Source organism: Micromonospora sp. NPDC049559 (assembly GCF_040676675.1).
Lineage (GTDB): Bacteria > Actinomycetota > Actinomycetes > Mycobacteriales > Micromonosporaceae > JBFAPK01.
This window is the reverse complement of the sequence record NZ_JBFAPK010000002.1, coordinates 285,190-400,532: the sequence shown is the minus strand read 5'-3', so window position 1 is coordinate 400,532 and position 115,343 is coordinate 285,190. Positions and strand designations below refer to the sequence as shown.

Below are 115,343 nucleotides of genomic sequence, written 5' to 3'. Positions count from 1 at the left end.
ACCGTCCGCTGATCGCCGCCGGAGCGGTCGACATCGTGCAGATGGCCGCCGTCTGGGGGGTGACCCACTTCCTGCGGGCGTCCGCCCTGGCCCACGCCCACGACCTCCCGGTCAGCCCGATCGGCAACAGCCCGATCGGGCTGCTGCACGCCGCGACCGCGGTGCCGAACCACCTGACCAGCGAGTTGCAGGACCTGACTCCGCCGGTCGGCGTCTCCGTCGACCTGTACGTCGAGGACGGCGCCTTCGTGCTCGGTGACTCACCCGGCCTGGGCGTCCGGGTCGACGAGGACCGGATCCGGGCCGTCCGGCACCCGCGGGCGCAGGCGTCCGAGGGTCCGAACGTCCGGCCGGAGCGGGCCGGGCGGCGACTGCTGGCCGGGGTCGACGGCATCGCCACCGCGCGGCCGTTCCCCGGCGCGCCGCTGCACTCCCACAACGACGTGTCGCCCACCGCACGCCACTGACCCGGCCACCGCGTCTTGCGCGAACCTGGGCGTGAGCTGACGACCAGAGCCTCAGCGCGAGCTGAACACCAGAACAGACGAATCGTGAGTGCACCGCCGGGGCGGTTCACCCACGAGTGACGTACCGGCCGCCGAGACGGAGGATCGATGAAGGCAGTGGTCTACCGGGGGGCTCGCCACCTCGGGATCGAGGAACGTGAGCCGGAACCGCCGGGTCGCGGCCAGGTGCGGATCGCGGTGGCCTACACCGGGATCTGCGGCACGGACCTGCACATCTACCACGGGGACATGGACGCCCGGGTCGGCGCCTCGGCGATCATCGGACATGAGATGTCCGGCCGGATCGCGGCCGTCGGGGAGGAGACCACCGGCTGGTCGGTCGGCCAGGCCGTGACCGTGATGCCGACCCGGTCGTGCGGGCGCTGCGCCGCCTGCCGGCGCGGAAACTCCCACATCTGCCACGCGATGAACTTTCTCGGCATCGACTCGCCGGGCGCCATGCAGTCCTTCTGGACCGTGCCGGCGGACCTGGTCCTGCCGCTCCCCGAGAACCTGCCGCTCGACCACGCGGCGCTCGTCGAACCGGTCGCGGTCGCGGTGCACGACATCCGGCGGGCGGACGTGACCGCCGGCGACGCGGTCGTCGTGGTCGGCGGCGGGCCGGTCGGTGTCCTGATCGCCACCGTCGCGAGGGGCCGCGGCGCCCGGGTGCTTCTCGTCGAGCCGGACCCGTTCCGCCGGGCCGCCGCGAACGGGATGGAAATCGAGGCCGTCGACCCGGGCGCGACCGACGTGGTGGCGTTGGTGCACGACCGTACCGACGGCGCGGGCGCCGACATCGCCTTCGAGGTCTCCGGCTCCGCCGCCGGCGTCGGCACGGCGGTCGACGTCCTGACCACCCGTGGCCGGCTGGTGCTGGTGGCGATCCACCCCCGGCCCAGGGAAGTCAATTTGCACCGGTTCTTCTGGCGCGAGCTGGAGCTGCTCGGCGCCCGCCTGTACCAGCGGGACGACATGGCGGAGGCGATCCGGTTGGTCGCCTCCGGCGCGGTCCCGGCCGGACAGCTCATCTCGCGGGTCGAGCCCGTCGAGGCGGTGAACGCCGCGTTCGTGGCCCTCGAGGAGGGCGGCGGCGTGCTCAAGGTGCTGCTCGACTGGCGGGGAGACGACCGGTGACCGCGTTGTTCGACCTGTCCGGACGGACCGCCGTCGTGACCGGTGCCCGGCGCGGCATCGGCCTGGCCATGGCGGAGGCCCTGGCCCTGGCCGGGGCCGACATCGTTGGTGTCTCCGCGCAACTGGAACCGCGCGGGAGCGAGGTGGAACGCCGGGTGCGGGCGGCGGGCCGCCGGTTCAGCGCGCTGCGGGCCGATCTCGCCGACCGGGCGGCCGTGCACCGGTTGGCCCGGGACCTCACCGCGCTCGGGCCGATCGACATCCTGGTGAACAACGGCGGCACGATCGCCCGTACCCCGGCCGCCGATCACCCGGACGAGCTGTGGGACCACGTTATCGAGGTGAACTTGAGCAGCCAGTTCGTGCTGAGCCGGGAGATCGGCCGGACGATGGTCGAGCGCGGCCGAGGAAAGATCATCTTTACCGCGTCGCTGCTGAGCTTCCAGGGCGGCATCACCGTTCCCGGCTACGCCGCGTCGAAGTCGGGCGTGGCCGGGCTGACCAAGGCGCTGGCGAACGAGTGGGCGGCCCGGGGGGTGAACGTCAACGCCATCGCGCCCGGTTACATCGCCACGGACAACACCCGGGCACTGCGCGAGGACCCCGATCGGGATCGGGCCATTCTCGCCCGGATCCCGGCGGGCCGCTGGGGCCGCACCGACGATCTCGGTGGCGCCACGGTGTTTCTCGCGTCGGCGGCGTCGGACTACGTCAACGGGATCGTGTTGCCCGTCGACGGCGGCTGGCTGGGCCGATGACGGTCCGCGTCGGATCCGCTTCGTCCGGCGCACGTGGCGGGACCGTTCTGCCCTAGGGCGTTCGGTCGTCAGTCGTCGGTCGCGCTACCGGGTTGAGCGACAATGCCGGTACGCAGCATGGTGACCAGGCGACGGGCGTGTGCGATGTCGGTGCTCAGCGCGGCGCCGCTGGCCAGCGTCAGCACGTCGGTTGCGGTGACGTCGGAGCGGAGCGCGGGCCGTGCGTGTCGGATCAGGCGCTCAGCCGTCGAGGTGATCGCTGCATGCCACTGGTGGAACAGCGCGGTCCGGCGCTCGTTGGTCCCCTCCGTGGCGGCCAGAGCGAGTGCACGCTTCGTGGCGATGTGCACCACGAACTCGTCGAGCCAGGCGAACAGCGCGCCGATCGGATCGGCGGAGTCCAGTAGCCGCGTGCCGCGTTCGCACAGCGTGGTGACCTCGTCGGCGTAGACGGCCACGAGGAGATCCGCGCGGGTCGGGAAATGCCGGTACAGGGTGGCGTTGCCGACGCCGGCGCGTCGGGCTATCACGTCGAATGCGGCATCGTTGCCCGCCTCGGCCAGCACTTCCCGGGCGGCGGCGAGGAGCCGGGCGGCGTTTCTGGAGGCGTCGGCTCTAGGGCCACGCTTGCTAACCGGGGACATCCCCGTATACGGTACCGGCTATTAAACGGGGAGTACCCCATTTAGCTCGGAGGACCGCTGTGGCCTTGACCATGGACGACCGGACCACCATCACAGATCTGATCAACCAGCACGGGCATCTCACCGACCGTGGCGACTTCGACGGCCTGACGGCCCTGTTCGCCGAGGATGTCACCTACGACGTATCCGCCCTGGGCGGCGGTGTGCTGGTCGGCCTCGCCGCGGCCCGCGTAGCCGCGCTGGAGTTGGCCGACGCCAACCCGGTGGCCCACCACGTGACCAATATCGTTCTCCGCGAGGCGGTGGACGGCAGCGTCCATGCCCAGTCCAAGGCGCTCGGCATCATGGCGGACGGATCGGCCGGCAGCTTCACCTACGACGACACCGTCGAACGGACGGCTGCCGGCTGGCGCATCACCCACCGCGTCGTCCGCCCGCGGCGCACCCCGCTGCGGGACTGACGGCCGATCGGGACCGGCTCCGCCTCGTCGGCCGCCGGTCCCGACCGGACCGTCACCGGCTACCGTCGGGTAGCCGCGGTTCGTCACACCGGGGCGAACCGCCACTGCTGGTTGGTGCCGCCGTGGCAGTTCCACTGCACCAGCCGGGCCCCGTCGCTGGTGGCGCCGCCGTTGACGTCCACGCAGTGCCCGCTCAGCACGCTCTTCACCGTGTACACCCCGGAGGTCCCGGTCGCCGTGGCGGTGAACTTCTGCTGGTTGCCGTTGTTGCAGGTGGCCTGCTGGAGGAAGGCTCCCGGGGCGGTCGAGGCGCCGGTCACCTCGACGCACTTGCCGCTGTGCACCGCCTTCAGGTAGACCGCGCCACCACCGGCGTCGACGGCCTGCCACTTCTGGTTGTCGCCGCCGGTGGCCGCCCACTGCTGGATCTGGGCGCCGTCGGCGGTGGAGGCGCCGTTGACGTCCATCAGCTTGCCGCTGTGCTGTGCGGTGAGCGTCCAGGTCCGGCCCGCTACGCCGGCCGTGTCGGGTACGCCGACCCCGGGGCCGCCGAAGGTGTGCGAGTCGAGGTCGAACCAGTTGTTCGCGGTGCCCTTGAACACCAGGTAGAGCGTGTGCGACCCGGCCAGGGCGGCGACGTTCACCGGCGGTGTGGACTGGTAGTTGTCCCAACCGCCGGTGCCGGGGACCGGGGTGGTGGCCAGCAGCGTACCGGTCGGCGAGTCGGCCCGCAGCTCGATCGAGCCGCCGCCGGACGGTGACGACAGCCGGTAGCTGACGTTCGTGACGCCCGACAGGCTCATCGGGGTGAACGCGATCCAGTCGTTGTTGGAGATGTCTCCGACGCGCTTGCCGCTCTCGGCGCCGGCCTGGTCGACGACCCGGGTACCGGACTGGCTGCTGTAGAACTCGGCCTGCTTGTGCTTGGGCTGGAGGATCGCCTGCGCGCGGCCGGTGAGCGGGGCCGCTCCGCCGGCTCCGCCGTTGTCCGTGTAGTGCGCGTTGAGCACGTAGAACAGGTTCGCGCCGTCGGGGTGTCCGCCGAGCAGGTCGGTGGAGATGGTGCCCGAGCAGCCGGGGTAGTCGGTGGTCTCGTGCGCGTGGTCGTCGTGGCCGAGGGCCGGGTTGAGGATCACCTTGGTGCAGTCGACCGCGGCGCCGCCCGGGTCGGAGACGGTGATCTGGTACGGCACCCTGTCACCGAAGGTCAGCATCCCGCCGTTGGGCGGGGTGGTGATGGTGACCACCGGGGCGGTGTTGCCGACGGTGATCTGGACGTTGGCGAAGCCGGTCTTGCCGGTGCTGTCGGTGACCTTCAGCTGTGCCGTGTAGTTGCCGTTGGCGGTGTAGACGTGTGCCGGACTGGCCGCCGTCGAGGTGGTGCCGTCGCCGAAGGTCCACTGGTAGGCGAGCGTGTCGCCGGGGTCGGGGTCGGCCGTACCGGCGCTGCTGAACTGGACGTTCAGCGGGGCGTTGCCGCTGGTGGGCGTACCGTTGGCCCGGGCGATCGGCGATCGTCCGCCCTGGATGTAGTCGATCCGGTAGAGCCCGGAGTCGCTGTTCCCGCCACCGAAGTTGGTGCCCCACTCCAGCAGGTAGAGCGAGCCGTCCCGGCCGAACTCCAGGTCCATCGGCTTGTTGAAGTTGCCGCCGGGCAGGAACGGGTTGGTGCGGGTGACCGCCGTGGCCGAGTCGAAGTGGACCTCCTTGACGTAGTTGCGCGACCACTCGTAGAAGAAGTGCACGCCGTCGTAGTAGGGCGGGAACTTTGTCGCGGACGGGTTCGCCGGGTCGTACCGGTAGACGGGTCCGCCCATCGGCGCGGAGCCGCCCGAGCCGAGCTCCGGGAAGGTCGGCGAGGTGCCGTAGCCGTACCAGATCTGCGGCGCGACGACCGGTCGCAGGGTGGTCAGGCCGGTGTTGTTGGGCGAGTTGTTGACCGGCGCGGCGCAGTTGAACTTCGCGCCGACGACGCCGGTGTCCGGGTTGTACGGGGCGTAGGGCTGGTTGTCGCCGTGGCAGAACGGCCAGCCGTAGTTGCCGGGGGACTTGATGACGTTGAGTTCGACGAGCCCCTCCGGGCCGCGGTTGGTGGTCGGGGGGTTCCGGTCGGGCCCGTAGTCGGCCAGGTAGACCCAGCCGTTGGCCGGGTCGATGGAGAAGCGGAACGGGTTGCGGAAGCCCATCGCGTAGATCTCCGGCCGGGTCTGGGCCGTACCCTGCGGGTAGAGGTTGCCCGCCGGGACGGTGTAGCCGCCGCCGGCCGAGGGCCGGATCCGCAGCAGCTTTCCGCGCAGGTCGTTGGTGTTGCCGGCGGTCCGGGCCGCGTCGAGGTTGGCCTTGCCGGGCCGCCAGTCCAGCGGGGCGTAGCCCTGCCAGTTGGGGTCGAGGTTCGGCGGCGTGTCGTCGCCGGTGCCGATGTAGAGGTTTCCGTCGGGGCCGAACTCGATGTACCCGCCCGTGTGCCCGGGTTCGGGGAACGTACGGTCGCGGTACGCGGGGATGTCGATGATCCGGACCTCGCTGGAGAGGTTGAGCGTGTCGCCGGTGAGCGTGTAGCGGGAGACCCGGTTGACGTCGGTCGTGCTGCTGGCCGGCGAGTGGTACAGGTACACGTAACCGTTGCTGGCGAAGTTCGGGTCGAGTGCGAGCCCGGTGAGGCCGTCCTCGCCGCCGGTGTAGACGCTAAGCGTGCCGGCGGTGACGGTGGTGCTGGTGGACGGCTTGAAGATCTTCACCTGCCCGCCCCGCTGGACGTAGAGCACGCGTCCGTCGGGGGCCACCGCCAGCGCCATCGGGTCGACGGTGTTGTCGTCGAGGGTGCGCTTCTCGAAGTTGCCCCAGACGGTGCCGCCGCAGTCGCCGGGCTCGTTGCCGGCGGCCCATTTGACGCCGCCCAGGACGTGGTTACGGAAGTTGGTCTCGCTGTAGGACTCGATGGCGTGCCCCATCGCGGTGGTCCAGACCCGGCCGCCGCTGACGCTGCGGCACCAGGAGATCGGGTGGTCCGGACCCATCGCCCGGGAGCCCGGGTTGTACGTGCGCTCGTCGGCGGTCACCAGGACGTGGACGTCGCCGCGCGGGTTCCGGTCGAAGTTGTACCACTCCTCGCTGCGGTTCCAGCGGTCCGGCAGGCCGGCCGTCGAGGGATGCCGCTTGTCGGCGACGATCGCGGTGCCGGGCAGCACGCCGGGGGAGTGCTCCGGCATGTGGGCACCGGCGTTCACGGTCTGGTCCCACCACGGGTACTCGCCCTCGATGCCCATGTCCGTGGCGTTGTGGACGGCGACGATGCCCTTGCCGCTGGCGAGGAATCCCTCCACCGCCTGGCGCTGGGCCGCCGTGGTCCAGACCATGCCCGAGGTCTGGAACATGATGAGCACGTCGAAGGTCGCGAGGTTTGCCGGGGTGAAGACGCTCGAATCCTCGCTGTGTACCAGCTCGAAGTTGTTCGCCGCCGCCTGCTGCTGGAACATCGAGATCCCGGCGGGGATGGAGTCGTGCCGGTAGCCGGCGGTCTTGGTGAAGAGCAGGGCGCGGAAGGCGGGAGCCGCCGACGCCGGGGGCGCGAGCGCGAGCGCCAGTAACAGGCCGGCGAGCACTCCGAGGATCAACGTTTTGCGACGCATGCCGTCTCCTAGCTCGGGCGGGCAACAGGATTGCGGCCACGGGCCCGGCGGCGCGCCGGGTCGCGCCCGGCCCGCATGGGGCACTGTGCTGGTCGGTCGTCCTGCCGTCCGCCGCAACGGCAGTCAGCCCCGCAGAGTGCTACAGAGCGTGACGGATGGGATGGCCTCGTCCCGTGCTTCGCAAGGTGTCGGGATGGGCTTCGCATCGAAGTCCATCTATGTTCTGTTTCGTACCGTTCCGCAGCGTCGGTGACCGCGTTCAGCCTCCGGTCCGGCGCCGCTGCCGGTCGAGCGGTGGCCGGATCGGCCCTCCCACGTCGAGGATTGCGGACTCGGATCGAAACATCTATCTTCATACGTGTTATGTTTCGCTCGTGTCAAGCGAATGTTTGCAACGCAAGAACGTAAGCCTCCGCACCGCGCCCACGAAGTCCGGCGTCGTACGAACAAAACGACCTGACGCGGTGGATGAACCCCTGTCGGTAATTACTATCTGTGAGGGTTTTTGTGATGGCAGATCCACCTCCGGCGCCGCTGCTCGTCCTGCGCGGCATCGGCAAGTCCTTCCTCGGGGTACGCGTCCTCGACGGTGTCGACCTCGACGTCGCGCCGGGTGAGGTGCACGCCGTCGTCGGTGAGAACGGCGCCGGGAAGTCCACCCTCATGAAGATCGTCTCGGGCGGATACGTCCTGGACGAGGGAAGCGTCGAGTTCGCCGGTGAGCCGCGCGCGTTCCGCGGCCCGCGCGACGCGCAGCGGGCCGGCATCGGCATCATCCACCAGGAGTTCAACCTGCTGCCGGAGCGGACCGTCGCGGAGAACGTGTACCTGGGCCATGAGCCGGTGCGTCGCGGTCTGGTCGACCGTCGGGAGATGCTCGGCCGAACCCGTCAACTGCTCGCCTCGATCGGGGAGACCGCGCTGCCGGCCGACGCCCGGGTGGGACGCCTCGGCGTCGCACAGCAACAGGTCGTCGAGATCGCCAAGGCGCTCGCCCTGGACGCGCGGCTGCTCATCATGGACGAGCCGACCGCGGCGCTGGCCGACCACGAGGTCGAGCTGCTGTACGGGCTGGTACGCCGGCTCCAGGAGCGGGGCATCGGCCTGCTGTACGTCTCGCACCGACTCGCCGAGGTCTTCGACCTGTCCGGCCGGATCACGGTCCTGAAGGACGGCCGCCGGGTGACGACCCTACGCACCGCGGACACCACCCCCGACGACCTGGTGCGACACATGGTGGGCCGGGAACTGTCCAGCTACTACCCGGACCGCGCCGGCCCCGGGGACCGCGGGCCGGTCCGGCTCGTCGTGCGCGACGGGGGAAACCGGAAGCTGCGCGGCGTGAACCTGGAACTGCGGGCGGGTGAGGTACTCGGCGTCGGCGGGCTCCAGGGCGCCGGACGGTCGGCGTTGGCCCGCGCGCTCTTCGGGGCCGCCCCGTTCACGACCGGCGAGGTCACGCTCGACGGCGTACCGGTCCGGCTGCGCTCGCCGCGCGCCGCGGTGCGGGCCGGCGTCGCCTACGTCACCGAGGACCGCAAGGGCGAGGGCATCGTCGCCCGGCAGTCCGTGCTCGACAACGCGCTGCTCGCCAGCCGGGCCGTCTTCGCCGCCCGGTCCGGCCGCGCCGCCCGGGCCACGCGGGTCCGTGAGCTGCTCGCCGCGGTGCAGGTCCGGGCCGACGACGGCCAGGAGATCCGCTTTCTTTCCGGCGGCAACCAGCAGAAGGTGGTGCTGGCCCGGTGGCTCGCGCTCGGCCCGCGGATCCTGCTCTTCGACGAGCCGACCCGCGGCATCGACGTGGGGGCGAAGTCCGCCATCCACGATCTCGTCCGCCGCCTCGCCCGCGACGGGGCGGCCGTGCTGATGATCTCGTCCGACCTGGCGGAGCTGCGGGGGATGAGCGACCGGATCGTCGTCATGCGCGACGGCCGCGTCGCGGGCGAGCTGCCCGCCGGCGCGACCGAGGAGGACGTCGTCGCCCTGGCGGTCGGGACCGTACGGGAGTCGGCCGCGTGAGCGGCCTTCCGCTCCTGCCGGCCCGCCGGCCCGTACCGGGCGTGTTCGTGGCCCTGGCCCTGGTCCTCGCGCTCGGCTGGCTGGTGGTGACGATCGACGGCGGCCAACTGTTCAACCAGTCGACGACGGTGAGCCTGCTGCACGTCGCCGCCGGGCTCGGGCTCGTCGCCGTGGGCCAGACCCTGGTCATCCTCGGCGGCTCGCTCGACCTCTCCGTGGCGTACGTGATCAGCCTCAGTACCCTCGTCGCGGCCGAGACGATGGCCGGCCGCGACGGCGCGCTGCTGCCGGCGGTCGGCCTGACGCTCGCCGTGAGCGCCGGCGTCGGGCTGCTCAACGGGCTGCTCGTCACGAAGCTACGGATCAACGCGTTCATCGCGACCCTCGGCGTCGGGCTGCTGCTGAAGGGCTACCTCGACAACGGATACGACGGCCCCGCCGGCACCACCGCCCGCTCGCTCGTGCGGACCCTCGGGTACCAGCGTGTCGGTCCGGTACCGCTCTCGTTCCTCCTGCTGGTCGCCGTCACCGGGGCGGCCTGGTTCGCGCTCGCGCGGACCCGGTTCGGCCACCACCTGGTCGCGGTCGGCGGTGACCCGGAGGTCGCCCGGCTCTCCGGTGTCCGCACCGACCGGGTCCTCGTCACGGCCCACGTGCTCTGCGCGCTCTGCGCCGGGCTCGCCGGGATCTACCTCGCCAGCCGGCTCGGCTCGGGTACGCCCCGGATCGGCACCGAGGGGCTGTACGACCTGGAGTCGATCGCCGCCGTGGTGATCGGCGGCACCGCCCTCGCCGGCGGACGCGGCGGTGTCGTCGGCACCGTCGGCGGGGTGCTGCTGCTCGCCAGCATCGACGCCATCTTCAACCAGCTCGAGGTGGACGCCTTCTTCAAACAGGTGATCCGCGGCGCCGTCATCATCGCCGCGGTCGCCGTCTACGCCCGCCGGACCCTGCGGAAGGCGGGCTCCTGACCATGCAGACCGTACCGCGTTCTCCACTGCCGTCGCGGCAGCCGCGGATCCGCCCCGGTGGCGTCCTGCCGATCCTCGCGATCCTCGGTGTCCTGCTGGTGCTCGTCACCGTCCGGCAACCCGACTTCCTCGCCCCGCCGTCCCTGATGTCGTTCCTCGGCCGCTCGGCGCCGATCATCCTGCTCGCCGCCGGCCAGTACTTCGTGATCGTCTCCGGCGAGTTCGACCTCTCCGTAGGTTCGCTGGTCACCGCCCAGGTCGTCGTCGCGGCCCGGCTCATCGACAGCGATCCGTCCCGAACCTGGCCCGTGGTGCTGGTGCTGCTCGCCGGCGGCGCGTTCGTCGGGCTGGTCAACGGTCTGGTCACGACGCTGCTGCGAGTGCCGTCGTTCATCACCACCCTCGGCATGTTCCTGATCCTCGTCGGCGCGGTGTACCTCTGGTCCGACGGCGCTCCGAAGGGCGGTCTCGCCGAGGAGTTCCGTCAGTTCGGCCGCCGCGCGTTCGAGGACGTGCCGGTGCTCGGGCGCCTCCCGTACGCCCTGGTCGTCCTGCTGGTCTTCGCCGCGCTGGCCGTGCTGCTGACGCGCTCCGACTTCGGCCGCACCCTGGTCGCCCTCGGCGACAACCCGCGTACGGCCGAGCTGAGCGGGGTGCGGGTCTGGCGTACCCGGACCGCCGCCTTCGTCCTCAGCGGGCTCGCCGCGGCGGTCGCGGCGATCCTGCTCAGCGGCTACAGCGGCGTCTCGTTCCAGGCCGGCGCCGGCCTGGAGTTCGGGGCGATCACCGCGGTCGTCCTCGGGGGCGTCGCGCTGGGTGGCGGCCGCGGGTCCGTGGTCGGCGCGATGCTCGGCGCGCTGACCCTCGAACTGCTCTTCGCCCTCATGAACTTCTACGGCGTCTCCGGCGCCCTCAGATCGACCGTCCAGGGAGCGATCATCCTGCTCGCCGCGGCGGTCCCGGCCCTGCGTTCCTCGACCAGACAAGGGGATTTCTCGTGATACGTCGCATGGCGGCCCTGGCCGCGGTCACCCTGCTGTCGCTCGTCGGCTGCGCCACCGACGAACCGGCCGCGACCCCGTCGGGCAGCTCCACCGGGGCCGCCGGGGCGGGCACCGGGGAGCAGTCGAAGTTCTTCGTGCAGGCCGACTACGACAACGAACTCTCGCTGCTCGCCACCACCCCGACCGGGCCCGCCGACAAGCCGTGGGAGCAGGCGCTCAACCCGACGATGGTGGAGACCGCGAAGTTCAAGAAGGCTGGCCCGTACAAGATCTGTTTTTCCAACGCCGCGCTGAACAACGCGTGGCGGCAGGTCGGGTTCAAGACCATGCAGGCCGAGGTCGAGGCGCAGGGAAGCCGGATCAGGGAGTTCGTGCACGTCGACGCCGAGGGCAAGGACCAGAAGCAGATCGCGGACATCAACGACCTGCTCGGCAAGGGCTGCGACGCCCTCATCGTCTCGCCGAACACCACCGCCACCCTCACCCCGGCCGTCGAGGCGGCCTGCCGTACCGGTCTGCCGGTCGTCGTCTTCGACCGCGGCGTCGACACGAGCTGCCCGGTGACGTTCGTCAACCCGATCGGCGGGTACGGGTTCGGCCACGTCGGGGCCGAGTTCGTCAGCCAGCGGGTGAAGCCCGGCGGCAAGGTGCTCGCCCTGCGGATCCTGCCCGGCGTCGACGTCCTGGAGACCCGCTGGTCCGCCGCGAAGGTCGCCTTCGACAAGGCGAAGGTCGACGTCGTCGGGGTCGAGTTCACCGACGGTGACCCGGCCAAGACCAAGAAGATCGTCGACGACTACCTCCAGCGGTACGGCACCATCGACGGGGTCTGGATGGACGCCGGCGCGGTCGCGGTGGCGGCGGTCGAGGCGTTCCAGGACGCGGGCAAGCCGGTGCCCCCGATGAACGGCGAGGACCAGCTCGACTTCCTGAAGATCTGGAAGGAGAAGAACCTCACCGCGATCGCGCCGACCTACCCGACCTACCAGTGGCGTACGCCGATCATCGCGGCGCTGCGGATCCTCGACGGCCAGCAGGTCGCCAACCCGTGGAAGTTGCCGCAGCCGACCATCACCCGGGAGAACCTGGACCGCTACCTCGACCCGGACATGCCGCCGTTGCACTACGCCATGTGCGGCTGCACCGACCTGCCCGGTTACCCGCGGCGCTGGAAGTAGGTCCCGTTGCACGCCATCGGTGTCAATCCCTGGGTGTGGGCCTCGCCGGTCGACGACGCGGCCCTGGCCGAGCTGATTCCACGGATCGCCGCGTTCGGCTTCGACGCGGTCGAGCTGCCGATCGAGCAACCCGGCGACTGGGACCCCGTCCGCACCCGCGACCTGCTGGCGGCGCACGGCCTGGCCGCGGCGGGCGTCTGCGCGGTCACCCCGCCCGGGCGTGACCTCGTGGACGCCGCCCCGGCCGTCGTCGAGACGACCGTGGCGTACCTGAAGGGCTGCGTGGAGAGCGCGGCCGTCGTGGGGGCGCCGTGCGTCGGGGGCCCGGTCTACGCCGCGGTGGGCCGGACCTGGCGGATGACCCCGGCGGCCCGCGCGGCCTGTTACGCGGCGTTCCGCCGCGCGCTGGCGCCCGTCGCCGACCATGCGGGAGAGCGGGACGTCGCCATCGGCGTGGAGGCGCTCAACCGCTACGAGACGAGCGTCGTCAACACCGTCGAGCAGACGGTGGAGCTGCTCGACGGTCTGCCGCCGAACGTCGGCATCATGATCGACACCTACCACATGAACATCGAGGAGGCCGACCCGTACGAGGCACTCGTGCTGGCCGGCCCGTACATCAAGCACGTCCAGGTCAGCGGCACCAACCGGGGCGCTCCAGGTGCGGACCATCTCGACTGGCCCCGCTTCTTCGCCCGGTTGGGCGCCACCGGCTACCGGGGCGCCGTCTGCATCGAGTCGTTCACCTCGGAGAACGAGACCATCGCCACCGCCGCGTCGATCTGGCGCCCGCTCGCCCCGTCACAGGATCGGCTCGCCCTGGACGGCCTGGCCTACCTGCGGCGGATCCTCCGCTGACCCGGTCGCCGAGTCACCGATGCCGCCCCCGCGACGCCGTACCCGGCACGGCCGCCCGGTCACGCCCCGGACCATCGGCCACACCACACCATTCCATCCCAGGTAAGGAGACCTCCCGTGTCGGTACCCTCAGTTCCTGCCGCCCGAAGGCGGGTGCTGGTTCCAGCCGCGACGGCGGCGTTGACCGTCCTGGCCACCGCGACGGTGCTGGCCAGCTCGGCCGTTCCCGCGTCCGCGGCCACCACCACCCTGTACGCCTCCCCCTCGGGTAGCGGCACCGCGTGCACCTCGTCCGCCCCGTGCTCGCTGACCGGCGCGCAGAGCGCGGTCCGGTCCCGTACCGGTTCGATGTCCGGGGACATCGTCGTCCAGCTGGCCGACGGGGTGTACCGGCTCACCTCCCCGCTCCGGCTGACGGCCGCCGACTCCGGCACGAACGGCTACCGGGTGCTGTGGCAGGCGGCGCCGTCGGCCCGTCCGGTGGTCAGCGGCGCCCGGGCGGTCACCGGCTGGTCGCTCGTCGACGCCGGGAGGAACATCTGGCGGGCCAATGTCGGCGCCGGGGTCGACAGCCGGCAGCTCTACGTCGACGGCGCCATCGCCACCCGGGCTCGCACCCAGGTCAACCGGGCGGACTTCAGCGCGGACAGCACCGGCATGAGGTTCACCAACAGCGCGCTGAGCTACCTGAACAACCTGGCCAACGAGAACCGGATCCAGCTGGAGGCCGTCAACTCGTTCACCGACCGGTACGTCTCGGTGCAGAGCATCAGCGGGAACCTGATCACGATGCAGCAGCCCGGCTGGAGCAACAACAACTTCGGGTACGACACCTTCACCAGCCCGCACCGGGCGGGTCCGCTCTACCTCACCAACGCCTACGAGTTCCTGGACGCACCCGGGGAGTGGTATCTCGACCCGGCCAGCGGCGCCCTGTCCTACATCCCGCTCGCCGGCCAGAACATGAGCAACGTCAGCGTCGAACTGCCGACGCTCCAGTCCCTGCTGAACGTCGGGGGCACCTACGACGCGCCCGCACACCACATGACCTTCAGCGGAATCACCTTCACCGGTACGAGCTGGCTCGGCCCCAGCGGCAACCAGGGCTACGCGGACCAGCAGACCGGTGCCTACATCGCGGGCAACTGGAGCTGGCCCGCCTTCACCTCCTGCCACAACGGCTGCCCGCAGTTCGAGGCCACCCGGCCGAACTGGCTCCAGTCGCCCGCCGCCGTGCAGGTTTCCGCCGCCAACAACATCACCTTCACCGACTCCCGGTTCCTCAACCTCGGGCAGACGGCGGTCGGCATCGGCAACGACGCCAGCGCCCACGCCAGCGGGGTCGGCCTCGGCGCCAGCAACATCACCATCACCAGGTCCGAGATCGCCCGCAGCTCGGCCGGCGGCATCGTCGTCGGCGGCGTACGGGCGGACGCGCACCACCCCGGCGACCAGCGGATGGTCAACCGGGACATCACCATCAGCAACAACCGCCTGCACGATCTCGGTGTGGAGCACCGGGGCATCGTGTCGGTGCTGACCACCTACGTCACCAACGCCACCGTCTCGTACAACGAGGTCTACAACATGCCGTACACCGGCATGTCCATCGGCTACGGCTGGGGCTCCAACGACGCCGGCGGCAGCAACCACTACGCGGACCGTGGCCTGTACAACTACCAACCCCGCTACGCCACGGCCACCACCGCGTCCAACAACCGGCTCGTCGGCAACTACGTGCACGACGTCATGCAGCAGATGAACGACGGCGGGTGCATCTACACGCTGTCGGCGAACCCGGGCGGGCTGATCAGTGACAACTACTGCCTGCGCACCAACGGCTACTTCGGGATCTACTTCGACGAGGGCTCCCGCTACTACACCGCCCGCAACAACGTCTTCTCCGCCACCGGCACCTGGGCCACCGCCAACTACTGGTTCGCCGAGAACATGGGCAACTTCACCGTCACGAACAACTGGTCGACCAACGGCAGCACCAACGTCACGAACGGCGACCGCGGCAACGTGGTCTCCGGCAACGTCACGGTGACCAACGGCAACTGGCCCGCGGGCGCCCAGGCCGTGATGGCGGCCGCCGGGCCGCAGAGCGGCGGCGGCCAGCAGAACGTGCAGATCGTCGGGGGCCAGTCCGGCCGCTGCCTCGAGATCGGCGGATCGAGTACGGCCAACGGTACCCAGGCGCAGCTCTGGGACTGTCACGGCGGGACGAACCAGCGGTGGACGTACACCGCCGGCAGGCAGTTGACGGTGTACGGCAACAAGTGCCTGGACGCCTCCGGGGCCGGTACCAGCGACGGCACACTAGCGATCATCTGGGACTGCAACGGTCAGGCCAACCAGCAGTGGAATGTCAACGCCGACGGCACCATCACCGGCGTGCAGTCCGGACTGTGCCTCGACGCGAGCGGCAACGGCACCGCGAACGGCACGAAGGTCCACCTCTGGACCTGCCACGGCGGCAGCAACCAGCAATGGAACCTGCGCAACTGACACCACGCATCCCCGGCTACCTCTTGAAGGCTGCGAAACACTGTGGCAATCTCCCATATATCGATGTGAGCGTTCTTCTGTCTCCCGGCTCTGACGCACGTCCGAGCAGTAAGGCAGGTATGTGAGCGCTAACAGCCGTCGGCGCAACGCGGATTTCAGGCACGCGTCAGCAGCGTCATTCACGCCGAGGATGTCCGCTGCCCGCGTGACCTGGGAGGGCCGGCGCGGAGTTGCCCTCTCCGCGCCGGCTCGGCCGGCGACCACCACCCACGACGAGGGACACCGTTCGCCACGAGCGGGAGCCCGAGGAGGTATCCAAATCCATGAAATCCGCTACGTTCGGCCGAGCCGCGGGCAGACGCGGCGTGGCCTTGATGGCCGCGCTGCTGTGTCTGGTGGCACTGGTGCCCGGGGTGGCCCGGGCGGACAACCCCATCGTGCAGACCATCTACACGGCCGATCCGGCGCCGCTGGTCCACAACGGCCGGGTCTACCTCTACACCGGCCACGACGAGGACGGCTCGACGTACTTCACGATGCGCGAGTGGCGGGTCTGGTCCTCGGCCGACATGGTGAACTGGACCGACCACGGTTCCCCGATGAGCCTGGCCACCTTCAGCTGGGCCAGCGCCGACGCCTGGGCCGGCCAGACCGTCTACCGCAACGGCAGGTTCTACTGGTACGTGCCGATCAAGAACCGGGCGACCGGCCGGATGGCCATCGGGGTGGGTGTGTCGGAGAGCCCCACCGGGCCGTTCCGGGACGCGCTCGGTCGCCCGCTCGTGGAGAACGGAGAGATCGACCCGACCGTCTTCGTCGACGACAACGGGCAGGCGTACCTCTACTGGGGTAACCCCAACCTGTGGTACGTGCGGCTGAACAGCGACATGATCTCGTTCTCGGGCGGTCCGACGCAGATCCCGTTGACCACGGCCGGGTTCGGCGCGCGCAGCGGGAACACGAGTCGCCCGACCCTGTACGAGGAGGGACCGTGGGTCTACAAACGGAACGGGCTGTACTACAACGTCTTCGCTGCCGAGTGCTGCTCCGAGTTCATCGGCTACTCGACGGCCCCCGGGCCGACCGGACCGTGGACCTATCGCGGGACGGTCATGCCCCGGCAGGGAGCTAGCTTCACCAACCACCCCGGGGTCATCGACTTCAACGGCGGCTCGTACTTCTTCTACCACAACGGCGCCCTGCCGGGCGGCGGCGGCTTCACGCGCTCCGTGGCGGTGGAGAGGTTCACCTACAACGCCGACGGCACGATCCCGACGATCAACATGACCTCGACCGGAGCCCCCCAGGTCGGGACCCTGAACCCGTACGTCCGGCAGGAGGCCGAGACGATCGCCTGGGAAACCGGGGTGGAGACCGAGCCTGCCAGCGGGGGAGGAATGAACGTCGGCTGGATCGAGAACTCGGACTGGATCAAGGTCAAGGGCGTGGCCTTCGGCGGCGGTGCCGCCTCGTTCAGCGCCAGGGTGGCCTCGGCAACCAGCGGCGGTCGCATCGAGGTACGCCTGGACGGCACCAACGGCACCCTCGTCGGCACCTGTACCGTCGCCGGCACCGGAGGCTGGCAGACCTGGACGACCGTCACCTGCCCGACCGCCGGCGCGACCGGTACGCACGACCTGTATCTGCGGTTCGCCGGCGGCAGCGGCTACCTGTTCAACCTCGACTGGTGGCAGTTCCAGCAGCGGTAACGGCGCCGACCGCGACGGACGGCAGCCCTTCGTGGCTCGCCTCGTGGCAGCACCCCCGATGTTAGCGCACACATAGCTGCGATCCGAGGTTCGCGCGGTGCCTCGTCGACGGGTGGGGGTCGATGCCGATGGGGGAGCCGGCGGAGGGTGGCGCGCCGGGAGGCGAGGCGCGCCGAGGCTGACGAAACCCGAACATTACGACTTGACGAACAACGTGTTATCGCTCACAGTGGAGGCTCAAGGATGACGATGCCAGTGGCTTACCGGGCAAGCCCGCTTCGTCGGACCTTGGGACTCGGCGCGCGCCAGGGCATGCGCGCATATTGTTAGCGCTCACACGTCATCGCATGCGTCAGGCCGCGCGTCGCGGTCCGCCCATCTTCCCGGCACGGCTTTCGCTCATTGAAGGAGGATCATGTCTGCCTTTGGTAGATCTCCGTCGCTCGCGCCGCCGTCGCGGCGGCGTCGGTGGTTGCCGCGGGTCGTCGCCGCCGGCGTGGCCGCGGTGGTGGTCGGCGGTGCCGCGGCCGCGGTGGTGTCGACACCCGCCGCCGCCGCGACGGTCGACACGAGCGCGTGGTACGTACTGGTCAACCGCAACAGTGGCAAGGCGTTGGACGTCTACAACCTGGCCACCAACGACGGCGCGCGGATCGTGCAGTGGGCGCGCAACAACGGCAACCAGCAGCAGTGGCAGTTCGTCGACTCGGGCGGTGGCTACTACCGGTTGCGCTCCCGGCTCTCCGGCAAGGTGCTGGACGTCTACAACTGGTCGACCGCCAACGGCGCCAGCATCGTGCAGTGGACCGACAGCAACGGGGCCAACCAGCAGTTCCGGCTGGCCGACTCCGACAGCGGCTACGTCCGGTTGATCAACCGGAACAGCAACAAGGCGGTGGAGGTGCAGGGTGCCTCGACCGCCGACGGCGGAAACGTCGTGCAGTACGACGACTGGAACGGCAGCAACCAGCAGTGGCAGCTCGTACGCGTCGACGGCGGGGGCGACCCCACCACGCCGCCGCCGAGCGGCACGTGCAACCTCCCGTCGACGTACCGCTGGACCTCGACGGGCCCGCTGGCGCAGCCGAGGTCGGGGTGGGTCTCGCTCAAGGACTTCACCCATGTTCCCTACAACGGCAGGCACCTCGTCTACGCGACCACGCACGACACGGGGACGACGTGGGGCTCGATGAACTTCGGCCTCTTCACGAACTGGTCCGACATGGGGTCGGCCAGCCAGAACGCGATGTCCTTCGCCACCGTCGCGCCCACCCTCTTCTACTTCGCCCCGAGGAACATCTGGGTGCTCGCGTACCAGTGGGGTGGGACCGCCTTCTCCTACCGGACGTCGAGCGACCCCACCAACCCGAACGGGTGGTCGTCGCAGCAGGTGCTCTTCTCCGGAAGCATCTCCGGCTCCGGTACCGGACCCATCGACCAGACCCTCATCGGTGACAGCACGAACATGTACCTGTTCTTCGCCGGTGACAACGGGAAGATCTACCGGGCCAGCATGCCCATCGGGAACTTCCCGGGCAGCTTCGGTACGTCGTCGACGGTGATCATGAGCGACACCACGAACAACCTGTTCGAGGCCGTCCAGGTCTACAAGCTCCAGGGCCAGAACCGGTACCTCATGATTGTCGAGGCAATCGGCTCGCAGGGCCGCTACTTCCGGTCGTTCACGGCCACCAGCCTGAACGGTTCGTGGACACCGCAGGCGGCGACCGAGAGCAATCCCTTCGCCGGCAAGGCCAACAGCGGCGCCACCTGGACCAACGACATCAGCCACGGTGACCTGGTCCGGAGCAACCCCGACCAGACCATGACCGTCGACCCGTGCAACCTGCAGTTGCTGTACCAGGGACGGTCCCCCAACTCCGGCGGCGACTACGGCCAGTGGCCGTACCGGCCGGGTGTGCTGACCCTGCAGCGCTGACCGCGTGACGCGGGTCCGGCGGGCTCGGCGCGAGGTCGAGCCCGCCGGACCCGCACCGGAGGGCTGCGGGCACGGGCGGGGGAGCGGCGTCCCCGGGGCGGCCGGCCTCGTCCGGCGCCGGCGCCGGACGTTGCCCCGCCGCGAGCGCCCGCACGCCGGAAGTGACACGAGAGGAGACTCCACGATGACAACCTCGGCCGGGTGCACCAGACCCGTACCCCGTTCCCGGCGGGCGATCTCCCTGCTGGCCCTGTCGCTGGCCGGGTTGGTGACCGCCGCCGGCGCGCTCGTCCTCGCCCCCGCCGCCGACGCGGCGACCACGCTGGGGGCCTCCGCGGCCGAGCGGGGCCGCTACTTCGGCGCCGCGGTGGCGGCGGGCAAGTTGAACGACAACACCTACGTGACGATCCTGAACCGGGAGTTCAACAGCGTCACCCCGGAAAACGAGATGAAATGGGACGCGACCGAGCCGTCCCAGGGGCGGTTCACCTACACCAACTCGGACCGCATCGTCAGCCACGCCCGCTCGCGCGGCATGCTGGTACGCGGGCACACGCTGCTGTGGCACAACCAACAGCCCGGCTGGGCGCAGGGCATGTCCGGTAGCGCCCTGCGGAACGCGGCGATGAACCACGTCACCCAGGTCGCCACCCACTTCCGGGGACAAATCCACAGCTGGGACGTGGTGAACGAGGCGTTCGCCGACGGCGGCGGTGGTGGCCGCCGCGACTCCAACCTGCAGCGGACCGGCAACGACTGGATCGAGGTCGCGTTCCGCACGGCGCGGGCCGCCGACCCCAACGCCAGGCTCTGCTACAACGACTACAACACCGACGGGATCAACGCGAAGTCGACCGGCATCTACAACATGGTCCGGGACTTCAAGTCCCGGGGCGTGCCGATCGACTGCGTCGGGTTCCAGTCGCACCTGACCAACTCGGTACCCAGCGACTACCAGGCCAACCTGCAGCGCTTCGCGGACCTCGGCGTGGACGTGCAGATCACCGAGCTGGACATCGCCGGGTCCAACCAGGCCGCCGTGTACGCCACGGTCACCCGGGCCTGCCTGGCCGTGTCCCGCTGCACCGGCATCACGGTGTGGGGGATCCGCGACAGCGACTCCTGGCGTACCGGGCAGAACCCGCTGCTCTTCGACGCCAACGGCAACAAGAAGGCGGCGTACACCGCCACGTTGGAGGCGCTCAACAGCGGCGGCAGCGTCCCGCCGGGCGGCGCGGTCGACACCAGCGCCTGGTACGTGCTGGTGAACCGCAACAGCGGCAAGGCGCTGGACGTCTACAACCGGGCCACCGAGGACGGGGCGCGGATCACCCAGTGGGCGCGTAACGACGGAAACTGGCAGCAGTGGCAGTTCGTCGACTCCGGCAGCGGCTACTACCGGGTCCGATCCCGGCACTCCGGCAAGGTGCTCGACGTCTACAACTGGTCCACGGCCGACGGGGCGGCCATCGTGCAGTGGGCCGACGGCAACGGCGCCAACCAGCAGTTCCGCCTAGCCGACTCGAGCGGGTACGTGCGGCTGATCAACCGGAACAGCGGCAAGGCGCTGGAGGTGCAGGGCGCCGCCACGAACGACGGCGGGAACATCGTGCAGTACAGCGACTGGAACGGCGCCAACCAGCAGTGGCAGCTGGTCCGGGTCGGCTAACCCGTCCGGCGGCGTGCCCGGGCCGGGCGCGACAACCTCGCCCGGCCCGGGCACTCGCATGGTCGTGCCGGTCGCGGACGATACCCGTGCTCACCCGCTGACCGTCCGGATCCAGGCCCGCTCGCCCTGGGCCGGACGGCCCGGGGCCGGATCAGCGCGACCCGACCAGCCGGGTGGGTACCGAACCCGGCCACGCGACGTCGTCGATCGCGAGCCACGGCGCGGCGGCCACCGCCGGGGGCGTGAGCCCCGTGAACGCCCTGACCTCGCGGTGCAGGTGCGACTGGTCGACGTAGCCGGCCTCGGCGGCGACGTCGGCCGCGGCGTGGCCGGCCGCGAGAAGGTGGGCGGCGTGGTCGAACCGCACCAGCCGGGCGGCCCGTTTGGGCGTGATGCCGAGCTGGGACCGGAAGCGCGACCACAGCCGCTTGCGGCTCCAGCCGACCGCGTCGGCCAGGCCGTCGACCCGTACCCGCCCCCGGCTGGTGAGCGTCCGCCGCCAGGCGTAGGTGACCTCCCGGTCGGCCGTCGGGCGGTCGCCCAGCCGTCGGGCGAGGACCTCGGCCGCGATCGCGAACCGCTCGTCCCACGACACGGCGGCGCGCAGCCTCTCCTCGGCGTGTCCGGCGGCCCGGCCCCAGAGGTCTTCGAGGGGCACGACCACCCCGCTGAGCTCGCTCGTCGCGCCGAGCGCCGCGGCCGCCACGGCCGGCTCCAGCCGGATCTGCAGACATTCGACCCGCGACCAGCCGGCCGCCCGAAGCTCGCCCGGGAGAAGCCCGACCGCGACGCTGCCGCGCTGGTGCCGCCCGTGGACGTCGTACACGGGGCCTTCGCCCTCGCTCAGGTCGAGCAGCAGGGTGACGGACGGGTGCGCCACCATGGCGATCTTCCCGTACGCGGGAACACGCTGGCGGAAGCCGGCCATGCTGATCCCCGGCAGCCGGACCGACGGGCGCGGGACCGCGACATCCATGTCCGACCACGACCAGTCGGGCAGTGTCGCGCTCGGCAGCACACGCCCAGTCTACGCGGATCGGCCGTCGGCGCCGGCCGTCGTGAAGCCCAGCAGCAGCTCACCGGTGGTCTCCGGCGCCTCGAACATGGGCAGGTGTCCGACGCCGGGCAGCAGTTCGACCCGGCCGCCGGGTACCGCGTCGTACTCGCGGGCCGACGCCGGATCCCAGCGCGGATCGGCGGTACCGAAGAGCACCAGCACGGGAAGGCCGAGGGCGGCGAGGCGCGCGGGCACGCTCCGCTCGGCGAGGTACGCGCCGTTGGCCCGCAACACCGAGCGCATCGCCCGGTACGTGGTGCCCCGCAGCTCGGCGACCAGGTCGTCGGGGATCTCCACGGGCCGGGCGCACGTCGCGCCCACCGCCCTGCGGATCGTCGCGTCCGAACGTCTCGCCCAGAGCAGCGGGCCTAGGGGCGGGGCCAGCAGGACCCGCAGAAGGGCCGGTTGCGGAAGGAGTGCGTCGACACTCGGACCGGTGCTGACCAGCGCGAGCGACGTCACCAGGTCGCGGCGCGCCTCGGCCAGCGCGGTGGCGACGTAGCCGCCGCTGGAATGCGCGACCACGACGACGTGCCGCAGGCCGAGCCCGTCGAGGAGCGCGGCCACCCTGGCCGCCTGCGCCGGCACACCGTACGACGGCGGGGGTGGCGAGTGCCCGCAGCCGGGGAGGTCGACGCGGACGACGTGGTGGTGGGCGGCGAGCGCCGGGACCACCGGGTTCCAGGAGCCGCTCGACGCTCCCGAACCGTGGATGAGCAGCAGCGGCGGCGCCTGCGGCGGGCCGTCGTGGACCACGCGCATCGGGTGGGGGTACGCAATGTCGTGCTCGGTCATGCCAACGAGGGTGCACCGGCCGCCGGCCGCCGGTCTTGGACAAATGTCGTCGTGGCGGGCGGTCCCGGCCACGGAGTCGGCGCCCCGCGGCTCTTCAAGGCAGGGCGCGGGTCGCGCGCTGCCCGGGGGCGGGTGGGAGCACTATCGTTCTGGCGTGCACATCCGTTTCGACGTCCCAGCCGACCCCGCCTATCCAGGCCGCGTGGCGGCTGCGCTCAGCAGCGTTCGGCTGCGCAGGTACGGTTATATCGGCGCGGTGCTGGCAGCGGTCGGGGCCATCGTTTTTGCCGTTTCGCGGGGATCGGCGTGGGCCGACCGGGTCTCGTCGTTGTGCCTGGCCATGGTCGCGGCGGGCCTGCTCTCGATGCTGTACCCGCCGTGGGTGCGCTGGCGCGCCCGGCGCCGCTCCAGCAGCTACGCCGTCGCGGGCGCCTACGACATCACCGACGACAACATCATGATGCGCAGCGGCTCGGAGTCCGGCGGCATCGCCTGGGACGGGGTCACCCAGGTGCGGGACACCCCCGAGTTCTGGATCGTGTACGTCGGCCGGATGCCGGCGACCGTGATCCCACGCCGCTTGATGTCCGCCGAGGACGCGGAGACGTTGCGCGGCTATCTGGTCGAACGTGGGCTGCTCCGCCCTCGGTGATCCCGTTCTCGCTGATCCCCTCTGCCGGCGGGAGCGCGTCACCGTCCCCGGGCCGTGTCCTAGTTGCCGGGCGCGCCGGCGTCCGCCCCGATCCCGGTCGTGACCGGCAGCGTGGCGAAGCCGCGCAGGACCAGGCGGTCGCGGCGCTCGGCCGGGCCGGCCAGGCTCAGCCGGGGCAGCATGGTGAGCAGCAGCGGGAACGCGACCTGCGCCTCCAGCCGGGCCAGCGGCGCGCCGAGGCAGTAGTGGGCGCCGCCGCCGAACGAGACCGGCTGAATGTTCGGACGGTCCGGGTCGAACCGGTGCGGGTCGGGGTAGCGTGCCGGGTCCCGGTTGGCGGAACCGAGCAGCATGGTCAGCTGCGCGCCGGCGGGGAGCCGCGGCCCGTCGCCGAGATTCAACGGGTCGGTGGTGAACCGGGTGGTGAGCTGCACGGGGGAGTCGTACCGGAGGATCTCCTCGACGAACGCCGGCGCGAGGTCCGGGTCCGCGCGCAACCGGTCCGCCTGCTCGGGATGCTCCAGCAGGATGTGGAGGCCGGTGCCGAGCAGGTTGGTGGTGGTCTCGAAGCCGGCGATCAGCAGCAGGACAAGATTGGCGAGCAACTCCTCGCCGGTCAGCCCGGCGCCGCCGGTGTCGTCGTGCGCGGCGATGAGCGCACTGGTCAGGTCCTCCTGCGGTGCGCGTCGGCGCTCCTCGATCAGGTCGACGAAGTATGCCTCGAGTTCACGGCCGGCCACGTCGGCGAGCCGCATCTCCTCCTCCGTGCTGATCGGTTCCAGCACCACGGTCAGGTCGGCGGTCCGCTGCCGGAACCAGGGCCGGTCCGCCTCGGGAACGCCGAGCAGCGCGCAGATCACGCCGATCGGCAGCGGGTACGCGAACGCGCTCATGAAGTCCGCGCTGGCCGGCATCGCCTTGATCAGCTCCTCGGCCTGGTCGGCGATGACGTCGCGCATCGCGGCGACCCGGCGGGCGGTGAAGGTGGCCGCGGCCGCCCGGCGTACCCGGGTGTGGTCCGGTGGATTGGTCTGCAGCATGGACAGCACGACGGAGGCGACCCCGCGGTTGTGCCGCCAGTCCGGCCAGAATCCGTCGTAGTCGGCGGCGTCCGCGACGCGCAGGCTCGGGTCGCGCAGCAGGCGGCTGGTGAGCGCGTGGGTGGTGACGAACCAGCGGCCGTCCAGCGCCTGGAAGACCGGCGAGTGCGCCCGGATCACGTCGTAGGCTGGATACGGATCGAGGCGTCCCTCTGGCAGGAACAGCGACGCCAGCGCGCTCTGATAGTCCATCCTTGCCGCCTTCCGTGCGGACGGGTGTGCTGCCTCGCAGCATCATGCCGAACCCGCTCAAGGGCCGGGTTCGCCGGTCGCGCCGGTCCGGAGCGGTCGGTCCGGAGCGGCCGTTTCGGCGCCGTGGGCCGGTTCGGGGTCGTGGGCCGGTTCGGGGCCGCCGGCCGGCTCGGGTCCGTGGGCAGGCGGGGGCGACCGCGGCCCGGGTCAGGTCAGCCCGGCCCGACGCAGCAGGTCGAGCAGCCCGTACCCGTCGTCGACGACGACGTCCGGCACGAGTTCCCGGACGGTTCTCGCCCGGGCCGTGCGGGACGAGCGCATCAGGATCGCCGCCCCGGCGCCGGCGCGACGGGCGCAGGCGATGTCCCGGTCGACCGTGTCGCCGACGAACCAGCATTTGCCGATCGGTACGCCGGCCGCCTCCGCCGCGCGCCAGGCCAGCTCGGGGTTCGGCTTGCGGATCCCCACCTCGTCGCTGTAGAACTCGGCGGCGAAGAGCGGGCGGAGGCCGGCGGAGGCGAGGAAGTCCCGGTGCGCGGCACCGCTGATCGCGTTGCTCACCACCACCATCGGGATCCCGCCGGCCGCCGCCGCGCGCAGCGCCTCCGCGATGCCCTCCCGGACGGCCCACCCGTCGCCCCACGCCCACGCGTACGTCAACGAGGTCGCTTCCCGCCGTACGGCCGCCCGCGCCGCCGCCGGCCAGCCGGTGGTGATGAACTCGTCCCAGATCCGGTCGTGGGTCACCTCCAGCGGACCCTCGTCCTGGCTGGTCTCGTCGCGCCAGCGGGCGAACCGGCGCGCTCCCGCGGTGATGTCCCGGACGATCGCCTCGACCGGGACCGCGCGGCCGGTGAGCGTGTGCAGCCGTTCGACCAGGGCGGGCGGGGCGGGTGTCTGGGGCCGCGGCGAGTCGACGAGGACACCACCGAAGTCCAGCAGCAATGCGGCGGGCGGAATCAGCATGCGTCCATCGTCGCCGTACCGGCCGGCTGCGGTAAGGGATGCCCTCGGGTCAGCCGGGGCCGGGCCGCCCCCACCGGGTGCCATCTCGAACCCGCCACCCGTCCGCGACCGCCTCCCGGATCAGCTCCGCGACCAGCCGCGGCGTGACCGGGTCCAGGGCGAACACCTCGGCCACCCGGTCGGCGGGCGTGGTGATGATCGGCCCGTAGTTCAGCCACGGGTCGTCGAAGTCCACCTGGAACTCCACCGGAGCGCCGCCGGGGGCGAGTGGCCAGACCGTGACCACGACCCGACCGGGGTCGGCCCGGCGGACCGCCCAGCCGTACTCGACGTCGTCGACGCGAATCCTCCGCCTGCGGATCCTCGCCATGCGGCGAGGATAGCCAGCCGGGCGACGGCATGCGGCGAGGGTGGTTCCCGGGCCTCGTCGTGCCGGGAGATGGTTGGCTCGGGGGCGACGGGTCCGGACCCCGGGGGCGGGACCGGTCGGCCCGGGTCAGACGGCGGAGATCACCTCGCCGTGCCGCTCCCACCAGGCGACGAGCCGGTCGACGTCGAGCCCGCGCGTCCAGAGGTCGGCCGGGTCGTCCGGCATCAGCACCGGACGCATCCACCGGTCGAGCCGGTACGACATCGGCGACTTGCCCGGCCGGTCGGTCGCCGGATCGTGGAACAGGTCCAGCACCTCCTGCGGGTACCGTTCGACCTCCGCCTCCCGCCCGACGAAGAACGGATAGCCGAAGCAGGCCGACGCCACCTCGGCCACCGCCAGTCCGGTACGCGCGGCCAGTTCCCGTACCGCGTCCACGTCGTACGGGGCCGGACCGCGTTCGGCCAGCAGCCGGTCGTACGCGGCGATCCGGTCCGCCCCGCCCCAACCCTGCGGCACCGGCGGGCCCTTCAGGGACCAGCCGGGCAGCTCGAACGGCTCGAAGGTCCCGTCCGGCGAGTACTCGATCGCGTTCGCGCCGTAGCTCTCGTGCGGGTGGTAGTCGACCACGACCAGCGCGCCGTTCGGCGTACGCCACAGGTCGCCGCGCGGTTGCTGGCGGCCCGCCCGGGAGCTGAACGTCAGCCGCCGCAGCCGGCCGCTGCCGTCGCCCCAGGGCGTGTCGCCCCAGGCCCGCAGCCGGTCGAGCAGCCGCGTCCGGACGTACTCCGCCGTCCAGGGCCAGGCCGCCTCGACCGCCCGGCTACCCAGCTCCCCGAACGAGAGGTACACCTTCCCGGCGTGGGGCGGCAGCTCCACCGTGCCGAGGGGGTGGAGCGTCCGGTTCGCCGAGGCGGTCGCGGCGGTGTCGGCCAGCAGGCCGGCCAGCGTCCGGATCGACGGTACGTCGACGACGGCCCGGCCGTGGCGCAGCCCCGACCCGCTGCGCAGCAGTCCGGGCAGACCGGCGGGACGGTCCAGCCGGAGCCGGTCCCGCAGCCGTACCACCAGCAGCAACGCCGCCGCGGCGCGCTCGGTCAGGGACAGCACCGCCGCGCGCAGCCGGGGTTCGGTCAGCTCCGGCACCGAGCGGGCCAGTTCCGCGCCGCTCGCCCCCGATCCGCGCAGCGCGGCGTCGACCAGCCGGGCGACCGTGTCGCGGTCGAGCTGCCGCAGCGCCGCCGAGCCGGCCGGGTCGGTCGGCCGCAGGTACGGCCACCAGCCCGGCGGGGGCAGGACGGGCCGGGTCCCGGCCTCGACCCGCTGGAACGGGCTGAACGGGAGCCGGGCCGTGGTGCGGCCGTCCGGGGCGCTGAGCCGGATCTCGCCGCGGCTCAGCCGGACCAGGCTGGGCGCCTCGGCGCCCGGGAAGGTCAGCGTGGCGTGGGGCGCGCCGTGCGGCCAGCGCGAGACGGTACCGGCGTCGAGGCTCAACCCGTGCTCGCCGTCGAGCCGGAAGGTCTGGCGCACCCCGTCGGCGTAGCGGGACAGGTAGCAGCGGTTCCCGTCGTACCAGGGCAGGGCGTCGGTCGGGTACGTGAGGGCCTCGCGGTGTACGACGTCGCTGGTCTCGTCGTGCACCTGGATCGCCAGGCCCCACACGCCGATGGTGAGGTGTCCCTCGTGCTGGACCACGCTCACCTCCGCGGTGCCCTGCTTGCGGGTGACGGTGGGAAAACGCAGTTCCTCCGGCAGGCCCCCGCGCAGCGCCCCGAGCAGGCTGTCCACCGGATCGGTGGGTACGAAGTCGGCCAACCGGCCCGGTTCCAGGTCGGCGAAGCCCGCCTCCACCAGCGGCACCAGGCGGGGGAGCGCGAACTCCAGCCCGGGCAGGTCGTCGGAGCCCGCCTCGACCAACCACCCGGCGAGTTGCTCGTCGAGCAGCCGGCGCGCGCCCGGATGCTCCCAGACGTGGCGCAGCACCGCCGGGTAGTCCACGTTGTCGTAGGTGCCGAGCGCCCGTACGAAGGCGTCGAACTCGCGCCGAAGCGTCGCCCCGGCCGCCGGATCCCGCTCCGCCGACTCGAACAGCGCGTCGAGGTCGGTCCCGCCCCGCCGGAAGACCAGCCCCTCGTCCCGGGCGCGCCGGTCCGCGTCGGCGGCGGGCGGCACTGGCGGGGGCGGCGTACCGATCGCCGGATCGGCCTCCGGCGCGGGCCGTGGTGGCGCGCCGGGTGGGAACAGGCGCGTCCCGGCCTGGTCGGCCAGTTCGACGAGCGCGTGGGCGGTCGTCGGACCGAGCGCGAAGAACCAGTCGCGGGTCAGGCTCGTGCCGGCGCCGACCGCGACGAGCAGCTCCAACCAGACGGTACGCAGCTGCTCGGTCAGCTTCGCGTCGTCGTAGACGTCGTCGGCCGGCCGGCTCGCGACGAGCAGGTCGGTCAACTCCGGCCGGCGCTCGCACAGCCGCCGGAGGGCGGGCGCGGCGGCCTCCCAGGTCGGCAGTGCGGCGGCGGAGAACAGGCCGGCGCGCAGGATCCGTTCGGCCAGGGACTCCTCCTCGTCGGCCGGTGCGATCCCGGCCGCGACGGCCAGCGGCATCAGCTCGACGAAGACCTTCGGGTACGGAATCCGGCCCGCGTCGAGGAACGCCTCGACCATCTCCCGCGCCTGCCGGTGCGCCGCCCGCCGGTCCGGGTGGCGGGCCAACCGCTTGAGGCGGTGGTGCACGGCGGCCGGGGTCACCACCCCGGACGGCGCGAACTCCACGAAGCTCCGGTGGGCGCGGCCGAAATCCTGGTCGAGCCCCAGCAGCAGTTCGTGGGTCTCCTCGATCTGCCGGGCCAGGTCGAAGAGGTACGTCGCCTCGGCGGGGCGGCCGTCGGCGAGGAACCGGGCGGCGGCGTGGTCCAGGAAGGACGGTACGGCGGCGACCGGCATGGCGCCGGTCAGCCGGGTCGCCTGACGCCGGGCGGCCTGTGGGTCGGTGGCCGCGAGCGCGGTGGCCGTGGACAGCTCCGGCCAGCCGTCGTTCGGTCCGGTGCTTGGGATTGATCTCTCGCTCACCGGACGGAGGCTAGTACCGCGCGACAATCCGGACGGGACGGCCCGGCGTTCTCCGCGGTCGGCGGGTGTGACAGGTCACCGGTTCGCGTGCGCGCTGGGCGTCTGTTCGATGAGGATGGCGGTGGCGCGGTCCAGGAACTCGCAGAACTGCTTGTGTTCGTCGGGAGTGAACCGGTCGGTGAGGGCACGTTCGAGCACGATGACTTCCTGGTAGGCGCCGTCGAGGACGGTACGTCCGGCGTCGGTGAGGGTGGCGATGAGAACCTTCGCGTGCACGGGTGACGGCTGTCGGTCGATGAGTCGCTTGTTCTGCAGGCCGGTCAGCACGCTTGCCATGCTCTGTTGGGTGACCCCGCAGGCGCGGGCGAGTTGGGCGCCGGACCTGCCGTCTTCGCGGGAGAGTGCCAGCAGCACGGTGTATTGGGTCATAGTCAGCCCGTAGCCGCGCAGCACGGCTTCGTGGTGGTTGATCAGTGCCTGTTCGGCGCGGCGGATGCGGGTGCACAGGTATTCCTCGACCGGCACGTCAGCCATGTCACAATCACCTCAGTTGACTCAGGTATTTGATACTGCTTAGGTTCCTGAGTATCAGGATACTGAGTCGCGACAGAAGGTTGAAGTCATGAAGGCTATTGTGCTGGACACCGACGACCAGTTCCGGGTCGGCGAGGTAGCCGAACCCGTACCCGGTCCCGGTGAGGTCGCGATCCGGGTCGCCTACGCCGGGGTGCAGTACGGTGACGTGCTCGTCCGTGCGGGACACTTCCCGATCCCCCGCCCGTTCGTGCCGGGGTTCGAGGCAGCGGGCCAGATCGTTGCCGTGGGCGCGGGCGTGGACCAAGCCCGCATCGGCGAGCAGGTCGCCGGGCTGATCGGCGGTGGCGGCTTCGGCGAGATCGTGATCGCGCCGGCGATCCTGGCAATCGGCGCGGCCCAGGTCGATCCGCGTACCGCCGCGGGATTCGGGTGGGTGACCCCGACCGCCTACGACCTGATCAACACGATCGCGCGGGTGCGGCCCGGGGACACCGTGCTGATCCACGCCGCGGCCGGCGGGGTCGGTTCCATGGCCGGTCAGTTCGCCGCCGTGGCGGGCGCGGAGCGGATCGTCGGCGTGGTCGGCAACGCCGACCAGGTCGACTACGCTCGCCGGTTCGGCTACCACGAGGTGCTGGTACGGGAGGATTTCCCCGACGCCGTCGGGGACGAGACGTTCGACGCGATCCTCGATCCGATCGGAGGCCGGACCCGCCTGGCGAGTCTGGCGCGGCTGGCGGCGCACGGCCGGATCGTCGTCTACGGCAACATCGCCACGTTCGAGCCGGTCACCGTGTCGACCAACGATTTGCTGATGCAGGGTCAGTCGTTGATGACCTACAACAGCAATCTCGCCAGCCAGACGCACCCGAAGCGGTTGGCCGACAGTGCCGCCCGCGCGATGGCGCTGGTCGCCGACGGGTCGGTGCGCATCGACATCACCGCCGAGTACGACCTTTCCGACGTCGAGACCGCGATCGCGAGTTTGGCCGGCGGCGCGACCCGCGGCAGGAGCATCGTCCGCGTCGGGTGACCTCTGGCCGCTGATCCGACGGGGCCTTCCCGTCGGGTCAGCGGCTGGCGCGCTGCCGACGGGTCCGCCAGCCGCGCCGGCCGCGCACCACGACCGGTCGGCCAACGCTGGTGGGGCCAGCCCTACCGCCCGGTCCGGGGAGCCGACTCCGGACGAACCGGGGTCATTCACCCCGTCCGGTACGTTTTGTGCGATTGACCCCGGGGTACGGACTACCCATCTGCTCGTAGCCGCTCGACGGAGGGACCCCGTCAGATGGAATCCAGCAAGCCCGCCAAGGCGGTCAGGAATGTCGTGGAGGCCGCCGCAGAGAAGGTGGCCGACGCCCTGACCCCGGACGTGCCCGGCGCCCCGGGCAGCGCTCCGCCCACCGTCGAGGAGCCGACGACCCCGCGCGAGCCGCTGCCGCCGAAGAAGGAGCAGGGCGCCCCGGAGACGCGTACGCCGACCGGCGCCAAGACGGGCGCGCCGACGACGGCGAACGGTCAGCAGGGGGCCTTCCTGACCACCGCCCAGGGGGCGCGGCTGCGCGACACCGACCATTCGTTGAAGGCGGGACCGCGCGGCCCGGTCCTGCTGCAGGATCACCACCTGCGCGAGAAGATCACCCACTTCGACCACGAGCGCATTCCCGAGCGCGTCGTGCACGCGCGCGGCGCCGGGGCGCACGGCGTCTTCGTGGGCTACGGGACCGCCGAGGAGATCACGAAGGCCGGTTTCCTGAGGAAGGGGAGGGAGACGCCGGTCTTCGTACGCTTCTCCACCGTCCTCGGCTCGCGCGGCTCGGCCGACACCGTTCGCGACACCCGTGGCTTCGCGACGAAGTTCTACACCGACGAGGGCACGTTCGACCTGGTCGGCAACAACATCCCGGTCTTCTTCATCCAGGACGCCATCAAGTTTCCCGACATCATCCATGCCGGCAAGCCGCACCCCGACCGCGAGATCCCGCAGGCCCAGAGCGCGCACGACACCTTCTGGGACTTCGTCTCCCTGCACACCGAGGCCCAGCACCACACGATGTGGAACATGTCCGACCGGGGCATCCCACGCTCGTACCGGATGATGGAGGGCTTCGGCGTGCACACCTTCCGGCTCGTGAACGAGTCGGGGGAGACGGTGCTGGCCAAGTTCCACTGGAAGCCCAAGCTGGGCGTGCACTCCCTGACCTGGGAGGAGGCGCAGCTGCTGGGCGGCGTGGACCCGGACTTCCACCGCCGTGACCTGTACGACGCGATCGAGGCCGGCGCCTTCCCGGAGTGGGAACTCGGCATCCAGGTCTTCCCGGACACGCCCGAGGAGACCTTCGCCGGGATCGACCTGCTCGACCCCACGAAGATCGTGCCGGAGGAGCTGGCGCCGGTGCAGCCGGTCGGGCGGCTGACGCTCGACCGTACGCCGACGAACTTCTTCGCCGAGACCGAGCAGGTCGCCTTCCACGTCGGCCACCTGCCGCCGGGGATCGACGTCACCAACGACCCGCTGCTGCAGGGCCGGCTCTTCTCGTACCTCGACACGCAGATCACGCGGCTGGCCGGGCCGAACTTCCCGCAGATCCCGATCAACCGACCGCACGCCCCGGTCAACGACATGCTGCGCGACGGCTTCCACCAGCAGGCCGTGCACGCGGGCGTCGCACCGTACCGGCCGAACTCGCTCGACGGCGGCAACCCGTTCCCGGCCGGCGACGGGGAGCACGCGTTCGTGGACGTGCCGGTGCGGGTCGCGGAGGCGCCCAAGGTACGCGCGAACCCCGCCTCCTTCGACGACCACTACAGCCAGGCGCGGCTCTTCTGGCAGAGCATGTCCCCGGTCGAGAAGGAGCACATCGTCCGCGCCTACACGTTCGAGCTGGGCAAGTGCTATCACCAGGCGATCAAGGAGCGCCAGCTCCGGTGCCTGGCCAACATCGACCCGACGCTCTGCGCGCAGGTCGCCGTCGGTCTCGGCCTGCCCGCGCCGGAGCCGACTGAGCCGCTCGCCGAGACCACACCGAGTCCCGCGCTGTCGCAGGTCGGTCGGGAGTGGCCGACCGACGGCCGCGTGGTCGGGATCGTCGTCGACGCCGACTCCGATCTCGACGGCATCGGGCAACTGCGCGCGGCGGTGTTCGCCGCCGGGATGGTTCCGCTGCTGGTCGCCCCGCACGGTGGCACGATCGCGGACGTGCCCGTCCAGCGGACCTTCGCCACCGCCCGCTCGGTCGAGTTCGACGCGCTCCTGCTGGCCACGGCGCCGCCGCCGGCGCCGGACGCGGTACCCGCGCGCGACGCCAAGGCGGGCGCCGCCGAGTCGGTCCCCGTCGACTCCCGGGTACTGCTGCTGCTCGACGAGTGCTGGCGGCACGCCAAGGCGATCGGCGGGTGGGGAGCCGGGGGCGAGCTGTTGCGGCGCTCGGGAATGAGCGGTTCGCCCGGCGTCGTCACCGGCGACTCCGGCGTCGACGTCTTCACCGGCGTACGGCGGCTCCTGGCCGCGCACCGGGTCTGGGAGCGGTTCCCGGCCTCCGTCGGCTGACCCGCCCACGCCCGCGTCGGGCCGCCCTCGGCCTTCCCGGTCTCGGTTGACTGACCCGCCCGCGCCCGCGTCGGGCCGCCCTCGGCCTTCCCGCCGGGGTCGGCCCGACGCGCGTCGCCGGGGCCCGGTGGCCCGCCGGTGACCCCGCGTATGCAGCAAAGCTTCTTGACGATTCATAGACGTGTAGCTAAGTTTCAGCCACCCGGACTGAGAGGCCGTCGTCTATGAAGACCCGTCTCGTCATCGCTTCCGTCCTGGTCGCCGCCGTGAGTGTCCCCCTCGTGCCGCCGCCCGCGCGGGCGTCCGTACCGCCCGCGCCGGCCGGCGAGCGGGGCTGGGTCACCTCGACGCTGCGACACATGAGCCTCGAACAGAAGGTCGGGCAGCTCTTCGCCACCTACGTCTACGGCGGCGACGCCACCGAGCCGAGCGCCGCCGACCGAGCCGCCAACCTGGCTGCGTTCGGCGTCGAGACGCCGGCCGAGGTCGTCGAGGAGTACGGGCTCGGCGGGGTCTGCTACTTCTCCTGGTCGCACAACCTGGACACCCCCCGGCAGATCGCCACGCTCTCCAACGGGCTGCAGCGCGCGGCGCTGGGTGACGGGCGCGCCGGCCGGGCGCCCCTGCTCATCTCCACCGACCAGGAGCAGGGCGTGGTGCTGCGGATGCCGCCCCCGGCCGCGCAGTTCCCGGGATCGATGGCGCTGGGCGCGGCCCGCTCGCCCCGCGACGCGCGCACCGCGGCCGAGGTCACCGGGCGCGAGCTGCGCGCGGTCGGCGTCCGCCAGGCGTACGCCCCGATCGCCGACGTCAACGTCGACCCGGCCAACCCGGTCATCGGGGTGCGCTCCTTCGGCGCCGACCCCGCCCTCGTGGGCGCGCTGACGGCCGCGCAGGTCGCGGGCTTCCAGGGCGGTGCCGGCACGACCGCCGTGGCGAAGCACTTCCCGGGCCACGGCGACACCGGCACGGACAGCCACACCAACCTGCCCGTCATCGACCACAGCCGGGACGAGTGGGAGCGAATCGACGCGCCGCCGTTCCGCCAGGCGATCCGCGCGGGCGTCGAGTCGATCATGACCGCGCACATCGTGGTGCCCGCGCTCGACCCCTCCGGCGATCCGGCGACCCTGTCGCCCCGGATCCTCACCGGCGTGCTCCGGGGCGAGCTGGGCTTCCGCGGCGTCATCGTCACCGACGCGCTCAACATGGCCGCCGTACGGCAGCGGTACGGCGACGAGCGGGTGCCCGTGCTGGCGCTCAAGGCCGGCGCCGACCAGCTGCTCATGCCGCCGGACCTGCGCCTGGCCCGGGACGCGGTGCTCCGCGCCGTGGCCGCCGGCGAGCTGACCGAACGGCGCGTCGACGAGTCGGTCCGGCGCGTGCTCACCCTCAAGTACCGGCGGGGCCTGACCCGTTCGCCGCTGGTCGACGTGGCGGCGGCGGTCCGTACCGTCGGCGCGCCGGAGCACCTGGCCGCCGTGGCCCGAGTCACCGACCCCACCCTCACCGCGGTCCGCAACGACGCCGGGCTGCTGCCGCTGCCCCGCGCGGAACGGTCGGTGCTGGTGACCGGCTGGGATACCGCCGCGTTCGCCCCGGTCGCGACGGTCGCGGCCGGCTTCGCCGCCCGGGGCGCCCGCGTCACCGCCCGGCCGGCCACCCTGCCGTCCGACCAGGTGATCGCCGAGACGGCCGCCGCGGCGGCCGGACACGACCTCACCGTCGTGCTCGTGAACAGGGCGTGGGACGTCGGCGTCACCGATCCGCGCGGCAGCCAGCGGCGCCTCGTCGCGGCGCTGCTCGCCACGGGCAAGCCCGTCGTCGTGGTGGCGGTGCGAGATCCGTACGACGTGGCGTACCTGCCGGGGGTGGAGAGCTATCTGGTCACGTACTCGTACACGCGCGCGGCGATGGACGCCCTGGTGCGCGCGCTGCACGGCGAGCTGTCGCCGCGCGGGCGGCTGCCGGTCACCATCCCGGCGACCGACGGCGGCGTGCTGTACCCGTACGGGCACGGCCTGAGCTGGTAGGAGGGACGATGCTTCAGCGGAAGTCTCCGATCGCCGCGATCCGGGTCCGGCCGCGCCGCCCCGCCACGGTCGGCCTGGCCGTGGCCGTCCTGGTCGTCGCGCTGCCGCACCATGGCGCCGCCGCCGCGTGGACGGACGCGCCGTCGGCCATGGCCGCGGCGGGACCGGGCGCTCCCGGGGTGACCCCCGCCGACCTCCGGTTCCGGCGCGACACGCTTCGCTACGGGAGTGCGCGCGAGGTCGGCCTGCTGGCCGAACCCGTGGCGCGGATGCCCGCCGACCTGGCCGGGTACCTCGAACCGACCCCGGACCACCCGGCGCACCCCACCTACGCGGGCGCCGTGGTGCTGGCGGCCAAGGACGGCGTGATCGTGCAGCACGCCGCCGTGGGCACCGCCGTACGCTACGGCGCGGTCGGGCCCGCCCCGGAGCTGCCCGGGGTGGAGCTCCCCGCCGACCAGCGGATCCCGGCGCGCCCCGACACCATCTTCGACCTCGCGTCGGTGTCGAAGCTCTTCACCACGATCGTGGTGCTGCAACAGGTCGAGCGGGGACGGGTCGACCTGGACGCCCCGGTCGCCCGGTACGTGCCCGAGTTCGCCGCCGGTGGCAAGGCGGCGGTGACCGTACGGATGCTGCTCACCCACACCTCCGGCCTGCCCGCGTTCACGCCGCTGTGGAGCGCGTACCCGACGCCGGCGCAGCGGCTCGCGGCGGCGCTCGCCACGCCGCTCGCCCCCGGGGCCAGCCCCGGCGGCGGGTACGTCTACTCCGACCTCGGACTGATCGCGTTGGGCGTGCTGGTGGAGCGGGTCACCGGCCGGCCCCTGGCCGACCTGGTCCGCGACGGGGTCACCGCCCCGCTCGGCATGCGCGACACCGGCTACAACCCGGGACCGGGGCTGCGCCCGCGGATCGCCGCGACGGAGTACCAGCCGTACGCCGGGCGCGGCATGGTCTGGGGCGAGGTGCACGACGAGAACGCGTGGTCGCTCGGGGGCGTGGCCGGGCACGCCGGGGTCTTCTCCACCGCGGCCGACCTGGCCGTGCTCTGCCAGTCCCTGCTCAACGGCGGCGAGTACCGCGGCCGGCGGGTGCTACGGCCGGAGACCGTACGGACGATGCTGGTCAACTACAACGCGCCGCTGGAGGCGGCCTATCCGGAGAGCGACCGCGGGCTCGGCTTCGAGCTGAACAAGCACTGGTACATGATGGGCCTCTCCTCCCCGGTCACGTTCGGGCACACCGGCTTCACCGGCACGTCCCTGGTGATCGATCCGATCTCCCACTCGTTCGTGATCCTGCTGAGCAACCGGGTGCACCCGGACCGGAACTGGGGGAGCAACAACGTCGCCCGCCGCGCCGTGGCGCGCGACCTCGCCGAGGCGATGCCGGTGCGGCCCCGCTCGGCCGAGGCGTGGCGGGCCGATCCGCGCGACGCGGCGACCGTCACCCTGACCGCCGCGCTGCGCCGGCCGGCCCGGGGCGGTACGGCGGAGTTCCTGCTCTGGTACGACACGGAGCCGCGCTTCGACGGCGCGCGGGTGGAGACCTCCACCGACGGCGGCACGACCTGGACGCCGGTGCGGATGACGCTGCGCCACGGCGGGCAGCGGTGGAGCAGCGACGGCACGGTCACCGGCTACGGCGGTCGGGTGTGGTGGCGGGCCTCGCTCAGGTTGCCGGACGGGGCGACCCACCTGCGGTGGAGCAGCAGCACCGACGCCTCCAGCCAGGGCCGCGGCGGCTACGTCGACCGGATCATGGCGACGGACCGCAACGGGGTGCTCTTCCACGGGGAGGGCGCCGACGCGGGCCGGCTGCGCGCCGAGGGCTGGTCGCCCGCCCGTACCTGACCCCCGGCCTGGTCCGGCCGGCCACGGCGCCAGCGGCCGGCCACGACCGACGCCCTCGGGCCTGCCCCACCGGCGCGCCCCGCCGCGCGGACGGGCGGGCCCGACGGCGTCAGGCGAGGTCGTACCGGTCCAGGTTCATGACCTTCACCCACGCCGCCACGAAGTCCTGGACGAACTTCTCCCGGCCGTCGGCACTGGCGTAGACCTCGGCGATGGCGCGGAGCTGGGAGTTGGCACCGAAGACGAGGTCGACGGCGGTGGCCGACCACCGGACCTCGCCGGTGGCGCGGTCCCGGCCCTCGTACACGTTCTCGGCCGCCGCGGACGCCTTCCACTCCGTCCGCATGTCGAGCAGGTTCACGAAGAAGTCGTTCGTCAGGGTCCCGGGCCGGTCGGTGAGGACGCCATGCGGTGCCTGCCCGACGTTGGCGTTCAACGCCCGCATGCCGCCGACCAGGACGGTCATCTCGGGAGCGCTCAGCGTCAGCAGGTTGGCCCGGTCCAGCAGCAGCGTCTCCGGCGACAGCTTCTGCCCGGCCCGCAGGTAGTTGCGGAACCCGTCGGCCCTCGGTTCGAGCACGGCGAACGACTCCACGTCGGTCTGCTCCTGGGAGGCGTCCGTACGCCCCGGCGCGAACGGGACCGTGACGTCCTGCCCGCCGTCGCGGGCCGCCTGCTCCACCGCCGCGCAACCGGCGAGGACGATCAGGTCGGCCAGCGAGATCCGCTTCCCGCCGGACTGCGCCTCGTTGAAGTCCCGCCGGAGCTGTTCCAGGGTGCGCAGCACCTCGGCGAGCCGGTCCGGCTCGTTGACCTCCCAGCTGCGCTGCGGATCGAGCCGGATCCGGGCCCCGTTGGCCCCGCCGCGCATGTCCGTGCCGCGGAAGCTCGCCGCCGCCGCCCACGCCGTGGCGACCAGCCGGGAGAGGGGTAGCCCCGCGCCGAGCACCATGCGCTTGAGGGTGGCGATCTCCTCGTCCGCGACCAGCTCGTGGTCGACCGGCGGTACGGGGTCCTGCCAGAGCTGCGGCTCGGGCACCCACGGGCCGAGGTAGCGCGAGACCGGCCCCATGTCACGGTGCAGCAGCTTGTACCAGGCCCGGGCGAACGCGTCCGCGAACTGGTCCGGGTTCGCCATGAAGCGCCGCGAGATCTGCTCGTACGTCGGGTCGGCGCGTAGCGCCAGGTCCGTCGTCGCCATCATCGGGGCGTACCGGACCGCGGGGTCGTGGGCGGCGGGCACGAGGTCCGCCCCGGCGCCGTCCCGGGGGCGCCACTGCTTCGCGCCGGCCGGGCTCTCGGTCACCTCCCACTCGTACCCGAAGAGGGTTTCGAAGAAGCTGTTGTCCCACGTGATCGGGGTGGGCGTCCAGGCGCCCTCCAGCCCGCTGGTGATCGTGTCCGGGCCCCTGCCGCTGCCGAAGCTGTTCCGCCAGCCGAGCCCCTGCTCCTCGACCGGGGCGCCCTCGGGCTCGGGGCCGACGTACTCGGCGGCCGGGGCGGCGCCGTGGGTCTTGCCGAAGGTGTGGCCCCCGGCGATGAGCGCGACGGTCTCCTCGTCGTCCATCGCCATCCGGCGGAAGGTCTCGCGGATGTCCCGGGCGGCGGCCCGCGGATCGGGCGTCCCGTTGGGCCCCTCCGGGTTCACGTAGATCAACCCCATCTGTACGGCGCCGAGCGGGCCGGCCAGCTCACGTTCGCCGCTGTACCGCTCGTCGCCGAGCCAGGTGTCCTCCGGCCCCCAGAAGATCTCCTCCGGCTCCCAGATGTCCGCTCGGCCGAAGCCGAAGCCGAACGTCTTGAAGCCCATCGACTCCAGTGCGCAGTTGCCGGCGAAGACCAGGAGGTCGGCCCAGGAGATCTTCCGACCGTACTTCTGCTTGACCGGCCAGAGCAGCCGGCGCGCCTTGTCGAGGCTCGCGTTGTCGGGCCAGCTGTTCAGCGGGGCGAAGCGCTGGGCGCCGTCGCCACCGCCGCCGCGACCGTCCTCGATGCGGTACGTGCCCGCGGCGTGCCAGCTCATCCGGATGAACAGCGGCCCGTAGTGGCCGTAGTCGGCCGGCCACCAGTCCTGCGACGTCGTCATCAGTGCGAAGAGGTCCCGCTTCAGCGCCTCCACGTCGAGGGCCGCGAACTCCCTCCGGTAGTCGAAGGACTCGCCCATCGGGTTGGCCCGGGGCGAGTGCTGGTGGAGCACCTGGAGGTTCAGCTGGTTGGGCCACCAGTCCTGGTTCGTCCTCGGCCGGCTCGGCTTCGGGGTGGGGGAGGGGATCGCCGGGTTCTCGCTCTCGCTGCCGTACTCGGGCACGTCGGTCTCTTCTCCTGTCGTCTCTGTTCGGTCAACGTCGGCGCGGGACCGGCGGACGGCGTGGTGACGGCTGGCTCCGCCGCGTCCCGCAGTATGCCCCATTTTGGTGGCTTACGAGCCGAAAATCGTCGGGACACGAGCGGCGTGATCGGGGCGAGGGCCGATCACGCGGAGAGAAAAGAGCGAACCACTTTCGCCAGGGCTGCCCGGTGTGGTCGCCGCGCGGGTCCGAGGGGGCATTCACCACCGTCCAACGCCACCGTCCAATCTCCAGCCGCGCGACGTCCGGCGGACACCCACGGTTCACCGGCTGTCCAGGTTGGACGTCCTATCATTCGCCGTCCGATGATCACGATCATGGCTGGCGTGGGCCGGCCGAGCGGCGGTGGACGCGCCGCACCTGGTGAGCGAAGCGGGGGCGAGGCTCATGTCGCGGCGGCGACGGGTACGTTCGGTTGGGCTGTTCGGGCTGCTGGCGGCGGGTCCGGTCAAACTGGTGGCGCTGGGGCTCAGCCTGGCGGTGCTGGCCACCACGGCCGGCGAGGGGGTGTCCGGGCTGCCCCGGCCGCGGCGCGAGGACCGCACGGCGGCGCCGGCCGGTCCGGCGCAGCGTTGGGGTTCGCCCCCGCGCGACGCGTCCCACCTGGAGGGCGCGCCGGCGAACCGTACGCTTCCCGGCACCCTGCGCGGTCGCTACCCCCGGGTGACCTGGGACCAGCGGCCGACGAACCGGGCCTCGGTGGCCCAGCCGCCCGCCCCCGAGGTCCACGGCTTCGACCGGGTGACGAGCCGGGAACTGCCGCAGGCCCGTACCGCGAACGAGCGCGTGTACGACAACGGCGACGGTACGCAGACGACCGAGTTCTCCGGAACCCCGCTCAACTTCCGGGCCGGCGACGGCAGCTGGCAGCCGATCGACACGAAGCTGGTCCCCGCGGGTGGAGCGGGTTCGGGCTGGCGCAACGCCGCGGCCTCGGTACGGCTGGACCTCGCGCCCCGCGCCGACGCGGCCGAACTGGTGCGGGTCGCCGTCGACGAGGGGCACGGCGTCGGGTTCGGGCTGGCCGGCGCGGTCGGCGTGGGCGGCGCGGTGGAGGGTAGCGCGGTCACCTACGCGGGCGTGCGTCCCGGCGTCGACCTGCGGTTGGAGTCCCGCCCGACGGGAGTGAAGGAGACGCTGGTGCTGGCGTCCCCGGACACCGAGACGTCCTACGTCTTCCCGCTCCGGCTGGCCGGGCTCTCCGCGAAGCTCGTCGGCGGACAGGTGCTCCTCACCGACGCGGCCGGGGTGGCGCGCGCGGTGATCCCGCCCGGCGACATGGTGGACTCGCGTACCGGCGCGGCCGGTCCGGCCCGCTCGACCGGCGTGTCCTACCAGTTGGTCGAGGCGGGCGGCGGTCCGGCGTTGCGGGTCACCCTGGACACCGCCTGGCTGCGCGATCCGGCGCGGGTGTTTCCGGTGCTGGTGGACCCGACGGTGCAGTTGCCGGTGTACGGCGCGGCGGCGGACAGCGCGATGTACGTCCAGGGCGGCGGTTCGGCCTCCGGGGGTGACCACCTCTACGTCGGTACCGTCGATGGAGCCAACTCCGCCGCGTACCTGAAGTTCACCGACCTGGTGACCCGGTTGCAGTACCACACGATCTTCGGGGCGCAGCTGTGGGTGGTGAACTACGACTCGGATTCGTGCAAGTCGCGCCCGGTGACGGTGCACCCGGTCACGGGTTCCTGGTCCGGTGGCAGCGGCTACTCGTACCCGGGGCCGGCGGTCGGGGCGGCGCTGACGAGCCGGTCGTTCGCGCACGGCTACATCGGCTTCGGCCAGGCGTCGTCGGCCTGCCCGACCGACGGGGAACTGTTCAACCTCGGCGGCGCCGGCCGCGACCTGGTGCAGCGGTGGGTGGACGGCACGCAGGCCAACTACGGCCTCTCGCTACGCGCCTCGGCGTCCGACTCGCTCTCCGGCAAGCGGTTCACGGGCACCGCCACGGCGAACCCGCCGCGGTTGTACGTGACGCACAGCCCGTACAACGCGACCTACGCGATCCCGAACCCGGTGCCGAACCCCACCGTCCTGCAGAACCAGGACGGCAAGATCAAGGTCACGGTGACCAACAAGAGCGCCGCGGCGTGGGCGCCCGGCGACTACTACCTGGCGTACCGCGCGTACAACGCCCGCACCGGGGCGGCGGTGGGGCAGCAGCGCTCCGCGAACCTCACTACTACGGTGGCGCGCAACGCGCGGGTCACCCTGGACGCGACGATCAAGGCGATGCCACCGGGGCAGTACTTCCTGGACTTCACGATGGTGAAGACGGGCGGGCCGGTCTTCACCGACCACCAGGTGCCGCCGATCCGGCTCGTGCTGGAGGTCTTCGACATCCCGCCGGTGGTGCAGGAGCTGTTCCCGCCGAACGGCTACCAGACGCCGACGCTGACGCCGCAGCTGTGGGCGCGGGCGCTGGACATCGACGCGCCACCCGGGCTGGCGCTGCAGTTCAAGTTCGAGGTGTGTGAAAACGACCCGGCCGACAAGCCGATCAACTGCGTCAACTCGGGTTACCAGGGCAAGACCGCGTGGACGGTGCCGGCCGGGACACTGCGCTGGACAAAGGCGTACCAGTGGCGGGCATACGTGAAGGACGCCACCACGGAGGTGGTCTCGCCGTACTCGACAATACTGGCCGCGGTGCCTCAGCCGGAGATCACCTCGCACCTGGCCGGCGCCCCGTACGTCGGCGACGACCAGGAGTTCGACCCGCAGGCCGGCAACTTCACCACCACCGCCGTGGACGCCACCGTGGCGACCGTCGGTCCCGAACTCGGGCTGCTGCGCACCTACAACAGCCTCGACCCGCGCCGCGACGGCCTCTTCGGCGCGGGCTGGACGACCCGGTACGACATGCGGCTGGTGCCGGACGACGACGGGTCGGGCAACGTCGTGGTGACGTACCCGGATGGGCAGGCGGTGCGGTTCGGCCGCAACCCCGACGGCACCTACGCGGCGCCGTGGGGGCGGACCGCGTCGCTGACCGGCGACGCGTCGTCGTGGAAGCTGCTGGACACCTCCGGCACCACCTACCAGTTCTCCCTCGGCGGCCGGCTCAACCGGATCACCGACGTGGCCGGCCGCGCGCTCGTGCTCAGCTACGACCTGACGACCGGGAAGCTGTCGAAGGCCCAGGTCGCCAACAGCCAGACCAACACGGCCGGTCGCGCGTTGACGTTCACCTGGACCGGCAACCACGTCACCGGCGTGCGGACCGATCCCGTCAACGGCGCGCCGCTGGCCTGGAACTACACCTACACCGGCGACCTGCTCGGCAAGGTGTGCGCGCCGGACGGGGGCTGCACGACGTACGAGTACGGCGCCGGCTCGCACTACCGCAGCGTGGTGCTGGACTCGCGGGCGGAGTCGTACTGGCGGTTGGGCGAGCCGGAGGGAACCGCCGCGGGCAGCGAGGTCGCGGTGAACCTGGGCAAGGACGCCGGCACCTACAGCGGCGTGACGCTCGGTACGGCTGGCGCGCTGGCGGGCACGGCCGACACCGCGGCCACCTTCAACGGCACCTCCAGCCGGATCGACCTGCCGAAGGGCACCGTGAAGAAGACCCGGGACGGCGCCGTGGAGCTGTGGTTCAAGGCGTCGGTGACCGGCTCCGGCGGTCCGCTGCTCGGCTACCAGGACAAGGCGTTCGGCACCGCCGCCGGCACCGGCGTACCGGTGTTGTACGTGGGCACCGACGGTCGGCTGCGCGGCCAGTTCGCCACCGGCACCGTCAACCCGATCACCTCGGCGACCGCCGTGAACGACGGCCGCTGGCACCACGCCGTGCTCTCCGCGATGGGCACCACCCAGACCCTCTACCTCGACGGGGCGCCGGCCGGACAGCTGACCGGCCAGACGATCGAGCACTCACTGCTGACGTTCAACCAGATCGGCGCCGCGTACGCCACCACCCCGGCGGCCTGGCCCGGCTGGGGCACCGCCTCGCAGCGGTTCTTTACCGGCACGGTCGACGAGGTGGCGATCTACTCCGGTCCCCTCGGCCCGGCTTCGGTAAGCGCCCACTACCGGGCCGGCACCGGCCAGGCCGACCAACTCGGCAGGGTGACGCTGCCCAGCGGCAAGGTGGCCGCGTCGGCCGTCTACGACGTGGCCACCGACCGGTTGAAGGAGTACACCGACGACAACGGCGGGACCTGGCGAATCGGCCGGCCGGCGGTGTACGGCGACGACACGGACCTGCGGCGCAGCGTCGAGGTGCTCGACCCGGCGCGTCGTCCCAGCCTGTACGAGTACGACGCCATCGGCGGCTGGGTGCTGCGGATCGGCCTGCCGCTGGGCATCGAGGCCCGGCCGGAGGACGCGCCGGGCGAGCCGAGCCCGCCCCCGCCACCGCCCGTGCCGACCTGCACCAAGCCCGATCCGAACGACCCGGCGTTCTGCACGGTCATCCCGGACGATTCCGACGGCCCGGTCTTCGTCCGGTACGACGCGGAGGGGACCAGCATCCGCACGTTCTCGTACGACGTGCGCGGCAACCTGGTCACCGTCGTGGACGAGAACGGCGACGCGGTGTGGTTGACCTACGACGACCGGGGCAACGTGACCTCGGAGAAGACCTGCCGCACCGCGACCGAGTGCCACACCAGCTACACGACCTATCCGGCCACGGTCAGCAACCCGTACGACCCGCGCAACAACCTGCCGCTGGAGGTGCGGGACGGCCGCTCGGCCAGCGCCACGGACAACACCTACCGGACGAGCTACACCTACCACTCGACCGGCCAGGTCGCGACCCGGACCGAGCCGGACGGAACGGTGCTGAGGAACACCTACACCACCGGCACCGAGGCGGCGGTCGGCGGGGGTTCGCCGCCGGCGGGCCTGCTGGCCAGCTCGACCAACGGGCGGGGCAAGGTGACCCAGTACGCCTACTACGCCAACGGTGACCTGGCCCGCACCACCCAACCGTCCGGGCTCGTCGTCGAGTACACCTACGACACGCTGGGCCGGCAGACGTCGGCGAAGGAGATCTCGGACAGCTACCCCGACGGCGTCGTGAGCACCCAGACCTACGACGGGATGTCCCGGCCGCGGGTGAGGACCGAGGCGGCGACCACCAACGCGGTGACGGGAGTACGCCACCAGCGGCGCACCACCAACACCTACGACAGCGACGGCAACACCACCAGCGTCGAGGTCGCCGACGCCCTCGGCAACGACCAGCCGCGCGTCTCGACCACGGAGTACGACGAGCACAACCGGCCCGTGCTGGTGACCGACGCGGAAGGCAACGAGACCGCCTACGACTACGACGTGTTCGGCAACCGCACGTCGGAGACGGACCCGAACGGCAACCGGTACGACTACGCGTTCACCGCGCGCAACCAGGTGGCGGAGGTGCGGCTGCGGAACTGGCACAGCGATCCGGCCGGCGCCCCCGCCCCGGGTACCGGCGACTACCTGGTGCTGCGCTCGTACGCCTACGACTTCGCCGGACGGTTGGCCAGCGAGACCGACGCGATGGGACGCCGGACGGAGTACGAGTACTACAAGGACGGCCTGCCGTACCGGACGGTGCGCAAGAACGTCCACAACCCGGACGGCAGCGGTCGTGACTTCGTGGTCGAGCAGGACAACTACGACGGCGCCGGACACCTGACCAGGCAGGTCACCGACAACGGCCAGACGGTGGTCCAGTACACGATCGACCGCAACGGACGCGTGGCCTCGACCGTCGCCGACCCGGCCGGACTGGCCCGGACCGAGACCAACACCTACGACGGCAACGGCAACGTCACCCGGGTCACCCGTTCGGGGAAGGCGTCGAACGTGCCGTGGACGGTCCCCGTCGTCACCGAGGTCGTCGACCGGGTCTACGACGACGGCGACAACCTGGTCCGGGAGACCGTCAGCGACGGCGACACGACCCGGATCAGCACGTATGGCTACGACAAGCGTGGACTCCAGATATCCCAGACCGATCCGCGGGGCAACGCCGCCGGGGCGGACCCGGCCGCGTACACCACCAGCTACACGTACGACGAGCTGGCCCGGACGGTGACCACCAGGGGCGCGCCGGTGGCGGCCGAGAGCGGCGGCCAGCCGGCGGCTACCACGCGGCCCACCACCACCGTCGGGTACGACACCTTCGACGGGGCGACCGACACCCGCGACGAACTCGGCAACGTCGGCAGCGCCGGTTACGACCGCCTGGGCCGCGCGGTGACCACGACCGCCCCCCGGTACCAGCCGCCGGGGCAACTGGACGCGCTCGTCCCCACGACCCGGACCAGGTACGACGGCAACGGCAACGTGATCGAGGTGACCGACCCGCGCGGCAACGTGGTCCGGTCGACCTACGACCAGCTCGACCGGCTGGTGACGCTCGACGAGCCGGCGTCGACCAACGACGAGCGGGCCGTGACGAGCTACACCTACACCCGCACCGGCCAGCAGTTCTCGGCCACCGACCCGGGCGGGGCGCGCGTCGAGGCCACCTACGACGACCTCGACCGGCAGGTGACCGGCACCGTCCACGAGCGGAAGCCGGTCGCGAAGGCGCTGGTCACCACCATCTCGTACGACGACGCCGGCAACGTCACCGCCGTGCTCTCCCCGAAGGGGACGCGGACGACCAACGCGTACGACAGCCTCGGCCAGCTGATCAAGATCACCGACCCGGCCGGAGTGACGATCCAGTTCGGCTACGACCACGCGGGCCGCCAGGTCCGCGCCACCGACGGGCTCGGGCGTACCCACCAGACGGGGTACGACCTGTTCGGGCAGGTGCGGACCGAGGCGGACCTGAGGCCGGACGGGACGGTGCTGCGCACCGCGAGCTACGGCTACGACCTGGCGGGCAACCGAGTCCGCGCCAGCGACGCCCTCCAGGCCAGCACGACCTACGAGTACGACGCGGCGAACCGGTTGACGGGGCAGATCGAGCCGGTCAGCGCCACGAAGTCGATCACCACCACGTTCGGCTACGACGCGGCCGGTAACCGCACCCGGTACACCGACGGCCGGGGCAACGTCACGATCACGACGTACAACAGCCTCGGCCTGCCGGAATCGCAGATCGAGCCGGCGACGGCAGCCCACCCGGCGGCGGCCGACCGGACCTTCACCACCGGGTACGACGCCAACGGCAACCCGGTGCGCTTCAGCGCCCCGGGCGGGGTGCTGCGGCAGCAGGTCTTCGACGCCGCGAACCGGGTGAGCGGCGAGACCGGGTCCGGCGCGGAGGCCGCGACGGCCGCACGCACCCTCCACTACGACCCCGCCGGGCGAATCAGCTCCGTCAACGGGGTTTCCGGCACCAACACCTACGACTACGACGACCGGGGCAACCTGCTCGGCACCGCGGGACCGGGTGGGACCGCCAGCTTCGGCTACGACGACGACGGCAACCCTGTGAGCCGCTCCGACGCCGCCGGCGTCGCCGGGTACGGCTACGCCGACGGACGGCTGGTCTCGGTCATCGACGGCGTCACCGGTACGGCGCAGCGGTTCGGCTACGACGCGGCGGGCGCGGTCAGGACGGTGGACTTCGGTGCCGGCCGGGTGCGCACGCTCGACTACGACGACCTCGGCCGGACCAAGTCCGACACGCTGACCAACGCGGCCGGACAGGTCGTCGCCGCGACCGGCTACGACTACTACCTCGACGACCATCTGCGCGCCGAGACGACCAGCGGTACCGCCGGGGCCGGCACGCGCACCTACACCTACGACCAGGCGGGCCGGCTCACCGGTCAGACCGTCGCCGGCGTCACCACCGGCTACGACTGGGACGACGCCGGCAACCGGACCAGGGCCGGGGCGAAGACCGCGAGCTACGACGAGCGCAACCGGCTGCTCGCCGACGGCGACTACACCTACACGTACACCGCCCGCGGCAGCCTCCGGACCCGGACCAGCTCCGGGCTCACCGAACAGTTCGCCTACGACGCCTTCGACCGCCTGGTCAGCGCGGGCGCGCAGACGTACGCGTACGACGGGCTCGACCGCCTCGCCACCCGAAACGGCACCGCGTTCAGCTACGCCGGACAGGACGACGAGGTGGTCTCCGACGGTACGGAGACGTACGCCCGGGGTCCCGACGGTGAGGTGCTCGCCACCGGCCGGGGCGGCACCAAGCGGTTCAGCCTCTCCGACATCCACGGCGACGTGGTCGGCGGCTTCGACCCGGCCGACGCCGGCCTGAGCAGGCTGCCCGACTTCACCGCCTACGACCCGTTCGGGCAGGTCACCGCCGCCAGCGGCGACACCGGCGGGCTCGGCTTCCAGGGCGACTGGACCGACGAGGCCACCGGCCAGGTCGACATGGGCGCCCGCTGGTACAACCCCGCGACCGGCACCTTCGACTCCCGCGACGACGTCGGGTACGACGGCGGCTCCTCGGTCGACGCCAACCGGTACACCTACGGCTCGGCCGCGCCGCTCGACCACACCGATCCCGATGGTCACCGCTCCAGGTCGCGGTGCGTGCCGATCGGCCCGTGCCCGGTGGAGTCCTTCTCGATCCCCCTGTGCATCTCCATGTCCGGGTGGGGCTGTTCCGCCCCGTGCCAGTCCATCTTCTGCCAGCTGATGGACGTGAGCCAGAGCATCGCGAGCGCCATCGCCGCCCAGGCGCGCGCCCAGTCCTGCAAGGTCAGGAAGTGCAAGCCGAGCGGGGCGTCGGGGACCTACCCCTCGTACGCGCCAGGACCAGCGGCGCGGGGCGGCGGCGGCCGGAGCTGCGGGGCATGCTACGACCCGGAGGCCGCCCGGCGGGCGGCGTACGCGCGGGCCAAGGCCGTCAGTGACGCGGCCCGCGTCGCCAACGTCACCTCGGCCCGCAACGTGGCGCGGCCGGTGAGCCGGGCGGCGCGGACCCCGAACCTACCGAGCAGCCGGATCGTTTCCTCGACGCCGCGCCTGCCCGCCCGGTCGGTCGGCGGCACCAAGAACGTGGTCGCCGACGCCCGGGCCGGTACCGACGCGATCTACCAGCGGGCCGTGTCGGCGGTGGGACCGGTGGTCAGCGGCGTCTCCGCGGCGGCGGCCGGCGGCGGCTCCAGTATCCGCGGCGGCTCGGGCGCGGGGGACGGCGGTTCGCACGACGTCTCGCTGAGCGACCTCAAGCACATCGACTGGGGCAAGGCCTGGAGCGACATCAAGAGCGGCAACATCGACTTCCATGACGCCGTCGCCGGTTTCACCGAAGGGGTCAAGGACGCCGTGAACGTTCTCGGCCTCAAGGACGCCAACGACTGTTTCTCGGACGAGAACCTGCAGCGTTCCTACGCCGACCGGGACTGGGCGGCCTGCGGTTGGACGGCGCTGAACTTCGTCAGCCTCGGCAAGGGCCGGCTGCTCGGAACCGGCGCCAAGCAGGCGATCGAGCACGCCGACGACGTGGCCCGGGTCGCGCCGCGGGCCGCCGGGGCGGCCTGCGCGGTCGTCGGGAACAGCTTCACCGGCGACACCGAGGTACGGATGGCCGACGGCGGCACGAAGCGGATCAGCGAGGTGCGCATCGGTGACCGGGTGGTGGCCACCGACCCGACCACCGGGCGTACCGCCGCCGAGACCGTCACCGACGTCATCACCGGTTCCGGCATGAAGGCACTCACCGAGATCACCGTCGACACGGACGGGACCGCCGGCGACGGGACCGGCACGGTCACCGCCACCGACGGTCACCCGTTCTGGGTGGGCGACGAGCGGCGCTGGGTCGAGGCGAAGGACCTGCGGCCCGGCATGCGGATCGAGTCCGACGAGCACCGTACGGTCGAGGTGCTGGACGTCGGGTCGTCGAGCCGGTACGAGACGGTCTACAACCTGACCGTCGACACCCTGCACACCTTCTATGTGGTGGCCGGCGACAGCGACCTGCTCGTCCACAACATCGACTGGGGTCGGTGCGGCCGGGCGATGTCGCGGCTGGCCACCCCGTTCAAGTGGACGTACGAGCGGGTGTTCAGCCCGATCGGCCACGGCTTCCAGGCCCTCGGCCGGGGATTCAGCTCGATCGGACGGTCGGTGATGGCGACCAACACGATGCAGTACGTGCTGAAGAACCCGGGCCGCGCCGCGTTCCGCTGCGGGGTGATGTACCCGGCGAGCGCGGTCACCACGGCGGTCGTCGGCTGGTCGATGCTGGGCGCGCCGAGCAAGAAAGACCTGGCGAAGCTCGGTGTCACCGTCGCGGCCGGAGCTGCCGTCTACTGCGGCACCAACCTCATCCACGACGCCTGGAAGGTCAACAGGTGACGCGCCCGGCGCCGGGCCGGATGCCGGGCGTCGGGCCCTCCACGGCTCTTTCGGAAAGCGAATCCTCTGACACGCAAGGAGAACAGGTGCGGATAACAGGGAGACTCGGCCGGGCCGGATTCCGGTCGGCCGCCATGGTGGCGCTGCTCGCGCTGCTCGTACCGGCCGGGGCGGTGACGCACACCGCTCCGGCGCGGGCCGACGCGGCCGGCGGGGGCGGTGACTTCGTGCCGATCGCCGGCTCGGCGGTGCTGCTCGACACCCGGAGCGGCACCGGCGGTACGAAGGGCGTGCGGGGCGCGGCGAGCACGACGGTCTTCCCGGTGCTCGGCGCCGGCGGGATCCCGACCTCTGGCGTGGGGTCGGTGCTGGTGCGGGTGGCGGCGCTGAAGCCGACCGCGAAGACGTTCCTGGAGCTCTTCCCGGACGGGACGACCCGACCCAACCTGACGATGCTCTCGGCCGGTGTCGGCGAGCAGATCTCGAACATCGCGGTGGTCAAGGTCGGCGCCAACGGGAAGGTCGCGGTCTACAACAACAGCGGCAACACCGACATCGTGGTCGAGGCGCAGGGCTACTTCAAGTCGGCCCAGGGCAGCACGGGCGGCGGTTTCGTACCGGTCACCCACACCCGTCTGGTCGATACCCGCAGCGGGCTCGGTACGTCGACGGGAAAGATCGCGTCGGGTGCCAGCCGTACCGTGACGATCACCGGCAGCCTCGTGCCGGCGGGTTCGGCGGCGGCGATGGTGAACGTGATCGTGCCGGGCGCCACCGCGGCGGGCTGGCTCTCGGTCGGCCCGGCCGGCGGCAGCTCCCACCCGCTGATCAACTACGAGACCGGCTCGACCCAGTCCGGCGCGGCGCTGGCCCTGGCCGCCAACGGGCAGGTGACCATCACCAACAAGGGCACCGCCGCCGTCGACGTGGTGGTCAACGTCGAGGGCTACTTCTCCGCCAGCCCGTCGCAGGGGGCGGGGCTGCGTCAGGTCGCCGCCCGGCTGATCAACACCCGTACGGTGGGTGCGGGTCTGCCGGTGCCGGCCAACGGCACCCTGGACGTGCAGGTGGCCGGCACAAACGGACTGCCGACCCGGGGTGTCGCCGGCGCGGCGCTGAACATCGTGGTCACCCCGGACGCGGCGGGCTACCTGAAGGCGTGGCCGGCGGGCGAGGCGGAACCGGCGCTGTCGGTGCTGGACTTCAAGGCCGACATCTGGCGGGACAACGCCCTCGTGGTCAAGCCCGGTGTCGACGGGAAGATCCGGATCCGCAACGGCAGCTCGGCCGCCGCGCACGTGATCGTCGATCTGCAGGGCTGGTACGCGGACCCGCTGCCGGCGGTGCCGGTGGCACAGAACACGCCGATAACCGTGCTCCAGGCCGCCCCGTTGACCGGTGCGGCGTACGGCGAGCTCCACTACGGGTACGTGGACAACGGTGGCAACGTCCGTTGGGGCGAGCAGAAGAATCTGGACAGTTTCGCCTCGGTGCAGTGGACGGTCATCTCCGGCGGTGAGCGGTTCTCCGGGCCGCCGGCCCTGACCGGGTTCAGCGACGGGCGGATCCAGGTCTCGGCGCAGTTCCGGGACAGCAACATCTGGTCGGACACGCAGACCACCGCCGGCACGGCGGGCTGGAACGCCTGGACCAACCTGGGCGGCTCGATGGCCTCCGCGCCGGTGGCGCAGAAGCTGGGCGACGGCGCGATCGTGCAGTTCGCGGTCGACGTCGACGGGAAGTTGTGGGCGTACGCGCAGGCCGGCGCGGTGCCGTACTGGCGCGACCTGGGCGACCACGACCTGACCGCCGCGCTGACCGTGGTGCGGGTGCAGGACGGTCTGCGGGTGTTCGGGATGGACGCCCGGGGCGCGGTGCAGTCGGTGGAGTTCTACGACGACCAGTCGGTGTCGGCCTGGGCCGACCTGGGCGGCACCGGCCTGGCCGGTACCCCCGCCGTGGTGTCCCGTCCGGGCTACCAGCTGCAGGTCTTCGCCCGCGGATCCACCGGCGCGATCGTGTCGAAGACGCAGGACATCAGCGGGGTCTGGCCGGCGGGGTGGCAGTCAATCGGCACGACCAACCCGGACCAGCCGGCCCCGCCGGCGGCGGGCGCGCCGAGCGCGACGATCGACGAGACCAGCGGCCGGATCACGGTGGTGGTGCGTGGTACGGACAACCAGCTCTACCAGGTGACGGAGATCGCGACGGGCAGCAACACCTGGGGCAACTGGACCAAGACGGTGCAGGGCGACGACGTGGTCTCCACCGACCCGACGCTCTTCTCGTACCGCAACGTCAACGGTTCGTCCCTGGTGATCGTGTGCCGCGACGTCAACGGCGCACCGCACTTCTACCTGCCGAACGGCATGTGAGTCGACGCCGCTGGCCGGCCGCCCCACCGGGTGGCCGGCCGGCGCGTGGGCTCAGGCTCCCTCCTCGGCCGACTCGGCGGCGGTGAGCTGGGTGTCGAGGTCGAAGATCTCGTCGAGGACCTGGAAACCCTGGTCGGGGCGGCGCCCGTCGAGCCCCACGAAGAACGGCGCCATCGACTCCTGCCAGCGCGCGTTGACCTCGGTACGCTCCATCGCCGCCAGCGACTCCGCGAGGTCCTCGGTACGGAAGTATCCCACCAGGAGCCCGTCCTCGCGCAGGTGCAGGCTGTAGTCGTGCCAGCCGGCGTCGCGCAGGGCGCGCAGCATCTCCGGCCAGACCGCGGTGTGTCGCTCGCGGTACTCGGCCAGCCGGTCGGGTCGTACCCGCAGCACGAAGCAGACGCGTCGCATCCCTCTCCTTCCGTCCGGTGCCCGATGCCGGCGCTAGTGTCGCGGCGTCCGGCCGCCGGGTACCGGCACCCGGGACCAGTCGACGTCCGAGCCGAGGTAGAAGCTCGGGTACGAGGGCTGGTTGTAGGTGGTCTGCTGCCGGGCGACCTCGGCCCGGTACCGGGCGTCGTGCATGAGCGTGTAGAGCTTGTGGTCGGTCACCTCGGTGCTGAGGTAGATCCGTAGCGCACCGCTGTCCGCGGTCCGGAGCAGCAACTCCTCGCGCCAGTCGCCGAGGACGTCGGCGACCAGGCCCGGGTTGCCCTTCGTACCGTTGTTGGTGCGGGTGCCGTCGGCCGTGAGCAGCCGGCCCCGCCGCCAGTCCTCGATCGTCGGGGTGGCCTCCCCGGCGCCGTCGACGATCTGCGTCGTCAGGTCGGCCGCCCACCGGATGCTCATGTTGGTGCCGGGGGTGGCGGAGCCGAGCGGTCGGCCGTCCGCGCTCCAGAGCCCCACCCCGTTCGACGCCCAGACCTCCAGCCCCGGCTGCTCGGGGAGGATGTCGCCGACCATGCCGCGACCGGTGTCCACCCCGGTGTAGCCGCCGAAGAGTACGTCGTTGGTCGCGGCGTCGCGCAGCGCGTGTCCGTACGGGGCCGAGGTGGCGCCCTCGTGCACCATGTACGTCTCCAGGCCGGGACGTCGCGGGTCGATGTCGGCGACGTGCAGCGCGTCGCCGTGGCCGAGCCGGACGTACTGCCCCGGTGCGCCGCTCTGCGGCGGTGCCACCGCGAAGGCGCTGTTGAGCAGCGTGCCGTCGTGGTCGATGGTGGCGGCGCCGTAGACGATCTCCTGTTTCCCGTCGCCGTCCACGTCGGCCACGCTCAGCGAGTGCGCCCCCTGGGTGGTGATCGTTCCGAACTCCGGGTCGGTGCCGTTCCGGCCGTGCGGGCTGTCGTTGAACGGGTTGCTCATCGGCACCCAGCCGCTGTCCACGTACCACTGCTCGGCGAGGCGGCGCCCGTCCCAGCGGTAGGCGACCAGCGTGCTGCGGGTGTAGTAGCCGCGCGCGAAGACTGCCGACGGGCGGGTGCCGTCCAGGTACGCCACGGTGGCCAGGAACCGGTCGACGCGGTTGCCGGGCTCGATGCGCGGCATCGCGTAGTCGCCCCACATCAACCCGTCGTCGTACCGGCCCGGCCTGTACCGGGTGGTCGCCAGTTCCCTGCCGGTGGTGCCGCCGAGGACGCTGAGGTACTCGGGCCCGTCGACGATGAAGCCCGCGAAGGCCCGCAGGTTGTTCCGGCTGCTGCGGGCCGGGGCGTAGACGTCGACGAAGTAGTCGACGAGCGCCTCGGCGTCCGCGCGCGAGAGCGGGTACCGGTAGGCCGGCGGGATGCCGAACGCCTGCTCCAGGGTCGCGGGCCACCGCCCGGCCACCACCTCGGGGTGGGCGTGCCAGTCGCGGAACATTCCGATCAGGTGCTCGCGGTAGCCGTCGGCGCTGAGCCGGTAGTCGTCGCGGTGCGAGTAGCCGGCGCGCAGGTCCGCGGGCGGCATCGTGACGTACCGCTCGCCGGCGACGTCGCCGTGCCGGTCGTAGCTGACGACCCGCGTGCCGGGCGCGGTCTTGAGCATCAGCTCGGCGCGGCCGTCGCCGTCGAAGTCGTAGACGAGGAACTGCGTGTAGTGCGCCCCGGCCCGGATGTTGACGCCGAGGTCGACCCGGTAGAGCAGGGTGCCGTCGATCCGGTAGGCGTCGAGGTACACCGGGCCGGTGTAGCCGACCTGGGAGACGTCCTTGGAGTTCGAGGGGTCCCACTTGACGAAGTACTCGTAGGCGCCGTCACCGTCGACGTCGCCCACGCTGATGTCGTTGGCCGAGTACGTGTACGCCTCGCCGGCCGGGGTGACCCCGTCGGCCGGGCGGCGCAGCGGCAGCGTGTGGTGGGCGCCGGACCACGGCGAGACGGCCGGGCTGAGGTCCACCGCGCGCCCGCCGACGACGGCCGCGACCCGGTACCGCGCGCCGGGGGTGCCCTGCCGGTCGAGGTAGTTGGTGCTGTCGGTGACGGTCGCGATCCGGGTCCCGTCCCGGTAGACGTGGAAGTCGGCGCCGGTCATGCCGTCCGGGCCGGCCCCGGTGATCTCGTGGCCCAGCAGCCGCCAGCTGAGGAAGACGCCGTCGCCCGTGGCGGCGGCGACCAGCCCGCGATCGAGCTTCTCCAACCGGGCGGCGGGCGGCCGGCCGTCCGCGCGCGCCGGTTCGGTCCTGTTGGCGGGTGCCGGCCGGGTCGCGGCGGCGGGCGCCGGGGCGGTGAGCGCGACCAGTGCCGCGGTGGCGGCCGCGACCAGCGCGGGGGTCGCGGCCAGCGGGTGACGGGTGCGGTTCACAGCGATGGCCTCCGAACCTCTGCGGCCCCGGTCGCCGGCCCGGACGCCGGCGCGGGGACGCGACCAAAGACGGGGCCCGTGGACCGGGTGGCCGGTGTGGACCTCGCGAAGCCGGCGGGCGATCGGGGTCGGGTGGAATCCCGGCGGAGCTGGGGAACCGGCGGGCGATGGGTGGGATGAAACGATACAAGAATTTGAAGGCTATGGATGACCAGGCGTTTTTGTCAAGGCATCCCACCGCGCCGCCGAGGTGCCGCTCAGGACTCCGGCGCGCTGATGGCGATCTCGGTGCTCGCGCGGCTCCGCCCGCGCCGACGCCCCGATATCGTGGTGATCGCCCGCGCCCGACCAGCCCCCCTCACCGTGGGATCGCCCGCGCCGACCGGCCCGCGCCGTCGTGGGCCGCCCGCGCCCGACGATTTTCCCGCGTCGATCGACCCGACAGGAGAGACATGCTCACGGCATCCGTCGTACTGGACCCCGCCGCCGTCGTCGCCCCGGTCAGCCGCCGCACCTTCGGCTCGTTCGTCGAGCACCTGGGCCGCGCCGTCTACACCGGCATCTACGAGCCGGGACATCCGCACGCGGACGAGGACGGTTTCCGTACCGACGTGCTGGCGCTGACCCGGGAGCTGGGCGTCACGGTGGTGCGGTATCCCGGCGGCAACTTCGTTTCGGCGTACCGGTGGGAGGACGGCATCGGCCCGGTCGCGCGCCGGCCGCGCCGCCGCGAGCTGGCGTGGCACAGCGTCGAGACCAACGAGGTCGGCATCGACGAGTTCGCCCGCTGGGCCGCCAAGGCCGACGTCGAGATCATGTACGCGGTGAACCTCGGTACGCGCGGCGTGCAGGAGGCGTTGGACGTGCACGAGTACGCCAACCACGCCGGCGGGACGTACCTGTCCGAGCTGCGGCGGACCAACGGCGCCCCGGAGCCGTACGGGATCCGGCTGTGGTGCCTCGGCAACGAGATGGACGGGCCCTGGCAGATCGGCCACCGGCCGGCCCGGGAGTACGGCCTGCTCGCCGCGACCACCGCGCGTGCCCTGCGGGCGGCCGAGCCCGGCCTGGAGCTGGTGGTCTGCGGCAGCTCCAGCTCGTCGATGCCGACCTTCGGCGACTGGGAGGCGACGGTCCTGGAGCAGACCTACGACGTCGTCGACTACATCTCCTGCCACGCCTACTACGAGGAGCTCGACGGCGACCGCGGCTCCTTCCTGGCCAGCGCCGTCGACATGGACCGCTTCATCGGGAACGTCGCGGCCACGGCCGACGGCGTGGGCGCTCGCCTGCGCAGCACGAAGAAGATCAAGATCTCCTTCGACGAGTGGAACGTCTGGTACCTCTCCCGCTTCCAGCAGCGACCGCCGGAGACGGACTGGCGCGTGGCGCCGCCGCTGATCGAGGACGAGTACAACGTGGTCGACGCGGTCGTGGTGGGCAACCTGCTGATCTCGCTGCTGCGGCACAGCGACCGGGTGACCGCGGCCTGCCAGGCGCAGCTCGTCAACGTGATCGCGCCGATCCGTACCGAGCCCGGCGGTCCCGCCTGGCGGCAGACGATCTTCCACCCGTTCGCCCGTACCGCGGCGCTCGCCCGGGGCGACGTGCTGGCCACGCCGCTGGACTCGCCGACCTACGAGACGGCCCGGTACGGCGAGGTGCGGGTGGTCGACGCCGTCGCCACGCACGACGCCGCCACCGGCGACGTGGTGCTCTTCGCGGTGAACCGGGACCAGCACCGGCCGGTGCGGCTCGCCGCCGACCTGTCGCGGTTCGGCGGCGGGCTGGAGGTGGCCGAGGCGTGGACGCTCACCGACGACGACCTGGACGCCACCAACACCCGCGAGGCCCCCGACCGGGTCACCCCGCGCCCCCTCGCGGACGTCGCCGTCGACGAGGCCGGCGTCACGGCCGTCCTGCCCCGGGTCTCCTGGAACGCCCTGCGGCTGCGGCGCCCCAGCGGCTCGACCCGGTAGGGGCGGTGCGGGCGGGCGGTCCCGCCGAGGGCCGCCCGACGCGGGCCCGCGCCGGCGCGTACCGCCGGCCGTGGGCCCGGGTCTCGCCGACGGCGTCGGCGCTGCTCCGCGCTCAGCAGGTCTGCGCGCAGTTGCGCAGGCCGTACCGGAGCTTGAGCTGGGTACCGCCGTTGCCGTCCCAGTCGTCGACGTAGCTGACCGTGAGATAGCCGCCCTGGTCGACGCCGATCGCCGGGGCGTCCTGCCGGTTGGCGGTGAAGACGCTCAGCCGGTACTCGGGGAAGAGGTTGTCCGTCCCGCCGTTCGTGCCGATGCCCCGGGCCCAGACCTCGGTGCCGCTGCTGGCGCTGGTGAGCCCGGTCGCCTGGCCGGTCTCCTGCCACGTCACCACGGCGTTGCCGGCGCCGTCCACGGCCAGGTCTGGGTGCGACTGGCGGCCGACGCGGTCCGACTGGTACGCGGTCTGGCTGGTGACCGTATACGAGCCGGCCGCGTCGGTCGTCCAGCGGTGGATCGGGCCGCTGACCGGGCGGGCGGCGAACCCGGCGCTCGTCCCGGTGAAGCCGCGGATGTAGATCAGCGACTGCGGGTTGCCGTCGGCGCCCATCCGCCCGGCGTAGGCGTCGGTCCAGGCGGCGTACCAGGTCCCCGACGGGCCGATCGCGACCGACGGTTCGAGTTGCTGGCCGTCGGAGAGCGCGCCGCTGTGCACCGCGACGACGGCGCCGAAGGCTCCGGCGAGGGTGCCGGTCCGCGCCCGGATGCTGTAGCCGCCGTTGCCGTCCTCGTCGTCCTCCCAGGCGACCACCGCGGTCTCCGGGCCGCCGAGCGCGAGGTCCGGCCTGCGGTACGTGCCGCCGGCCACCGCCTGTACCGGCACGTCGTAGCCCCCCGTGACCGGGGAGAGCCGCGCGTCGGTGGCGCCGAACGAGGCGTACCGGATGGAACTCGTCCCGGTCGGCGAGGTGTCCTGCCACGCGACGCCGAAGCGGCCGTCGGGAAGTACCGCGACCGACGGTTCGCGCTGGTCACCGCCGTCCTCCGAGTTGACGTTGACGACCGCGGTCATCGTCCCGTCCGGGCGGACGCGGCGGGAGCGGATCTCGTAGCCGCCGTTGCCGTTGCCGTCGTCGGCCCAGACGACCACCGCGTCGCCGTTGCCCGCGAGGCCGACGTCGGGGCTGCGGTAGTTCCAGTTCGTGCTGCCGCCGGTCCGCACCACGACGTCGGACTGGCGCACGCCGTCGACGAAGCGGCCCAGCCGGATCTCGTTGCCGGTGCCGCTCGTCGAGCCGGAGCTGAAGGCGACCACGCTGACGTGCTGGCCCGCGGCGTCGCGGCGCGCGGCGACGGCCGGCTCGTGCTGGTCCCCGGTGGCCACCTGGTTCGCCGTGGTGAAGGTGGCGTCGGGGTAACGCGACGGGGCGATCCGCACGGCGGCGTCGGTGATGGCGGTGAAGTCGGCGGCGTAGCCGTCGTAGACGGTCGCGTCGTCGATCCGCAGGAGCGTCTCGTCGTTCTTCTTGAGCGCGCCGTTGGTGAGATTGTGCGAGCCGGTGTACACGTACCGGTGGGTCCGGCCGTCCTTGCCCGACACGCCCTGCACCAGCACGTACTTCGAGTGGACGTTGCCGTCGGAGCATTCCGCGTTGGCGCCGGAGCCGACCGCGAAGAAGGACTGGCGGCAGCCGCCCGGGTCCATCGCGTAGACCTCGATGCCGCGCCCGGCCAGCTCGTCCATCGCGTCCTCGTGCTCGCCGGTGGCCACCTGGACCGTGCAGCCGGCGGCGAGCTTGTCGCCGAGCGCGTCGACGACCTCGGGCCGGGCCTCCCGGAAGGACCACATCGCCAGCCGGATCACGTCGTCCGTGCCCGTCGCCGAGCACCGCAGGTCGTCGATGGCGGCGGCGAAGACGTCGTGACGGGTGCTCTGCGGATTGAAGCTGCTGCTGATCTCGCTGTCCTCGGCGCTGCTGGGGGAGTCGCGCGGCGAGAACCAGAGCCGGAACGGGCCGGCGTCCACGTGCCCGGTCTCGTAGACCTTGCCGCCGCCGGTCACCGCGAGCTTCCGGTGTACGTAGTCGCGGTACGCGCTCGCGAGGGCGGCGTTGCCGGAGACCTCGACGAGGTTCTGGAACATCTGCTGCTGCGGCTTGGTCGGGTTGTTCGACCCGACCAGCGTGACGTCGGTACGACCGTCGGTGAGCCGGCTGAACACCCAGAACTTGTTGTGGTCGATGCCGACGCCCCCGCCCGCGCACGAGGCGAAGCAGCGCTTGACCCACGAGCCGGTCGCGCCGGACGACCACGCGGGCAGGCCGCCGATGAGCGCGTCGACCTGGGCGGACTGGTGGCACGCCGCGGGGTCGCCGTCAGTACAGGCCTCGACGAGCAGGCGGACCTGCACCCCTCGGGCGTGCGCGGCAAGCAGATGGTCGGTGATCGCCTGGTCGGTGAAGGTGTACAGCGAGGCGTAGAGCGTCGATCCGGGCGCGCTCGCCTGGACCAGGGCGTCGATCTCGTCTCGCAGCCCGGTGGTCTGGTACTTCGTGAACTGCGGCCCGGACCTGCCCGGGTCCGGGGTGGCGAGGTCGGCGTCGGGGACCGGGTCGAGGGTCGGGCGGAGGAAGAGGATCCTGATCGATCCGCTGCCGACGACGACGGTGGACGTGGCGGCGGGCGTCGCGGTGCCGAGGACCGTACCGATCGTCAGCGCGAGCGCCAGCAGGGGACGGCGCACGGGTGCTCTCCCTTCGGACGGAGTTTCTTGATCTTCAGTTCCTCGGAACGATACGCGTCGAAGTCTGGCGCCGTGGTCCGGAGTCGGCTATGAAGTCTCTATAGACAACCTTCAATCTGCTGGGAAGGTGCGACGTGAAGGGTAGGCGGGGGCTCCTGCCGGCCATCGTGGCGCTCGTCGTGGCGGCGGCGGCCGGCGTCGCCGCCGTCACCGTCGGGGCGGCGACCGCCGGGGCGGCACCGGTGAGCATCACCAACGGCACCCGGTTCACCGACACCGCCGGCAATCCGCTGCACGCCCACGGCGGCGGCATCCTCAAGGTCGGTGACTACTACTACTGGTTCGGCGAGAACCGCAACGCGAACAACACCTTCCGGGCGGTCTCCGTCTACCGCTCCACCGACCTGCGCAACTGGGAGTTCCGCAACAACGTCCTCACCCAGTCCTCGGCCGCCGAGCTGCAGGTCGCCAACATTGAGCGGCCGAAGGTGATCTACAACGCCAGCACCGGCCGGTACGTGCTGTGGATGCACAAGGAGAACGGGTCGGACTACGGCGAGGCGCGGGCGGCCGTCGCCTCGTCGGCCACCGTGGACGGCAGCTACACCTACCACGGCAGCTTTCGGCCGCTCGGGCAGTACATGTCCCGGGACCTGACCCTCTACAACGACAACGGCACCGGGTACCTGATCTCGGCCGCCGACGAGAACTACGACCTGCACATCTACCGGCTCACCCCGGACTACCTCAACGTGGCCGGCCTCGTCGGCAACTTCTGGAACGACGCCCACCGCGAGGCGCCCGCCATGTTCAAGCGCGGTGCCACCTACTTCCTGCTCACCTCGGGCGCGACCGGCTGGAGCCCGAACCAGGCCAGGTACGCCACCGCGCCGAGCATCTCCGGCCCCTGGACCGGCTGGACCAACGTGGGCGACTCGACCACCTTCGGCTCCCAGCCGACGTACGTGCTCCCGATCCAGGGCGGCTCCACCACCAGCTACCTCTACCTGGGCGACCGGTGGGCGGGCGCCTGGGGCGGGCCGGTCAACGACTCGCAGTACGTCTGGCTGCCGATCACCTTTCCGTCCAGCACCAGCATGAGCCTGACCTGGTACCCGTCGATCACCATCGACGCCGCCGCCGGAACCGTGACCGGCAACGCCCCCAGCTACCACCGGGTCGTCGCCCGGCACAGCGGCCGGGTGATGGACGTGGTGGGCAACTCGACGGGCGACAACGCCGAGGTCAAGCAGTACGCCTGGAACGGCGGCGGGAACCAGCGGTGGGAGTTCCAGGACGCCGGCGCCGGCTACGTCCGCCTGGTCAACCAGAACAGCGGCAAGTGTCTCGACGTCGCGTCCGGCTCGACCGCCGACGGCGCGAACATCATCCAGTACGCCTGCGGCGGCGGCCAGAACCAGCAGTGGCAGTGGGTGGCCACCGGGAGCTACTTCCAGCTGCGGGCCCGCCACAGCGGCAAGTGCCTCGACGTGGTGAACGCCGGCACCGGGGACGGCGCCGACATCCAGCAGTACGCCTGCGGCGGCGGTACCAACCAGCAGTGGTCGCGCGTCCAGTCGTGACGCCGGCCCGGGTGGCACCCGAAACGTGCGCGCCCGACCGGTGCCGGCACCTGGGGAGCGTGCCCGCCCGGCCGGTGCCGGTGCGCCGCCGACACCGGCCGGGCGGCGGTCAGAACTGGAACTGGTCGATGTTGGTCTTGTCGAAGACGGTGGGCGGGCCGAGCACGACCGTCCCGTCCTTGCCGACGGTGAACTCGCCGAGCTTGCCGGCCTTGAACTTCTCGCCCTCGGCGCCGCTGATCTGGCCCGAGGCGAGCGCCGCGCCGGCGTACGCGGCGAGGTAGCCGAGGTCGGCCGGGTTCCACAGGGCGAACGCGTCGACCGTGCCGTCCTTGACGTACTCGCGCATCTGGTTCGGGGTGCCCAGCCCGGTCAGCTTGACCCTGCCCTTGTACTGCGAGCCGCTGAGGTAGCGGGCCGCCGCCGCGACCCCGACCGTGGTCGGCGAGACGATGCCCTTCAGGTCCGGGTACGCCTGGAGCAGCCCCTGGGTCTCCTGGAAGGACTTCTGGTCGTCGTCGTTGCCGTACGCCACCGTGACCAGCTTGATCCGGGCGTACTCGGGCTTCTTCAGCTCCTCCTTCATCAGCCCGATCCAGGTGTTCTGGTTGGTGGCGTTCGCGGTCGCGGAGAGGATGGCGATCTCGCCGGCGCCGCCGATCTGCCCGGCGATGAGCTTGACCTGGTTCTCGGCGATGCCCTGGGCGGTGACCTGGTTGACGAAGACCTGCCGGCACTCGGGCTTCGTGTCCGAGTCGAAGGTGACGATCTTCGCGCCGGCGGCCTTCGCCTGGGTCAGCGCGCCGCAGATGGCGTTCGGGTCGTTCGCCGAGGTGACGATGACGTCCATGCCCTGCTGGGAGAGGGTGTTGATGTAGCTGACCTGGGAGGAGGCGCTGGCCTCGGACGGGCCGACCTCCTTGAACTCGCCCCTGACCTCGGTGACCGCGTCCTTGCCGCCGTTGTCGGCGGTGGTGAAGTACGGGTTGTTCACCTGCTTGGGCAAGAAGGCGATCTTCAGGCCCGACCGGAGCGGGGCGTCCGGGTCGGCGGCGCCGCCGACCGGCGCGCCGCCGCCGCTGTCGCCGGAGTTCTCCCGGGTGGTGCCGCCGCACGCGGCGGCGGCGAGGACGAGGCTGGCCAGGGTCAGGGCGGTGGCTCCGAGGCGGAGTCGGCTGGAAGTTGACATCGGTGTCCTTCCGGGGGTGTGGTGTGCGGTTCCGGTCACCCGTCGGTGAGCCCCGCGTGCCGCCGCCGGCGGCGCAGCCGGGCGCGGACCTCCGTGACCGCGTTGGGCAGGACCACGGAGGCGACGAGCAGGGTGCCCGTGACGATGGTCGACGCGTTGGCGTCGACGTCGGCGAGCTGTAGCGCGTTGCGCAGGACCCCGAGGAGCAGCACGCCGGCGACCACGCCGAGCAGTCCGCCCCGCCCGCCGAAGATGGAGACGCCGCCGAGCAGCACGGCGGTCACCACGGTCAGTTCCAGCCCGGTCGCGTTGTCCCCCCGGGCGCTGGCGTAGCGCAGGGTCCAGAAGACGCCGGCCAGCCCGCAGACGGCCCCGGAGGCGACGAAGAGCCAGAACCTGGTCCGGGCCACCGGCACCCCGGCGAAGCCGGCCGCCTCGGCGTTGTTGCCGATCGCGTAGAGGGCCCGCCCGACCGGCGTGGCGTGCAGGACGACGCCGAAGACCAGCGCCAGCGCAAGGACCGGCACGGCCGCCACGGGGATCGGCGTACCGGGCAGCGTCCGTACCACGGCGGCGGTCCAGCCGGCCGGGAAGTCGGCCACGGCCCGGTCGCCGAGCACCACGAAGGAGAGTCCCCGGTAGAGGGCGAGGGTACCGATGGTCACCGCCAGCGAGGGCAGGCCGAAGCCGGTGACGAACAGGCCGTTGACCGCGCCGAGCCCGGCGCCCAGCAGCACGACCAGCACGCAGATCAGCTCCAGCGACAGGCCGCTGGAGAGCCAGAGCTGCCCCATCAGGGTGCTGCCGAGGCCGACCATGCTGGCCACCGAGAGGTCGATCTCCCCGGTGATGACGATCAACGTCATGGGCAGCGCCAGCAGGGCCAGCGGCACCAGGTCGAGCAGGAGGAACTGCACGTTGCGGCCGGTGGCGAAGTTCGGTACCGACAGGCTGGCCAGCAGCGCCGCCACCGCCAGCCCGGCCAGGACCGCGGCGTCCCAGCCGCCGAGCGCGCCCCGTGACCCGGCGCCGGGGTCCGCGCCCGCAGTTGCGGCGGACGGGGGTGCGGCGGTGTCACGTGCCATGGGAGCTCCTCCCTCGCAGCCGGGCCGCCTTCCGCAGGAACAGCACCCGGTCCAGGCCGATCGCGGCGAGGATGAGCGCGCCGACCACGGCCTGCTGCCAGAACGGGTCGATCCGCAGGACGGCCAGCGAGCTGCCGATCGTGGTGAGCAGGACGGCGCCGAGCGCCGCGCCGTAGACGCTGCCGCTGCCGCCGAAGATCGCCACGCCGCCGACCACCGCGGCGGCGACGACCTGCAGCTCCAGGCCGGTACCGGCGGCCGCGTCCAGCGTGCCGAAGCGGGCGGCGTAGAGCACGCCGGCGAGGCCGGCGAGCGCGCCGCTGGCGACGAAGACGGCGAGGACCCGCCGGCCGACCGGTATGCCGGCCAGCCGGGCGGCGCTCGGCTCGGAGCCGATCGCGTACAGCTCCCGGCCGCTGCGGTACGAGCGCAGGTAGAAGCCGGTGGCGGCGACCACGGCCAGGGCGACCAGGAAGAGCAGGGGGACACCCAGCACGGTCTGGTTGCCCAGGCGCAGGAAGGAGCGGGGCATGTCGGCGGCGTTGATCTGCCGGCCGGCGGCCCAGTAGTAGTCGACGCCGCGGAAGCCGTAGAGCGTACCGAGGGTGATGACCAGCGCCGGGACCCGGGCGAGCGCGATCAGGCCGCCGTTGACCAGGCCGCAGACCGCGCCGAGCGCGACACCGGCGACGAGCGCGACCGGCCAGGGCGTGCCGGGTGCGGCGAGGAAGAGCGAACCGGTGGCGAAGGCGACCAGCCCCAGGACCGACCCGACCGAGAGGTCGACGTTGCGGGTGACGATGACCAGGGTCTGGCCGACCGCCAGGATCACCAGGATCGCGCAGCCCAGGAGCAGGTCCTTGACGCTCTGACTGCCGAGGAAGCGGTCGTTGCGCAGCGTGGTGACGCCGACCAGCGCACCGAGGGCGAGCAGCAGGCCCAGCTCGCGGACGGCGAGCAGGCGTTCGGCGAGGCTCCGGCGGCGGGGCGCGGCGGCGGCCGGCGGAGCGTCGGCGCCGCGCCGCGGGGCGCCCGTGTCGGTGACGCTCATACCGTCGCCCCCCGACCCGTCGCGGCGAACATCACGGCGGTCTCGTCGGCCTCGGCCCGGGACAGTTCGCGGACCAGGCGGCCCTCGTGCATGACCAGGACCCGGTCGGCCATGCCGAGCACCTCCGGCAGCTCACTGCTGATCATCAGTACGGCGAGCCCGCCGCCGGCCAGTTCGGCGAGCAGCCGGTGCACCTCGGCCTTGGTGCCGATGTCGATGCCGCGCGTCGGCTCGTCGACGATCAGGACCCGTGGCCGGGTGGCGAGCCACTTGGCGAGGACGACCTTCTGCTGGTTGCCGCCGGAGAGGGTGGCCACCGGGGCGGCGAGCCGGGCGGCCTTGACCCGCAGCCGGTCGGTCCAGCGGCGGGCCTCGGCCCGCTCCGCGCCGCCGAGGAGCAGGCCCAGCCGACTCAGGGCCCGGCGACGGACCAGGGTGGCGTTGCGCTCCACCGACAACTCCATGACCAGGCCCTGCTGGCGGCGGTCCTCGGGGACGAGCGCCAGGCCGGCGGCGATCGCCCGGCGCGGGTTGCCCGGCGGCAGGGGCCGCCCCGCGACGCGTACCTCGCCGGCGTCGTAGCGGTCCACGCCGAAGACCGCGCGGGCCACCTCGCTGCGCCCGGCCCCGACCAGCCCGGCGAGGGCGACGACCTCGCCGGCCCGTACGGCGAACGAGACGTCGGAGAAGACGCCGGCGCGGGCCAGTCCGCGCACCTCCAGCAGGGTCTCGCCCGCCGTGGCGGTCCGCTTCGGATAGCGCGAGTCGACGTCCCGCCCGACCATCCGGCGTACCACCTCGTCGACGGTGAGGTCGGCCGTCCGATCGGTGGAGACCCAGGCGCCGTCGCGCAGCACGGTCAGCCGGTGGCACAGCGCGAAGACCTCGTCGAAGCGGTGCGAGATGAACAGCACCGCCGCGCCGCGCTCGCAGAGCGACCGGACCACCCCGAAGAGCCGTTCCGCCTCGACGCCGGAGAGCGCGGCGGTCGGTTCGTCCATGACCAGGATCTGGGCGTCGAACGACAGCGCCTTGGCGATCTCGACGAGCTGCTGGTCGGCGATGGAGAGCCCGCGGGCGGGACGGTCGGGGTCGATCCGTACGCCCAGGCGCTCGAAGAGCCGCTCGGCCGCGTCGCGCATCGCCCGGGTGTCGATGCGACGAAGGCCGCGCAGTGGTTGCCGGCCCATGAAGATGTTCTCCGCGACCGACAGGTCCGGAAAGAGCGTCGGCTCCTGGTGGATGACGGCGATCCCGGCGGCCCGGGCGTCGGCGGGGCCGCGCGGCAGCAGCGGCCTCCCGTCGAGGGTCATCCGGCCGGAGTCGGGAAGGTGCGCGCCGGCGAGGATCTTGACGAGGGTGGACTTGCCCGCGCCGTTCTCGCCGACCAGGGCGTGCGCCTCGCCGGGGTGCAGCTCCAGGCGTACGCCGCGCAGCGCCGCGATGGCACCGAACGACTTCCTGATCTGGTCGAGCACGAGTACCGGGGGCGGGTTCGTCGGGCGTACGTCGAGGCTCATCCGACCCCCTATGAATCGTTTCACTGGCCTGAGACGCTAGGGGTTTCCATTCACGGACGTCAAGAGCGACGGTCGCCGTACCGCCGGGCGCCCGGCCGAGCCTGGCGTGGGCGGGCCGCTTCGTCGTCTCCTCGGTCGCGGCTTGACCTCAACAATTGTTCGGGTTGAAGACTGGGGCGGTCAGGGCCGGAGGGGTAGGTGCCGACCAGGTCGGTGCGGAGGAGGGACCGTGCGGAGGAATCGCTGGATCGCGCTCGCGGCCGTCCTGCTGTCGAGCGTCTCGCTGCCGGTCACGCTGACCGGCGCGTCGGTCGCACTGCCGGACATCACCACCGACCTCAAGGCGAACCTCGCCGCCGTGCAGTGGGTGGTGACCGGCTACAACGCCACCTTCGCCAGCTTCATGCTGGCCTGCGGATCGCTCGCGGACCTGTTCGGGCGCCGCCGGGTGTACGCCTGCGGCGTGGCCTCCTTCGCGGTGACCGGGCTGCTCAGCGCGGCGGCAACCAACATCGTGCTGCTCGACGTGCTGCGGGCGCTCGCCGGGGTCGGCGGCGCCGCCGCTGCCGCGAGCGGAGCGGCCCTGCTGGCGGCCTCGTTCGAGGGTCCGGCCCGGGCGCGGGTCTTCGGGCTCTTCGGCACGGCGCTCGGCGCCGGTCTCGCCTTCGGCCCGACGGTCGCCGGCGTACTGGTCGACGCGTTCGGCTGGCGCGCCGCGTTCGGCGTGCCGGCCGGGGTGGCGGTGGTGGTGCTGAGCCTCGTGCCGGCGTTGCCGGAATCGCGTGAGTCCGGCCGCCCTCAGGTGGACTGGGCGGGTACGGTGACGTTCAGCCTCGCCCTGCTGTTGCTGATCTTCGCGTTCGTCCAGGGGCCCGCGTTGGGCTGGACCAGCCCGATCGTGGCCGGCGCGTTCGTCGCCTCGCCCCTGCTACTGCTGGTCTTCACCGTGGTCGAACGGCGTCAGCCCCGCCCCATGTTCGACCTGACGCTGCTCGCCAGCCGGCGCTTCGTCGGATTCTCGGCCGCCGCGGCGATCGTCGTCTGCGTCCTGATCCCGCTGCTGATCTACCTGCCGGCGTACTTCACCAACGTGCTCGGCATGAGCGCCGGCCAAGCCGGGGCGACGCTGCTGTTGCTCACCGGGCCGACCCTCGTCCTGCCGCTGCTGAGCGGGGTGCTCGCCAGGTGGGCGCCGCCGGCGGCGATCGTGGTCACCTCGGTGGTGCTGGTCGGGCTCGGCGCCGCCTGGCTCACCGTGATCGAACCGGGCATCACCCGGTTCGGTCTGGCCGGACCACTGCTCACCATTGGCGCGGGGATGGGCATCTCCACCGGGCTCATCGACGGGCTGGCGATCGGCAGCGTAGACGCCCGCCGGGCGGGAACGGCGGCGGGGATGTTCAACACCGCCCGGCTCGCGAGCGAGACGGTGGTGATCGCGATCTTTGGTGCGGTGCTGGCGAGCCTGACCGGCGGGCGGTTCTTCGATCCTGGTCTCACCGAGGGGCTGCGGATCATGCTCTGGGCGATGGCCGTGCTGGCGCTGCTCACCGTCCTGCTCCTCGCCCTGCTGCTGCAGAAGCGCCGGGAGCCGGAGACCGCCGCCGCGGAGCCGACGACCGTGCCGTGACCGACCGCGGGGCGACGCGACCGCGAGGCCGCCTAGGACCGGCCGCGCGGGGTGGCGACGAGGCGCTGCGGCCCCGGCCCGCGCGTGCCGAGCACGTCGTCGGGGTTGGCCAGCACGCAGCGGTCGATGGAGAGGCAGCCACAGCCCACGCAGTCGGCGAACTCGTCGCGGATCTGGTGCAGCAGCCGGATCCGTTCGTCGAGTTCCTCCTGCCACCGCCGGCCGAGGCGCTCCCAGTCCTCGCGGGTCGGTGGACGGCCGGCGGGCAGTTCGGCCAGCGCCTCGGCCACCTGTGCCAGGGGAATGCCGACCCGCTGGGCGATCCTGATCAACGCCACCCTGCGCAGCGTGTCCCGCCGGTACCGCCGCTGGTTGCCCAGGGTCCGGGTGCTGGAGATGAGCTTCTGCCGCTCGTAGAAGTGCAGTGCCGAGACGCTCACCCCGCTGCGCGCGGCGAGTTGTCCGACCGTCAACTCCGACTCCTCCGGGCCCAACCCGCCCATGCTCACCCGCCCGTGCCGATCCGCCTCCATTGACCTCAACAATTGTTCAGGTCGTAGCGTGGCCTCGCAAACGCGTTCGTGTTCCCAAGGAGGATTCGTCGTGGTGGAGGGCCAATACCGACTGGCCGTCATCGTGGGCAGCGTCCGGGAAGGACGGTTCTGTCCCAGAGTCGCGGACTGGTTCATCGGCCGGGCCCGGCAGCGCGCCGACCTGGTGCTCGACGTCGTCGACCTCGCCGACACGCCGCTGCCTCCGCGCGGACAGGCGACGCCGGTCAGCGGGGGCCGGTACGAGTCCGCCGCCGTGCGGGGGTTCGCGGAACGGATCGGGGCCGCCGACGCGTTTGTTGTGATCACTCCCGAGTACAACCATGGATATCCCGGGCCGCTCAAGATAGCGATCGACTCGGTCAATCCGGAATGGCACGCGAAGCCGGTCGGCTTCGTCTCGTACGGCGGGATCTCCGGCGGCCTGCGGGCGGTGGAGCAGCTGCGTATCGTCTTCGCCGAGCTGCACACCGTCACCATCCGCGAAACCGTCAGTTTCCACCTGGCACACTCGCGGTTCGACGCGGACGGCAATCCGCTCGACCTGGAGGTGGTGAACGGCGCCGCCAAGACCCTGCTCGACCAGCTCGGCTGGTGGGCGTCGACGCTGCGGGCCGGTCGGGCCGCGCGCCCCTACGGCGGTTGACCGGCCCGGCCCGGTCAACCCTTGGATCCGGTCCGCGCCGGGCCGGACCAGTCCTCGGTGGACGTGGTCACCGTACGGTCGGTGTCGGCGGCCTCCTCGATGGCGAGCGCGACCAGGTGGTCCTGCGCCCCCTCGGCCAGCGGATACGGCGGCGGCCCCGCCCCGCGTACCCAGGCCGCCGTCGCCTGCAGCAGCGTGGCCGTCGCGATCTCGTCGTCGTTCCAGCGGTGCTGCGGGTACGGGTTGCGGTAGAGCACCTCGGTGCCGAGGCTGATGGTCTCGGTGTGGAAGCCGTTGAGGTCGAGGTCGTGGCCGATCTGCCGGCGTACCAGCGGCGAGCGCAGGACCGTGCGCGGCGCGGGCAGGTGCGTGATCTCGTCGTCGCGCAGCTCGCCGTGGCTGCCCCGGACCAGGATGCGCCGGAACCGAAGCTGGTTGCGGGTCTGGTTGTCGGTGAAGTCGTAGAGCCCGGACCGGCCGCCGCCGAAGTCGAGGGTGGCGATCGTCGTGCTGGCCGGCCTCGGTACCGGGTCGTCCGTCCAGCCAGCGCGGTTCAGCGGGTCGACCAGCGGTGCGACGGTACGGGTGGCGCGGACGGTGGCCGGGGCGTGGCCGGCGTCCAGCAGCCCCCGGATGAGCGAGACCGCGTGGTACAGCTGGGTCGAGGAGACCTGCACCTGGGTGGGCGTACCGATGATCCCGGAGCGGACCGCGGCCAGGCGCGCCGCGTGCGCGGGGAGCAGCAGGTACTGCTCGGCGACCTGCACCAGGCCGGCGGCGCCGACCGCCGACCAGAGCCGGCGCAGCCCGGCCAGGTCGGGCGCGGGCGGGGTCTCGCTCAGTACCGGCACGCCGTGCGCCACCGCCTCGACGAGGATCTCCGCGTTGGCGCTGGCCGGCAGCGCGGTCACCAGGAAGTCGGGCCGGGCCGAGGCGAGGCAGTCGGCGAGCGAGGCGAACCGCGGCAGCGGCAGCTCCCGCGGCGTACGGACCACGGCTCCGACGCAGGTCACGTCGGGCAGCTCCGCGGCGAGGCGCCAGATCGTGCGGGCCCGGAACCCGAACCCGACGAACGCGAACGACGTCCTGCTCGTCATCCGGCCCACCATAGGGGGCGCCCGGCCGCGCCTTGACGCGGGCCCGACGATCCATAGAGACTGCGGAATACGCTTTCCCGGCCGCGGTCGGCTGGCGTGAGCTCGCCGGAAGGAGTTCCGATGCGCCCCCAACTCGTCCGCTGTACCGCGAGGTCGCTCGTCCTGGCCCTGTCGGTCGCGTTCGCCCTCACCAGCACCGCCTGCGGCGGCAGCGGCCCCGGCGCCGACCAGGAACTGTCCGACAAGCCCGTGACCCTGCGCTTCACCTGGTGGGGATCGGACGCCCGGCACCGGCGTACCCAGCAGGTGATCGACCTGTTCCACCGGGCGCATCCGAACATCACCGTCGAGGGCGAGTTCAAGGAGTGGAACGGCTACTGGGACAGCCTCGCGACCACGGTGGCGGCGAACGACGCGCCCGACGTCATCCAGATGGACGAGCTGTACCTGGCCTCGTACGGGGAGCGGGGCGCCCTGCTCGACCTCGGCACGGCCACCAGGTACCTGCACACGGGCGACTTCGACCGCAACGCCCTGGACACCGGCGTCGTCGGCGGCAAGCAGTACGCGCTCCCCACCGGCCTGGCCACCTACGCGTTCGTGGCCAACACCGACCTGCTCCAGCGGTACGGTGCGACGCTCCCCGACGACGCCACCTGGAGCTGGGACGACCTCAAGGCCGTCGGCGCCCAGGTCTCGAAGGCCAGCGGCGGCAAGGTCAGTGGCGTGCAGTCGTGGGGCTTCGACAGCGGCGGCCTCAACGTCTGGGCCCGGCAGGCGGGCGCCTCGCTCTACGACGAGAAGGGCAACGTCGCCATCCCGCCGGAGGTCCTCGCCGACTTCTGGCGGTACCTGCGCGACCTCGCCACCACCGGCGTGGCCCCCGCGCCGTCGGTGACCATCGAGCGGGCCAGCGCCGGGCTGGCGCAGTCCGGTACCGCCACGAACGCCTCGGCCCTCGGCACCTGGTGGAACACCCAGCTGCCCTCCCTCGCGGCGGCCAGCGGCAACCACCTCAGGCTGCTGAGGCTGCCGGGAGAGGCGCAGGCCAAGTCGCCCGGCGCCTACTACAAGCCGTCGATGTACTGGTCGATCTCCGCCCGGAGCAAGCACCCCGCGGAGGCGGCGCTCTTCGTCGACTTCCTCGCCAACAGCCAGGAGGCGGCCGACATCATGCTGACCGACCGTGGCGTACCGGCGAACAAGAAGATCCGTACCGCGCTCACGCCGAAGCTCACCGACGCCGACCGGGCGGCGGCCGAGTTCCTCGACAGCGTCACCGTCGGCGCCGCGCCCCGGGTGACGCCGAACGGCGCGAGCGGGATCGAGGGAATCCTCAAGCGCTACACCGAGCAGGTGCTCTTCGGGCGGACCGCGCCCGAGAAGGCGGCGACGGCGTTCATCGCCGAGCTGCAGGCCGAGATCGACGCCGCGTGAGCGGGCGCGAGATGAACCCCGTGCTGCGGGTGGAGCACCTCCTCGGCCGCTCGGTCGTGGTCTCGGCCGGTGCGGTACCACTGCTCACCTACACGTACCGGCCGGACACCTCCCAGCTGGACTCGCCGAAGCCGTACCTGCATCCGGTCCGTACCCCTGGCCGGCGACCATGGCGACGACGGGACGGCCGCGCTGGCGGACCGGGGCCGGTCGGCGCTGGCCCGGTCGGGCCCGCCGCGCTCCGCCGGTGGGGCGGTGGCGTGAGCGCGGCGTGACCGTTCCGGACGGGAGCGGAGCCGGCCGACTACCCGGTCGCCGACCCGCCGGAACCGGCGGTGCTCCGGGCACCGGCGAGCCGGTCGCAGCGCAGTACGGCGAGGTCGACCGCGTCGGCCATCGCCTGCATCCCCTTGTCGTTCGGGTGCAGGTGGTCCCCGCCGTCGAAGAACGGCAGCAGCGCCTGCGGGTCGTACGGGCTGCGGGTGACCGCGTCGAAGTCCACCACGGCGTCGAACGCCCCGCCGTGCCGGATCCAGTCGTTGACGCCCTGACGGACCGCCTCGCCGGCGGCGTCGTACTCGTACCAGCCCTTGTACGGCATGACCGTCGCGCCGACCACGCACCTGCCGGCCGCGTGCGCCCGGTCGACGATCTGCCGGTAGCCGGCGACCAGGTCGTCCACCGTGACGCCGGTGTGCGCCTTGATGTCGTTGATGCCCTCCAGCAGGAAGACGGTGCCGACCCCGGGCTGGGAGAGCACGTCGCGCTCCAGCCGGTGCAGCGCGGCCTGGCCGGCGCCGTCGGCGAGCACCTGGTTGCCGGAGATGCCCTCGTTGGCCACGCCCCGCACGGTGTTGCCGGAGGCGGCCTGGAGCCGCCGGGACAGGTAGTCGGGCCAGCGGCGGTTGGCGTCCGAGGTGGAGGCCCAGCCGTCGGTGATGGAGTCGCCCAGGAACGCGACCGCGCTGATCGTGGTGGGCGTCTCCACGCTGACGGAGTCCAGCCAGTACCAGGAGCCGATCGGGTCGGTCCAGTTGGTCGCCGCCTCCTCCGCGGCGTGGTCGCCCGCGGCCGCGTACGAGGTCTGCATCGCCATGCCGTGACCGGTGGTCGGTCCCTCGGCCCCGGTGACGTGGAGGCTGATCACGAGGTTGCTCTGGGCGGCCAGCCTGCCAGGGAGCGCGTCGCTGACGACGGTCTGACCCGTCGGGACGGTGACCGACGGCTGCCCGCCGAAGGTCAGCGGCCGGTTGCTCCCGGGCACCAGCGCCGCGCCCCGCTGTTGCAGACCGGCGTAGGCGCTGGCGAAGGTCACCGGGTGCTCGCCGAAGGCGTTGCTCAGGCGGACGCGCAGGTCGGTACCGCCGACGCTGGTGCGTACCACCAGCCGGTAGCTGCGCTCGGCGGGCCCGGCGCCCTGCCGGTCGGCGCTGGCGGCCCAGCTGACGACGGGATGCCGGTCCCGGCCGGCGGCCGGGACCACGGCCCGGGCCGGCTCCGGGGCTGGCGGTCGGGCCTGGGCCGTGGTCGCGCCGGCCAGGGGTACGCACGCGGCCGTGACCAGCGCGGAGACGGCCGCCACCGGGCGGCTCGGCCGGCCGGAGCGTTCCCGCCGCCCGCTCGGGTCCGCCGCGTCGGCCCGCATCAGAGGTTCCTCAGCGTGACGGACCGGCCGGGGGAGAGGTCGACCCGCCGGGAGGTGCCGCCCGCGACGACGGTGGTACCGCGACCGCCGACGCTGGTGAGCCTGAGCTGGGTGACCCGGCCGTCCTTCCAGCTGACGTCGGCGACGAAGCCGCCCCGGACGCCCACGCCGGAGACCGAGCCGGCGGCGGCCCAGGCGGCGGGGAGCGCGGGCAGCAGCTCGACGTGGCCCGGACGGGAGTAGACCAGCATCTCGATGATCGCCGCGGGGGTGCCGAGGTTCGCGTCGATCTGGAAGATGCCCCGACCCGGGTTGGTCTCGTAGATGTCGAAGAGGTTCATCGCGGTGCCGTTGCCGCCGTTCGTCGACGGCCGCAGGTTGTTGACCACCAACTGGTACGCCCTCTCGGCGTCCTTGAGCCGGGCCCAGCAGAGGCTGCGCCAGGCGTTGGCCCAGCCGAAGCTGTTCATCCCGCGCGCGGTCAGCAGCGCCTTCGCGCCGGCCACGATCTCGTCCGGGGTGGAGCCGTCCGGTCGGATCCGGTCGCCGGGGAAGAGACCGACCAGCGGGGAGAGGTGCCGGTGGGTGGTCTCGCCGAGGTTGTCGGGCGACATCCACTCCTCCAGCCAGCCGGTCGTGGGGCTGACCACGGGCAGGTAGAGGCGCTCCTGGAGCCGCTCGACGGCCTCGGCGTGCCCGGCGTCGCGGCCGAGCACCCGGGCGGCGCCGCGGTAGTTGTCGAAGAGGTTCCAGACCAGCTCCTGCGCGTACGTGATGCCCTTGGCGTCGAGCGGGCCGTGCTCGGGCGACCAGTCGCTGTCGGCGATCAGGACCTCGCGCGGGGCCCCGGCCGGGTCCGTGACGGTCGTGGTGACCAGGCGGGCCTCCCAGAACTCCACGGCGCCCCGGAGCAGCGGGTAGATCTTCTCCAGGTAGGCGCGGTCCTGGCGGTACTCGTAGTGCTCGTAGAGGTTCTGGCAGAGCCAGGCGTTGCCGGCCGGGTGCCACCACCAGCCGCCCCCGCCGTACGGGTTGGTGGAGATGGCCACCGTCCAGCCGGCGATCCGGCCGGTCGAGTTGCGGTACCGGTTGGTCGGGCTGTTGAACAGCCGCCGGGTGGTCTCCGTCCAGGCGGGCAGCTGCGCGAGGCAGTAGTCGGCGTAGGCGTCGAAGCACTCGGAGAGGCCGGCGCGGTCGGCCGGCCAGTAGTTCATCTGGATGTTGATGTCGGTGTGGTAGTCGGCCATCCAGTCCGGGTCGTTGCCGTCCAACCAGGGCCCCTGCAGGCCGATCGGCAGGCTGCCCCGGGATCCGGAGATCATCAGGTAGCGGCCGAACTGGAGGTACGCGGCCTCCAGCTCCGGATCCGGGACGTTGTCCCGGTGCCGCGCCTGGAGCCGTTCCCAGGTGTCCAGTTCGCGCTGCGCGGCGGAGGAGGTGCCAAGGTCGATCTTCAGCCGCTCGTACGCCGGGCGGAAGTCGGCGACGTGGGTGTAGAGCAGGTCACGCGGGGACTCGCGGGCCGCGGCGAGCACCTTGGTCCGGGCGAGCCGCTCGGGGTCCACCGACGGGTCGCGGAAGCCGGCCGCCGCGTCGGGCGCATAGTCGGTGCCGCCGCTGACGACGACCGTCAGGTCGCGGCAACCGGTGAAGGAGATCGACGAGCCGTCGACCGCGACCCTGCCGCTGCCGCTGTACGCGGTGACGGCGGCGCCGTACCTCAGCCCGTTCGCGAAGGCCGCGCCGAACGAGGCGTAGCGGCCCGCGCGGTCGACGGTGGTCGACTCGCCGTGGGTGCCGGCCAGCGAGACGGTACCGGTGTAGCTGCCCCGCCCCGCCTGGGTGAAGTGCAGGACGATGACGTCGTCGGGGCGGCTCGCGAAGATCTGCCGCCGGTAGCTGACGCCGCCGACGTCGTACGCGGTGGTCACCAGGCCCTGGGCCAGGTCCAGGGTGCGGCGGTAGTTGTCGACGGCGCCGAGGTCGTGGCCGGGGATGTCGACGGTGAGCCGGGCCAGCAGGGTCAGCGAGCCGAAGTCGTCCCGGCCGTACGGGAACTGGCCGTCGGCCTGGAGCGCGTCGTTGAAGCCCCCGGTCCAGAGCGTCGCGTCTGTGATCATCAGGAGTTCGCTGGCCGGGTCGTTGCTGGCGAGCGCGCCGAGGCGCCCGTTCCCGACCGGCAACCCCTGTTCGACCATCGAGTTGGGCGAGCCGGGGGTCTGCCACCAGAGCTGGTTCTTCGCGGCGTCGGCGGCCGGGAGCAGGGGCGACTCGGTCGGGCGGCGGGGCGCCGCCGAGGCGGCGAAGGCCGGGCCGCCCAGGGCGGTGACCGCGCCGGAGGCGGCGGCGAGCGCGAGGAAGCGTCTGCGGCTCGGGCGGCTGTCGTGGGGTTCGGTGTTCCGGATGTCCACGTCGGGCACTCCAGGGTGGGCGGGGGAGAGAGGCAGGGGCCGCGGGTCGGCCGGGCGGGCGGTGGTCCGCGCGAGTGGTGCGCGGCCCGGCGTGGGGCCGCCGCGTCGGGTGTGCGGGGCCCGGCGACCGGCCGGGCCCCGCGTGGGCGTCAGAGGGTCCGCGGTACGTCGATCTTGTCGATGTCGGGGGCGTACCAGTCGCCGCTGTCGAAGGTGATGGTGTTGGCGCCCGCCCTCAGGGCCAGCTGGACGCTGACGGTCTCGGCCGTGCCCCAGTCACCGGTGGACGGGAACTTCAGGTTGGTGCCGTTGCCGTTGTTGGAGTAGACCGTCACCGAGCGCGCGTCGCCGCTGACGTAGGCGACGTTCACGGTGTAGATGCCGTCCTTGGCCACGGTGACGTCGTTGAACCGCAGCGTGCCGCCGAGGTAGAGGTTGCCGACCTTGCCACCGCCGGAGCAGGCGTCGCAGCCCGCGACGGAGGCGTTGCCGCCCAGGGTGTTGGCCGGGGACTCGGCCTCGTAGGCCGTGGTGACCAGGGCGGGGCCGCCCGGCGTGACCGTGAACAGCCGCGAGCCGTGCGCGGGCAGCGCCTCGGTGATCTTGTTCTTGTACGTGCCGAGGTTCTTCCGGTTCCACAGGTCGCGCACGGAGGCGTTGCCGGTGAAGCCGAGGGACGCCCACTGGGCGGTGACGGAGGCCGGCGCGTCGCCGAGGTTGAACAGCGCCACGGTGTAGCCGCCGTCCGGGTTCTTCGCGGCCCAGACCTGCTGCTCGCCCGACGGGGTGACCGGCCGGGCGGGCGCGCCGCCGTTCTGGTCGACCGCGATCACCTCGCGGTTGGTCAGCAGCGACAGGCCGTAGTCGTCGAGGCGGGTGAGGTCGTCGCCGGTGTAGAGCGGCGACTTCGCGATCGCCCAGAGGGTCATGTAGGTCTGCCGCTCGGCCTTGGTGAGGCCGTCCATCGCGCCGTTGCCCACGTCCAGGGAGTCGAGGTCGTTCCAGCCGCCGGGGCCGGCCTTGCGGCTCCAGGCCGGCGCGTCGTCGAACCGGTCGTCGACCGAGTTCTCCCAGCTGACCAGGGTGTTGCAGTAGCACTCGACGTCGGTGTCGATCCGCCAGCCGTTGGAGTACCGCTGCCAGTCGGCCGCGTGGTTGATGTCGAGCGACCAGGAGAGTTCGAGGTGGATCGGGCGGCCGGTGGCGGCGATCGCGTCGCGCCAGGCGGCGACGTCGGCGACGTTGTTGTAGTTGTCGCCGGACTTGAACGAGCCTGGGCCGACGCCGTCGAGCTTGAGGAAGTCGTACCCCCAGTCGGCGAAGAGCCGCGCCTGCGAGTCGACGTACCGGTGCGCGCAGGGGTTGTCGAAGTTCAGCTTGTAGGCGCTGTCCCAGCCGTTGGTGGTACGCAGGTCCGGGTAGACGATGTCGGCGGTGGTGCAGCCGGGGGCGTTCCAGATCGGGGAGGCGCCGTTGTTGTACGCCTCCTTCTCCAGGCCGACGGGGAGGTAGATGCCGGCCTTCAGGCCCTTGGCGTGGATGTGGTCGGCGACGGCCTTCATGCCCCGGGGGAACCGGACCGGGTCGGGCGTCTGGCGGGCGTACTGGTCGAACTCCGGCTTCCAGGTGTTGTCGCGCCACCAGCCGGCGTCGATGTTGACGTACTCGTAGCCGTACGGCTTGAGTCGGGCGGCCAAGGCGTCGGCCTGCTTGAGCACGTTCGCCTCGGTGAGGTAGCTGTAGTCGCCGTCCGGGTTGAGGCCCGGGTACTTGGACGACTGCATGCTCCAGCTGCTCCAGCCCAGGTACGGGCGGGCGGCGGGACCGGCGGTCGACGCGCTTTCGACGGCCGTCGCGCCGGCCGGCACCCGGTCCGGTTCCGGGCTCGCCTGGGCGGCCTGCGCCGCCACGGCGCCCGCGCCGAGGGCCACGGTCAGCGCCGCGGCCAGGACCGGGACGCGGCGACGGTACCCGGGCCGGCCGCCGCCGGGCTGTTGGCTGGTTCTCGTCGGTGACTGCATCGTCAACCTTCCTGCTGGCGGTGGGTGGTGACGGTCGTGGTGCGGCCGGCCGAGGGCCGGGTCGACGCCGAGGGGGTCGGGTACGACCGCCATCGCTGCCGGCGCCCCGGCGAGCGGACCCGCGCCGACGCTCGGGGAAACATGGCCGAAATCCTAGGTCAATAATTAACTTCTTCAAGTATTGATTTCGCTCCGCCGGCCGCCTTACAGTCGGCGGCGCCCACGCGTCATGAAGCTTTTTGCCAGTTGGCATCGATATATGGAAGGATCTCTCCAGATTGCCCACCCAACCATGGAGGATCCGTGCTCACCAGGAGACGTTTGCTGGTCAGCGCCGCCGCGGCGGCCGTACCGCTGGCCGTCGCGGGGTCGGCCGCCCGGGCGGCCGAGGCCGCGCTGCCCGAACTCAACATGGAGGCGCTCATCAAGGCCGCGCAGATCGACCCGCGCCGGCCGGACCAGGCGATCACCGACGGCGCCCTGGACAGCGTGCTGCTCGTCGAGCGCGCCCTGCAGGCCAAGGGGTTCCTCTCGGCCAGCTACGTCGACGGGCACTTCGGCACCAGCACCATCTCGGCCTACGCCGCGTACCAGCGCTCGCTGGGCTACTCCGGGCTCGACGCCTCCGGCCTGCCCGGGCCGACGTCGCTGCGGCTGCTGGGTGAGGGGCGGTACACCGTCACGATGCCGATCGCGATCGGCAGCCGGCTCACCTTCCGCGGCGTGCAGGTCAACACCCGCACGCGGGACATGCTGCTGGAGGCCGAGCGGCTGCTCGGCCGGCAGCTGAGCATCACGCAGGGTTCGTACAACACCGGCAACCCGGCCTCCGCCGGTACCCACGACGGCGGCGGCGTGCTGGACCTCTCGGTCACCAACATCTCCACCGCCGACCGCACCACCATCGTTCGGCAACTGCGCACCGTCGGCTTCGCGGCCTGGCTGCGTACGCCGTCCCAGGGGGACTGGCCCTACCACATCCACGCCGTGGCGCTGGGCGACACGGACCAGTCCGCCGCCGCGCAGCACCAGTCCGGCGACTACTACCTGGGCCTCAACGGGCTGGCCAACAAGGCCCCCGACGACGGTCCGGTCGTCACCCCGAAGCGGACCTGGGAGGAGTACCGCCGCGGGGTCTGACCCGGGCGGCGGCGGGAAGCGGCCCGGCCGGACGGGTCAGGTCTCCCGCCGGGGGACCCGTTGACCGGGCGGCGACAGCACCCGCAACTGGAGCATCGCGGCGAAGCGGGCGTCCGGATCGGCCAGGTCGATCCCGCCGACCTCGGCGAGGCGGCGCAACCGGTACCGGAACGTGTTGGGGTGCACGTAGACCGTGGCGGCGGCCACGATGACGTCACCGAACGCGTCGAGCCACGCGCGCAACGTCTCCACCAGGTTGGCGTTGTGTCGCTCGTCGTACGCCCGCAGCCGCGCGACCGGCCCGGTCGGCCGGTCGCCGCGGGCCGCCACGAGGTCCCGCAGCTCCAGCACCAGCGCCTCGACGTGCACGTCGGCGAGCCGGGCGACCCGCCGACCGCGTCCGCTGCCGGTCCGCAGGACCCGCAGCGCGCGGTCGGCGTTGCTCCGCGCCTCCTGCAGCTCGGCCGGGTCGTGGGCGACCGGACCGACGCCGATCACCGCCCGCACCCGGTCGCCGACCCGGTCCAGGAACTCGGTGGCGATGCGCACCGCGCGCTCCTCGCCGTCGTCGTCGCGCGCCACCGGCAGCAGCCCGTACGCGACATCGCCGACGAGCGCCGCCACGCAGCGGGGATGTACGGCGCTGAGGTGCATGGCGAGTCCGTCGGCGAGGCGCTGGCGTTCGGTGACCAGGTTGACGTCGGCGGCCAGCGAGCGTCCGCCCCCGGCGGGGTCGGGCACCGCGAGCGCCAGCACGCTGACCGGCTGGTCGGCCAGCCCCAGCCGGTTGAGCGCCTCGCGCGCGCCGACACCGCCCTCCATCGCGGTACCCAGCAGGTCGGCCCGGAGCCGGCGCCCGACGTCCGCCCCGGCGCGGATGCGCAGCAGGTGCAGCGCCACGAGGCGGGCCGCGTCGCCGAGGGCCTGTTCGCGCTCGGCGCTGAGCGGCTCCCGTACCGCCGCCCAGATCGAGCCGAGTACCTCGTCGCCCGCGCGCACCGCCACCGCGACCCGCGGCACCGAGAAGTCCTCCAGGCCGGTGCCGTCCGGCTCCACGTAGACCGGGCGGTCGCTGCGGTACAGGTCGCGGAAGACGCCCCGGTCGGCCAGCAGCCGGGAGTAGCGCTCCGGCACCTGGCGGCCCAGGATCGTCTCCACCCGGGACGCGTCGGCCTCGTCCTGCCGCCCGGAGAAGGCGAGCACCCGGGAGCTGCGGTCCTCGATGGTGACGGGCGCGTCGAGCAGCGCGGCGATCGCGTTCGCGACCGCGAAGAGGTCGCCGCTGGGCATCCCGCCGATCGTCTGCGGGCCCGGCTCGCCGATGTCGCCCTCGGCCAGCAGGCCGCGCAGCATCGCGGCGAGCTGCGCCCAGGACGCGCCGCGGGTCAGCCCGAGCAGGGCCACGCCCGACTCCCGCGCCGCGGCCGCCAGTTCCGGGCCGACGGCGACCGGGGCCCGCAGCACCAGCCCGGCCGCGCCGTGCCGGCCGAGGGCACGCAGGACCTCGGCGACCTCGGCCGGCTCCCGCAGCCCGACGCCGAGCACCAGCGCGTCCCGGGGCAGCACGGGTTCGTCGAGCGGGTCGTGGATGGCGACGCCGCCGATCTCCCCGCCCCGGCCCGGATCGCCGTGGATCAGCTCCAGCAGGGTCGCGCCGAGGTCGTCCAGGATCCGGCCGAGACTGGCCTGGGGTCGAAGGTTCGCCGAACCGAACACGTCTCGACCATAGGAGCCGCCGGGGACCGTCGGGTTCGTCCCGGGGTACGAAACCGGTTCGCCGATTGGTGCCGGCGGACCGAACCGGGGCCATGGCACGCGTCGCCGGCGCTACAGCGGCAGCCACTCGGTCGCCGTGGTCACCTCCGCCAACCGGTCCGGCAGGGGTGCCACGCCGAGGCCGGGCCCGGCCGGCACCGGCAGGTGGCCGCCGTCCAGGACGAACGGGACGGTGACGTCCGTCCGGTAGTAGCGGTCCGAGGCCGAGGTGTCGCCGGGCAGGGTGAAGCCGGGCAGCGCCGCGAGAGCCACGTTGGCGGCCCGCCCGAGGCCGGTTTCGAGCATCCCGCCGCACCAGACCGGTACCCCGTGGGCGGCGCACACGTCGTGGACGCGGCGCGCCTCCAGGTAACCGCCGACCCGACCCGGCTTCACGTTGACGACGGCGCAGGCGCCCCGCCGGATCGCGTCGGCCGCGGTGGCCGCCGAGGTGATCGACTCGTCGAGGCAGATCGGCGTCCGGACGGTCCGGGCCAGCTCGGCGTGGCCGTGGATGTCCTCCTCGTCCAGCGGCTGCTCGATCAGCAGCAGGTCGAACGGGTCGAGCCGGGCGAGGTGACGGGCGTCGGAGACCCGGTACGCCGTGTTCGCGTCGACCTGCAGCAGCAGCTCGTCGCCGAACCGCTCGCGCACCGCCCGTACCGGCGCGACGTCCCAGCCCGGCTCGATCTTCAGCTTGATCCGCACGTACCCCGCGTCGAGGTAGCCCTCGACGGCGTCCAGCAGCTCGCCGATCGAGCCCATGATGCCGACCGAGACGCCGCACGGCACCCGGTCGCGCACCGCCCCCAGCTCCCGCCCGAACGAGCGCCCCTGGCCGCGCAGCTCGGCGTCGAGGACCGCCATCTCCAGCGCGGCCTTGGCCATGCGGTGCCCCTTGACCGGGGCCAGCGCCGGCGCGACGCCCACCGCGTCCAGCCCGGGGCGACCGGCGAGGGCCGGGACGAGGTACCGGCGCAGCACGTCGGCGGCGGCGTCGACGTACTCCGCGGAGTAGAACGGGTCGGCGAGCGCCACGCACTCGCCCCACCCCTCGGCCTCGGCGGTCACCACCCGCAGCAGCAGGATGTCGCGCTCGGTCTGGGTACCGAACGACGTCCGGAACGGCGCGACGAGCGGCATCCGGATCCGGCGCAGCTCCACTCCGGTCAGCTTCATCGCCGCTGCGCTCCCGCCCCGTCGCGGGCGACAAGGTACCACCCGGCCCGGTCGAAGCCGGTGACCCGCGCCCCCGCGCCCAGCAACCCGCCGAGCACCTCGCGCAGCCCCACCCGCCACGCCCGGGCGCACCCCGGATCGGCACGGCGCAGCGCCTCGACGTCGGTCGGCACGGCCACCAGCACCGTCCCGCCGGTCACGTCGCCCGCGACCGGCGCGTCCCCGTCGCCGCGACCGAGCCCGACCACCGCGCCGGCGGCCCGCTCGGCCTCCGCGTCGACGCGCCGCGGGATGCCCGCGCAGGCCGCCACGGTCCCGTCGCCGGCCAGGTCCCAGTGCACCAGCAGCCGGTCGGTCTCGTCGTCGCCGTTGATGCCGTCGCGCATGCCCCGGTAGAAGTTGGGCAGGTACTCGGCCGGGGTGGCCGCGAGCTTGGCCAGGTTGAAGTACGCGTTGCGGCGTACCAGCGGGTCGAAGGTCCACCCGATCGTCCGTACGCCGCGGGCCAGCGCCCAGGCGCGCTGGTGCAGCTTGAGGGCGTAACCGACGCCCCGACCCAGGGCCGCCGCGCCGACACCCGCGATGTGGCTGTGCATCGCCTCGTCGGCGGGCGGGCTGAAGAACCCGACGCAGGCGCCGACCAGCTCGCCGCCGTCGTACGCGCCCCCGACGTAGTTGCCGGCCTTGGCCAGCGCCCCCAACAGCGCGGTGGTGACCGGCGGGTTCGTCGGGTCGGGGTGCCAGATCCCGTCGTAGAGCCGGTACACCGGTTCGAGGTCGTCGAGTTCGGTCAGCTCGCGCAGGCGTACGCCCGCCGCCAGCGCGGCGGCCTCGGCGGCGGCGAACGCGGCGTCGGTACCGGGATGTGTTCCGGCGCCCGCGCGCCGCAGGTCAGTCATGCGCTCCATGCTCGCCAGCCCGGGGAGGTTCGTCATGGTCGCCGTGAACCATCCCGGGCACCGTCGTTGGTGGAGGCCGACCGCCGCGCGCCGGCGAGCAGGTCGCCGGCGAGCGCGGCGAGCAGCGCGGTGCGCGGCGGCAGGGCGTCGACCAGGACGTGCTCGTCGTCGGCGTGGGCGCCACCGCCGACGGCGCCGAGCCCGTCGAGGGTGGGGGTGCCGACGCCCGCCGTGAAGTTGCCGTCCGAGCCGCCGCCGACCGCCGCGGCCACCAGCGGCGGCAGCTCCAACTCCGCGGCGAGCGCCGCCGCGTGGGCGAACAGCCACGCCGAGGCGCTCGCGGGCAGCGGCGGCCGGTTGGGGCCGCCGGTCACCTCCAGCCGCGCCCCCGCCAGCACCGGGGCGAGCGCCCGCATCGCCTCCCGTACGCGCCGCTCCTCGGCCACCTCGCGGACCCGTACGTCGACGTCGAAACCGCCGGCGGCCGGGACGGTGTTGGTCGTGGTACCGGCCGACAGCACGGTCGGGGTGACGGTGGTACCCCGGCCCGGGTCGGCGAGCGCGGCGACGGCGAGCACCTGGTGGGCCAGCTCGACGGCGGCGTTGACGCCGCGCTCGGGTTCCAGCCCGGCGTGCGCGGCCCGCCCGCGCACCCCGACCCGGTACAGCGAGACGCCCTTGCGCTCGGTCTTGACCGCCCCGCCGTCGCCGGACGCCTCCAGCACCAGGGCCGCGACGCAGCCGGCGGCCTCCCGCTCGACGAGCCCGCGCGAGCTGACCGAGCCCACCTCCTCGTCCCCGGTGACCAGCAGCGTCACGCCCGCACGGTCGCCGAGGGCGGCGACCGCGTGCAGCGCCATCACCAGGCCGGCCTTCATGTCGAAACAGCCGGGTCCGCGCAGCACGCCGCCGTCGACGCGGAACGGGTGGGTCGCCAGCGAGCCGCGCGGCCACACCGTGTCGTGGTGGCCGAGCAGCAGCACCCGCCGCGCCCCGGCGCCGAACCGCCAGCGCAGGTGGGTACGGCCGTCGAGGACGATCCGCTCCGGCGCCGCCCCGAGGCGGCGCGCGCCGACCCGCGCGACCGCGTCCGCGCTGGCGGCCACGGCCGCCAGGTCGGCCGAGGGCGACTCGCAGGTCACCAGCTCCTCGATGTCGGCGAGCAGCGCGGGCAGCGCCGCCCGCATCCGCTCGACCGCCGCCGGCGCCACGGTCACCCGACCTTCGGCGTGGCCCGGACCCCGAAGTGCAGGTACCGCTCGCCGGTCGGCAGGGCGTAGAAGGTCACCGGCGACCAGGTCTGCGCCTGCGGCTCCCGGACCAGGTAGAGGTTCTCCCGCAGGGCCACCATCGGGTACTCCCGGCTCTGCTCCGGGACCAGCTCCGCGAGCGGGCCGGTGACCGTGATCCGCAGCGTCGGGCCGTCCGCGCCGGCGTGGACCTCCAGCCGCGCGCCGGCCCGCTCGTACGTGCCCAGGTGCGGCTCGATCTGCACCGCGACGGGCGGCTCCGGCGGCGCCAGCGGCTCGGGCATGGCGACGCCCGCGAGTTCGGCGAAGATCTCCCGGTACAGCTCCTCGTAGAGGTCGCGGGCGCGACCGCCGTTGGTGAGCAGCGTGACGGCGAGCCCCTGCTCGGGCAGGAGGCGCAGGAAGGCGGCCTGGCCGATGGTGTTGCCGTCGTGGCCGACGAGCCGGTGGCCGTCCCAGTCGAACCGGATCCAGCCGATGCCCCACGAGTCGCCGAGGCTGTACCGGTCGGGCAGGTCGGCGTGCTTGCGGGCCATCGTGGCGGTGCCGCCCGCGCTCAGCAGGCGGGTACCGTCGGCGGCCACCCCGCCGGCCAGGTGCGCGCGGGCGAAGGCGAGCACGTCGGCCGGGGTCGAGGTGATCAGACCCGCCGGACCCAGCGCGCGGGGCAGCGTCCACACCGGCGCCCGGGTCGGCTCGTCGTCGCCGACGTGCCCCACGGCGGCGCGGTGCAGCAGCGCCTCCTCCGGCAGGGTGACGGTGTGCCGCAGGCCGAGCGGGGCGAAGACCCGGTCGCGCATGGCCTGGTCCCAGCTGCCCCCGGTGATCCGCTCGATCACCCGGCCGGCCAGGGCGAAGCCCGAGTTGCAGTACGACCAGGTGACGCCGAGCGGATGGTTCTGCGCCACCTCGCCCAGCAGGGCGACGTACTTCTCCAGACAGTCGTCGCCCCGGCCGGTGTCGGTGAAGACGTCGCCGTCGATGCCGCTGGTGTGGGTGAGCAGGTGCCGCATGGTGACGCGCTTGGCCACGTCGGCGTCGGCGAGGCGCAGCTCCGGCAGGTACTCGGCGACCGGGGTGTCCAGGTCGAGCCGGCCCTCGTCGACCAGTTGCATGGCCACGGTGGCGGTCCAGACCTTCGAGATCGAGCCGATCTGGAACAGCGAGTCGGTGGTGACCGCCACCCCGGTCTCGACGTTGAGCACGCCGTACGCCGCCTCGACGAGCTCGTCCGCGCCGGCGTCGTCGGCGGTACGCACGCGCAGGATGCCGAGCGCGGCGCCCGGTACCCCGTGTCGGGCGGCGAGGACGGCCAGCCGGCGCTGCCAGTGTGCGGCGTCGATCCGGGGGTGGCCGGCGGTGACGTGCTCCACCAGCCAGTCGACGATGCGCCGGTTGAAGTCGATCCGCTGCGACGGCGGACCGTCGAGGATGAACAGGTGCGAGGCGTCCGGGTAGAGCACCAGGCGGGTCGGTACGCCCCGCTCGCGCAGCGCGGTGTGCCACTGCTGGGCCTGCCCGACCGGGCAGCGGACGTCGTCGGCGCCGTGCAGGATCAGGGTGGGGGTGCGGACGTTGCCGACCAGCTCCAGCGGGGAGGAGGCCCGATACCGCTCGGGCGCCGCCCAGGGGGTGCCGCCCAGCTCGTACTCGCTCAGGAGGTGACCGTCGTCGGAGGTGCCGGCCATGCTGGTCAGGTCGCTGACCACGCCGCCGGCGACGGCCGCGGCGAACCGGTCGTCGCGGCCGGTGAGGTAGCAGGTCAGGTAGCCGCCGTAGCTGTAGCCGGCGACCGCGAGCCGGCGCGGGTCGGCCACCCCCTCGGCGACCAGCGCGTCGATCGGCTCCAGCAGGTCGTCGGCGTCGGCGACGCCCCAGCCCCCCGACACGGCCGTGTAGAAGCGCTCGCCGTAGCCGTCGCTGCCGCGCGGGTTGAGCAACAGCACGCTCCAGCCCCGGGCGGCCAGCTCCTGGTGGTAGAGGTGGATCTCGTCGGCCGCGCCGTTCCACGCGTTGTGCGGTCCGCCGTGGATGTCCAGCAGCAGCGGCCCCGGTCCGGTCGCCGCCGGGTCGCGGATCAGCCAGCCGGGCACGACGGTGCCGTCGGAGACGGTGAACTCGCGCTCCTCGCGGGCGAAGAGCTCGACCCCGGCCAGGGCCGCCCCGTGTCCGGTCCGGACGTTCCGCTCGCCGGTCGTCAGGTCGATCGCCACCACCTCGCCGAAGGAGGTCGGGGTGGCCAGGACGACCACGGCGGTGTCGCCGGCCACGGCGAGCCCGCCGACGTTCTCCCCGGCCCCCGCGACGACCGGGGCGGGCGTACCGCCGTCGACCGGGACCGAGTAGAGGTGGGTGCAGCCCCGGTCCCGGACGCAGAAGAGCGTGGTGGTGCCGCCGGCCGCGAGCCGGGGCACGGCGCCCGGGTAGCCCGGGGCACCCGCCATCACGTTGCGGTCCAGCGCGGCGGCGAGGTCGGTGACCGGGCCGCCGTCCAGCGGTACCCGCAACAGCCCGGCGTGCCCGGTGGGCGCGCCGGGGGTGCCCACGACCAGCAGCGCGGAACCGTCCACGGTCCAGGTGACGGTGCCGGCCATCCCGTCGGGCAGGCCCACCGGCCGGGGCGCCGCGACCGTGGTGGTCACGTCGACGACGTGGACCGGCACCCGGGCGGTGAGGTCGGCGTCGGGCGCGGTCGCCGCCGGGTAGGCCAGCGTGGTCCCGTCGGGGGACCAGGCGGGCGGGCCCGCGTGCCAGTCGCCCTCGGTGACCTGCCGGCACTCGCGGCTGGCCAGGTCGAGCACGTGCAGGTGCCGGCGTACGCCCCGCAGCAGCCCCGCCCCGTCGGCCTGGTAGTCCAGCCGCTCGGTGACCATCGGGGCGCGGTCGCGGCGGGCCCGGGCCTCGTCGTCCTCGCCGGGCGCGGCGTCCGGATCGGTGGGCGCGGCGAAGGCGATCTTCGAGCCGTCCGGGCTCCACACCGGTGCGCCGGCGCCCAGCGGCAGGTCGGTCAGCCGTTCGGGCTCGCCGCCGTCCATCGGTAGCAGCCAGAGCTGTGGCGGTCCGTCCTGGGCCCGCAGGAAGGCCACCCGGGTGCCGTCCGGTGACCACGCCGGCGCCGAGTCGGCGTCGCCCCGGGTAAGCCGGTGCGGCTGGCCGGTGCGGGTACCCACGCGCCAGAGCGAGCGCGGGTTGCGGTCGGCGCCGGCGTCGGCGGTACGCAGCACGTAGACGCACTGGCTGCCGTCCGGGGAGAGGGCGGGCTGCTCGGGTACCGCGAAATCGGTCAGGTCGTCGATGCGCTGGCGTCGGGTCACCGGCTCCTCCTCGGTCGGGTGGCGATGGGCCGTGGTGCTGGGTCGCGGGTTCACGCGACGGGTTCGGGGTGGGCGGTCGGCGCCCCGGGGCGGGGGCTCGCCGCGAAGTGGCAGGCGGCGCCGGCGCGGTGGGCCGGGGCGGTCGGCTCGGTGGTGCGGCAGATCGCGCGCTCGGCGTGGACCAGCGGGCCGACCGGGCAGCGGGGGTGGAACCGGCAGCCGGACGGCGGCCGGTGCGGGTCGGCGGGCTCGGCGTCGGCCACGGCCGGCGGAACGGGTTCGGCGTCGGCCGGGTCGAGGGTGCCGCCGCGCGGGCCGGGGTCCGCGTCGGGCCGGCCGAGGCCGCCGGCGCCGGCGCGCGGGGCGGCGGCGAGCAGCTCCCGGGTGTACGGGTGGCGCGGCTCGGCGAGCAGCTCGTCGACCGGTCCGAACTCGACGATCCGGCCCAGGTACATGACCGCGACGAAGTCGCTGACGTAGCGGACGACCGCGAGGTTGTGCGAGATGAACAGCATCGACAGGCGCAGCGAACGGTGCAGGTCGCGGACCAGGTTGAGCACGGTGCCCTGGATGGAGACGTCGAGCGCCGAGGTGATCTCGTCGGCGACGAGCACCCGTGGGCGGGCGGCCAGGGCCCTGGCGATGGCCACCCGCTGCCGCTGCCCGCCCGAGAGTTCCGCGGGGTAGCGGCCCGCGTGGTCGGCCGGCAGGTCGACCAGCTCCAACAGGCGGGCGACCTCCGCCCGCCGGGCGGCGCGCCCGCGTACCGCGCGGGAGACGGCCTCACCGACGGAGGCGCCGACGGACATGCGGGGGTCCAGCGACGAGTACGGATCCTGGAAGACGAGCTGCACGGGGCGGCGCGCCTCGCCCCGGTACGCCCGGCGCAGCGGCTGCCCGTCGAAGAACACCCGTCCGCCGCTGACCGGGGTCAGCCCGACGGCGGCCCGGGCCAGCGTCGACTTGCCCGAGCCCGACTCGCCCACCAGCCCGACGACGCTGCCGGCGGGTACGGTCAGGTCGACCCGGTCGACGGCGGTCAGCGCGTGCCGGCGCCGGCCGAACCGCACGGTGACCTGCTCGAAGCGCAACTCACTCACGACTGGTCACCGATCCGGACCTCCCGTTCGTCGGAGTTTCCCGGCCCCGGAGCCGGCCCCGGCCCCGGCCCGGCTAGCCCGGCGACGGGGTCGGCGGCCGCCAGATCGGCAGGGTCGGCGGCCGGCCGGGTGGCGGGGTCGGCGGCCCGGGCGACCCGCTCGGTGTGCCAGCACGCGACCCGCCGGCCGGTGCCGTCGACGGCCAGCGGCGGATCGGCGCGCGCGCACCTCTCGTCGGCGAAGCCGCAGCGCGGCGCGAACGCGCAGCCGGGCGCGGGATCGGCCGGGTCGGCGGGGCGGCCGGGTATCACGGCGAGCGGGGCGTGCCGGTCGGTGGTCAGGTCCGGCACCGCGGCCAGCAGGGCCCGGGTGTACGGGTGGCGCCCGCCGGCGCGCAGTTCGGCGACGGTCAGCTCCTCGACGACGCGTCCGGCGTACATCACCAGCACCCGGTCGCAGACCTGCCCGACCACGGTGATGTCGTGGCTGATGAGCAGCAGCGCCACCCCGTCGGCGGCGCGGATGTCGGCGAGCAGCCGCAGTACCCGCCGTTGCACGGTGACGTCGAGGGCGGTGGTCGGTTCGTCGGCGATGACGAGGGCCGGGCTGCCCATCAACCCCATGCCGATCATCGCCCGCTGTCGCATGCCGCCGGAGAACTCGTGCGGGAACTGCCCGGCACGCCGCGCCGCGGCGGGTATCCGTACCGCGCGCAACCGGTCGACCGCCCGGGCCAGCGCCTGCCGCCGGTTCATCCCCTGGTGGGTCCGGGCAACCTCGGCGAGCTGCCGTCCCACACGCATGGTCGGGTTGAAGGAGGTCATCGGGTCCTGGAAGACCATGGCCAGCGAGGTGCCCAGCAGCCGCCGCCGGGCCCGGACGGGGCCGGCGGTCAGGTCGGTGCCGAGCAGTTCGAGCCGCTCGGCGCGTACCTCGCCGGGCTCCTCGACGAGCTGGGCCACGGCCAGGGCGGTCAGGCTCTTGCCCGACCCCGACTCACCGACGAGCCCGACCGCCTCGCCGCGCCGGATGGTGAGGTCGACCCCGCGTACCGGCGTGACCGGGCCCGGGAACGCCACCCGCAGGTCGCGCACGTCGAGCACGGTCTCCCCGCCGGCCGGCGGCGAGGCGGCCGGTACCGGCGCGGGGCGCTGCGGCCGGCGCCGGCCGGCGGGCAGCGGGCCGCGCGGGCCGATGGTCTTGGCGAGCGCCTCACCGAAGAGGTTGAAGGCCAGACCGGCGACGACGACGGCGACGCCGGGGGCCAGCGCGGCGGCCGGGTGCACGTAGATGCCGCCGAGCCCGTCGCCGAGCAACCGGCCCCAGTCGTAGCCCGGCGGCTGCACCCCGAGGCCGAGGAAGGAGAGCCCGGCGAAGGCGAGCAGCGCGTTGCCGGCCGCGATGGTGGCGTTGACGACCAGCGGCTCGCCGACGTTCGGCAGGACGTGCCGCAGGAACAGCCGGAACCGTCCCACCCCGGCGATGCGGGCCGCGGCCGCGAAGTCCAGCCCCGCCACGCGGGCGGTCAGCGTCTGGGTGAGGCGGGCGAACCCCGGTGCGATGGCGAAGCCGATCGCCAGCAGGGCCCCGGTTCGGCCGACCCCGAAGATCACCGCGAAGAAGAGCGCCAGCAGCAGGCCGGGAAAGGCGACCGCGATGTTGACGGCCGCGAGGACCAGCCGACCGACGCGGGCCCCGAGCAGCAGCGGCGCGGTGCCGAGCAGCAGGCCGATCAGCACCCCGATCCCGGTGGCCGCCAGCGCCAGCTCGACGGAGAGCCGGGTGGCGACCAGTACCCGGGCGAGGATGTCCCGGCCCAGGCTGTCGGTGCCCATCCAGTGCGCCGGGGAGGGACCGGCGAGGATCTGGCCGGTGTCCGGCGCGTCGGCCCGGGCCGACCAGATCGGCGGCGCGACAACCGCGAGTACGAGCACGGCGGCGAGCAGCACGGTCGCGGCGGCGCCGAGCGGGGTCCTCAGCACGTCCCGCCAGGTTGATCTCGCTCGCACCGGTCAGCCCTCCCGGATGGTGGAACGTGGGTCGAGCAGCGCCAGGGCGACGTCGACCACCAGGTTCACCAGCAGTACGCCGACCCCGTAGACGAGCACCACGCCCTGTACGGCCGGATAGTCCTTGGCCAGGATCGACTGCACGATGGTGCTGCCCAGCCCGGGCCAGGCGAAGACGTTCTCCACCAGGACGGTGCCGGCCACCATCCCGCCCAGCAGCAGGCCGCACAGGGTGATGGTGGCGGTCAACGCGTTGGGCAGGGCGTGGCGCAGGTAGACCACCCGGTCCGGGAGGCGCTTGGCGCGGGCGGTACGCAGGTAGTCGGCGCGCAGCACGGCGAGCGTCTCCACCCGGACGATGCGGGCGAGCACCATGGCCGGCCCGAGCGCCAGGGCGAGGACCGGCAGCACGTACGAGCCGGGGCCGGCGCGACCGGCGACCGGCACCCACGCCAACCGGACCCCGAAGACGTAGACCAGCCCGACGCCGACGAGGAACTCCGGGACGGTCGCGAGGACGCCGGTGGTCGAGGTGAAGACCAGCTCGGCGGGGCGGCGCCGGCCGTTGCGGGTGAGCACCGCCATGCCGAGGCCCAGCGGGATCGAGACGAGCACGGCGACCAGGAAGGCCAGCACGGCCAGTTGCAGGGTCGCCGGCAGCCGGTCCCCGATCAGCTGCGAGACGGGCAGGCCGGAGATGATCGAGGTACCGAGGTCACCGGCGCAGAGGTCGCGCAGGTAATGGAGGTACTGGAGCCAGAGCGGGTCGTTCAGCCCCAGCAGCTCCCGCCGCGCCTGCACCAGGCTCGGCGGGGCCGTGCTGCCCAGCGCGGCCCGCACCGGGTCGCCCGGAATCAGATGGATCATCAGGAAGGCGGCGGTGACGAGTACCCAGAGCGAGACCAGCAGTCGCCCCAGCCGCCGCAGCGCGAAGCGCGGCCACGGACCGTCGAGCAGCCCCGCGCGGCGGTCGGCCTCGGCGGCGGCAGTCGTCACGAAACGGCCTCCGTCCCTGCTCGGGCCCGGCCTCTCCGGCGCACGCCCGGTCGCTGATGCCATCGATCCTGCCGACGCCCCGGCCGACGATGTTCGTCCGTCCCGCCAACCCGACCCGGTGCCGCTCGTACGCCGGAACAGCCGCCGGCGCGGCGGCACCGGGTGGATCAGCCGAGCATCCGGATCGAACCCGGGGTCACCGACCCCTGGCTGAGTTCGAAGGTGGTGCCCTGCCCGAACACCGGGACGTTCGAGTTGACGAACGGCACGATGTCGGCGCGCCGGAACAGCGCCTGCTCGGCGGCGTCCCACTGGGCGCAGCCGCCGCTGCCGGCGACCGCCGAGGCGGCCCGGACCGCCGCGATGTAGTCCGGGTTGTCGATGCTGGCGAAGTTGGTGCCGGTCGGCGCCGTGGGACCGGAAAAGAAGGGCACGGCCTGCGTGGGCAGGGTGAGCCCGAGGGGGAGGAGGGCGGCGCTCCACGGCGCCTGCCCGCCCACGATCAGCTGGCTGGTCTCGGCATCGGTCACCCCGCGCAGCGTCACCTCCACCCCGACGCCCTTCCACAGGTTCTGCACCAGTTCGGCACCGGCCTGCATGCCCTGGCCGAGGGTGGTGGGGAAGTAGAAGGCCATCGCCAGCCTGGTGCCGTTGCGCACGCGTACCCCGTCGGCCCCGGCCGTCCAGCCGGCCGCGTCGAGCGCGGCCTTCGCGGCGGTCACGTCGTGGCTGGGCAGGTTCGATCCGATGGTGTTGCGCCCGCACGGTCCGCCGGGGGCGAGACCGGTCGCCGGCCTGCCCCGGCCGCTGCTCACCACCTGGGCCAGTTGGCCGAGGTCGAGCGCCTGCGTCAGCGCCCGCCGGACCGCCTCGTCCGCGCCGGGGAAGCCGGCCTTCTGGTTGAACCAGAGCTCGCCCAGCGGCGCCTCGACGCTGCGTACGAACGCCTTGGTCGCCGCCACCCGCTGCTGGTCCGGGCCGACCAGTTGCACCGCGTTCACCGCCTTGGAGAGCAGCAGGTTCGCGGCCGTGGACTCGTTCGCGACGATCCTGAGCACCACCGTGTCCGGCAGGCCGGGCTGGCCGGTGCGCCAGTCGCCCGGACCCCAGGCGTAGTCGGCGCGCCGGCGGAGCGTGTAGTGGTCGCCGGAGACGGCCTCGGCGACCGTGAACATGCCGGTGCCGTCCGCCCCCTGCCGGAGCAGGCCGCGGTCGGCCATGCCCCGGCCGCACACGATCTGCAGGCCGCCGACGTTGCGGTCCAGGAAGGAGTCCGGGGTCGGCGACGTGACGGTGACCGTGCCGGCGGCGTCGTCGCCGCTGGCCGTGGCACCGGCCGGCACGAAGAAGCCGATCCGGCTGGACGCGTTCTTCGGGTCACCGACGAAGTTGATGTTCGCGGCCACCTGACCAGCGGTCAGCGGCGTACCGTCGGCGCAGGTGACGCCCTTGCGCAGGGTGAAGGTCGCGGTGGTGGTGGTCGCCTGCCACCGGTCGGCCAGGCCGGCGACCATCCGGCCGGTCTCGTCGATGTTCACCAGCGAGTCGTAGAGGAACCGGTCGACCTGGTGCGCGCTGGACAGCGAGGTGAAGTGCGGGTCGAGGTTGCCGGGATCGGCGCCGAGGACCAGGGTGAACGTGCCGCCGTTGGCCAGTTTCCCGCCCGACGTACCGGCCGGGTCGTCGCCGCACCCGGCGAGGGCGATCAGCGCGAGCGCGCCGGCCGCCGCGAGGGCCTTCCGAGATGCCATCGTGCCTCCAGAGTCCGTCCGGTCGCGCTAGGAGATCCGTCGGGTGGCCCGGCCGCTGTGCACGTACCGTGCCCGTCCGTCGCCGGTGTCGCCCACGAAGACGTGCGAGAGGTGCACCCCGAGTCGGGGCTCTGCCTGCACGAAGGTGTCCCCGTCCAGGTGTACGAGTTCGACCCGCTCGGGCCGCTCGCCGAGGTCGGCCAGGACGCCCTTCGGGGTTTGCTCCAGCCAGAGCCGGCCGTCGGCGTCCCGGGTCACCGTCAGGTCGGCCACCTCGCTGCCGTACGTGCCGAGGTAGCGGCCCGCGTCGACCGGCGTCGGCCGCGCCGGCGGGGTACGCGGCGCGGGCATCTCGACGTCGGCCAGTTCCCGCAGCAGGTGCCGGTAGACCTCGTCGTAGACGGCGACGGGGTTGCCGCCGTTGGTGAGCAGCGCGATGGCGAGATTGCGGTCCGGTACCGCGCGCAGGAACGCCGACTGGCCGACGGTGCCGCCGTCGTGTCCGACCACCGCGCGCCCGGACCACTCGAACAGCTCCCAGCCCAACCCCCAGGCGCTGCCCATGAGCCCCACGTCGGGGACCGTCACCTGGGGCCGGCGCATCGCGGTCGCGGTCCCGGCGCGCAACAGCGCCGTCCCGTCGGGCGCGACCCCGCCGGCCAGGTGCATGCCGACGAAGGTGAGCAGGTCGCGGGGGGACGTCGCCAGCATGGCCCCGGCCGGGGCGTTGGAGCGGGCCAGCGCCCAGACCGGTGCCGGCCGAGGGTCGGCGTCCGGCGCGGTCCGGAGGTGCCCGACCGCGGCGCGGTGCAGGATCGCCTCGTACGCGTCGGCCGCCGCGTGGGCCAGGCCGAGCGGCGCGAACAGGTGCTGGCGCAGGCAGTCGTCGTACGCCTTGCCGCGCAGCACCTCCACGACGCGCCCCAGCACGCAGTACCCGGCGTTGTTGTACGAGAACATCTCGCCGGGTGGGAAGAGCTGGGCCGTGTCGGCGAGGGTGGCCACGTACTTCTCGACGCAGTCGTCGCCGCGTCCGGTGTCGGTGAACAGGTCGCCCTCGAAACCGGCCGTGTGCGACAGCAGCTGCCGGGTGGTGATCGCGGCCGCGGCGGCCTCGTCCGCGAGCCGGAAGTCGGGCAGGTACCGGCGCACCGGCGCGTCGAGATCCAGCAGCCCGTCGTCGACCAGCTGCATGAGCAGGGTGGCCGTCCAGACCTTGGTGATCGAACCGATCTGGAACAGCGAGTCGGTCGTCGCCGCCACGCCGGTCGCGGTGTTGAGCACCCCGGTCGCGTACTCGGCGAGTTCGCCGTCGAGCGACACCGCGACGGCCGCGCCCGGTACCCCGTGCTCGGCCAGCAGCGCGGGCAACCGCTCCCGCAACCATCCGCCGACCTCGGTCATTGTGGACATGCGGGTCACCCTAGGTCCGCCTCCGGGCGCCGTATTCGTCCCGTGCGACGAGCCGGGGGCGTCGACTCCATTCGCGCGGACGAATCGATGCCGGGTGTCGCCGGGCCGGTGGGCTCCACATGATCTCTTGACAGGCCCGTACCGGCGGGGGAGCATCCTCGCGATAGTCCGACAACGTTGTCAGGACCGGCGTGGGGCGGGCCTCCGCAGTGGAGGCAGCACCCGTCTCCGCCGCGCCCGCAGCGTCCACGTTCCGTCGATCCAGAGGGCAAGCATGGTGGACCAACCGACGCGTACGACGCGCACATCGAGACGCCGGGCGATCGCCGGCGTCACCGCCGCGGCCATCGCCGCGCTGACCGCGGCCGCCGCCACGGGTACGCCCGCCCTGGCCGCACCGCGCCCGACCGAGGTCGCCGACCCCGTCTCCCACGTCAACCCGCTGATCGGCTCCGCCAACCTCGGCAACACCTACCCCGGAGCGGTGCGGCCGTTCGGCATGCTCGCCTGGAGCCCGCAGAACTCGCGGGGCCGGCAGATGTCGACCCCGGCCCCCGGCGGGTACGAGTACGGCGCCACGAAGATCCGCGGCTTCAGCCTGACCCACCTCAACGGCGTCGGCTGCAACGGGGCCAACGGCGACATCCCGATCATGCCGTACGTGGGTGCCGTCGACTCCTCGCCGACGGCCGACACCTCCGACGCGAAGTACGCCAGCGACTTCTCCCACGACAACGAGGTCGCCCGTGCCGGGTACTACCAGGTCGCCCTGGCCAGCGGCGCCTCGGCGGAGCTGACCACCACCGACCGGACCGGCTCGGGCCGGTTCGCGTTCCCCGCCGACAAGCCGGCCAGCATGCTGTTCCGCACCTCCAACTCGGAGACCGGCAGCACCGCCGCCACCGTCCGGGTGGACGCGGCGACCCGGACCGTCACCGGTTCGGTCACCGCGGGCAACTTCTGCGGCCCGCAGAGCGCGAACAACCGCAAGGACCTCTACACCCTCTACTTCACCGCGCACTTCGACCAGCCGTTCGCCGAGGTCGGCACCTGGCAGGACGGAACGCTGACGCCGGGCTCCACCGCCGCCTCCGGCGGTACCGGCATCGACGGCGGTGGCTTCCCGATCACGGGCAGGGGCTCCGGCGCCTACGTCACCTTCGCGCCGGGCACGGCCCGGGTCGACGCCAAGGTGGCGATCTCCTACGTCAGCCCGGAGAACGCCGAGGCGAACCTGCGCGCGGAGAACCCGCCGGCCAGGACGTTCGACTCCGTCCGCTCCGAGGCGACCGCGGCGTGGCGGCGGGAACTCGGCAAGATCAAGATCAGTGGCGGTACCGAGGACCAGCTCACCACCTTCTACACCGCGCTGTACCACTCGATGCTCGAACCCACGATCGCCAGCGACGTGGACGGCCGCTACCTCGGCGGCGACCGCCAGCCGCACCGGGTGGTCAAGGGCCAGCGGGTGCAGTACGGCACCTTCTCCGGCTGGGACCAGTACCGCGCCCAGGTCCAGCTGATGACCCTGCTGAACCCGAAGGCCGGCAGCGACTATGCCCAGTCGCTGTTCAACTACGCGAACCAGCGCGACGGCGAGTGGGACCGCTGGCTGCTGGTGAACGGCAAGACGAGCGTCATGTCCGGCGATCCGTCGGCCCCGGCCGTCGCCGCCGTCTACGCCTTCGGCGGTCGCGACTTCGACGCCAGCGGCGCGCTCCGCTCGCTGATCACCGCCGCCACGGTACCGACGGCGAACGACTCGTCCAGCGCCGGCTGCAACGTGGAGTGCGTCGGCCAGCGACCCGCCCTGGACCGGTACCTCCAACTCGGCTACGTACCGGCCGACGGCTGCCACTGCTGGGGCGGCGCGGCCGAGACGCTGGAGGACGCCGCCGCCGACTTCGGCCTGGCCGAACTGGCGGGGCAGCTCGGCGACCGCGCCAACCAGCGGAAGTTCGCCGACCGCGCCGGCGGCTGGAGCAACATCTTCGACCTGACCGCCACCCCGCAGGGCGGCTACCTGCGCAACCGCAAGGCCGACGGAACGTGGGCGGACCGGTCGTTCAGCCCGGACACCGAGAACGGGTTCGTCGAGGGCAGCAGCGCCCGCTACACCTGGATGGTCTACTCCGACGTCACCGGCCTGGCCCGCGCCATGGGCGGCAACAAGGCCGCCGAGCGGCGGCTGGACGCGTTCTTCCGCACCCCGGACGGCAGCTTCGACTTCACGGCCCGGGACCACACCCGCTACGACCCCACCAACGAGCCCGACATCAACGCGCCGTACCTCTACAACTACCTCGGCGTCCCGTACAAGACGCAGGAGACGGTCCGCGCGGAGATGGACCAGCTGTGGACGAACACCCCCGGCGGCATCCCCGGCAACGACGACGCGGGCACCATGTCGTCCTGGTACGTCTTCTCCGCCCTCGGCCTGTACCCGCAGATCCCCAGCCGGGCCGACCTGGTGCTCTCCACCCCGCTCTTCCCGCGCGCGGTGGTCCACACCGGCACGGGCGCGACGATCACGATCAACGCACCGGGCGCCTCGGCCGGCAACAGGTACATCCAGTCGCTGCGGGTCGACGGCAAGCCCTCCAGCAAGACCTGGGTACCCGCCTCCTTCGTCACCGGCGGCGGCACCCTGGACTACGTGCTCGGCGCCAAGCCGAACACCTCGTGGGGCAGCGCGCCGTCCGACGCCCCGCCGTCCTTTCGGGACGGGGAACGGCCGTTCCTGACCGGCGCCAGCCCGCAGTCGCTGAAGCTGGAGCCGGGCGGCGCCGCGACGACGACGGTCAAGGTACAGGCGCTCAAGGACACCACCACCCGGGTCCGCTGGCGGGCCAGCGCCCCCGCCGGGGTGACCGTGACCCCGTCCGGGGGCGAGTTCACGCTGGCCGGCGGCGGTGCCGTCGACGCCGGGCTCACGGTCTCGGCCGCGGCCGGCGCCACCACCGGCTCGTACACCGTCACCTTCACGGCGACCACGACGTCCGGTACGGCCCTGCCCGCGGTGACCCTTCCGGTGACGGTCGCCGTGAAGGACAGCGTGCTGTGGAACCTCAACAGCAACGGCATCTCGGCCGACGACACCGATCCGCAGGCCAACTTCGACGGCGCGGGCTGGAGCTACTCGGCGAAGGCGCTGGCGGCGGCCGGGGTCACGCCCGGCTCCACCGTCTCGGTCGACGGGTTCGCCTTCACCTGGCCGAACGTCCGTCCCGGCGACCCGGACAACATCGTGGTCGGCGGTGGCGGCCAGGTCCTCAGCGTCCCGGCCGCCGAGGGCGACACCCGGCTGAGCGTGCTGGGCAGCGCCGCGTTCGGGGACGCCAGCGGCACGGTGACGCTGACCTACACCGACGGTACGACCCAGCAGGCGCAGATCGGCTTCAGCGACTGGACCCTGGGCGGCGGCAGCCAGCAGCCCGCGTTCGGCAACGTCACCGCGGTGCACACCGAGTACCGCGACGTGCTGGGCGGCGGTGTCGACCCGGTCGGTACCGACGTCTTCGCGACCGCGCCCATCGCCCTGCTGCCGGGCAAGCGGCTGGCGAGCCTGACCCTGCCGACCAGCACCCAGGGCGGCGTGATCCACGTCTTCGCCGTGGCCACCGCCTGACCGACGCCCGGTTGGCGGTACCCGTCGGTATCGCCACGGGTGACGCGGGCCCGTCCCGGTCCACTTGGACCGGGACGGGCCCGCGTCCATTCGAGCCGGCCCGCACGGCGCGAACCGCCCTGACGACGCGGCGACCGGTGCGAGTGGGTCGAGCCGTACTCGGTTCGCCCGCCCGAAGCGGAAGCAGGATGATGTGGGGGTGGAGAGACCCGGTGACGAGGCGCAGCAGGGCGAGGTTGGCTGGTTTACGGTGCGGTGCGTTTTCCAAGTGGGGTCCGACCCGGCGAGCCAGGTGTACGAGGAGCGGCTGACGTTGTGGCGGGCCCGGAGCTTCGACCAGGCGATCGCGTTGGCGGAGGCAGAGGCGCTCGAATACGTGGCCGACCAGCCGGGCATGACTTTCGCGGGGCTTGCTCAGGCGTATCGGCTGTTCGACGAGCCGGAACACGGGGCGGAGGTCTTCTCGCTGATCAGAGAGAGCGGGCTGGATCCGCAGGCATACCTGACGAGGTTCTTCGACACCGGCCGGGAGAGGCAGGCCGACATCTCTCCTGGTGCCTGACCGGACGATCGCCGTATCCGCCGGGACGAACCGAGACGCGGTGGACGGAACGCAAACCTTCCGCGGGCCAGGCCGCTGTCGCCTCAGACCAGGTCGAGCATCATGTCGATGCCGTCGCCGTCGCCGTTGGTGAACCCGCCCACCTCGACGAAGCCGTGGCGGAGGTAGAACCGGCGGGCACGGTGGTTGGCCGCCCGCACGCCGCCGAACAGCACGACGCGGTCGTGGGCGAGCAGACGCACGGCGTCCCAGGCGGGGGGCAGCAATGCCGCGGCGAGGCCGCGGCCCTGCCAGGCGTCGGCGACACACGGCCCGAACCTGACCGTACGCTCGGGGTCCAGGGCGATGCCGTAGCCCGCGTACCGGGACAGCTCGGCCTCGGCCGGCAGCGAGAAGCTGAGGTCGACCACGCCGGCCAGCGGATCGGTCCGGTGCGCCCGGTGGGCGACGAGCCGGAGCTTGTCGTGCCGGCCGATGGCGTCGATCCAGTCGAGCGCCGCGGCGGCGGGCTCGACGTCGCGGTGCCAGAACCGGCGACTGGTGTGGGACAGGCCGGCGAGGAACGCGGTCAGTGCGACCGCGTCGCCGGCGCGCAGCGCCCGCACGACGAACCGGGTGTCGGCGAGCACCACCTCTCGGGTCAGCGGCGACGGGTCGGCGGCGAGCGCCGCGATGCTGGGCACAGCGCCATGGTCCCGCACCCGCCCGGGCCGGCGGAGACGCGGATCAGGAGACCGCCAGCCGGGTCGCCCAGCGGACCTCGCCGTCGCGGACCAGGAACCCCGCGACGAGCAGCTGGTCGGCCGAGGTAAGCGGCAGCTGCGGGGCGCGGAGCCGGTACCGGCCGGCCATCCAGCCGGTGCCGTCGGCGGCGGCGTGGACCGCCGACATCGTGCTGGTGAAGCCCCCGCCCGGGTTCGGCACGTCGGCGGTGCGGGCGAGCCACGGATAGTGTTCGGCGAGCGCGTTGTACCGCCCGTCCCAGCCCGATCCCGTCCGCCCGTCGTGACCGGCGCCGCCGTCGGTGGCGATCGGCCGGGGCGGTGTGACCCGATCGTCGAGCACCAGCAGCACGTAGTACCCCTCCGGCCCCTGCCGGGGCTGGTCCCGCCAGCCCACCCGCACGATGAGGGACTGTCCGAACTCCGGCCCCAGGTCCGGCATGCTCAGGCCGAAGGCGTCCAGCCGCCGTCCCGGTTCACCGAGGGCCACCCGTACGTCGGCGTGGAAACCGTCGCCGCCATGGCGCCACTCGTCCGCGCGCTCCAGCCGCCGGTGCACCGCGATCCCGGCCACCACCAGCGCGAGGACGAGTACGGCGGCGAGGAGCGTCAAGCGCTGTCGAGGTGATCGGGGCACGGCCACCAGCATGGCCGATCCCCGCCAGCCCGGACGGGAACGGCGCTCGCGGGGCGGTTGGGCGGTGGCCGTGGGCGGGACAACGGGCGGGGGCGGGTTAGTGGGCGGAATCCCCGGGTACGCGCACCGGCGTCCAGCGGACAAGGGTCGGGGGAGGGCGATGTCACCCATGGCGGCACGGCAGGTGGGGCGGACGCCGGCGGGGCGGACGGGCCCGGGCGCCGGTTCTCGTCGGCGCGGGGCATGACGCAGCTGCGGATCTCCGACTACGGCATGCTGGCCGACGGTCGTACGGGGGCGTTGGTCGGGCGGAACGGGTCGGTGGACTGGTGGTGCCCGGGGCGCTTCGACGCGCCCTCGGTCTTCGGCCGGCTCCTCGACCAGAGCGCCGGACACTGGCTGATCGGCCCGGTGGCGCCGGCCGGGGTCGAGCGCGCCTACCTGCCCGACACGCTCGTGCTGCGTACCGTCTTCACCACCCCGGACGGGTCGGTCGCGCTGACCGACGCGTTGGCGCTCGAACCCGGCGCGCGGGAGCACGACATCGGCCTCCACTCGCCCGGCATCCTGCTCCGGATGGTCGAGGGGCTCTCCGGCCACGTGCGGATGCGCCTGGAGTACGCGCCCCGCTTCGCCTACGGGCGGGTGCGCGCGTACCAGTCCGAGCTGGAGGGCGTGGTGGTGGCCAAGGCCGGCGGGGCGATGCTGGCGTTGTCGGGCAGCGTGCCGCTGCACGTCGTCGACGACGACATCCGCCTCGAGTTCGACGTCTCGGCCGGGCAGCGGGAGACCTTCGCCCTGGCGCACGCGCAGGCGTACGGGCACAACCCCGCGCCCCCGCCCGACGTCCCCGGGATGATCTCCGACGCGGCGGAGAGCTGGCGGTCCTGGGGCGCCTCCCACCGGTACGACGGCGCCTATCCCGACCTGGTGCGGCGCAGCTCGTACGTCCTCCAGGGGCTCACCTACCAGCCCAGCGGGGCGGTGGTGGCCGCCCCCACCACCTCGCTGCCGGAGGTGCTCGACGGCGGGCGCAACTACGACTACCGCTTCGTCTGGCTGCGCGACTTCTCCCTCACCCTCCGCGCGCTCTGGGTGGCCAGCTGCCCGACCGAGACGGACCGGCTGTTCAACTGGGTCGCCCACTCCGTCGGCCGGGTCGAGGGAGCGCCGATGCCGATCATGCACGGGGTGGAGGGCGAGCGCGACCTCACCGAGCACCGGATCGAGACGATGGGCGGCTACGCGGGCAACGCGCCGGTGCTGGTGGGGAACGAGGCCTGGCGGCAGCGCCAGTCGGATGTCGTCGGCGAGGTGCTCAGCGCCGCGTGGGTACTGCGCGACCAGCTCGATCCGATGCGCGAGGCGGTACGGCGCCTGCTGCGGGACATGGCGGACGAGGCCGCCGACTCGTGGCGGCTGCCGGACGCCGGGATGTGGGAGATACGCGAAGGGGAGCGGCACCACGTCTCCTCGAAGGTGAGCTGCTGGGTGGCGCTGGACCGGGCGATCCGCTTCGGTGACCGGATCGGCGGCGACCAGCGGCAGCTTGCCCGGTGGGCGGAGGCCCGGGACGAGGTCCGCGCCGAGGTGCTGCGGCGCGGCTGGAACGAGCGCCTCCAGACCTTCACGGGCACCTTCGACTCGGACGATCTCGACGCCTCCCTGCTGGTTCTGCCGATCTTCGAGTTCCTGCCGGCCACCGACGAGCGGATGCGCGCGACCATCCATCGGATCGAACGGGAGCTGTCCCGGGACGGGCTGGTCGTGCGCTGGCCGGGCGAGGCGGCCAGCTTCACGATCTGCTCCTTCTGGCTGGCGTCCTGCCTGGCGCTCGCCGGTGAGCAGGACCGGGCCGTGCACTACTTCGAGCGCATCACGGGGCACGCGAACGACCTGGGGCTGCTGGCCGAGCAGATCGACCCGCGTACCGGCGAACAGTTGGGCAACTTCCCGCAGGCGTTCTCGCACATCGGGCTGATCCACTCTGCCTGGCGCATCACGAAGGCCGAGGGCGGCGGGGGAGTCGCCGAGGACATCGACTTCGTCAGCTGAGGTCGCGGTCGCCGCCCGTACCGCCGGGCGGCCGCGCCGGACGCGGTCGCGCTTCGCGGGCGCGGTTCGTGCGCGTCGCCGGGACCCTGGCCGCGCCGCGACGCGTGAGTAGACTACCGCCGGTGAGGATCGGTGTGCTCGGCGCGGCGCGCATCGCCCCGGCCGCGTTGGTGAAGCCCGCCCGGACCGTCGACGGCGTCGAGGTGGCCGCCGTCGCCGCCCGGGACCGGCGCCGGGCCGAGGCGTTCGCCGTCCGGTACGGCGTGCCGACGGTGCACGACTCCTACGCGGACCTGCTGGCCGACCCGTCGCTCGACGCGGTCTACGTGCCGCTGCCGAACGGCCGGCACGCGCGCTGGACGCTGGCCGCGCTGGCGGCGGGCAAGCACGTGCTGTGCGAGAAGCCGTTCACCTCGAACGCCGCCGAGGCGCGCGAGGTGGCGGCGGTTGCCGAGGCCACCGGCCTGGTCGTGATGGAGGCGTTCCACTACCGGTACCACCCGATGGCGCAGCGCATGGCGGACCTGGTGCACGGCGGCGAGCTGGGGCGGATCCGACGGGTGGAGACGGCGATGTGCTTCCCGCTGCCCCGCTTCTCCGACATCCGGTACGACTTCGACCTCGCGGGCGGCGCGCTGATGGACGCCGGCTGCTACGCCGCGCACTGCCTGCGGCTGCTCTCACCGGCCGAGCCGGAGGTCGTCGAGGCCCGGGCCCTGACGCTGCGGCGGGACCCGCGGGTGGACCGGGCGATGACCGCGCGGTTCGGCTACCCCGACGGGGCCACGGGTCAGCTCAGCACGTCGATGTGGTCCTCCGCCCTGCTGCGGATCCGGGCCCGGGTCGTCGGCGAGTGCGGGACGCTGACGGTCGACAACTTCGTCGCACCGCAGTTCTGGTCGCGTTTCCGGGTGACGGTCGACGGCCGGCGTCGGCGGGAACGGTTCGACGGCGAGGCCACGTACGTCCACCAGCTGCGCGCCTTCGCCGCCGCGGTCCGGGGCGAGCCGACCAACCTCACCCCGCCCGCGGACTCGGTCGCCACGATGTCGCTGATCGACGACATCTACACCGCGGCCGGTCTTCCGCTGCGCGGCTGAGCGCGCGCCCTGAGCTGCGCCCGGGCACGTGCCCGACGGTCGGCGTCGGCGCCGGTCAGGACAGGACAGGACCGAATTACCGCCCATGGTGGAATCCAGTATGGTTGCGCCCGTTCTTTGATCCGAGTTCACGGAACCTTTGGTTCCAGTTCGAGGAAACGGGGGAAAATGTTCAAGAACTGGCTCGGTCGGGTCGGGCTGACCGCCGTCGCCGCCGTGGCGATGATCGCGGGAGTCGGCACTCCCGCCTTCGCCGGCGACACCTACCTGATCCTGTCGGACATCGACGGACACCAGGTGGGGCACATGGTGCACGTCGACGACGGCGACACCTTCAGGATCTACGACGACCAGGCGGACGGCTACGGCCCCACCGGGTACCTCCAGGTCTACGCGCCGGCCGGCCCGGTGACCTGGGTGACGTTGGCGTCCAAGCACAACAGCTCCGGCGCCGGGCACTACGTCAGCTTCCAGTACGACGTGCTCGAAGGAATTCCGTACCGTATGCGGCTCTGCCACGAGCTCGTCGGCTGCGCCAACCAGCCCTTCAACGAGTAGTACGCGTCCCGACCCGACGCGCTCCGGCCCCTTCCGCGACCGCGGAAGGGGCCGGAGTGGTTGCGGGGCCCGCCTCGGTTGTCGAGGACCCGGGGCGGCGCCGTCGCGGCCGGACGCCCCGGTCGAGCGCCCCGGCCGAACGGCCGGAGGGTAGGGGTCAGAGCTTCGCGCAGTCACCCGCCCGGGCGCCGCGCACCGTGTTCGGCGCGCCGAAGTCCCGTACCGGCGCGCTGTTGCCCGCGCAGCTCAGCGCCCCGTCGATCCGGTTGCCGACCAGCACGGGCCCGTACGCCCCGGCCAGCCGGCTGTACCGCTCGTTCGCCGAGACCTGGGTGTTGCCGGTCAGGACGAAGGCGCCGCGCAGCGTGTTGCCCGCGATGGTCACGTCCCGGGTGGTCCCGGTGAGCTGGACCGCGCCCTCGACGGTCGAGCCGAAGATCTGCACCGTGGCGGCGCCCACCGAGGTCACCGTGCCGCGGATCGCGCTGTCCCGGACCACGAGCGAGGCACCGGCGCGTACCGTCACCGGGCCGGTCACCTCGGCGTCGGTCAGGCAGGTCACGCCCTCGGCGGCGGTGACCCGGCCCTGGCGGCCGGTCAGGGTGCTGGTGCAGGCGGGAGCGGCGCCGGGGAGCACGGTGGCCCGGTAGCTCTCGGCCGGGCCGATGTTGCCGGCCGGGTCGATGGCGCGGTGCTCGACGAGGTGCGTACCGAAGCCCGGGACGAAGCCGCCGCTCGGGTGGTCGTCCGGCAGGGTCTGTTCGAACGTCGCCCGGGAGAGCCCGCCGGTGCCGAGGTTGCCGTACGTCAGCGCCTTCACGCTCGTGCCGGAGTGGCGGAACTGGAACGGCGAGGAGGGCATCGGCTGTTCGGGGAAGCCGAAGTAGTTGAACCAGCCGTCCCCGTCCAGCCGGAACTGCCCGACGACGTAGCGCTGCTCGGGATAGCCGGTACGGTCGTCCCGGGGTGTCAGCCACATGTCCCAGCCGTCGAAGTAGACGGGGTGCTCCAGCGCGCCCGGGAGCGTCGTCAGCGGCTCGGAGAGCCGCCGGGGCGCGCTCGGCGCCGCGTTGTCGACGGTCCACTCGACCCGGTCGGCGGCGCGGGCCGGGTCCGCCGGGTCGGTCACGGTCGCGACCAGCCGGTGCGTACCGGCCGCGAGCCGCAGGGCGCCGAGGTCGAGACGCCGGCTGTTGTGCGGGTTCGCCACCGGCGACCCGTCGAGCGACCAGGCGACGTCGAGGATCCGGTCGGTCGGGTGGTTGGTCTCCACGAAGACCACCTCGTCCCCGGCGACCGGGGCCGTGGTCGGCGTCGACGCGGTGATCTCGGCGGCGGGCGGCGACGGTACGGCGCTCGTGTCGCCGACCGTCCACTGCCGGGTCTGCACGAACCGTGGGCCGTTGTAGCCGGAGTCCGTGGCCGTGTTGCCGGTCGACGGGTTGCGTACCCAGTCGATCCCGTCCGGTCCGACCGGGTCGCGGACCTCGGCGTGGACGACCGTGCCGGCGGGCAGGTCGAGCGGGCCGAGGTCCAGGCTGCGGCTGTTGTGCGTGTCGAGCACGGCGCCGCCGGCCCCGCCGATCCGCCAGGTGACGTCCAGCTCGTGGTAGCGCGGGTGGCCGGTCTCGACCCAGAGCACGCCGTCGCGGGGGACCGTACCGGCCGGGGTGTTCCGTACGCTCATCTGCCCGCCGTTGCGCAGGCCGGTGATCCGGGCGACCATGTGCTCCCGGCCCACCTGGTCCCAGTCGAAACCGATCCACCGCATGATCGAGTGCTCGCTGGGCCGGCGCTGGCCGCACGGGTACGAGCCGCCGCCCTCGTGCAGCCCGACGGTGCCGCCGGAGAGGCTCTCCTCGCCCACCCACCGCCACCACTTCTGCTGGTCGGCGACGAACCGCTGCTGGTCGCTGTAGGCGGTGTGGTGGAAGCTGCTCGGCTCGCCGCCGGTGTAGCAGGGGCGGACCACGTCCCGGGAGGAGTACGGGTACTCGTCGGCCATGGTGCCGAGCGAGTGGCCCAGTTCGTGCAGCGAGATCAGCGGGCCCTGCGGCGAGCCGCCGGAGGTGGTCGCGTTGGTGCCGCCGATCCCGCCGTAGGTGAAGGTGTTGAAGATGGCGAGGGTCTGGATGTTCTGCGAGGTCCGCGGGATGCCCAGCACCGGTACGACGTAGTTGTCGAGGATGCGGTTGTGCGCCTGCGTTCCGGTCTCGCAGGGGTTCACGCCGGGCGGGTAGTACCCGGCGTAGCTCGCGCAGTCGACCGGCGCGCCGCCGTAGACGGTGCCCCGGGAGAGCGGGTCGGTGCAGCCCTGCTGGTAGATCATCCGCAGCGCGGTGTTCTTGGTGTCGATCGGCCCCTCGCGCTGGCCGGTGTCGCGGATGGTGCCGTCCGGGTGGCGTACCCGCCCGTCGGGGTCGCACCGGACGCCGTAGTCGATCGAGGCGATCTCGACGGCGTAGACGTTGACGTAGTCGCGGTAGGTCCGGAACGGCTCGGTGGCCCACATGACCGCCAGGTTGCGGTCGACGTCGGCGAGGAAGAGGCTCTGCTGGTCGGCCTGGTACCCGTCGCCCATGATGACCAGGTTGAGTCGCTCGGCCGCCGGTCCGGTGACCTGGATCGGGTGGACCTTCGGCGCGGGCAGCGGGGCCGGCGGGTCGGCCGCCCGGGCCGCCGGGGCGGGGCCCGCGACCAGCAGGCCGGCGGCCAGCGTCGCCGCCGCGAGGAGGGCTCTTCTTCGTCGCACGGACTCACCTCACCTTTCCCGGTGTCGGCACCGTCCCGGCGCCCGACGGTTGACCAGACGGTAGCGACCGTCGTGACCGACGGCACCCGACACCTGACGGAACTCCGGTGGTCCGGCTCCGTCCAACGTCGCAGCCGCGCGGCGTCCGCCGGCTCCGGCCGCGCGGTGCGGAGCCGGGCCGCGCCGCCGCGACCGCTCCCGGGGTACCGGGGCCGCGCCCGCGCCCGCGCCCGCGAAACATTTCAAAAAATTTCGGCGTCGGTCGGGGCCGGTAGCTGGTTCGTTGGGCACTCGAATCTCTGGCCGTTACTCCGATGCAACGGGTTCGACCGCTTGTCGAAAACCTTTTCGTCCGCCATCCTGGCTCCAACGCCAACCCGACCCACCCGCTCCCGAGGGTGCGGTCGGCGCAATCACATCGATCTAGATCGATTTGTGACGTCCGCGAAGGAGGATCAGATGAGGCGATGGTGGCGACCCGCGGTGTACCTGGTGACGCTGGGCCTGGTCCTGACCGGGCCGGGCGTCGCGCAGGCGGCACCCGGCGACGGCCCGGCCCGGACGGCCACGGCACCGGCGGCGACGGTACGGGCGGACGACTGGAGCCCGCCGGCCAACCTGGTCACCCCGCTCGACCAGGTGTGGCGGCACCAGGAACAGACCTACGGCAACCTGTACGGCTTCCGCAACTACGGCTGGGACCAGGTCTTCGCCAACCGCGGCTACCTGAACTTCTGCGTCCGCTGGGACTCGTCGGCCTCGGTCACCGCCGCCCAGCGGGACCAGATCCACGCGGCGCTGGCCCGGCAGTACAAGAAGTGGTTCGACGGGATGGTCGGCCACAACGCCTGGCCCTACCAGCAGGTGCCGATCCGGGTGGTCGGCTGGGCGGTGCGCAACCGGGCCCAGTTGCAGTGGTCCGACTCCTCGGTCGACATCTACGTCGGCGACATCCGGGAGAACGCGCCCCAGTGCGCCGCGCCGTGCGGCCGGTTCTTCAACCAGAACGGCCAGTACCCGAACTGCCCCGGCGGCGCGGCCCGGCACTACGACCAGTCGCTCTGGCTGACCGACGGCTTCGGCGGCGGTGCCGGCGGCGACTGGGGCCAGCGGATGGGCCGCGAGTACTTCATGAACAACCTCAACGCCGAGAGCATGACGATCCTGCTGCACGAGATGGGCCACACGTTCGGCCTCGACGACTTCTACGACTGGACGCCGAGCGGACAGTGCTGCTTCCTCATGAAGGCCGGCAGCGCCAGCACGATCACCGAGTTCGACCGCTGGATGTTCCGCGACTGGTGGCGGCACCTGAAGAGCCGCTACGGCTACTGACCTGGTCGCACCATCCCCGGGTCGCCCGGCGCGGGCCCGGCGACCCCCACCCCCGGAGGTGACCATGCACCGTCCCGCCCTGTCCCGCCGAGCCCTGCTGACCACCGGCGCCGCCGTCGCGGCCGGCACCGCCGCCGCCACGGCCCTGCCGACCCCGTCGCGGGCCGGGGGAGCCGCCGGCCCGCCGGCCGCCGGGGGAGCGCCGCCCCTGGCCGCCACGGCCCGCGCCGACGTCGGCGTCTCCGCGTACGCGTTCCCGCTTCCGGCCGTCACCCTGCTGGCCGGCCCGTTCCAGGCCAACGCCGGTCGCACCCAGTCGTACCTGAACTTCCTCGACCCGGACCGGCTGCTGCACACCTTCCGCCTCAACTACGGGCTCCCGTCGTCGGCGGCGGCCTGCGGCGGCTGGGAGTCGCCCAGCACCGAGCTGCGCGGGCACAGCACCGGGCACGTGCTCAGCGCGCTCGCCCAGTCGTACGCCAGCACCGGCTCGGCGGCCTTCAAGACCAAGGGCGACTACCTGGTGGCGCAGTTGGCGGTCTGCCAGGACCGGGCCACCGCGGCCGGCTACCACGCCGGCTACCTCTCCGCGTACCCGGAGAGCTTCATCGACCGGGTCGAGGCCCGGCAACAGGTCTGGGCGCCGTACTACACGCTGCACAAGATCATGGCCGGGCTGCTCGACATGCACCTGCTGGCCGGCAACGCCCAGGCGTTGACCGTGCTGACCCGGATGGCGGCCTGGGTGAAGTTCCGCAACGACCGGCTCACCCAGACCCAGCGGCAGAACATGCTGGACACCGAGTTCGGCGGGATGAACGAGGTGCTGACCAACCTCTACCAGCTCACCGGGAACGCGGACCACCTGACCACGGCCCGCTACTTCGACCACGCGGAGATCTTCGACCCGCTCGCGGCGAACACCGACGCGCTGGACAACTACCACGCGAACACGCAGATCCCGAAGATCCTCGGGGCGATCCGGGAGTACCACGCCACCGGCACCACCCGGTACCGCGACATCGCCGTCAACTTCTGGGACATCGTGGTCGGCCGGCACACGTACGTCATCGGCGGCAACTCCAACGGCGAGTACTTCAAGGCGCCGAACCGGATCGCCAGCGAGCTCTCCGACAGCACCTGCGAGTGCTGCAACACGTACAACATGCTCAAGCTCACCCGGCAGCTCTTCTTCACCAACCCGGCGCGCCTGGACTACCTCGACTACTACGAGCGGGCGCTCTGGAACCACCTGATCGGCGCGCAGAACCCGAACTCGACGCACGGCTTCCACTGCTACTACGTGCCGCTGCGGGCCGGAGGCACCAAGACGTACAGCAACGACTACAGCAACTTCACCTGCTGCCACGGCACCGGGATGGAGACGCACACCAAGCTCGCCGACAGCATCTACTTCCACAACGGCGAGATCCTGTACGTCAACCTCTTCGCCGCCTCCCGGCTCACCTGGCCCGGTCGGGGCCTCACCGTGCAGCAGGACACCACCTTCCCGGAGAGCCCGTCGAGCCGGCTGACCGTCACCGGATCCGGCGCGATCGACCTGCGGATCCGCATCCCCGGCTGGGCCGGCGGCGCCCAGGTGCGGCTCAACGGCGCCGTGCAGTCGGGAATCGTCGCGGGCAGCTTCGCCCGGATCAACCGCACCTGGTCCTCGGGGGACGTGGTCGAGATCAGCCTGCCGATGGCGCTGACCCGCGAGGCGACCCCGGACAACAGCACCGTCCAGGCCGTCCGGCACGGCCCGATCGTGCTCGCCGGGGCGTACGGGACGACGAACCTGACCTCGCTGCCGACGCTGGACCCGGCCAGCCTGCGCGCGACCTCGACCCCGATGCAGTACACCGCGACCGCCAGCACCGGCACCGTGACGCTGCTGCCGTTCTACAAGATGCACGGCCAGCGGTACACCGTGTACTGGACGGTGACCGGCGCGCCGCCCGCGCCGTTCGTGGCGCACCACCGGTTCGACGAGACCAGCGGCACCGCCGCCGCCGACGCCACCGGCAACGGCCGTACCGGCAGCCTGCTCGGCGGTGCGGGCTGGACGACCGGCCGGACCGGCAACGCGGTCAACCTCAACGGCACGGGCGCGTACGTCGCGCTGCCGGCCGGGCCGCTCGCGGGCGCGACCGCGTTCACCGTCGCGACCTGGGTGCGCCGTACCGCCGCCGGGGCGTGGGCCCGGGTCTTCGACCTCGGCACCGGCACCGGGGCGTACCTCTTCCTCACCCCGCAGAGCGACACCGGCACCGCGCGGTTCGCCATCACCAGCGGAGGAGCCGGCGCCGAGCAGCGCATCGACGCGCCCGCCGCGCTGCCGGTGGGCACCTGGACGCACGTCGCGGTCACCCAGAGCGGCAACCTCGGGATGCTCTACGTCGACGGCGTCGAGGTCGCCCGCAACGCCGCGCTGACGGTACGGCCGTCGGCGCTCGGCTCCACCACCCAGAACTGGATCGGCCGGTCCCAGTACGCCGGCGACCCGTACCTGACCGGCGCGGTCGACGGGTTCCGGATCTACGCCCGGGCGCTGAGCGCGGCCGAGGTCGCCGACCTGTACGCGACCGGACAGTGAACCGGCGGCGGACCCGGCCACCGGGCAGCGGCAGACAGGAGAGCAGTCCAATGCGGAACAGACGATGGTTCCGGCCCGCCGTCGGCGTGGCCGCGGCGCTGCTGGTCGGGGTCGGGCTGACCGGGCCGGCGGTGCCGGCCTCGGCCGCGAACCCCATCATCACCAGCATCTACACCGCCGACCCGGCGCCGCTGGTGGTCGGCAACACGATGTACGTCTACGCCGGGCGGGACGAGGCGGCGGTCGGGGAGAACAACTTCCGGATGCGGGAGTGGCACGTCCTCTCCTCCACCGACGCCAACACCTGGACCCACCACGGCGCGCGGGCCTCGATCGCCACCTTCGGCTGGGCCGGCGCGGACGCCTGGGCCAGCGAGGTCGAGCCGCGCAACGGGCGGTACTACTGGTACACCTCGGTCAACGGCAACGGGCCGGGCTGGATGGACATCGGAGTCGCGGTCGGCGACAGCCCGCTCGGCCCGTTCACCGACGCCAAGGGCGGCCCGCTGGTCAGCGACAGCACCCCGAACTCCTCCGGGCTGAACATCGACCCGACCGTCTTCACCGACGACGACGGGCAGGCGTACCTCTACTGGGGCGGCTACTGGGGAGTCCGGGCGGCCCGGCTCAAGCCCAACATGATCGAGCTGGACGGGCCGGTGGTGACCCCGAGCGGCCTGACCAACTTCTGGGAGGCGCCGTGGATGTTCAAGCGCAACGGCCTCTATTACCTGATGTACGCGGCCAACGACACGAACGGCTGCGTCACCTCGTCCAGCTACGCCTGCCAGCGATACGCGACCGCGACCAACCCGATGGGCCCGTGGACGCAGCGGGGCGTGGTGCTGGACCGGGTCTCCTCGACCACCAACCACGCGGGCGTGGTGCAGTTCGACGGGCAGTGGTACATGGTCTACCACACCGCCGACGCGCCCGGCGGGGGTAACTTCCGCCGCTCGGTCGCGGTGGACCGGCTCTACTTCAACGCCGACGGCACCATGCGGAAGGTGGTGCAGACCGGCGGCGGGCCGGGACCCGGCCCGGGGCAGCCACCGGCCGGTACCAACCTGGCGCCGAGCGCCACCGCCTCGACCTCGTACGTCTCGCCCTGGGAGAGCCTGGCCGCGCTGAACAACGGCGGCGTGCCGGCGAACTCGGCCGACCGCGGCAACCTGGTCTACGGCAACTGGCCGGAGCAGGGCACCCAGTGGGTCGAGTACACCTGGCCGTCGGCCCGCACCGTCAACCGGATCGCCACCTACTGGTTCGACGACAACCAGGGCATCGACCTGCCGGCCTCCTGCCAGGTCCAGTACTGGACCGGCAGCGGCTACGCGAACGTGCCCGGCCAGTCCGGCTGCGGGGTCGCCGGCAACGCCTACAACGTCACCACGTTCAACCCGGTCAGCACCTCGCGATTGCGGCTGAACGTCACGGCCCGGTCCGGCTACTCGACCGGCCTGCTGGAGTGGCTCGCCTTCCAGCCCTGACCCCCGCGCCGCCGGTCCGTCGCGCGGCGGGACCCCCACACCCGCCGCGCGGCGGACCGGCCCCCATCCGAGAAACCCCCGACCCTCGAAACCCTGGAGGTGACCCGATGCGCCTCGCACCGGGCAGGAAGCGGAGATCCTGGGCGGCCGCCCTCGCGGTCGTGCTGGTGGCGGGTGCCCTCGCGGCGCCCGCGACACCGGCGGCGGCGTCGCAGACCATCGGCTATCCGACCTTCTCCGGACCGGCGGTGCCGGCGCCGCCGGTCGGCTACCGCACCGGCAACACCATGCAGGCGATCTACGACGCGGAGAGCGGCGGTACCGACTTCTGGCTGGACCGCCTGCTCGGCCGCCCCGGCAACGACCCCGCCGGAACCTGGCTGATGACCCGGGGCCGTGGCATGTTCATGTACACCCACAACCCGTCGGTGATCGGCTTCGGCGGCAACGCCGCGTACTGGGACAACATCAGCAGCCAGAACGCGTACGCCGTGACCGTCAGCCCCGGCACCTTCACCGAGCAGGTCTCCAGCCGCTGGCAGGGGCCCAGCCACTGGCGGGGCGTCTACACCAGCGGCTCGGTCCGGGTCGAGGTGTCGAAGTTCATCACCCAGCAGAACGTGGCGGTGACCAACCTGAACCTGGTCAACGCCGGTTCCGGCTCCGTCACCCTGCAAGTGCGGGCCACCTCCCCGTACGCCGCGTCGGGCAGCGGCAGCGAGCTGACCGGCAGCCGGGCGGTGAAGAACGGCCTGACCACGATCTACCCGAGGTTCTCCGGGGACGGGTTCACGGTCTCCTCGGGCGGGTTGAACCGGTCGGTGACCCTCGGCGCCGGGCAGAGCCTCAGCACGAAGGTGCAGCTCGGATTCGTGACCAACGAGATCCCGGAGTCGCTGACCGAGTACACCACCTACCGGGGCTACGCCCCGGCCACCGCGTTCGCCACCCATGTGCGGGCGTACCACCGCTGGTGGGCGGAGAACATCCCGTACATCGACGTGCCGGACCCGGCGATCAAGAAGAACGTCTACTACCGCTGGTGGCTGATGCGCTTCAACTACCTGGACGTCGACATCCCCGGGCAGGACTTCCAGTTCCCGACCTCCGTGGAGGGGGCGCTCGGCTACAACAACGCGATCGTGCTGACCCAGCCGATGCACATCGACGACCTGAAGTACCTGCGCAACCCGATCTACTCGTACGGGCCGTGGACGTCGATCGGGCAGGTCTCCCGCAACGGCCGGTTCGTGGACAACCCGGGCGACCCGGAGAACTGGTCCAACTCCTACACCCAGTACGTCTCCGAGGCCGCCTGGCGCAGCTACCAGATCCACGGCGGGCAGCCGGCGATCGTGACGAACCTGGCCCGCTACGCCGAGCAGGACGTCAAGGGCCAGCTCGCGACGTACGACACCAACAACAACGGCGTGATCGAGTACGACTGGGGCGCGATGACCGGCAACGACGCCGACGCGGTGTCGTTCCACTGGCGCTCGGGCAACCTCGACCGGGCCGAGGGGGCGTACGTCTGGAGCAACGCGATGGCCGCCGTGCAGGCGTACACGCTGCTCGGCAACACGGCCAAGGCGAACGAGATGCAGACCATCGCCAACCGGATCCGCGACGGCATCGTCAACGTGCTGTGGAACCCGTCCCGGCAGCTACTGGAGCACCGGCACGTCGCGACCAACACGCACGTACCGTGGAAGGAGATCAACAACTACTACCCGTACTCGGTCGGGCTGATGCCCAACACCGACCAGTACCGGCAGGCGCTGCGGCTCTTCGACGACCCGGCCGAATACCCGATCTTCCCGTTCTTCACGGCGAACCAGCGGGACAAGGCCGCGGCGGCCGCCGCCGGGCAGCCGGGCAGCAACAACTTCTCCACCATCAACTCGACCGTGCAGTTCCGGCTCTACTCCTCGGTGCTGCGTAACTACCCCAACCAGTGGATGACCGCGGAGAACTACAAGCAGCTGCTCTACTGGAACGCCTGGGCGCAGTACATCGGCGGCAACACCCAGTGGCCGGACGCGAACGAGTTCTGGGCGGACTGGAACGGCTCGACCCGGACCATCGCCTACCGCTCCTGGATCCACCACAACATCCTCGGTAGCAGCAACTGGACGGTGATCGAGGACGTCGCCGGCCTGCGCCCGCGTACCGACAGCCAGATCGAGCTGTCGCCCATCAACATCAACTGGTCGCACTTCGCGGTGAACAACCTGCGGTACCGCAACATGGACCTCAGCGTGGTCTGGGACGACCCGGCTGACGGGGTGACCCGCTACTCCGGCGTGCCGCAGGGCTACTCGGTCTACCTCAACGGCACCCGGGCGTTCACCGTGGACCGGCTGACCCGGGTGCTCTACAACCCGGCCACCGGCGCGGTCAGCCTGCCGGCCGGCGGTACGGCCAGCTTCGCCACCGCCGTACCGGGACTCCAGGCGCCGCAGCAGGTGGTGCAGAACAGCGCCCGGATGGTGGACATCTTCGCCAAGGCCGGCGCCGACCTCACCTCGACCACGCCCAACCTGGCCCAGGGGGCGACCGCCACGGCGTCGTACACCGCCTCGGGCACCTCGACCGGGGCCGCCATCGACGGGTTCCCGATCAACGAGCCGATCTGGGGCAGCTACGGGTCGCCGAACGCCACGGACTCGTACGAGCTGAACCTCGGCCAGGCGCGGACGGTGGACGAGGTGCGGCTCTGGTTCCGCGACGACCGGGCCACCAACCGGTACCGCCCGCCGTCGGCGTACAACGTCCAGTACTGGAACGGCAGCGCCTGGGTGAACGCGGCGGCCCAGGCGAAGAGCCCGGCGGCACCGCGGTCGAACTACAACCGGGTCGGCTTCACCCCGGTCAGCACCCAGCGACTGCGGGTGCAGTTCACCCACGCCTCCGGGTGCCGGACCGGGCTGACCGAGATCAAGGCCTACAACCGGGCTGGCGGCACCCTGTTGTCGGCGGCGAGCGCGGGCAGCCCGTAACACCGTCGGCGGTGGCCGTCCCGCCCGGGGCGAGGGCGCGGCGGCCACCGCCGGCGGCCCGGTCGGCTCAGTCGGTGCCGTGGTGGCCGTTGCCCGGCCGGTAGTGGCCGCTGAGCCGGGCCAGCTTCAGCGCCAGGTGCAGGCAGAGCCGCTCGTTGCCGTCCTTGAGGTCGGTCGCGGCGAGCTGCTCCACCCGGTGCAGCCGGTAGTAGAGGGTGGTCCGGTGCAGCCGCAGCTGCTCGGCCGTGGCGTGCGCGTTCCCGGCGAGGTCCAGGTACGTCTCCAGGGTTTCCAGCAGCACCTGGTTGCCGTCCTCGCGCAGCAGCCACTCCAGCCCCGGGTGCACCCCGGCGATGTCGAGCTGCCGGCCGTCCATCCGCGACAGCATCCGGTAGATGCCGAGGTTGGCCCAGGCGACGACCCGGCCCAGCGCCGGCAGCTGCTCGCCCACCCGGGCCGAGTGCAGCGCCTCGTCGTACGAGTGCACCGCGTCGGCGAGCCGGGGCCGGGCGTCGCCGACGCCGAGCACCACGCCGGACACCGAGCCCAGGTTCCGGACCGCGTTCTCCAGCCCCTCGCGCAGGTACGCGGCGACGGCCTCGGGCGACGGGCGC

At 72.5% G+C, this 115,343-nt stretch carries 72 protein-coding genes (2 of these 72 only partly in view); 36 read left to right on the top strand and 36 right to left on the bottom strand.

Annotated elements, in window-relative coordinates; all coding sequences use genetic code 11:
* The 3 genes from AB0J86_RS04720 to AB0J86_RS04710 all read left to right on the top strand — a co-directional run.
* Window positions 1–467: the 3' portion of a mandelate racemase/muconate lactonizing enzyme family protein gene (locus AB0J86_RS04720; protein ID WP_363852555.1), read on the top strand. 754 nt of this gene lie to the left of the window's left edge; only the last 467 of its 1,221 coding nucleotides appear in the window; its start codon lies beyond the left edge, outside the window; the stop codon is at window positions 465–467.
* Between the two features lie 147 nt (window positions 468–614).
* Window positions 615–1,643 (top strand): alcohol dehydrogenase catalytic domain-containing protein, encoded by a 1,029-nt coding sequence (locus tag AB0J86_RS04715; protein WP_363852552.1) that lies wholly within the window; start codon window positions 615–617, stop codon window positions 1,641–1,643.
* Window positions 1,640–2,401: an SDR family NAD(P)-dependent oxidoreductase gene (locus tag AB0J86_RS04710; RefSeq protein WP_363852549.1), complete on the top strand. Its 762-nt coding sequence runs from the start codon at window positions 1,640–1,642 to the stop codon at window positions 2,399–2,401. Before AB0J86_RS04715 ends, AB0J86_RS04710 begins: the two co-directional genes overlap by 4 nt.
* A 68-nt stretch (window positions 2,402–2,469) precedes the next feature.
* On the opposite strand, the gene AB0J86_RS04705 is transcribed toward AB0J86_RS04710, so the two are convergent.
* Window positions 2,470–3,045: a TetR/AcrR family transcriptional regulator gene (locus AB0J86_RS04705; protein ID WP_363852546.1), complete on the bottom strand. Its 576-nt coding sequence runs from the start codon at window positions 3,043–3,045 to the stop codon at window positions 2,470–2,472.
* A 71-nt stretch (window positions 3,046–3,116) separates the two neighbouring features.
* Here AB0J86_RS04705 and AB0J86_RS04700 point away from each other — a divergent pair, with 71 nt between their 5' ends.
* Window positions 3,117–3,506 carry a nuclear transport factor 2 family protein gene (locus tag AB0J86_RS04700; RefSeq protein ID WP_363852543.1) on the top strand — a complete coding sequence of 130 codons (390 nt, stop codon included), beginning with the start codon at window positions 3,117–3,119 and terminating at the stop codon, window positions 3,504–3,506.
* A gap of 83 nt (window positions 3,507–3,589) precedes the next feature.
* Here AB0J86_RS04700 and AB0J86_RS04695 read toward each other — a convergent pair whose 3' ends face one another.
* Window positions 3,590–7,135, bottom strand: coding sequence for a ThuA domain-containing protein (locus tag AB0J86_RS04695; RefSeq protein ID WP_363852540.1), 3,546 nt, complete (start codon window positions 7,133–7,135; stop codon window positions 3,590–3,592).
* A gap of 510 nt (window positions 7,136–7,645) precedes the next feature.
* Between AB0J86_RS04695 and AB0J86_RS04690 the strand changes: the two genes are divergently transcribed.
* From AB0J86_RS04690 to AB0J86_RS04650, 9 genes are all read left to right on the top strand, one after another.
* Window positions 7,646–9,154, top strand: coding sequence for a sugar ABC transporter ATP-binding protein (locus tag AB0J86_RS04690; RefSeq protein ID WP_363852537.1), 1,509 nt, complete (start codon window positions 7,646–7,648; stop codon window positions 9,152–9,154).
* The gene (locus AB0J86_RS04685) at window positions 9,151–10,125 is read left to right on the top strand and encodes an ABC transporter permease (protein WP_363852535.1); all 975 of its coding nucleotides are present in this window, start codon (window positions 9,151–9,153) and stop codon (window positions 10,123–10,125) included. The genes AB0J86_RS04690 and AB0J86_RS04685 overlap by 4 nt, the downstream gene beginning before the upstream one ends.
* A 2-nt stretch (window positions 10,126–10,127) precedes the next feature.
* Window positions 10,128–11,126: an ABC transporter permease gene (locus AB0J86_RS04680; RefSeq protein WP_363852532.1), complete on the top strand. Its 999-nt coding sequence runs from the start codon at window positions 10,128–10,130 to the stop codon at window positions 11,124–11,126.
* Window positions 11,123–12,307, top strand: a complete 1,185-nt coding sequence (locus AB0J86_RS04675; protein ID WP_363852529.1) for a substrate-binding domain-containing protein — start codon at window positions 11,123–11,125, stop codon at window positions 12,305–12,307. Before AB0J86_RS04680 ends, AB0J86_RS04675 begins: the two co-directional genes overlap by 4 nt.
* Before the next feature lie 6 nt (window positions 12,308–12,313).
* Window positions 12,314–13,165, top strand: coding sequence for a sugar phosphate isomerase/epimerase family protein (locus AB0J86_RS04670; RefSeq protein WP_363852527.1), 852 nt, complete (start codon window positions 12,314–12,316; stop codon window positions 13,163–13,165).
* 117 nt (window positions 13,166–13,282) lie between these two features.
* A complete protein-coding gene (locus AB0J86_RS04665) occupies window positions 13,283–15,676 on the top strand; it encodes an RICIN domain-containing protein (RefSeq protein WP_363852524.1) in 2,394 nt (797 codons plus the stop codon).
* A 374-nt stretch (window positions 15,677–16,050) separates the two neighbouring features.
* On the top strand, window positions 16,051–17,385 hold the full coding sequence (locus AB0J86_RS04660; protein WP_363852521.1) for a glycoside hydrolase family 43 protein: 1,335 nt from the start codon (window positions 16,051–16,053) through the stop codon (window positions 17,383–17,385).
* A 415-nt stretch (window positions 17,386–17,800) separates the two neighbouring features.
* Entirely contained in the window at window positions 17,801–19,324 is a 1,524-nt protein-coding gene (locus tag AB0J86_RS04655; protein WP_363852519.1) for a non-reducing end alpha-L-arabinofuranosidase family hydrolase, read from the top strand.
* A 184-nt stretch (window positions 19,325–19,508) separates the two neighbouring features.
* Window positions 19,509–20,993: an endo-1,4-beta-xylanase gene (locus AB0J86_RS04650; RefSeq protein ID WP_363852517.1), complete on the top strand. Its 1,485-nt coding sequence runs from the start codon at window positions 19,509–19,511 to the stop codon at window positions 20,991–20,993.
* A gap of 151 nt (window positions 20,994–21,144) precedes the next feature.
* On the opposite strand, the gene AB0J86_RS04645 is transcribed toward AB0J86_RS04650, so the two are convergent.
* Together AB0J86_RS04645 and AB0J86_RS04640 are read right to left on the bottom strand one after the other, a co-directional pair.
* Complete coding sequence (locus AB0J86_RS04645) at window positions 21,145–22,011, bottom strand: helix-turn-helix domain-containing protein (protein WP_363852514.1); 867 nt, start codon at window positions 22,009–22,011, stop codon at window positions 21,145–21,147.
* 9 nt (window positions 22,012–22,020) lie between these two features.
* Complete coding sequence (locus tag AB0J86_RS04640) at window positions 22,021–22,845, bottom strand: alpha/beta hydrolase (protein ID WP_363852511.1); 825 nt, start codon at window positions 22,843–22,845, stop codon at window positions 22,021–22,023.
* A gap of 154 nt (window positions 22,846–22,999) precedes the next feature.
* On the opposite strand from AB0J86_RS04640, the gene AB0J86_RS04635 reads away from it, so the two are divergent.
* Complete coding sequence (locus AB0J86_RS04635) at window positions 23,000–23,497, top strand: YcxB family protein (protein ID WP_363852508.1); 498 nt, start codon at window positions 23,000–23,002, stop codon at window positions 23,495–23,497.
* A gap of 59 nt (window positions 23,498–23,556) precedes the next feature.
* On the opposite strand, the gene AB0J86_RS04630 is transcribed toward AB0J86_RS04635, so the two are convergent.
* From AB0J86_RS04630 to AB0J86_RS04610, 5 genes are all read right to left on the bottom strand, one after another.
* Window positions 23,557–24,789 carry a cytochrome P450 gene (locus AB0J86_RS04630; protein ID WP_363852505.1) on the bottom strand — a complete coding sequence of 411 codons (1,233 nt, stop codon included), beginning with the start codon at window positions 24,787–24,789 and terminating at the stop codon, window positions 23,557–23,559.
* Window positions 24,790–24,996: 207 nt separating this feature from the next.
* A complete protein-coding gene (locus AB0J86_RS04625) occupies window positions 24,997–25,755 on the bottom strand; it encodes an HAD family hydrolase (protein ID WP_363852503.1) in 759 nt (252 codons plus the stop codon).
* A 49-nt stretch (window positions 25,756–25,804) separates the two neighbouring features.
* Complete coding sequence (locus AB0J86_RS04620; RefSeq protein ID WP_363852500.1) at window positions 25,805–26,125, bottom strand: hypothetical protein; 321 nt, start codon at window positions 26,123–26,125, stop codon at window positions 25,805–25,807.
* Between the two features lie 126 nt (window positions 26,126–26,251).
* Window positions 26,252–29,191 (bottom strand): hypothetical protein, encoded by a 2,940-nt coding sequence (locus tag AB0J86_RS04615; RefSeq protein WP_363852498.1) that lies wholly within the window; start codon window positions 29,189–29,191, stop codon window positions 26,252–26,254.
* A 75-nt stretch (window positions 29,192–29,266) separates the two neighbouring features.
* The gene (locus AB0J86_RS04610) at window positions 29,267–29,725 is read right to left on the bottom strand and encodes a MarR family transcriptional regulator (RefSeq protein ID WP_363852496.1); all 459 of its coding nucleotides are present in this window, start codon (window positions 29,723–29,725) and stop codon (window positions 29,267–29,269) included.
* A gap of 88 nt (window positions 29,726–29,813) precedes the next feature.
* Here AB0J86_RS04610 and AB0J86_RS04605 point away from each other — a divergent pair, with 88 nt between their 5' ends.
* From AB0J86_RS04605 to AB0J86_RS04590, 4 genes are all read left to right on the top strand, one after another.
* The gene (locus tag AB0J86_RS04605; protein WP_363852493.1) at window positions 29,814–30,761 is read left to right on the top strand and encodes a zinc-binding alcohol dehydrogenase family protein; all 948 of its coding nucleotides are present in this window, start codon (window positions 29,814–29,816) and stop codon (window positions 30,759–30,761) included.
* Between the two features lie 255 nt (window positions 30,762–31,016).
* Complete coding sequence (locus AB0J86_RS04600; protein ID WP_363852490.1) at window positions 31,017–33,278, top strand: catalase; 2,262 nt, start codon at window positions 31,017–31,019, stop codon at window positions 33,276–33,278.
* A gap of 266 nt (window positions 33,279–33,544) precedes the next feature.
* The gene (locus AB0J86_RS04595) at window positions 33,545–35,311 is read left to right on the top strand and encodes a glycoside hydrolase family 3 protein (RefSeq protein WP_363852487.1); all 1,767 of its coding nucleotides are present in this window, start codon (window positions 33,545–33,547) and stop codon (window positions 35,309–35,311) included.
* Window positions 35,312–35,319: 8 nt separating this feature from the next.
* Window positions 35,320–37,167 carry a serine hydrolase gene (locus tag AB0J86_RS04590; protein WP_363852484.1) on the top strand — a complete coding sequence of 616 codons (1,848 nt, stop codon included), beginning with the start codon at window positions 35,320–35,322 and terminating at the stop codon, window positions 37,165–37,167.
* Window positions 37,168–37,276: 109 nt separating this feature from the next.
* Here the strand turns inward: AB0J86_RS04590 and katG are convergent, their stop codons facing one another.
* Window positions 37,277–39,475: a catalase/peroxidase HPI gene (gene katG / locus AB0J86_RS04585; protein ID WP_363852481.1), complete on the bottom strand. Its 2,199-nt coding sequence runs from the start codon at window positions 39,473–39,475 to the stop codon at window positions 37,277–37,279.
* Between the two features lie 427 nt (window positions 39,476–39,902).
* Between katG and AB0J86_RS04580 the strand changes: the two genes are divergently transcribed.
* Complete coding sequence (locus AB0J86_RS04580) at window positions 39,903–49,745, top strand: polymorphic toxin-type HINT domain-containing protein (RefSeq protein ID WP_363852479.1); 9,843 nt, start codon at window positions 39,903–39,905, stop codon at window positions 49,743–49,745.
* 86 nt (window positions 49,746–49,831) lie between these two features.
* The gene (locus AB0J86_RS04575; RefSeq protein ID WP_363852476.1) at window positions 49,832–52,120 is read left to right on the top strand and encodes a hypothetical protein; all 2,289 of its coding nucleotides are present in this window, start codon (window positions 49,832–49,834) and stop codon (window positions 52,118–52,120) included.
* Between the two features lie 51 nt (window positions 52,121–52,171).
* Here AB0J86_RS04575 and AB0J86_RS04570 read toward each other — a convergent pair whose 3' ends face one another.
* On the bottom strand, window positions 52,172–52,531 hold the full coding sequence (locus AB0J86_RS04570) for an L-rhamnose mutarotase (RefSeq protein WP_363852473.1): 360 nt from the start codon (window positions 52,529–52,531) through the stop codon (window positions 52,172–52,174).
* A 33-nt stretch (window positions 52,532–52,564) separates the two neighbouring features.
* A complete protein-coding gene (locus tag AB0J86_RS04565; RefSeq protein ID WP_363852470.1) occupies window positions 52,565–54,904 on the bottom strand; it encodes a rhamnogalacturonan lyase in 2,340 nt (779 codons plus the stop codon).
* A 452-nt stretch (window positions 54,905–55,356) separates the two neighbouring features.
* Here AB0J86_RS04565 and AB0J86_RS04560 point away from each other — a divergent pair, with 452 nt between their 5' ends.
* The gene (locus AB0J86_RS04560) at window positions 55,357–56,883 is read left to right on the top strand and encodes an alpha-N-arabinofuranosidase (RefSeq protein WP_363852468.1); all 1,527 of its coding nucleotides are present in this window, start codon (window positions 55,357–55,359) and stop codon (window positions 56,881–56,883) included.
* A 112-nt stretch (window positions 56,884–56,995) separates the two neighbouring features.
* Here the strand turns inward: AB0J86_RS04560 and AB0J86_RS04555 are convergent, their stop codons facing one another.
* Window positions 56,996–59,623, bottom strand: coding sequence for a phospholipase D-like domain-containing protein (locus AB0J86_RS04555; protein WP_363852465.1), 2,628 nt, complete (start codon window positions 59,621–59,623; stop codon window positions 56,996–56,998).
* 134 nt (window positions 59,624–59,757) lie between these two features.
* On the opposite strand from AB0J86_RS04555, the gene AB0J86_RS04550 reads away from it, so the two are divergent.
* Window positions 59,758–61,206: an RICIN domain-containing protein gene (locus tag AB0J86_RS04550; protein ID WP_363852462.1), complete on the top strand. Its 1,449-nt coding sequence runs from the start codon at window positions 59,758–59,760 to the stop codon at window positions 61,204–61,206.
* A gap of 109 nt (window positions 61,207–61,315) precedes the next feature.
* Here the strand turns inward: AB0J86_RS04550 and rhaS are convergent, their stop codons facing one another.
* Genes rhaS through AB0J86_RS04530 form a run of 4 tightly spaced genes read right to left on the bottom strand, consistent with a single transcriptional unit; the run spans window position 61,316 to window position 66,051 of the window.
* A complete protein-coding gene (gene rhaS / locus AB0J86_RS04545; RefSeq protein WP_363852460.1) occupies window positions 61,316–62,395 on the bottom strand; it encodes a rhamnose ABC transporter substrate-binding protein in 1,080 nt (359 codons plus the stop codon).
* A gap of 35 nt (window positions 62,396–62,430) precedes the next feature.
* On the bottom strand, window positions 62,431–63,480 hold the full coding sequence (locus AB0J86_RS04540; RefSeq protein WP_363852457.1) for an ABC transporter permease: 1,050 nt from the start codon (window positions 63,478–63,480) through the stop codon (window positions 62,431–62,433).
* Window positions 63,470–64,531: an ABC transporter permease gene (locus AB0J86_RS04535; RefSeq protein ID WP_363852454.1), complete on the bottom strand. Its 1,062-nt coding sequence runs from the start codon at window positions 64,529–64,531 to the stop codon at window positions 63,470–63,472. Before AB0J86_RS04535 ends, AB0J86_RS04540 begins: the two co-directional genes overlap by 11 nt.
* Window positions 64,528–66,051 (bottom strand): sugar ABC transporter ATP-binding protein, encoded by a 1,524-nt coding sequence (locus AB0J86_RS04530; protein WP_363852452.1) that lies wholly within the window; start codon window positions 66,049–66,051, stop codon window positions 64,528–64,530. Before AB0J86_RS04530 ends, AB0J86_RS04535 begins: the two co-directional genes overlap by 4 nt.
* Window positions 66,052–66,280: 229 nt before the next feature.
* Between AB0J86_RS04530 and AB0J86_RS04525 the strand changes: the two genes are divergently transcribed.
* Window positions 66,281–67,681 carry an MFS transporter gene (locus tag AB0J86_RS04525; protein ID WP_363852449.1) on the top strand — a complete coding sequence of 467 codons (1,401 nt, stop codon included), beginning with the start codon at window positions 66,281–66,283 and terminating at the stop codon, window positions 67,679–67,681.
* Window positions 67,682–67,713: 32 nt separating this feature from the next.
* Here AB0J86_RS04525 and soxR read toward each other — a convergent pair whose 3' ends face one another.
* Window positions 67,714–68,214 (bottom strand): redox-sensitive transcriptional activator SoxR, encoded by a 501-nt coding sequence (gene soxR / locus AB0J86_RS04520; RefSeq protein ID WP_363852446.1) that lies wholly within the window; start codon window positions 68,212–68,214, stop codon window positions 67,714–67,716.
* Window positions 68,215–68,284: 70 nt separating this feature from the next.
* Between soxR and AB0J86_RS04515 the strand changes: the two genes are divergently transcribed.
* Complete coding sequence (locus AB0J86_RS04515) at window positions 68,285–68,878, top strand: NAD(P)H-dependent oxidoreductase (RefSeq protein WP_363852444.1); 594 nt, start codon at window positions 68,285–68,287, stop codon at window positions 68,876–68,878.
* 14 nt (window positions 68,879–68,892) lie between these two features.
* On the opposite strand, the gene AB0J86_RS04510 is transcribed toward AB0J86_RS04515, so the two are convergent.
* The gene (locus AB0J86_RS04510) at window positions 68,893–69,975 is read right to left on the bottom strand and encodes a Gfo/Idh/MocA family oxidoreductase (RefSeq protein ID WP_363852441.1); all 1,083 of its coding nucleotides are present in this window, start codon (window positions 69,973–69,975) and stop codon (window positions 68,893–68,895) included.
* A gap of 120 nt (window positions 69,976–70,095) precedes the next feature.
* Between AB0J86_RS04510 and AB0J86_RS04505 the strand changes: the two genes are divergently transcribed.
* Window positions 70,096–71,412, top strand: coding sequence for an extracellular solute-binding protein (locus AB0J86_RS04505; RefSeq protein WP_363852438.1), 1,317 nt, complete (start codon window positions 70,096–70,098; stop codon window positions 71,410–71,412).
* Window positions 71,409–71,687: a DUF6807 family protein gene (locus AB0J86_RS04500; RefSeq protein ID WP_363852434.1), complete on the top strand. Its 279-nt coding sequence runs from the start codon at window positions 71,409–71,411 to the stop codon at window positions 71,685–71,687. The genes AB0J86_RS04505 and AB0J86_RS04500 overlap by 4 nt, the downstream gene beginning before the upstream one ends.
* A 29-nt stretch (window positions 71,688–71,716) precedes the next feature.
* Here AB0J86_RS04500 and AB0J86_RS04495 read toward each other — a convergent pair whose 3' ends face one another.
* The 3 genes from AB0J86_RS04495 to AB0J86_RS04485 all read right to left on the bottom strand — a co-directional run bounded on the left by AB0J86_RS04495 (window position 71,717) and on the right by AB0J86_RS04485 (window position 77,489).
* On the bottom strand, window positions 71,717–73,057 hold the full coding sequence (locus tag AB0J86_RS04495; protein ID WP_363852432.1) for an SGNH/GDSL hydrolase family protein: 1,341 nt from the start codon (window positions 73,055–73,057) through the stop codon (window positions 71,717–71,719).
* Complete coding sequence (locus AB0J86_RS04490; RefSeq protein WP_363852430.1) at window positions 73,057–75,468, bottom strand: glycoside hydrolase N-terminal domain-containing protein; 2,412 nt, start codon at window positions 75,466–75,468, stop codon at window positions 73,057–73,059. Before AB0J86_RS04490 ends, AB0J86_RS04495 begins: the two co-directional genes overlap by 1 nt.
* Window positions 75,469–75,617: 149 nt before the next feature.
* Window positions 75,618–77,489 (bottom strand): carbohydrate-binding protein, encoded by a 1,872-nt coding sequence (locus tag AB0J86_RS04485; RefSeq protein WP_363852427.1) that lies wholly within the window; start codon window positions 77,487–77,489, stop codon window positions 75,618–75,620.
* 303 nt (window positions 77,490–77,792) lie between these two features.
* On the opposite strand from AB0J86_RS04485, the gene AB0J86_RS04480 reads away from it, so the two are divergent.
* Window positions 77,793–78,629: a peptidoglycan-binding domain-containing protein gene (locus AB0J86_RS04480; protein ID WP_363852424.1), complete on the top strand. Its 837-nt coding sequence runs from the start codon at window positions 77,793–77,795 to the stop codon at window positions 78,627–78,629.
* A 36-nt stretch (window positions 78,630–78,665) separates the two neighbouring features.
* Here the strand turns inward: AB0J86_RS04480 and AB0J86_RS04475 are convergent, their stop codons facing one another.
* The 10 genes from AB0J86_RS04475 to AB0J86_RS04430 form a co-directional block, all read right to left on the bottom strand.
* Window positions 78,666–80,345: a helix-turn-helix domain-containing protein gene (locus AB0J86_RS04475; protein ID WP_363852421.1), complete on the bottom strand. Its 1,680-nt coding sequence runs from the start codon at window positions 80,343–80,345 to the stop codon at window positions 78,666–78,668.
* 111 nt (window positions 80,346–80,456) lie between these two features.
* Entirely contained in the window at window positions 80,457–81,563 is a 1,107-nt protein-coding gene (menC, locus tag AB0J86_RS04470) for an o-succinylbenzoate synthase (RefSeq protein WP_363852418.1), read from the bottom strand.
* A complete protein-coding gene (locus AB0J86_RS04465) occupies window positions 81,560–82,462 on the bottom strand; it encodes a GNAT family N-acetyltransferase (RefSeq protein ID WP_363852415.1) in 903 nt (300 codons plus the stop codon). The genes menC and AB0J86_RS04465 overlap by 4 nt, the downstream gene beginning before the upstream one ends.
* 32 nt (window positions 82,463–82,494) lie before the next feature.
* On the bottom strand, window positions 82,495–83,679 hold the full coding sequence (locus AB0J86_RS04460) for a M20/M25/M40 family metallo-hydrolase (protein WP_363852412.1): 1,185 nt from the start codon (window positions 83,677–83,679) through the stop codon (window positions 82,495–82,497).
* Window positions 83,676–87,026, bottom strand: a complete 3,351-nt coding sequence (locus tag AB0J86_RS04455; protein ID WP_363852409.1) for a serine hydrolase — start codon at window positions 87,024–87,026, stop codon at window positions 83,676–83,678. Before AB0J86_RS04455 ends, AB0J86_RS04460 begins: the two co-directional genes overlap by 4 nt.
* A gap of 50 nt (window positions 87,027–87,076) precedes the next feature.
* Complete coding sequence (locus tag AB0J86_RS04450) at window positions 87,077–88,126, bottom strand: ABC transporter ATP-binding protein (protein WP_363852407.1); 1,050 nt, start codon at window positions 88,124–88,126, stop codon at window positions 87,077–87,079.
* A complete protein-coding gene (locus AB0J86_RS04445; RefSeq protein ID WP_363852404.1) occupies window positions 88,123–90,108 on the bottom strand; it encodes a dipeptide/oligopeptide/nickel ABC transporter permease/ATP-binding protein in 1,986 nt (661 codons plus the stop codon). Before AB0J86_RS04445 ends, AB0J86_RS04450 begins: the two co-directional genes overlap by 4 nt.
* A 30-nt stretch (window positions 90,109–90,138) precedes the next feature.
* Window positions 90,139–91,131, bottom strand: a complete 993-nt coding sequence (locus tag AB0J86_RS04440; RefSeq protein ID WP_363852401.1) for an ABC transporter permease — start codon at window positions 91,129–91,131, stop codon at window positions 90,139–90,141.
* A 167-nt stretch (window positions 91,132–91,298) separates the two neighbouring features.
* The gene (locus AB0J86_RS04435) at window positions 91,299–92,882 is read right to left on the bottom strand and encodes an ABC transporter substrate-binding protein (protein ID WP_363852398.1); all 1,584 of its coding nucleotides are present in this window, start codon (window positions 92,880–92,882) and stop codon (window positions 91,299–91,301) included.
* 27 nt (window positions 92,883–92,909) lie between these two features.
* Entirely contained in the window at window positions 92,910–94,295 is a 1,386-nt protein-coding gene (locus AB0J86_RS04430; protein WP_363852395.1) for a serine hydrolase domain-containing protein, read from the bottom strand.
* A gap of 274 nt (window positions 94,296–94,569) precedes the next feature.
* Between AB0J86_RS04430 and AB0J86_RS04425 the strand changes: the two genes are divergently transcribed.
* Window positions 94,570–97,923 (top strand): GH92 family glycosyl hydrolase, encoded by a 3,354-nt coding sequence (locus AB0J86_RS04425; protein WP_363852392.1) that lies wholly within the window; start codon window positions 94,570–94,572, stop codon window positions 97,921–97,923.
* A 199-nt stretch (window positions 97,924–98,122) separates the two neighbouring features.
* On the top strand, window positions 98,123–98,485 hold the full coding sequence (locus AB0J86_RS04420) for a hypothetical protein (RefSeq protein WP_363852389.1): 363 nt from the start codon (window positions 98,123–98,125) through the stop codon (window positions 98,483–98,485).
* An 83-nt stretch (window positions 98,486–98,568) separates the two neighbouring features.
* Here AB0J86_RS04420 and AB0J86_RS04415 read toward each other — a convergent pair whose 3' ends face one another.
* Both AB0J86_RS04415 and AB0J86_RS04410 read right to left on the bottom strand, forming a co-directional pair.
* On the bottom strand, window positions 98,569–99,168 hold the full coding sequence (locus tag AB0J86_RS04415; RefSeq protein WP_363852386.1) for a GNAT family N-acetyltransferase: 600 nt from the start codon (window positions 99,166–99,168) through the stop codon (window positions 98,569–98,571).
* Between the two features lie 43 nt (window positions 99,169–99,211).
* Entirely contained in the window at window positions 99,212–99,844 is a 633-nt protein-coding gene (locus AB0J86_RS04410; RefSeq protein ID WP_363852383.1) for a hypothetical protein, read from the bottom strand.
* Between the two features lie 243 nt (window positions 99,845–100,087).
* Here AB0J86_RS04410 and AB0J86_RS04405 point away from each other — a divergent pair, with 243 nt between their 5' ends.
* The 3 genes from AB0J86_RS04405 (at window position 100,088) to AB0J86_RS04395 (ending at window position 103,557) form a co-directional block, all read left to right on the top strand.
* Window positions 100,088–101,899, top strand: coding sequence for a glycoside hydrolase family 15 protein (locus tag AB0J86_RS04405; RefSeq protein ID WP_363852380.1), 1,812 nt, complete (start codon window positions 100,088–100,090; stop codon window positions 101,897–101,899).
* Between the two features lie 122 nt (window positions 101,900–102,021).
* Window positions 102,022–102,999: a Gfo/Idh/MocA family oxidoreductase gene (locus tag AB0J86_RS04400; protein WP_363852377.1), complete on the top strand. Its 978-nt coding sequence runs from the start codon at window positions 102,022–102,024 to the stop codon at window positions 102,997–102,999.
* A gap of 168 nt (window positions 103,000–103,167) precedes the next feature.
* Complete coding sequence (locus AB0J86_RS04395; protein ID WP_363852374.1) at window positions 103,168–103,557, top strand: hypothetical protein; 390 nt, start codon at window positions 103,168–103,170, stop codon at window positions 103,555–103,557.
* Between the two features lie 157 nt (window positions 103,558–103,714).
* Here the strand turns inward: AB0J86_RS04395 and AB0J86_RS04390 are convergent, their stop codons facing one another.
* Window positions 103,715–106,309, bottom strand: a complete 2,595-nt coding sequence (locus tag AB0J86_RS04390) for a M64 family metallopeptidase (protein ID WP_363852371.1) — start codon at window positions 106,307–106,309, stop codon at window positions 103,715–103,717.
* A gap of 459 nt (window positions 106,310–106,768) precedes the next feature.
* On the opposite strand from AB0J86_RS04390, the gene AB0J86_RS04385 reads away from it, so the two are divergent.
* From AB0J86_RS04385 to AB0J86_RS04370, 4 genes are all read left to right on the top strand, one after another.
* Window positions 106,769–107,644, top strand: coding sequence for a hypothetical protein (locus AB0J86_RS04385; protein WP_363852368.1), 876 nt, complete (start codon window positions 106,769–106,771; stop codon window positions 107,642–107,644).
* Between the two features lie 64 nt (window positions 107,645–107,708).
* On the top strand, window positions 107,709–110,240 hold the full coding sequence (locus tag AB0J86_RS04380; RefSeq protein ID WP_363852365.1) for a beta-L-arabinofuranosidase domain-containing protein: 2,532 nt from the start codon (window positions 107,709–107,711) through the stop codon (window positions 110,238–110,240).
* Window positions 110,241–110,290: 50 nt separating this feature from the next.
* Window positions 110,291–111,730 (top strand): glycoside hydrolase family 43 protein, encoded by a 1,440-nt coding sequence (locus AB0J86_RS04375; protein ID WP_363852362.1) that lies wholly within the window; start codon window positions 110,291–110,293, stop codon window positions 111,728–111,730.
* Window positions 111,731–111,837: 107 nt separating this feature from the next.
* Window positions 111,838–114,729 carry a discoidin domain-containing protein gene (locus tag AB0J86_RS04370; RefSeq protein WP_363852359.1) on the top strand — a complete coding sequence of 964 codons (2,892 nt, stop codon included), beginning with the start codon at window positions 111,838–111,840 and terminating at the stop codon, window positions 114,727–114,729.
* A 67-nt stretch (window positions 114,730–114,796) separates the two neighbouring features.
* Here the strand turns inward: AB0J86_RS04370 and AB0J86_RS04365 are convergent, their stop codons facing one another.
* A protein-coding gene (locus AB0J86_RS04365) for a helix-turn-helix domain-containing protein (protein ID WP_363852356.1) crosses the window boundary here: on the bottom strand, window positions 114,797–115,343 show its 3' end. It continues 704 nt past the right edge of the window; the window shows 547 of its 1,251 coding nt (coding positions 705–1,251); its start codon lies off the right edge, out of view; the stop codon is at window positions 114,797–114,799.

Coding starts and splice junctions, on each gene's coding strand:
- AB0J86_RS04465 (WP_363852415.1), bottom strand. CDS start 82,462: ATGACTGACCTGCGGCGCGCGGGCGCCGGAACACATCCCGGTACCGAC.
- AB0J86_RS04530 (WP_363852452.1), bottom strand. CDS start 66,051: ATGAGCCTCGACGTACGCCCGACGAACCCGCCCCCGGTACTCGTGCTC.
- AB0J86_RS04605 (WP_363852493.1), top strand. CDS start 29,814: ATGAAGGCTATTGTGCTGGACACCGACGACCAGTTCCGGGTCGGCGAG.
- AB0J86_RS04425 (WP_363852392.1), top strand. CDS start 94,570: ATGGTGGACCAACCGACGCGTACGACGCGCACATCGAGACGCCGGGCG.
- AB0J86_RS04430 (WP_363852395.1), bottom strand. CDS start 94,295: ATGTCCACAATGACCGAGGTCGGCGGATGGTTGCGGGAGCGGTTGCCC.
- AB0J86_RS04660 (WP_363852521.1), top strand. CDS start 16,051: ATGGCCGCGCTGCTGTGTCTGGTGGCACTGGTGCCCGGGGTGGCCCGG.
- AB0J86_RS04715 (WP_363852552.1), top strand. CDS start 615: ATGAAGGCAGTGGTCTACCGGGGGGCTCGCCACCTCGGGATCGAGGAA.
- AB0J86_RS04600 (WP_363852490.1), top strand. CDS start 31,017: ATGGAATCCAGCAAGCCCGCCAAGGCGGTCAGGAATGTCGTGGAGGCC.
- AB0J86_RS04705 (WP_363852546.1), bottom strand. CDS start 3,045: ATGTCCCCGGTTAGCAAGCGTGGCCCTAGAGCCGACGCCTCCAGAAAC.
- rhaS (WP_363852460.1), bottom strand. CDS start 62,395: ATGTCAACTTCCAGCCGACTCCGCCTCGGAGCCACCGCCCTGACCCTG.
- AB0J86_RS04395 (WP_363852374.1), top strand. CDS start 103,168: ATGTTCAAGAACTGGCTCGGTCGGGTCGGGCTGACCGCCGTCGCCGCC.
- AB0J86_RS04680 (WP_363852532.1), top strand. CDS start 10,128: ATGCAGACCGTACCGCGTTCTCCACTGCCGTCGCGGCAGCCGCGGATC.
- AB0J86_RS04435 (WP_363852398.1), bottom strand. CDS start 92,882: ATGGCATCTCGGAAGGCCCTCGCGGCGGCCGGCGCGCTCGCGCTGATC.
- AB0J86_RS04405 (WP_363852380.1), top strand. CDS start 100,088: ATGACGCAGCTGCGGATCTCCGACTACGGCATGCTGGCCGACGGTCGT.
- AB0J86_RS04630 (WP_363852505.1), bottom strand. CDS start 24,789: ATGGACTATCAGAGCGCGCTGGCGTCGCTGTTCCTGCCAGAGGGACGC.
- menC (WP_363852418.1), bottom strand. CDS start 81,563: ATGAAGCTGACCGGAGTGGAGCTGCGCCGGATCCGGATGCCGCTCGTC.
- AB0J86_RS04495 (WP_363852432.1), bottom strand. CDS start 73,057: ATGCGGGCCGACGCGGCGGACCCGAGCGGGCGGCGGGAACGCTCCGGC.
- AB0J86_RS04590 (WP_363852484.1), top strand. CDS start 35,320: ATGCTTCAGCGGAAGTCTCCGATCGCCGCGATCCGGGTCCGGCCGCGC.
- AB0J86_RS04650 (WP_363852517.1), top strand. CDS start 19,509: ATGACAACCTCGGCCGGGTGCACCAGACCCGTACCCCGTTCCCGGCGG.
- AB0J86_RS04510 (WP_363852441.1), bottom strand. CDS start 69,975: ATGACGAGCAGGACGTCGTTCGCGTTCGTCGGGTTCGGGTTCCGGGCC.
- AB0J86_RS04620 (WP_363852500.1), bottom strand. CDS start 26,125: ATGGCGAGGATCCGCAGGCGGAGGATTCGCGTCGACGACGTCGAGTAC.
- AB0J86_RS04385 (WP_363852368.1), top strand. CDS start 106,769: ATGAGGCGATGGTGGCGACCCGCGGTGTACCTGGTGACGCTGGGCCTG.
- AB0J86_RS04625 (WP_363852503.1), bottom strand. CDS start 25,755: ATGCTGATTCCGCCCGCCGCATTGCTGCTGGACTTCGGTGGTGTCCTC.
- AB0J86_RS04380 (WP_363852365.1), top strand. CDS start 107,709: ATGCACCGTCCCGCCCTGTCCCGCCGAGCCCTGCTGACCACCGGCGCC.
- AB0J86_RS04370 (WP_363852359.1), top strand. CDS start 111,838: ATGCGCCTCGCACCGGGCAGGAAGCGGAGATCCTGGGCGGCCGCCCTC.
- AB0J86_RS04580 (WP_363852479.1), top strand. CDS start 39,903: ATGTCGCGGCGGCGACGGGTACGTTCGGTTGGGCTGTTCGGGCTGCTG.
- AB0J86_RS04695 (WP_363852540.1), bottom strand. CDS start 7,135: ATGCGTCGCAAAACGTTGATCCTCGGAGTGCTCGCCGGCCTGTTACTG.
- AB0J86_RS04690 (WP_363852537.1), top strand. CDS start 7,646: ATGGCAGATCCACCTCCGGCGCCGCTGCTCGTCCTGCGCGGCATCGGC.
- AB0J86_RS04535 (WP_363852454.1), bottom strand. CDS start 64,531: ATGAGCGTCACCGACACGGGCGCCCCGCGGCGCGGCGCCGACGCTCCG.
- AB0J86_RS04610 (WP_363852496.1), bottom strand. CDS start 29,725: ATGGCTGACGTGCCGGTCGAGGAATACCTGTGCACCCGCATCCGCCGC.
- AB0J86_RS04640 (WP_363852511.1), bottom strand. CDS start 22,845: ATGACCGAGCACGACATTGCGTACCCCCACCCGATGCGCGTGGTCCAC.
- AB0J86_RS04375 (WP_363852362.1), top strand. CDS start 110,291: ATGCGGAACAGACGATGGTTCCGGCCCGCCGTCGGCGTGGCCGCGGCG.
- AB0J86_RS04505 (WP_363852438.1), top strand. CDS start 70,096: ATGCGCCCCCAACTCGTCCGCTGTACCGCGAGGTCGCTCGTCCTGGCC.
- AB0J86_RS04485 (WP_363852427.1), bottom strand. CDS start 77,489: ATGCAGTCACCGACGAGAACCAGCCAACAGCCCGGCGGCGGCCGGCCC.
- AB0J86_RS04560 (WP_363852468.1), top strand. CDS start 55,357: ATGCTCACGGCATCCGTCGTACTGGACCCCGCCGCCGTCGTCGCCCCG.
- AB0J86_RS04540 (WP_363852457.1), bottom strand. CDS start 63,480: ATGGCACGTGACACCGCCGCACCCCCGTCCGCCGCAACTGCGGGCGCG.
- AB0J86_RS04700 (WP_363852543.1), top strand. CDS start 3,117: ATGGACGACCGGACCACCATCACAGATCTGATCAACCAGCACGGGCAT.
- AB0J86_RS04570 (WP_363852473.1), bottom strand. CDS start 52,531: ATGCGACGCGTCTGCTTCGTGCTGCGGGTACGACCCGACCGGCTGGCC.
- AB0J86_RS04655 (WP_363852519.1), top strand. CDS start 17,801: ATGTCTGCCTTTGGTAGATCTCCGTCGCTCGCGCCGCCGTCGCGGCGG.
- soxR (WP_363852446.1), bottom strand. CDS start 68,214: ATGGAGGCGGATCGGCACGGGCGGGTGAGCATGGGCGGGTTGGGCCCG.